The 115343-nt window shown below is 69.9% G+C and carries 97 protein-coding genes (1 of these 97 running past the window's edge); 63 read left to right on the top strand and 34 right to left on the bottom strand.

The features are described from left to right. The 7 genes from ABT114_RS24110 to ABT114_RS24080 form a co-directional block, all read left to right on the top strand. On the top strand, positions 1-60 hold the final stretch of the coding sequence (locus tag ABT114_RS24110; RefSeq protein ID WP_351144918.1) for an extracellular solute-binding protein. Its footprint begins 1620 nt before the window's first position; only the last 60 of its 1680 coding nucleotides appear in the window; its start codon lies off the left edge, out of view; it ends in the stop codon at positions 58-60. Further along, a complete protein-coding gene (locus tag ABT114_RS24105) occupies positions 60-1112 on the top strand; it encodes an ABC transporter permease (RefSeq protein ID WP_351144917.1) in 1053 nt (350 codons plus the stop codon). The genes ABT114_RS24110 and ABT114_RS24105 overlap by 1 nt, the downstream gene beginning before the upstream one ends. Further along, entirely contained in the window at positions 1109-2035 is a 927-nt protein-coding gene (locus ABT114_RS24100) for a carbohydrate ABC transporter permease (RefSeq protein WP_351144916.1), read from the top strand. The genes ABT114_RS24105 and ABT114_RS24100 overlap by 4 nt, the downstream gene beginning before the upstream one ends. A gap of 147 nt (positions 2036-2182) precedes the next feature. After that, positions 2183-4381 carry a 1,4-beta-glucanase gene (locus ABT114_RS24095; protein ID WP_351144915.1) on the top strand — a complete coding sequence of 733 codons (2199 nt, stop codon included), beginning with the start codon at positions 2183-2185 and terminating at the stop codon, positions 4379-4381. Then, entirely contained in the window at positions 4381-6348 is a 1968-nt protein-coding gene (locus ABT114_RS24090) for a beta-galactosidase (RefSeq protein WP_351144914.1), read from the top strand. Before ABT114_RS24095 ends, ABT114_RS24090 begins: the two co-directional genes overlap by 1 nt. Next, entirely contained in the window at positions 6345-8537 is a 2193-nt protein-coding gene (locus tag ABT114_RS24085) for a glycosyl hydrolase family 95 catalytic domain-containing protein (RefSeq protein WP_351144913.1), read from the top strand. The genes ABT114_RS24090 and ABT114_RS24085 overlap by 4 nt, the downstream gene beginning before the upstream one ends. Positions 8538-8571: 34 nt before the next feature. Continuing rightward, positions 8572-9285 (top strand): glycoside hydrolase family 12 protein, encoded by a 714-nt coding sequence (locus ABT114_RS24080; protein WP_351144912.1) that lies wholly within the window; start codon positions 8572-8574, stop codon positions 9283-9285. Positions 9286-9357: 72 nt separating this feature from the next. On the opposite strand, the gene ABT114_RS24075 is transcribed toward ABT114_RS24080, so the two are convergent. Further along, a complete protein-coding gene (locus ABT114_RS24075) occupies positions 9358-11406 on the bottom strand; it encodes a glycoside hydrolase family 31 protein (protein WP_351144911.1) in 2049 nt (682 codons plus the stop codon). 94 nt (positions 11407-11500) lie between these two features. Further along, positions 11501-12514 (bottom strand): LacI family DNA-binding transcriptional regulator, encoded by a 1014-nt coding sequence (locus ABT114_RS24070; RefSeq protein WP_351144910.1) that lies wholly within the window; start codon positions 12512-12514, stop codon positions 11501-11503. Positions 12515-12791: 277 nt separating this feature from the next. Here ABT114_RS24070 and ABT114_RS24065 point away from each other — a divergent pair, with 277 nt between their 5' ends. Then, positions 12792-12929 (top strand): hypothetical protein, encoded by a 138-nt coding sequence (locus tag ABT114_RS24065; protein ID WP_351144909.1) that lies wholly within the window; start codon positions 12792-12794, stop codon positions 12927-12929. A 108-nt stretch (positions 12930-13037) separates the two neighbouring features. Next, on the top strand, positions 13038-13757 hold the full coding sequence (locus ABT114_RS24060; RefSeq protein WP_351144908.1) for a CDP-alcohol phosphatidyltransferase family protein: 720 nt from the start codon (positions 13038-13040) through the stop codon (positions 13755-13757). On the opposite strand, the gene ABT114_RS24055 is transcribed toward ABT114_RS24060, so the two are convergent. Further along, positions 13720-14172, bottom strand: a complete 453-nt coding sequence (locus tag ABT114_RS24055; RefSeq protein ID WP_351144907.1) for an FAD synthase family protein — start codon at positions 14170-14172, stop codon at positions 13720-13722. The two genes, ABT114_RS24060 and ABT114_RS24055, sit on opposite strands and share 38 nt — an antisense overlap. A 203-nt stretch (positions 14173-14375) precedes the next feature. Here ABT114_RS24055 and ABT114_RS24050 point away from each other — a divergent pair, with 203 nt between their 5' ends. The 3 genes from ABT114_RS24050 to ABT114_RS24040 are packed head-to-tail and all read left to right on the top strand — an operon-like array spanning position 14376 to position 18476. Further along, complete coding sequence (locus ABT114_RS24050; protein ID WP_351145034.1) at positions 14376-15605, top strand: glycosyltransferase; 1230 nt, start codon at positions 14376-14378, stop codon at positions 15603-15605. Next, entirely contained in the window at positions 15602-17239 is a 1638-nt protein-coding gene (locus tag ABT114_RS24045; RefSeq protein ID WP_351144906.1) for a lipopolysaccharide biosynthesis protein, read from the top strand. The genes ABT114_RS24050 and ABT114_RS24045 overlap by 4 nt, the downstream gene beginning before the upstream one ends. Before the next feature lie 7 nt (positions 17240-17246). Continuing rightward, positions 17247-18476, top strand: a complete 1230-nt coding sequence (locus ABT114_RS24040; RefSeq protein WP_351144905.1) for an MATE family efflux transporter — start codon at positions 17247-17249, stop codon at positions 18474-18476. Here ABT114_RS24040 and ABT114_RS24035 read toward each other — a convergent pair. Next, entirely contained in the window at positions 18436-19920 is a 1485-nt protein-coding gene (locus ABT114_RS24035; RefSeq protein ID WP_351144904.1) for a hypothetical protein, read from the bottom strand. The two genes, ABT114_RS24040 and ABT114_RS24035, sit on opposite strands and share 41 nt — an antisense overlap. Positions 19921-20016: 96 nt before the next feature. Here ABT114_RS24035 and ABT114_RS24030 point away from each other — a divergent pair, with 96 nt between their 5' ends. Together ABT114_RS24030 and ABT114_RS24025 are read left to right on the top strand one after the other, a co-directional pair. Further along, on the top strand, positions 20017-20556 hold the full coding sequence (locus ABT114_RS24030) for a WcaF family extracellular polysaccharide biosynthesis acetyltransferase (protein WP_351144903.1): 540 nt from the start codon (positions 20017-20019) through the stop codon (positions 20554-20556). Then, positions 20553-21701: a glycosyltransferase gene (locus tag ABT114_RS24025; protein WP_351144902.1), complete on the top strand. Its 1149-nt coding sequence runs from the start codon at positions 20553-20555 to the stop codon at positions 21699-21701. The genes ABT114_RS24030 and ABT114_RS24025 overlap by 4 nt, the downstream gene beginning before the upstream one ends. Here ABT114_RS24025 and ABT114_RS24020 read toward each other — a convergent pair. From ABT114_RS24020 to gmd, 4 genes are all read right to left on the bottom strand, one after another. Then, positions 21664-22341, bottom strand: a complete 678-nt coding sequence (locus tag ABT114_RS24020) for a hypothetical protein (RefSeq protein WP_351144901.1) — start codon at positions 22339-22341, stop codon at positions 21664-21666. The genes ABT114_RS24025 and ABT114_RS24020 overlap by 38 nt on opposite strands. Continuing rightward, on the bottom strand, positions 22338-24575 hold the full coding sequence (locus tag ABT114_RS24015; protein WP_351144900.1) for a LamG domain-containing protein: 2238 nt from the start codon (positions 24573-24575) through the stop codon (positions 22338-22340). The genes ABT114_RS24020 and ABT114_RS24015 overlap by 4 nt, the downstream gene beginning before the upstream one ends. A 133-nt stretch (positions 24576-24708) precedes the next feature. Continuing rightward, entirely contained in the window at positions 24709-27510 is a 2802-nt protein-coding gene (locus tag ABT114_RS24010) for a CBM96 family carbohydrate-binding protein (protein WP_351144899.1), read from the bottom strand. Then, positions 27507-28520: a GDP-mannose 4,6-dehydratase gene (gmd, locus tag ABT114_RS24005; RefSeq protein WP_351144898.1), complete on the bottom strand. Its 1014-nt coding sequence runs from the start codon at positions 28518-28520 to the stop codon at positions 27507-27509. The genes ABT114_RS24010 and gmd overlap by 4 nt, the downstream gene beginning before the upstream one ends. A gap of 107 nt (positions 28521-28627) precedes the next feature. On the opposite strand from gmd, the gene ABT114_RS24000 reads away from it, so the two are divergent. Continuing rightward, complete coding sequence (locus tag ABT114_RS24000) at positions 28628-29596, top strand: GDP-L-fucose synthase family protein (protein ID WP_351144897.1); 969 nt, start codon at positions 28628-28630, stop codon at positions 29594-29596. Positions 29597-29713: 117 nt separating this feature from the next. Here the strand turns inward: ABT114_RS24000 and ABT114_RS23995 are convergent, their stop codons facing one another. Further along, positions 29714-31288: a sugar transferase gene (locus tag ABT114_RS23995; protein ID WP_351144896.1), complete on the bottom strand. Its 1575-nt coding sequence runs from the start codon at positions 31286-31288 to the stop codon at positions 29714-29716. 354 nt (positions 31289-31642) lie between these two features. Here ABT114_RS23995 and ABT114_RS23990 point away from each other — a divergent pair, with 354 nt between their 5' ends. The 5 genes from ABT114_RS23990 (at position 31643) to ABT114_RS23970 (ending at position 38435) form a co-directional block, all read left to right on the top strand. Then, positions 31643-33574: an acyl-CoA dehydrogenase family protein gene (locus tag ABT114_RS23990; RefSeq protein ID WP_351144895.1), complete on the top strand. Its 1932-nt coding sequence runs from the start codon at positions 31643-31645 to the stop codon at positions 33572-33574. Between the two features lie 118 nt (positions 33575-33692). Continuing rightward, the gene (gene dxr / locus ABT114_RS23985; protein WP_351144894.1) at positions 33693-34958 is read left to right on the top strand and encodes a 1-deoxy-D-xylulose-5-phosphate reductoisomerase; all 1266 of its coding nucleotides are present in this window, start codon (positions 33693-33695) and stop codon (positions 34956-34958) included. Beyond that, positions 34955-36259, top strand: coding sequence for a M50 family metallopeptidase (locus ABT114_RS23980; protein WP_502988373.1), 1305 nt, complete (start codon positions 34955-34957; stop codon positions 36257-36259). Before dxr ends, ABT114_RS23980 begins: the two co-directional genes overlap by 4 nt. A gap of 314 nt (positions 36260-36573) precedes the next feature. Next, complete coding sequence (ispG, locus tag ABT114_RS23975; protein ID WP_351144893.1) at positions 36574-37731, top strand: flavodoxin-dependent (E)-4-hydroxy-3-methylbut-2-enyl-diphosphate synthase; 1158 nt, start codon at positions 36574-36576, stop codon at positions 37729-37731. A gap of 158 nt (positions 37732-37889) precedes the next feature. Next, a complete protein-coding gene (locus tag ABT114_RS23970) occupies positions 37890-38435 on the top strand; it encodes a GNAT family N-acetyltransferase (RefSeq protein ID WP_351144892.1) in 546 nt (181 codons plus the stop codon). Here ABT114_RS23970 and ABT114_RS23965 read toward each other — a convergent pair. Then, complete coding sequence (locus ABT114_RS23965) at positions 38426-39163, bottom strand: GNAT family N-acetyltransferase (protein WP_351144891.1); 738 nt, start codon at positions 39161-39163, stop codon at positions 38426-38428. The two genes, ABT114_RS23970 and ABT114_RS23965, sit on opposite strands and share 10 nt — an antisense overlap. Positions 39164-39262: 99 nt before the next feature. On the opposite strand from ABT114_RS23965, the gene ABT114_RS23960 reads away from it, so the two are divergent. From ABT114_RS23960 to ABT114_RS23950, 3 genes are all read left to right on the top strand, one after another. Beyond that, on the top strand, positions 39263-40111 hold the full coding sequence (locus ABT114_RS23960) for a GNAT family N-acetyltransferase (RefSeq protein WP_351144890.1): 849 nt from the start codon (positions 39263-39265) through the stop codon (positions 40109-40111). 207 nt (positions 40112-40318) lie between these two features. After that, complete coding sequence (locus ABT114_RS23955) at positions 40319-40900, top strand: GNAT family N-acetyltransferase (RefSeq protein ID WP_351144889.1); 582 nt, start codon at positions 40319-40321, stop codon at positions 40898-40900. 73 nt (positions 40901-40973) lie between these two features. Continuing rightward, positions 40974-42677 (top strand): proline--tRNA ligase, encoded by a 1704-nt coding sequence (locus tag ABT114_RS23950; protein WP_351144888.1) that lies wholly within the window; start codon positions 40974-40976, stop codon positions 42675-42677. A gap of 40 nt (positions 42678-42717) precedes the next feature. Here ABT114_RS23950 and ABT114_RS23945 read toward each other — a convergent pair whose 3' ends face one another. The 4 genes from ABT114_RS23945 to ABT114_RS23930 form a co-directional block, all read right to left on the bottom strand. After that, complete coding sequence (locus tag ABT114_RS23945) at positions 42718-42963, bottom strand: hypothetical protein (protein ID WP_351144887.1); 246 nt, start codon at positions 42961-42963, stop codon at positions 42718-42720. A 144-nt stretch (positions 42964-43107) separates the two neighbouring features. Next, complete coding sequence (locus tag ABT114_RS23940; RefSeq protein ID WP_351144886.1) at positions 43108-44016, bottom strand: aminoglycoside phosphotransferase family protein; 909 nt, start codon at positions 44014-44016, stop codon at positions 43108-43110. A gap of 37 nt (positions 44017-44053) precedes the next feature. After that, the gene (locus ABT114_RS23935; RefSeq protein WP_351144885.1) at positions 44054-44548 is read right to left on the bottom strand and encodes a ferritin-like domain-containing protein; all 495 of its coding nucleotides are present in this window, start codon (positions 44546-44548) and stop codon (positions 44054-44056) included. Continuing rightward, on the bottom strand, positions 44545-45117 hold the full coding sequence (locus tag ABT114_RS23930; RefSeq protein WP_351144884.1) for a hypothetical protein: 573 nt from the start codon (positions 45115-45117) through the stop codon (positions 44545-44547). The genes ABT114_RS23935 and ABT114_RS23930 overlap by 4 nt, the downstream gene beginning before the upstream one ends. A 205-nt stretch (positions 45118-45322) precedes the next feature. On the opposite strand from ABT114_RS23930, the gene rimP reads away from it, so the two are divergent. The 9 genes from rimP (at position 45323) to ABT114_RS23885 (ending at position 57311) form a co-directional block, all read left to right on the top strand. Further along, positions 45323-45841, top strand: a complete 519-nt coding sequence (rimP, locus tag ABT114_RS23925; RefSeq protein ID WP_351144883.1) for a ribosome maturation factor RimP — start codon at positions 45323-45325, stop codon at positions 45839-45841. A gap of 2 nt (positions 45842-45843) precedes the next feature. Then, on the top strand, positions 45844-46854 hold the full coding sequence (nusA, locus tag ABT114_RS23920; protein ID WP_351144882.1) for a transcription termination factor NusA: 1011 nt from the start codon (positions 45844-45846) through the stop codon (positions 46852-46854). Positions 46855-46944: 90 nt separating this feature from the next. Beyond that, entirely contained in the window at positions 46945-47226 is a 282-nt protein-coding gene (locus tag ABT114_RS23915) for a YlxR family protein (protein ID WP_351144881.1), read from the top strand. A 163-nt stretch (positions 47227-47389) separates the two neighbouring features. Next, positions 47390-50485 (top strand): translation initiation factor IF-2, encoded by a 3096-nt coding sequence (gene infB / locus ABT114_RS23910; RefSeq protein ID WP_351144880.1) that lies wholly within the window; start codon positions 47390-47392, stop codon positions 50483-50485. A 211-nt stretch (positions 50486-50696) separates the two neighbouring features. Further along, a complete protein-coding gene (locus ABT114_RS23905) occupies positions 50697-50990 on the top strand; it encodes a DUF503 domain-containing protein (RefSeq protein ID WP_351144879.1) in 294 nt (97 codons plus the stop codon). Between the two features lie 38 nt (positions 50991-51028). Next, entirely contained in the window at positions 51029-51493 is a 465-nt protein-coding gene (gene rbfA / locus ABT114_RS23900) for a 30S ribosome-binding factor RbfA (protein ID WP_351144878.1), read from the top strand. After that, positions 51490-52395: a tRNA pseudouridine(55) synthase TruB gene (gene truB, locus ABT114_RS23895; RefSeq protein WP_351144877.1), complete on the top strand. Its 906-nt coding sequence runs from the start codon at positions 51490-51492 to the stop codon at positions 52393-52395. The genes rbfA and truB overlap by 4 nt, the downstream gene beginning before the upstream one ends. Positions 52396-52658: 263 nt before the next feature. Further along, positions 52659-56207 (top strand): trypsin-like peptidase domain-containing protein, encoded by a 3549-nt coding sequence (locus ABT114_RS23890; protein ID WP_502988372.1) that lies wholly within the window; start codon positions 52659-52661, stop codon positions 56205-56207. A gap of 129 nt (positions 56208-56336) precedes the next feature. Continuing rightward, positions 56337-57311, top strand: coding sequence for a bifunctional riboflavin kinase/FAD synthetase (locus ABT114_RS23885; RefSeq protein WP_351144876.1), 975 nt, complete (start codon positions 56337-56339; stop codon positions 57309-57311). Between the two features lie 62 nt (positions 57312-57373). On the opposite strand, the gene ABT114_RS23880 is transcribed toward ABT114_RS23885, so the two are convergent. The 3 genes from ABT114_RS23880 to eccE all read right to left on the bottom strand — a co-directional run bounded on the left by ABT114_RS23880 (position 57374) and on the right by eccE (position 62617). Beyond that, a complete protein-coding gene (locus ABT114_RS23880; RefSeq protein WP_351144875.1) occupies positions 57374-60295 on the bottom strand; it encodes an SCO5717 family growth-regulating ATPase in 2922 nt (973 codons plus the stop codon). A 160-nt stretch (positions 60296-60455) separates the two neighbouring features. Continuing rightward, entirely contained in the window at positions 60456-61298 is an 843-nt protein-coding gene (locus tag ABT114_RS23875) for a hypothetical protein (RefSeq protein ID WP_351144874.1), read from the bottom strand. Continuing rightward, on the bottom strand, positions 61298-62617 hold the full coding sequence (gene eccE, locus ABT114_RS23870) for a type VII secretion protein EccE (protein ID WP_351144873.1): 1320 nt from the start codon (positions 62615-62617) through the stop codon (positions 61298-61300). The genes ABT114_RS23875 and eccE overlap by 1 nt, the downstream gene beginning before the upstream one ends. Before the next feature lie 342 nt (positions 62618-62959). On the opposite strand from eccE, the gene eccB reads away from it, so the two are divergent. The 12 genes from eccB (at position 62960) to ABT114_RS23810 (ending at position 74743) form a co-directional block, all read left to right on the top strand. Further along, on the top strand, positions 62960-64567 hold the full coding sequence (eccB, locus tag ABT114_RS23865; RefSeq protein ID WP_351144872.1) for a type VII secretion protein EccB: 1608 nt from the start codon (positions 62960-62962) through the stop codon (positions 64565-64567). Between the two features lie 241 nt (positions 64568-64808). Further along, complete coding sequence (locus ABT114_RS23860; protein WP_351144871.1) at positions 64809-65120, top strand: WXG100 family type VII secretion target; 312 nt, start codon at positions 64809-64811, stop codon at positions 65118-65120. A 120-nt stretch (positions 65121-65240) separates the two neighbouring features. Further along, entirely contained in the window at positions 65241-65525 is a 285-nt protein-coding gene (locus tag ABT114_RS23855; RefSeq protein WP_351144870.1) for a WXG100 family type VII secretion target, read from the top strand. Positions 65526-65677: 152 nt separating this feature from the next. Beyond that, positions 65678-67126, top strand: a complete 1449-nt coding sequence (mycP, locus tag ABT114_RS23850) for a type VII secretion-associated serine protease mycosin (RefSeq protein ID WP_351144869.1) — start codon at positions 65678-65680, stop codon at positions 67124-67126. An 80-nt stretch (positions 67127-67206) separates the two neighbouring features. After that, complete coding sequence (locus tag ABT114_RS23845) at positions 67207-67542, top strand: hypothetical protein (RefSeq protein WP_351144868.1); 336 nt, start codon at positions 67207-67209, stop codon at positions 67540-67542. A 41-nt stretch (positions 67543-67583) separates the two neighbouring features. Then, positions 67584-69119, top strand: a complete 1536-nt coding sequence (locus tag ABT114_RS23840; protein ID WP_351144867.1) for a hypothetical protein — start codon at positions 67584-67586, stop codon at positions 69117-69119. Positions 69120-69191: 72 nt separating this feature from the next. Continuing rightward, the gene (gene mycP, locus ABT114_RS23835) at positions 69192-70580 is read left to right on the top strand and encodes a type VII secretion-associated serine protease mycosin (protein ID WP_351144866.1); all 1389 of its coding nucleotides are present in this window, start codon (positions 69192-69194) and stop codon (positions 70578-70580) included. Between the two features lie 436 nt (positions 70581-71016). Then, positions 71017-71535 (top strand): DUF6317 family protein, encoded by a 519-nt coding sequence (locus ABT114_RS23830; protein WP_351144865.1) that lies wholly within the window; start codon positions 71017-71019, stop codon positions 71533-71535. Continuing rightward, complete coding sequence (locus tag ABT114_RS23825) at positions 71535-72827, top strand: HlyD family secretion protein (RefSeq protein ID WP_351144864.1); 1293 nt, start codon at positions 71535-71537, stop codon at positions 72825-72827. Before ABT114_RS23830 ends, ABT114_RS23825 begins: the two co-directional genes overlap by 1 nt. Before the next feature lie 37 nt (positions 72828-72864). Beyond that, positions 72865-73566 carry a hypothetical protein gene (locus ABT114_RS23820; RefSeq protein ID WP_351144863.1) on the top strand — a complete coding sequence of 234 codons (702 nt, stop codon included), beginning with the start codon at positions 72865-72867 and terminating at the stop codon, positions 73564-73566. 13 nt (positions 73567-73579) lie between these two features. After that, the gene (locus ABT114_RS23815; RefSeq protein ID WP_351144862.1) at positions 73580-74209 is read left to right on the top strand and encodes a hypothetical protein; all 630 of its coding nucleotides are present in this window, start codon (positions 73580-73582) and stop codon (positions 74207-74209) included. 222 nt (positions 74210-74431) lie between these two features. Then, positions 74432-74743: a hypothetical protein gene (locus ABT114_RS23810; RefSeq protein ID WP_351144861.1), complete on the top strand. Its 312-nt coding sequence runs from the start codon at positions 74432-74434 to the stop codon at positions 74741-74743. Positions 74744-74972: 229 nt separating this feature from the next. Here the strand turns inward: ABT114_RS23810 and ABT114_RS23805 are convergent, their stop codons facing one another. The 3 genes from ABT114_RS23805 to ABT114_RS23795 all read right to left on the bottom strand — a co-directional run bounded on the left by ABT114_RS23805 (position 74973) and on the right by ABT114_RS23795 (position 76265). After that, positions 74973-75269: a hypothetical protein gene (locus ABT114_RS23805; RefSeq protein WP_351144860.1), complete on the bottom strand. Its 297-nt coding sequence runs from the start codon at positions 75267-75269 to the stop codon at positions 74973-74975. Then, positions 75266-75559, bottom strand: coding sequence for a hypothetical protein (locus ABT114_RS23800; protein WP_351144859.1), 294 nt, complete (start codon positions 75557-75559; stop codon positions 75266-75268). Before ABT114_RS23800 ends, ABT114_RS23805 begins: the two co-directional genes overlap by 4 nt. Before the next feature lie 76 nt (positions 75560-75635). Next, complete coding sequence (locus ABT114_RS23795; RefSeq protein WP_351144858.1) at positions 75636-76265, bottom strand: ATP-binding protein; 630 nt, start codon at positions 76263-76265, stop codon at positions 75636-75638. A 187-nt stretch (positions 76266-76452) separates the two neighbouring features. On the opposite strand from ABT114_RS23795, the gene ABT114_RS23790 reads away from it, so the two are divergent. Beyond that, a complete protein-coding gene (locus tag ABT114_RS23790; protein ID WP_351144857.1) occupies positions 76453-77325 on the top strand; it encodes a helix-turn-helix domain-containing protein in 873 nt (290 codons plus the stop codon). Next, positions 77322-77525: a DUF397 domain-containing protein gene (locus ABT114_RS23785; RefSeq protein ID WP_351144856.1), complete on the top strand. Its 204-nt coding sequence runs from the start codon at positions 77322-77324 to the stop codon at positions 77523-77525. Before ABT114_RS23790 ends, ABT114_RS23785 begins: the two co-directional genes overlap by 4 nt. A gap of 429 nt (positions 77526-77954) precedes the next feature. On the opposite strand, the gene ABT114_RS23780 is transcribed toward ABT114_RS23785, so the two are convergent. Then, a complete protein-coding gene (locus ABT114_RS23780; RefSeq protein ID WP_351144855.1) occupies positions 77955-78536 on the bottom strand; it encodes a hypothetical protein in 582 nt (193 codons plus the stop codon). Between the two features lie 54 nt (positions 78537-78590). After that, a complete protein-coding gene (locus ABT114_RS23775) occupies positions 78591-79169 on the bottom strand; it encodes a hypothetical protein (RefSeq protein ID WP_351144854.1) in 579 nt (192 codons plus the stop codon). 130 nt (positions 79170-79299) lie between these two features. Between ABT114_RS23775 and ABT114_RS23770 the strand changes: the two genes are divergently transcribed. From ABT114_RS23770 to ABT114_RS23740, 7 genes are all read left to right on the top strand, one after another. After that, positions 79300-79635, top strand: a complete 336-nt coding sequence (locus ABT114_RS23770) for a hypothetical protein (protein ID WP_351144853.1) — start codon at positions 79300-79302, stop codon at positions 79633-79635. Between the two features lie 30 nt (positions 79636-79665). Continuing rightward, entirely contained in the window at positions 79666-80826 is a 1161-nt protein-coding gene (locus ABT114_RS23765) for a WXG100-like domain-containing protein (protein ID WP_351144852.1), read from the top strand. An 80-nt stretch (positions 80827-80906) separates the two neighbouring features. Then, on the top strand, positions 80907-81296 hold the full coding sequence (locus ABT114_RS23760) for a hypothetical protein (protein WP_351144851.1): 390 nt from the start codon (positions 80907-80909) through the stop codon (positions 81294-81296). A gap of 253 nt (positions 81297-81549) precedes the next feature. After that, the gene (locus ABT114_RS23755) at positions 81550-83211 is read left to right on the top strand and encodes an alpha/beta hydrolase (RefSeq protein WP_351144850.1); all 1662 of its coding nucleotides are present in this window, start codon (positions 81550-81552) and stop codon (positions 83209-83211) included. A gap of 58 nt (positions 83212-83269) precedes the next feature. Beyond that, positions 83270-83743 carry a hypothetical protein gene (locus ABT114_RS23750; RefSeq protein ID WP_351144849.1) on the top strand — a complete coding sequence of 158 codons (474 nt, stop codon included), beginning with the start codon at positions 83270-83272 and terminating at the stop codon, positions 83741-83743. Between the two features lie 36 nt (positions 83744-83779). Beyond that, positions 83780-84259 carry a WXG100 family type VII secretion target gene (locus tag ABT114_RS23745; RefSeq protein WP_351144848.1) on the top strand — a complete coding sequence of 160 codons (480 nt, stop codon included), beginning with the start codon at positions 83780-83782 and terminating at the stop codon, positions 84257-84259. A gap of 80 nt (positions 84260-84339) precedes the next feature. Beyond that, on the top strand, positions 84340-84624 hold the full coding sequence (locus tag ABT114_RS23740) for a hypothetical protein (protein ID WP_351144847.1): 285 nt from the start codon (positions 84340-84342) through the stop codon (positions 84622-84624). Between the two features lie 416 nt (positions 84625-85040). Here the strand turns inward: ABT114_RS23740 and ABT114_RS23735 are convergent, their stop codons facing one another. From ABT114_RS23735 to ABT114_RS23720, 4 genes are all read right to left on the bottom strand, one after another. After that, positions 85041-85460 carry a hypothetical protein gene (locus ABT114_RS23735; protein WP_351144846.1) on the bottom strand — a complete coding sequence of 140 codons (420 nt, stop codon included), beginning with the start codon at positions 85458-85460 and terminating at the stop codon, positions 85041-85043. 427 nt (positions 85461-85887) lie between these two features. After that, the gene (locus ABT114_RS23730) at positions 85888-88032 is read right to left on the bottom strand and encodes an SUKH-4 family immunity protein (RefSeq protein WP_351144845.1); all 2145 of its coding nucleotides are present in this window, start codon (positions 88030-88032) and stop codon (positions 85888-85890) included. A 14-nt stretch (positions 88033-88046) separates the two neighbouring features. Continuing rightward, positions 88047-92654, bottom strand: a complete 4608-nt coding sequence (locus ABT114_RS23725) for a toxin glutamine deamidase domain-containing protein (protein WP_351144844.1) — start codon at positions 92652-92654, stop codon at positions 88047-88049. Between the two features lie 270 nt (positions 92655-92924). Next, entirely contained in the window at positions 92925-93584 is a 660-nt protein-coding gene (locus tag ABT114_RS23720; protein WP_351144843.1) for a hypothetical protein, read from the bottom strand. A gap of 142 nt (positions 93585-93726) precedes the next feature. On the opposite strand from ABT114_RS23720, the gene ABT114_RS23715 reads away from it, so the two are divergent. Continuing rightward, a complete protein-coding gene (locus ABT114_RS23715; protein ID WP_351144842.1) occupies positions 93727-94155 on the top strand; it encodes a hypothetical protein in 429 nt (142 codons plus the stop codon). A gap of 22 nt (positions 94156-94177) precedes the next feature. On the opposite strand, the gene ABT114_RS23710 is transcribed toward ABT114_RS23715, so the two are convergent. The 5 genes from ABT114_RS23710 to eccCa form a co-directional block, all read right to left on the bottom strand. Then, positions 94178-94480, bottom strand: coding sequence for an SUKH-4 family immunity protein (locus ABT114_RS23710; protein WP_351144841.1), 303 nt, complete (start codon positions 94478-94480; stop codon positions 94178-94180). A gap of 68 nt (positions 94481-94548) precedes the next feature. Continuing rightward, positions 94549-95613 (bottom strand): SUKH-4 family immunity protein, encoded by a 1065-nt coding sequence (locus ABT114_RS23705; RefSeq protein WP_351144840.1) that lies wholly within the window; start codon positions 95611-95613, stop codon positions 94549-94551. A 50-nt stretch (positions 95614-95663) separates the two neighbouring features. Beyond that, positions 95664-97592, bottom strand: coding sequence for an ATP-binding protein (locus ABT114_RS23700; RefSeq protein ID WP_351144839.1), 1929 nt, complete (start codon positions 97590-97592; stop codon positions 95664-95666). Positions 97593-97670: 78 nt separating this feature from the next. Beyond that, complete coding sequence (locus tag ABT114_RS23695) at positions 97671-98054, bottom strand: hypothetical protein (RefSeq protein WP_351144838.1); 384 nt, start codon at positions 98052-98054, stop codon at positions 97671-97673. Positions 98055-98219: 165 nt separating this feature from the next. Beyond that, the gene (gene eccCa, locus ABT114_RS23690; RefSeq protein WP_351144837.1) at positions 98220-102164 is read right to left on the bottom strand and encodes a type VII secretion protein EccCa; all 3945 of its coding nucleotides are present in this window, start codon (positions 102162-102164) and stop codon (positions 98220-98222) included. A gap of 266 nt (positions 102165-102430) precedes the next feature. On the opposite strand from eccCa, the gene eccD reads away from it, so the two are divergent. After that, the gene (gene eccD, locus ABT114_RS23685) at positions 102431-103888 is read left to right on the top strand and encodes a type VII secretion integral membrane protein EccD (RefSeq protein ID WP_351144836.1); all 1458 of its coding nucleotides are present in this window, start codon (positions 102431-102433) and stop codon (positions 103886-103888) included. Positions 103889-104192: 304 nt separating this feature from the next. Here the strand turns inward: eccD and ABT114_RS23680 are convergent, their stop codons facing one another. Then, on the bottom strand, positions 104193-104492 hold the full coding sequence (locus tag ABT114_RS23680) for a DUF397 domain-containing protein (protein WP_351144835.1): 300 nt from the start codon (positions 104490-104492) through the stop codon (positions 104193-104195). Between the two features lie 264 nt (positions 104493-104756). On the opposite strand from ABT114_RS23680, the gene rpsO reads away from it, so the two are divergent. The 5 genes from rpsO (at position 104757) to ABT114_RS23655 (ending at position 110205) form a co-directional block, all read left to right on the top strand. After that, positions 104757-105044, top strand: coding sequence for a 30S ribosomal protein S15 (gene rpsO, locus ABT114_RS23675; protein WP_005479656.1), 288 nt, complete (start codon positions 104757-104759; stop codon positions 105042-105044). A gap of 341 nt (positions 105045-105385) precedes the next feature. Beyond that, positions 105386-107602: a polyribonucleotide nucleotidyltransferase gene (locus tag ABT114_RS23670; protein WP_351144834.1), complete on the top strand. Its 2217-nt coding sequence runs from the start codon at positions 105386-105388 to the stop codon at positions 107600-107602. After that, positions 107599-108978: a M16 family metallopeptidase gene (locus tag ABT114_RS23665; protein WP_351144833.1), complete on the top strand. Its 1380-nt coding sequence runs from the start codon at positions 107599-107601 to the stop codon at positions 108976-108978. The genes ABT114_RS23670 and ABT114_RS23665 overlap by 4 nt, the downstream gene beginning before the upstream one ends. Positions 108979-109004: 26 nt before the next feature. After that, complete coding sequence (gene dapB, locus ABT114_RS23660; RefSeq protein ID WP_351144832.1) at positions 109005-109757, top strand: 4-hydroxy-tetrahydrodipicolinate reductase; 753 nt, start codon at positions 109005-109007, stop codon at positions 109755-109757. A gap of 13 nt (positions 109758-109770) precedes the next feature. Continuing rightward, positions 109771-110205: a tetratricopeptide repeat protein gene (locus ABT114_RS23655; RefSeq protein WP_351144831.1), complete on the top strand. Its 435-nt coding sequence runs from the start codon at positions 109771-109773 to the stop codon at positions 110203-110205. A 49-nt stretch (positions 110206-110254) separates the two neighbouring features. On the opposite strand, the gene ABT114_RS23650 is transcribed toward ABT114_RS23655, so the two are convergent. Both ABT114_RS23650 and ABT114_RS23645 read right to left on the bottom strand, forming a co-directional pair. Continuing rightward, positions 110255-110812 carry an SCO5741 family PH domain-containing membrane protein gene (locus ABT114_RS23650; protein ID WP_351144830.1) on the bottom strand — a complete coding sequence of 186 codons (558 nt, stop codon included), beginning with the start codon at positions 110810-110812 and terminating at the stop codon, positions 110255-110257. Between the two features lie 125 nt (positions 110813-110937). Continuing rightward, complete coding sequence (locus tag ABT114_RS23645; RefSeq protein WP_351144829.1) at positions 110938-111177, bottom strand: hypothetical protein; 240 nt, start codon at positions 111175-111177, stop codon at positions 110938-110940. Positions 111178-111388: 211 nt separating this feature from the next. Between ABT114_RS23645 and thyX the strand changes: the two genes are divergently transcribed. From thyX to ABT114_RS23630, 3 genes are all read left to right on the top strand, one after another. Beyond that, a complete protein-coding gene (gene thyX, locus ABT114_RS23640; RefSeq protein ID WP_351144828.1) occupies positions 111389-112129 on the top strand; it encodes an FAD-dependent thymidylate synthase in 741 nt (246 codons plus the stop codon). Positions 112130-112340: 211 nt separating this feature from the next. After that, positions 112341-113240 carry a 4-hydroxy-tetrahydrodipicolinate synthase gene (gene dapA, locus ABT114_RS23635; protein WP_351144827.1) on the top strand — a complete coding sequence of 300 codons (900 nt, stop codon included), beginning with the start codon at positions 112341-112343 and terminating at the stop codon, positions 113238-113240. Positions 113241-113383: 143 nt separating this feature from the next. Continuing rightward, a complete protein-coding gene (locus tag ABT114_RS23630) occupies positions 113384-115069 on the top strand; it encodes a ribonuclease J (protein ID WP_351144826.1) in 1686 nt (561 codons plus the stop codon). Positions 115070-115343 lie beyond the last annotated feature (274 nt).

Genomic DNA, 115343 nt, shown 5'->3' with positions numbered 1-115343 from the left:
GGCGACAAGCTGCGCGACTGGTACAAGAAGCTCATCGACAAGAACGGCAGCGGTAACTGATGTCCCTCACGGCCGGGAGCAGGCCCGACGGAACTCGTCCCCCCTCGGCCGTCGAGGAACCGACGGCCGCGGTCGCCACAGTCGTGGCGAAGGATCGGGTGTCGCGCAAGGCAGGCAGGGCGGGCCGGATTCCCTGGCGGATCCGGCTCCGCCGCGACCGCGCGCTCATCCTGATGACCCTGCCCGTCATCGTGCTGCTCCTGCTCTTCAACTACGTCCCGCTGCTCGGCAACGTCGTCGCCTTCCAGGACTACGACCCGTACATCTCCAGCAACGGCATCACGGCGATCTTCCACAGCCCCTGGGTCGGTGTGGAGCAGTTCTCGCGGATGGTCGACGACCCGCTGTTCTGGGACGCCACGCAGAACACCATCGTCCTGTTCGTGCTCCAACTGGTGCTGTTCTTCCCGATCCCCATCGCCCTCGCGCTGCTCATCAACAGCGTGGTCCGGCCCCGGGTCCGGGCCGTGGCACAGGCGATCATGTATCTGCCGCACTTCTTCTCGTGGGTCCTCGTGGTCACCGTGTTCCAGCAGATCTTCGGCGGCGCGGGCATCATCGCGCAGACCCTCGAGGACCACGGGTGGAGCGGCTTCGACCTGATGACCAACGCGAGCCTCTTCAAGTACCTGGTCACCGCGCAGGCCGTGTGGAAGGACGCCGGCTGGGGGATCATCGTCTTCCTCGCCGCGCTGGCCGCCGTCAGCACCGATCTGTACGAGGCGGCCGCCATGGACGGCGCGGGGCGCTGGCGGCGCATGTGGCATGTGACGCTGCCCGCGCTGCGCCCGGTGATCGCGCTGCTGCTGGTCCTGCGGGTGGGCGACGCGCTGAGCGTCGGATTCGAGCAGTTCCTGCTCCAGCGGGACGCGGTCGGCGTGGGGGCCAGCGAGGTCCTCGACACATACGTGTGGAACATGGGTATCCAGAACGGCGACTTCAGCTACGCGGCCGCGGTCGGTCTCGTCAAGGGAGTCATTGGAATCTGCCTCGTCCTGAGTGCGAACAAGTTCGCGCATCTGATGGGCGAGCAGGGGGTGTACCAGAAGTGAGCCTCAACACGCAGCTCATCCGCAGCCTCAAGGCTCCCGCCCGCCCCGCGTGGGAGGAGCCGCCCAAGAAGGCCGGACTCACCCTGAAGGGCGGCTTCCTCGCGCTCTGCTGCCTGGGGGTGCTCGGTCCGCTGTGGATCGTGATCGTCACCAGCCTGTCCCCCAAACCCGTGATCGACCGGGTCGGCGGCCTCGTCGTGATCCCCCAGGGCATCACCTTCGTCAACTACACGGAACTGCTCGGCGGCGGCCAGGTCAGCCGGGCGATCATGGTCTCGCTCGGCGTCACGCTCTTCGGCACGCTGTTCTCGATGACGGTGTCGGTGCTCGCGGCCTACGGCCTGTCCCGGCCGGGCAGTCTGGGCCACCGGTTCTTCCTGATGACCATGATGGCGACCATGTTCTTCGGGGCCGGCCTCATCCCGACGTACCTTCTGGTGCAGTCGCTGGGCCTCACCGACACCTATCTGTCCCTGATCCTGCCGAGCGCGGTCAGCGTCTTCAACATCCTCGTCCTGCGGTCCTTCTTCATGGGGATCTCCCCGGAGCTCACCGAGTCCGCCCGCATCGACGGGGCCAGTGACCTGCGCATCCTGCTCACCATCATCATGCCGCTGTCGCGGGCGGTGCTGGCCGTCATCTCCCTGTTCTACGCGGTCGGGTACTGGAGCGCCTGGTTCAACGCCTCCATCTACCTCACCGACCAGCAGATGATGCCGCTGCAGAACGTGCTCATCCAGCTGGTCCAGAAGAACACCGCGAATCCGACCGGCCTCCAGCAGGCGGTCCGCACGGGTCAGCTGTCCGCCCTGGGACTGCAGATGGCGGTCATGGTCCTTGCGCTGATCCCCGTCGCGATCGCATCGCCCTTCGTCCAGCGGCACTTCAAGAAGGGCATGCTGACGGGGGCGGTGAAGGGCTGATCTTCGCCATCCCGGTGGGGGGCTTCTGAGCGTGGGCGGCTACGGGTCGGTTGTGGCCGGCCGCGCCCGCGCGGCCCAGCCGCACAGCGAAACAGCCCCGCGCCCCCAGGCACGTCCACTCCCCTTTCTTGCAGAACGAGGTTTGTCATGGTTGCGTCCAGCCTGAGTCGGCGTGCCGTTCTTGCCGGGACTGCGGCCGCTGCCGCGCTGACCGCCATCCCTGTAGTGCAGGGGCGTGCATACGGCGCCGAGGCCGCCGCCCCCACCTACCGCTGGCGCAACGCCGTCATCGGCGGTACCGGATTCGTCACCGGCGTCCTCTTCCACCCCTCCGTCCGCGGTCTCGCCTACGCCCGTACGGACATCGGTGGCGCCTACCGCTGGGACGACCGTGCCGCCCGTTGGACCCCGCTGACCGACCACCTCGGCTGGGACGACTGGAACCTGCTCGGCGTCGAGGCGATCGCCGTCGACCCCGCGCACCCCGACCGGCTGTACCTCGCCCTCGGTACCTACGCCCAGTCCTGGGCCGGCAACGGGGCCGTCCTTCGCACCGAGGACCGTGGGGTCACCTGGTCCCGGACCGACCTCGGCGTGAAGCTCGGGGCCAATGAGGACGGGCGGGGCACGGGGGAGCGGCTGCTCGTGGACCCGAGGGACAGTGACACGCTGTGGCTGGGGACCAGACATGACGGGCTGCTGAGGTCCACCGACCGAGGGGCCACGTGGGCAGCCGTGACCGGCTTCCCCGGCACCCCGAGTCCGAGTGGGCAGGGCGTCACCTTCCTCGTCGCCGCCGGCCGCGCCCTCTACGCCGGCTGGGGTGACTCCGACGGCACATCGGGCACGGCCAACCTGTACCGCACCGCCGACGGCACCACCTGGGAAGCCGTCCCCGCGCAGCCCTCCGGCGCCGCCGCCAAGGTGCCGATCCGCGCCGCGTACGACTGCCACACCCGCGAGCTGTACGTGACGTACGCCAACGCGCCCGGGCCCAACGGGCAGTCCGACGGCAGTGTGCACAAACTGGCCGTCGGCAAAGACACGTGGACGGACGTGACCCCCGTCCAGCCCGGCGGCAGTGACACCTTCGGCTACGGCGGGGTCGCCGTCGACGCCCGCCGCCCGGGCACCGTCGTCGTCTCCACCAACAACCGCTGGGCGGCGATCGACACCCTGTTCCGCACCACCGACGGCGGCCGCACCTGGACGTCTCTCAAGGACTCCGCTGTCTTCGACGTGTCCGAGACCCCCTTCCTGAAGTGGGGCGCCGACGCGCCCAAGTTCGGCTGGTGGATCCAGGCCGTCGCCGTCGACCCGTACGACTCGAAGCACGTCGTCTACGGCACCGGCGCCACCCTCTACGGCACCCGGGACCTGAAGCACTGGGCCCCGCAGATCCGTGGCCTGGAGGAGGCGTCCGTGGTCCAGCTGGTCTCGCCCCCGGTCGGGGAGGCGCACCTGCTGAGCGGGTCCAGGGACATCGGCGTCATGTACCACGAGCGGCTCACCGCCTCGCCCTCGCGCGGCATGGCGGCGAACCCCGTGTTCGGGTCGGCGACGGGGCTCGCCCAGGCCGCGGGCAGACCCGAGTACGTCGTCCGCACCGGCTGGGGCGACAACGGCAACGGCGCCGGCTCGAACGACGGCGGACGGACCTGGGCGCCCTTCGCGGCCCAGCCCACCATCGCCCACGACGCACCGGGGCCGATCGCCACCAACGCGGACGGCAGTGTGCTGCTGTGGTCCTTCGTGCACTGGGACGGCACGAAGTACGCGGCCCACCGCTCGGCGGACAACGGCGCGACCTGGTCCGAGGTCTCCTCCTTCCCGAAGGGCGCCACGCCGGTCGCCGACCCGGCCGATCCGACGGTCTTCTACGCGTACGACTCCGACACCGGAACGCTGTCCGCCAGCACCGACAGTGGCCTCACCTTCACCCGGCGTGCAGGTGGGCTGCCCTCCGGCGACAGTCAGTTCAAGCTGGTCGCGGCCCCGGGCAGGTCCGGTGACCTGTGGCTGTCCACCAAATGGAACGGCCTCTTCAGATCCACCGACGGGGGCGCGAGCTTCTCGAAGGTCGACAGCTGCTGGGCCTCGTACACCCTCGGCTTCGGCAAGGCGGCCGACGGCGCCGACTACCCGGCGATCTACCAGGTCGGCTCGACGGAGGCCATCACCGCCGTCTACCGCTCCGACGACGGGGCGAGGACCTGGGTGCGGATCAACGACGACCAGCACCAGTGGGGCTGGACCGGCGAGATCATCGTGGGTGACCCGCGTGTGTACGGCCGCGTCTACCTGGCCACCAACGGGCGCGGCATCCAGTACGGGGAGCAGGTCTGATGCCGCGAATCAGTGACGCCACCCGTGGCCGCATCCTCTTCGGCGGCGACTACAACCCCGAGCAGTGGCCCGAGGAGACCTGGTACGAGGACGTCCGGCTGATGAAGGACGCCGGCGTCAACTCCGTCACCCTCGGTGTCTTCTCCTGGGCGAAGCTCGAACCGGAGCCGGGAGCCAGGGAGTTCGGCTGGCTGGACCGGCTGATGGACCTGATGCACGAGAACGGCATCGGAGTCGTCCTCGCCACCCCCACCTCCTCGCCTCCGCCCTGGCTGGGCCGCCTCCACCCGGAGACCCTGCCCCGCGACGCCGAGGGCCGCGTCGAGTGGTGGGGCGGCCGACAGCACTTCTCGCACTCCAGCGCCACCTACCGCCACTACGCCGCCGCCATCACCGAGGCCCTGGCCGCCCGCTACGCCGGCCATCCCGCCCTCACCATGTGGCACATCAACAACGAGTACTGCACCTTCGACTACGGCGACGAGGCGGCCGCCGCCTTCCGTCGCTGGCTGCGCGAGAAGTACGGCACCCTCGACGTCCTCAACGCCGCCTGGGGCACGGCCTTCTGGAGCCAGGGCTACGACAGCTGGGACGGCATCCTGCCCCCGCGCCACGCCCACTACATGAAGAACCCCACCCAGGTGCTCGACTTCCGGCGCTTCACCTCCGACATGCTGCTGGAGTGTTACACCGCCGAGCGTGACATCGTCGCCCGGCACACCCCGGACATCCCCGTCACCACCAACTTCATGCCGCTGTGGATCGGTCAGGACGCCTGGCGCTGGGCCGAGGAGGAGGACGTCGTCTCCGTCGACCTCTACCCCGATCCGCGCGATCCCCTCGGCGCCCAGAACGGCGCCCTGGTCCAGGACATGACCCGTTCCCAGGCCCGCGGCCCCTGGATGCTGATGGAGCAGGCGGCGGGGCCGGTGAACTGGCGCGGCGTGAACCACCCCAAGCCGCGTGGCCTCAACCGGCTGTGGTCCCTCCAGGCCGTGGCCCGTGGCGCGGACGCCGTCTGCTACTTCCAGTGGCGCCAGTCCCGCCAGGGCGCGGAGAAGTTCCACTCCGGGATGGTCAGTCACGCGGGGGAGCGGGGGCGTACGTACCAGGAGATCAAGCAGCTCGGCGCCGAACTCGCCCGGATCGGCGGCGAGGTGGCAGACAGGCACAGCGTCTCCGACGTGGCGATCCTGCACGACTGGAACGCCTGGTGGGCGGGGGTCCAGGAGGGCTGCCTGTCCACCCAGGTCGACACTCCGGCCGTCCTCGGCGCCTGGCACCGAGCCCTCTGGGAGGCGAACGTCACCACCGACTTCGCCCACCCCGAGCACGACCTGTTCGGCTACAAGCTGGTTGTCGTCCCGCAGCTCTACCTCCTCACCGACGCGGCGATCGAGAACCTCCTCGCGTACGTCCGTGGCGGCGGCACCCTCGTCTCCGGGTTCCTGACCGGTGTCGCCGACGAGGACGACCGGGTGCGTTCCGGCGGCATGGACGCCCGGCTGCGCGAGCTGTTCGGCATCCGCACCCTGCACGAGTGGTGGCCGCTGGACGCGGGGGAGACCGTCGAGTGCGACGGCTTCCGGGGCACGCTGTGGTCGGAGGAGATCGAGGCGGTCGACGACGTGACCGAGACGGTCCCGTACAAGGGCGGCGAGCTCGACGGACTGCCCGCGGTCCTGCGCAAGGGCCGCGCCTGGTACGTCTCGACGCTCCCGGAGCCGGAGGCGCTGCGTTCCCTGCTCACCGGCGTCGCCGCCGCCGCGGGCGCCCGGCCGGTGCTCGACGGGCTGCCCGCCGGGGTCGAGGCCGTGCGCCGCGGTGAGCTGCTGTTCCTGCTCAACCACGGGCGCGAGCCGGTCACCGTCGCCGTCCCGGCTCCCCACGAAGACCTGCTGACGGGGGACACGGTCACGGACCGGATCACCCTCGGGCGCTACGGAGCGGCGGTGCTGAAGCCATGACATCCGGTCCCGTCCACGGCACCTGGGAGCCGGCCCCGGCCACCCGCTGGGAGGACGCCTTCCTCAGCGGCAACGGCCACCACGGCGCCCTTGTGTTCGGCGACCCGAACGTTGACCGTGTCATCGTCACCCATCACACCCTCGTCCGCCCCAACGGCGGCGAACACGCCCGGCCCCCTCGGCTGGCCGCCGAACTGCCCGCGCTCCAGGACCGTTTGCTCGCCGGCGAGCTGACGGCCGCCGAGAGCTTCACGGACGGACGGCCGCTGCAATGGGTGCAGCCCTTCCACCCCGCCTTCCGGACGGAGCTGCGCGGCCCCACCGGCACCTGGCACCGCTTCCGTCGGACCGTCGACTTCACCACCGGCGAGGTGACCGCCCACTGCGGGGACCGGACCAGCCGCGTCTTCGTCTCCCGCGCGGACGACGTGATCGTCCAGCACGTCACCGCCCCGGACCTCACCCAGGACATCTTCCTGGACCACCGTCTCCCGGGCGCACCCGACGGCCTGGGCGTCGGCCACGGCGCCCTGCGCACCCCCGACGGCGCGCTGCTCACGCTCCGTGTCCGCTACCCCGGCAGCGACCGCGCGTACACCGGAGTGAGCCTGGTGGTGGTCGAGGGCGGCAGCACGACCCTCGCCCCGCCGGGCGCCCGGATCGAGGGCGCCACCTCGGTGCTGCTCCTCACCCGGGTGCGGCGGCACACCGGCGAGCTGGACGTCGCCGAGGAGGCGCGAGCCCTGCGCGCCCTGCTCACCGAGCAGCCGTACGAGGACCTCCTCGACCGCCACCTCGCTCACCACCGCACCGCCTACGACCGCGTCACCCTCGACCTGCGGGCCGACCCGGCCGAACGCGCCCTGGCAGGATCCGAGCTGCTCAAGCAGCCCCACAGCGCGGCCCTCCTGGAGCGCCTCTTCGCGGCCGGCCGCTACCACCTGCTGTCCGCCGGAGGCCTGCTGCCGCCCCGCCTCACCGGTCTGTGGACCGGCGACTGGGACACGGCGTGGTCCGGCGCCTTCACCACCAACGCCAACCTCAACCTCCAGACGGCCTCGGCCACGGCCGCCGCACTGCCCGAAGTCACCGAGGCGCTCGCCCGCCTCGTCCACCGCCAGCTCCCCGACTGGCGGGAGAACGCCCGCACGATCTTCGGCGCCCGCGGTGTCGTCGCCCCCTCCCACACCGACGGCGAGTCCGGGCTCACGTACCACTTCAGCCGGGAGTACCCCCTCCACCTGTGGACCGCCGGCGCCGACTGGCTGCTCAAACCGCTCGTCGACCACGACGAGACACGCGGCGAACGCGACCCGCGCACCGCCGCCGCTCTCGCCGAAGTCGCCGAGTTCTACGAGGACTTCCTCACCCGCACCGACGACGACGGCCACCTCGTCGTCGTCCCCTCCTACTCGCCCGAGAACCGGCCCGCCAACGCGAGCTGGGGTGCCATCGACGCGGCCATGGACCTCTCCGCGGCCCGGCACGCCCTGCTGACGGCGGCCGCGTACCACCCCGAGCACGCCGACCGCTGGCGCGCTCTCGCCGACCGGCTGCCACCGCACCGGATCAACGCCGACGGAGCGCTCGCCGAATGGGCCCGCCCCGGCCTGGACGACACCTACGACCACCGCCACCTCAGCCACCTCTACGGCGTCTGGCCGCTCGACGAGATCAACCCCTACGACACCCCGGACCTCGCGGCCGCAGCGCACCGCGCCCTCGAACTGCGCGGCGCGGAGAACGACTCGGCGCACGGCCACCTCCACCACGCCCTGATCGCGGCCCGGCTCAGGGACGCCGGCCGGGTCGCGCACGCGCTCGCCGACGTGGTCGGCGGTGACTTCTTCCACGACTCCCTGATGAGCGCGCACTACCCCGCCCGCGACGTCTACAACGCGGACGCCGCGCACGCCCTGCCCGCCGTGCTGATCGAGATGCTCGTGCAGTCCACCCCCGACCGGCTGGTCCTGCTGCCCGCGCTCCCGGCCGGCCACCCGGCGGGCGAACTCCGCGGGGTGCGCACCCGGTTCGGAGCCGGACTGGACCTCGTCTGGACCCCCGAGGGCGCCACGGCCGTCCTCAGACCGACCCGCACCCACCGCATCGAACTCGTGACTTCCTCCGGCATGCAGCCGCTCGACCTCGTCGCCGGAGAAGACCACGTCCTCACCCTGGGGACGTGGTAGCCCCCGCACCTCCCCCCACCATGGAAGGGACACCATGGCAACACGCACGCTCGGTAAGGTCGCCAAGGCGCTGCTCGCCCCGGCCCTCGCCCTCGGTGCCACGGTCGGCCTCGCGTCGGCCCCCGCCTCCGCCGCCGTCTGGAGCTCCTGCGACCAGTGGGGCAACACCAGCCTGAACGGCTACACGCTCTACAACAACATCTGGGGATCCGGCGCCGGCAGCCAGTGCATCTGGGCCAACTCCGGCACCAGCTGGGGCGTCTGGGCCAACCACCCCAACACCGGCGGCATCAAGTCCTACCCCAACTCCAAGAAGGTGATCAACAAGTCGATCACCTCGCTCTCCTCGCTCACCAGCAGCTACAACGTCACCGTCCCGTCCTCCGGCGCGTACAACACGTCGTACGACATCTGGGACACCGACTACGACTACGAGATCATGCTCTGGGTCAACAAGACCGGAGCCGTCGGCCCGCTCGGCACCTCGCAGGGCAACGTGACGCTCGGCGGCCACACCTGGACCGTCTACAAGGGCAACAACGGCGCGAACGACGTCTTCTCCTTCGTCCGCACCTCGAACTCGTCCTCCGGCACCGTCGACGTCCTCCCGATCCTCAAGTGGATCAAGGACACCAAGGGCTGGTTCGGCAACGAGACCATCGGGGACGTGCAGTTCGGCTTCGAGATCACCTCGTCGTCCGGGGGCCTGGACTTCGCGGCCAACAACCTGACGGTCAGCAGCAGCTGACCAGCGTGAGCACATGAGCGTGCGGCCGGTCCCTCCCCTGGGGACCGGCCGCACGTCCTTTCTCCGACGCGGCTACTCCGCTACGGGCAGCCGCGCCCCGTCCCGCAGGAACAGCGGGATGCGGTCCAGCGGGGCGTCGACCGTCACGGCCGCACCGCCCTCGTACGTCTCACCCGTCCATGCGTCCGTCCAGGTCGCGCCCGCCGGGAGGTACGTCGTGCGGGCCGTGGCGCCCGCGGTCAGCACCGGGGCGACGAGGAGGTCGCGGCCGAACAGGTAGGCGTCGTCGACCGACCAGGCCGTCTGGTCCTCGGGGAACTCCAGGAACAGCGGCCGCATCGTCGGCAGCCCCTCCTCGTGGGCCTCGCGCATGACCTTCAGCACGTACGGCTTCAGACGCTCGCGCAGCCGCAGGTACATCTCCAGGATCGCGCCGGCCTCCTCGCCGTACGACCACACCTCGTTCGGGCCGCCGGTCATCTCCGGGCCCAGCGGCATGCCGGGGTCGCGGAAGCCGTGCAGGCGCATCAGCGGGGACAGCGCGCCGAACTGGAACCAGCGGACCATCACCTCGCGGTACGCCGGGTCGTCCGGGTCGCCGCCGTGGAAGCCGCCGATGTCCGTGTTCCACCACGGGATGCCCGACAGCGCGGTGTTGAGGCCGGCCGCGATCTGGCGGCGCAGGGTCGCGAAGTCGGTGCCGATGTCGCCGGACCACAGGGCGGCGCCGTAGCGCTGGCTGCCCGCCCACGCCGAGCGGTTGAGGCTGATGATCTCGTCGTCGCCGGAGCCGGCCGCCCGCAGGCCCTCGTAGAAGGTGCGGGAGTTCTCGGCCGGGTAGAGGTTGCCGACCTCCAGGCCCGGGCCCGCCCAGTAGCGCAGGTTCTCCTGGAAGCCCGGCTTCAGCTCCGGCTCGCAGGCGTCCAGCCAGAACGCCGTGATGCCGTACGGGTCGAGATAGTTCTCCTTCACCCGCGACCAGACGAACTCCCGTGCCTCGGGGTTCGTGGCGTCGTAGAAGGCGACCTGGACGGCGGAGGCGACCTCCTTGTCCGGCCAGTCGGCGTGCGCCATCGGGCCGTACTGGGTGCCGATGAAGTAGCCGTTCTGCTCCATGAGCTGGTGGTTCTCCGACAGCGGGGAGACGGACGGCCAGACGCTCACCACCAGCTTGATGCCGAGCTCTTCCAGCTCGCGCACCATCGCCGCCGGGTCCGGCCACTCCTTCGGGTCGAACTTCCACTCGCCCAGGTGCGTCCAGTGGAAGAAGTCGCAGACGATCGCGGAGATGGGCAGTCCGCGCCGCTTGTACTCCCGCGCCACGGCGAGGAGTTCGTCCTGGGTGCGGTAGCGCAGCTTGCACTGCCAGAAGCCCGCCGCCCACTCCGGCAGCATCGGCGTACGACCGGTCACCGCGCTGTAGCGGCGCTGGGCGTCGGCCGGGTCGCCCGCGGTGATCCAGTAGTCGATCTGGCGGGCCGAGTCCGCCACCCACCGGGTGCCGTTGCCGGCCAGCTCCACGCGGCCGATCGCCGGGTTGTTCCACAGCAGGGTGTAGCCACGGCTGGAGGTGAGCACCGGGATACCGACCTCGGCGTTGCGCTGGACCAGGTCCAGGACCAGGCCCTTCTGGTCCAGCTTGCCGTGCTGGTGCTGGCCGAGGCCGTACAGCTTCTCGTCGTCGTAGGCGGCGAAGCGCTGCTCCAGGCGGTGGTAGCCGTTGCCGACCGGGGTGTACAGGCGCGGCCCCGGCCACCAGAAGTGGGCGCGCTGCTCCGCGAGCAGCTCCGAGGAGTCGTCGGTGCGCAGGAAGCGGATCTCGCCCTCGACGTCGACCTCGACGGTCAGGGCGCCGACGGTCAGCCGACCGGTCCCGCCCTCGATCTTGACGGTGCTCTCGGTCGCCGGCGCGTCGGCCGACAGCGCGCCGGGCAGTCCTTCGAGGACCGGTCCGCCGAGCCGGGCGCGCACCCGGACCGCGTCCGGGCCCCACGGCTCGACGCGTACGGTCTCCTGGCGGCCGCTCCACTCCAGCGCCCCGCCCCGCTCGCGGAACGTACCGAGGGTGGGGGACGACTGCGCGAGGCTGACCTTGGGCGGGTTTTCGGCAGGCTGATTCACGTGGAGTGCTCCTGTGCTCCTGGAGGAGTGCAGACATGACGGTGCCCTGGCAGGGCACGGTGGTGTGGTCTGGTGTGGTGCGCCGGCTCCGGCGTCAGGACGCGGCCGGCGCCGGTCCCGAGCTCGCCCGGACCGTCAACTCAGGGGCGAGCAGCACGACTTCGCCGTCGCCCCGGCCGTCCAGCTTCGCGACCAGGTGCTCCACGGCGTACCGGCCCATCTCCTGCGCCGGGATGGCCACGGAGGTCAGCCGCACCGAGGCCTGGACGGCGACCTGGTCCGGACAGATCGCGACCACCGAGACGTCCTCGGGCACGGCGCGGCCCTGCTGGCGCAGCAGCGCGAGCAGCGGTTCGACCGCCGACTCGTTCTGTACGACGAACCCCGTGGTGCCCGGGCGTTCGTCGAGGATCCGGGCCAGCGTCACGGCCATCGCGTCGTATCCGCCCTCGCACGGCCGGTGCAGCACCCGAAGGCCCAGTTCCCGGGCACGGGCACGGAGTCCGTCGAGCGTGCGCTCGGCGAAGCCGGTGTGCCGTTCGTAGACCGCGGCGGCCTCGCCGATGACAGCGATGTCGTGGTGCCCCAGCTTCGCCAGATGCTCCACGCACAACGCGCCGGTCGCGCTCCAGTCCAGGTCGACGCAGGTCAGTCCGGAGGCGTCGGCGGGCAGACCGATCAGGACGGACGGCTGGTCGGTGTCGCGCAGCGGCGGCAGCCGTTCGTCGTCGAGCTGGACGTCCATCAGGATCATCGCGTCGGCGAGGCCGCTGCCGGTGATGCGGCGGACGGCGTCGGGGCCCTCCTCGCCGGTGAGCAGCAGGACGTCGTATCCGTGTGTGCGGGCCGTGGTGGCCACCGCGATGGCGATCTCCATCATCACCGGCACGTACATGTCCGTGCGCAGCGGGATCATCAGCGCGATGATGTTGGATCTGCTGCTGGCGAGAGCGCGGGCGCCGGCGTTGGGGTGGTAACCGAGCTCCCGGATGCTCTGCTCGACCCGCTGCCGGGTGGTCGCGGAGATGGACCGCTTGCCGCTGAGGACATAGCTCACCGTGCTCGCCGAGACTCCGGCGTGCTGGGCGACCTCGGCGAGGGTGACCATCCAGCTCTCCAAGCTTTGTGAAGCGCTTCGACAGTGCGCATTGCGAACAAGGGCGGGTGAGGGTGGTTCGACAGTAGCCCTAGCAGGAGTGGGTGTCCATAGGTGTCGAAGCGCTTCGACAGCTTTTCCCTACGGCCGGCCTGCAGGGCTTTTACGACTGGCCCGCAGGGCTTCTCGAGACCTGCCCGTAGGGCTTTTCGTGAGGGTGGGGCAACCTGCGCGGCCGTCGGTGGCCATTGAGAGGACGTACCTGAACCGTCCCCCGGAAGGACCCTCGATGCAACACCGCAGGCCCCGCCTGTCCAAGGTGGCTGCACGGCAAGAACACCACGTCTCCGGCATCGAGGCGGGCGGCGAGATCTTCAAGGGATCCGGCCGGCTGGACACCAAGGCGTATTCCGTCGGCATCGGCTGAGACCGGCCGCGTGTCTCGAACACCAGCCCGCCCCCGTTCACCCCGTGTCATCATGGCGTTCACGGTGGCGCCGGGGGGCGGTGCCGCGTGGGGACACGAGGGGGGCTCGTGGGGACGACGGTGCTGGGGGAGTTGCGCGGGGCGCAGAAGTCGGCGAAGGGGGTGTCGCTGTACTCGCGGTACGTGAACCGGCCCGCGGGCCGGTTGCTGGCGGCGGGCGCGTATCGCGTCGGACTGACGCCCAATCAGGTCACGTTGGTCAGCGCGGCATTCACCTTCGGCGGCATCGCGGCCGTGGCGCTCGTACGGCCTTCCTGGCCGCTGGCGGTGCTGGTGTATGCGGCTCTCGTGGTCGGCTTCGCCTTCGACTCGGCGGACGGGCAGCTCGCCCGGCTCACCGGGAAGGGCGGGCCGGCGGGGGAGTGGCTCGACCACGTGGTCGACTGCGCGAAGATGGTCGCGCTGCACACGGCCGTACTGATCGCCTTCTACCGCTTCTTCGACCTTCCCGGTGCCGGCTGGCTGTTGCTGCCGCTGGGCTTCCAGTTCGCGGCCGTGCTCACCTTCTGCGCGGGTCTGCTGACCGAGCAGCTCAAGCGAGGCCGGGCCGCGGCAGGCGCCCCGGCGGCTCCGCCCTCCCGGCTGCGGGCCGTTGCCCTGCTGCCGGTGGACTACGGGGTCTTCTGCCTGGTGTTCCTCACGCTGGGAGCGCCGCAGGTGTTCCGGGCGGCCTACGCCGTCCTCGCCGTCGTGCACACCCTGTTCCTGGTGGCGTTCCTCGCGAAATGGTTCAGGGAGCTGTCCGCGCTTCGCCGGATCCCGGCGTGACCAGGGCGTCCAGCGCCCTGCCCAGCAGGGTGCTGGACGTGTGGACGGTGTACGGGAAGTAGACGACCTCCACACCGACCTTGGCGAAGTCGCGCTCCAGCTTCCGCCCCTTGTCGGTGCCCCGCCAGTCGTCCCCCTTGAAGATCACGTCGAAGCGGACCTGCTGCCAGGTCTCCAGCTTGTCCGGGACGGTCTCGACGAACGCGGCGTCCACATGGCGGACGCTGCGCACGATCTCCAGTCGTTCCGGCAGCGGGACCACCGGGCGGCGTCCCTTGGCGAGTTCGGCCATCTCGTCGGAGACCACCCCGGCGACGAGGTAGTCGCACTGGCTGCGGGCGTGCCTCAGGATGTTCAGGTGGCCGATGTGGAACAGGTCGTAGACGCCGGGCGCGTAGCCGACACGATGGACCATTGCGTTCTCCCCCCACAGTGAACGTCAATCCGTCAACATCAGGTGATGGTCCAACGACCTTACTGTGAAGCCCACCTGGAGATCTGGTGAACGGTTAAGGTGGTCAGGGATCGCTTCTGGGGGGAAGGGGACCGGCGTTGACCGGAGTTGAGCCCACGCATGCCCGTATCGAGCACGACACTCTCACCGGCCGCTGTCTGCTGCTGGTGTCCACCAACTACGCGCCCGAACACACGGGCATCGGCCCGTACGCCACGCAGCTCGCCGAGCACTGGGCCGCGCGCGGCGCCGACATCCATGTCCTCGCGGGCATGCCGCACTACCCGTCCTGGCGCCTCGACCCGGACTACGCGGGCCGCTGGCGCGCGCGGGAGTCGCGGGGAGGGGTGACCGTGCACCGGCGAAGGCACACCGTGCCCGCACGGCAGACCGCCCTGCGCCGGGCCCTGTTCGAGGCCTCACTGCTGTGCCACCAGCTCGCCGCGCCGCCCCGCATGCCCCGCCCGCACGCGGTCGTCGCGCAGCTGCCCAGCCTCGCCGGCGCGGTGGCCGCGGCCCGTATCGCCCACCGCCACCGGGTGCCGTTCGTGCCCGTCGTGCAGGACCTGATGGGGGCGGCGGCCGCGCAGAGCGGGATCAGCGGTGGCGACAAGGCGGCCGCCGTGGCCGCGCGGGCCGAACGGTACGCGCTCGGCCGGGCGGCGCTCGTCGGCGTCATCCACGACACCTTCCGGCCGCGCGTCGAGGCCTTGGGTGTCGACCCGTCCCGCATCCGGCTCGTCCCCAACTGGTCCCACGTGGAACGCCCTTCGCGCCCGCGCGGTGAGACCCGGGCCCGGCTCGGCTGGCCCGAGGGCCGCCAGGTCGTCCTGCATTCCGGGAACATGGGCCTCAAGCAGGGCCTGGAGGTGCTCGTCGACGCGGCCCGGCTCGACCCCGAGGTGGACTTCGTCCTGATGGGGGACGGAAACCAGCGGACGGCACTCGAGGAGCGCGCCCGTTCCGTGCCCAACCTCCGCTTCCTGCCGGCCGCCGAGACCGCCGACTTCCCGGACGTCCTCGCCGCCGCGGACGTCCTCGCGGTCACCCAGCGGGCGTCCGTCCTCGACATGAGCGTGCCGTCCAAGCTCACGTCGTACTTCGCCGCCGGGCGGCCGGTGCTCGCGTCCGTCGCCGCCGAGGGCGGTACGGCCGACGAGGTACGCCGCTCGGGTGCGGGCGTCCTGGTCCCGCCCGAGGACCCCGCGGCACTGCTGAACGCCGTACGGGAGCTGGCGGCCGATCCCGGGGCGGCCGACCGGCTCGGGGCCCATGGCCCCGCGTACGTGGACGAACGGCTCAGCCGCGCGGCCGGACTCGGCCGGCTGGACGACCTGCTCGCCGAGGTACTGGACAGGGGCACCACCGTGCACGAAGGGGTACGACGCACATGAACGAAGAGGCACACGGGCAGCAGGACGAACCGGAGCTCCTGCGCGATCAGGTCCAGCAGATCGTGCGGCACCGTGTCCTGATCGCCGGCGGACTGCTCGCCGGACTGCTCGCCGGGGGCTGGTTCGCCTACGGGACGTCGGCGACGTACGAGTCCTCCAGCGAGGTCCTGGTCCGGGCGGCGACCATCAACCCGTACGCGACCAACGGTGTCGCCGTCGACAAGCAGATCAACATCGGCAGCGAGCGGCAGACGGCCGCCGGCAACGCCGTGGCCGAGCGGGCCGCCAAGAAGCTGGGCGCGAGCGCCGCCGACATCGGTGACCTGCAGCGCCACCTCCAGGTCACCAACCCGTCCGACACGCTGGTCCTGAAGTTCACCTACGTCGGCGACACCCCGAAGGAGGCCGCCCAGGGCGCCAACGCGTTCGCGCGTGCCTACCTCGACTACCGCGAGACGCTGACCACCGGCACGGTCGCCAAGATGATCGCCGGCTACAAGAACCAGCTCGACCCGCTCGCCCAGCAGCGCGAGAACCTGCTCGACCAGATCGACCGGCTCCAGGACGACACCGAGAAGGGCACCGCACTGGCCGCGCAGGCCAACCTGCTCAGCCAGATCACCGAACTCACCAACGACATCAGCGAACTGAAGGCCCTGGACACCACCCCCGGCTACGTCACGGTCACCGCCGAGCGGCCCACCGAGGCGGAGGGGCTGGGCACGCCGATGCTGATCGCGCTCGGCGGGGTGGTCGGCCTGGCCCTGGGACTGCTCGGCGCCTGGCTACGGATGATCTTCGACCCGGCGGCGCGCTCGGCCGAGACCGTCGCCCGCGCCCTGCGCGCGCCGGTGCTGGGCAGTCTGCCCCGGGTTCCCGACGGGCCGCTGCTCGCGGCCGGGCGGGCGGACGGCAACCTTGCCGAGCAGTACCGCTCGGTGGCCTTCCGGCTCGCCTACGACCGGCACTTCGCCGACCGCCGCCGGCTGCTGGTGGTCGAACCCGGCGGCGAGGGGGCCACGGCCGCGTCCGTCGCCGTCAACCTGACCGCCTGCTTCGCCGAGACCGGCATGTCGGCCCTGCTCGTCGAGGCCGACCTGCGCCACCCCGACCTCGCCGACCGGCTGCCTCAGGCGCCGGGAGCCCGGGGGCCCGGATGGGCGAACGGGCAGGCGGATGGCATTCCATGGCCCGGCGGCCGGCACATCGTCGTGGACGCGGGCGAGTCCGGCACCTTCGAACTCGTCCCCGGCACCCGCGTGCCGCACGTGGCCCGCACCCTCACCTCCGCGGCCACCACCCGTCTCATCGACCAGGCGGACGCGCCGAACACCACGGTCGTGGTCCTCGCCCCGCCCGTCCTCTCCTACGCCGACGCGCTCGCCCTGGTCGACCGGGTCGACGGCGTGGTCGTGGTGTGCGATCCGCGCACCGTTGCCCGTACCGCCCTGGAACGCATCCGCGAGCTCATCGACGGGGCCGGCGGGCAGGTCCTCGGCGCGGTCCTGCACCCGGCCGGACGGCAGCGCAAGGCCCGCCGCCGGGAGGGCCCCAGCACCGCCGCACCGGGGCCGGAACCCGTGCTCCCCGCCCAGCCGGTCACCCGCGACACCCTGTCCTCGGGCACCCGGTGAGAGTCGCGTGAGGGCGCGCACGGCGCTCCTGTGCTCCGTCCTCGACCAGGCGGTGAGCGCGCTCACCAACATCGCCGTCCTGGTCTTGGTCGCCCGGCACGGCGAGGCCGACACCTTCGCCCTGTTCGCCACGGCGTACGTGGTGTTCAGCGTGCTCCTCGGCGGTTTCGGGGCGTACGTCGGGCAGGAACTCGTCCTGCACCGCGGCGAGCCGGACACCCTGCGGCAGGTCTGCCGCAGCGCGCCCGCGTTCACCGCGTGCGCCTCGACCGTGCTGGGCGTGCTGCTCGCCGGGGGAGCGGCGACGGCGACGGCGGACGCGGCGGTGTACGCGGCGCTCGGCCTCGTGCTGCCGGTCACCCTCACCCAGGACACCCTGCGGTACTGCTTCTCGGTCCTGCGCAAACCCCAGTACGCGTTGCTGACCGACCTGTTGCGGCTGGCCGCCGTACTGCCCGCCCTGGCCGTGCAGCCGGACGGCTCCTCCGCGGCCCGTACGACGCTGGTCTGGGGCTTGTCCGCGCTGCCCGCCCTGCTGCTGGCCCTGGCACTGCTGCGGCCGCATGTGTCGGGCGCGCGCATCGACCTCAGGCGCTACGTCGTACGCGGCCACCTGGGCCGCCGCTTCCTGGTCGAGTTCGGTGTCGGCAACGCCACCAGCCAGCTCGCCGTGCTGGCCCTCGGCCTCTTCGCGACGCCTCTCGCGGTGGGCGCGCTGCGCGGTGCGACCACTTTGTTCGGGCCGCTCAACGTGGCCTTCAACGCGGCCACCGGCTTCGGCCCGCCCCTGCTCAACCGCCATCACGCGCCCCGCCGGGCCGCGTTCCTCGCGGGCACCGGCCTCGCCGCCGTCGCCGCCGGCTGGGCCGCCGTCCTGTACGCGCTGCCCGCGCGCTGGGGCAGCCAGCTCCTGGGCGACACCTGGGAGTCGGCCGCCGGGGTCCTGCCCGCGACCGGCGCCCAGTACGCGGCGATGGCTTTCGGCGTGTGCGGGCTGCTCGCCCTGCGGGTGCTCTCCCCACGCGCCACCCTGCCCGTGCAGCTGGTGTTCTCGCCGGTGTCGGCCGGGCTGCTGCTCGCCGGCTACGCGTGGACCGGCGTCGCGGGTGCCGCCTGGGGTCTGTGCCTCGGCTCGGTGCTGAAGGGGGCGGCCGCGTGGGTGTGGGCCGCCCGGACGCCCGAGGGGACGGGGGCGGTCAGCGCAACTGCCGCCACCGCTCCGGGCGTAGCGTCGTGATCAGTGCCAGGCACATCATCCCGACGGCGACCCGTCCGGAGGCCTGCAGCAGCGGCCCCCTCAGCAGGATGAAGGAGTAGCCGGCCACGAGCGGTACGGCGAGGGTGAGGATGCTCGCCGGGCCGGGCCGCGTCACGGCGTGCGCATAGCGCCGGTCGACCCGGGCCGACGCCCAGCCGATCAGCCCGAACCCGGCCACCATGCCCAACGGTCCGAAGTCCAGCCAGAGTTCGGTCCACAGGGGCGAGGAGCGGTTGGTGTTCGTGGCCGCCATCCACTCGCTCACCAGCACCCCGGTGTCCTTCGGTTTCTCCGTCCACACCGACCGGGGCACGAAGAACAGTACGGAGCCGGCCAGCTGGCGGCCGTAGGTGTGGCCGTTGCCCGCGTCCGCGTAGGTGAGGGTGTTGGCGAACATCGTCATCTGGTCGTAGTCCTTGAGCACCAGCGGGTCGAGCACCGAGGTCGTCTCCGTGGTGCGGGTGTTGGCCGCGTCGTAGCGGAACTTGTCCGCGAACGGGAAGATCAGCACGGCCGCCGCGACGCCCAGGGACAGCGCCGCCCGGTACATCGTCGGACTCTGCGGGAACACCGTGAACAGCAGGGCGAGCAGGACGGTCAGGAACCAGTAACGGGGGTTCGAGATCGGGTTGTTGACGATCGCGTTCAGCCCTACGAGCGCGACCAGGGTGATCCACGGCAGCGGCCGGCTGCGCGCTCGTGGCGAGGTGATCAGCCAGCGGGTCGCCACCATCAGCGCGAGCAGTGCCGGCACCGTGCCGAAGCCGCGCAGGATCGCCGTACCGGCCTGCGAGCCGGCGCTGGACACCCCGCTGTTCTCGATCGACTCGGTGATCTCCATCCGGCTCGCGAAGAACACCGCGAGCCCGCCGAGCTTCAGGATGAACAGCCCGCTCCCCGTGAACGCCACCGCCACGAGGACGGCCAGCCGCCGGCGCGAGACCATCGCGGGCCGGAACGCCGTACGGGCCGTCGGCCGCGCGCCCGGCCGCACCAGCAGCGCCCCCACGTCGAAGGCCGCGCACGCCACCAGCACCAGCGCCACCGCCAGCGCCAGGTCGGACCGCGAACCCGCCACCGGCACCGGGGTCTTGCCCACCACGTCCTGCGCGAGCGGCGCGATGCCCATCGCCATGTAGACGAACAGCCAGAACGTGCCCTGGAGCAGCTTGCGATGCCGGCCGAGGATCATCGCGGACAGCCGGGTGCCCGCGTACACGGTGAGGACCAGCTGGAGCCAGAACGCCTGGTCGCGCAGGCCCGCGCCCGGCTGCAACGCGACGAAGGCGGGCATCAACACGGTCAGGCTCAGCACCAACGGCAACGCCAGCACACGCCGCAGCGCGCCCCGCGGTGAACTCCGCAGCACGGCCGTCGGGTTGGCGTGCGGCGGTGATACGACAGTCGGTGTTCCCGCCGCCATAAATCCCCCTCCATTGTTCGTTCACAGAGTCTACGGATTTGTGTGCGAAAGGGGTGCGGAATCCGTAGGCTGGATCACGTCTGAGGGGGGTAACTCTTGCGCGATCTACGGACGTTCACGCTGTCCGGATACGACAAGGGGCGCGGGATCGCGATCCAGGCGCTCTGGTTCTGTGTGATGAACACGCTGTTCATGGCGTGGTTCTGCCCGGCCCGGCTGCGCGTCGCCCTGCTGCGGGCCTTCGGGGCGCGGATCGGCGAAGGCGTGCTGATCAGGCACCGGGTGCGGGTGCTGTGGCCATGGAAGCTCAGCGTCGGCGACCACACCTGGATCGGTGAGGGCGCCTGGCTGCTCAACCTCGAACCGATCACCATCGGCTCCCATGTGTGCCTCTCCCAGGAGGCGTTGCTGTGCGCCGGCAGCCACGACCACCGCACCACCGACTTCCGCTACCGCAACGCGCCCGTCCGGATCGAGGACGGGGCATGGATCGCGGCGCGGGCGACGGTGCTGGCGGGGGTGACGGTGGGCCGGCACGCGGTGGTCGCCGCGGGCACGGTGCTGGGACACGACCTGCCCGAACTGACTCTGCACACGGCATCGGGCACACGAGCGCTGAAGGAGCCCACCCCGTGAGAGCGCTGCACGCCGTCACCCTGCACACACCCACCCAGGCCTTCGGCGGTCCGGTCCGGGTCGCCGTCAATCTGACCGGGGGGCTCGCCGCGCGGGGCGTGGAGACCCGGATCGTCGCGCTCGGCTCCGGCTTCGACGGGCCGCTCCCGGCCGACGTGGACGGCCGGCCCGCCCGGCTCTACCCCGCCCGCCGGGTCCTGCCCGGCGCCGGCTTCAGCGGGATCACCTCACCGGCCCTGCTCGCCGGCGCCCGCCGTCTGGTCCGCGAGGCCGACGTCGTCCATGTCCACCTCGCCCGCGACCTGGTGACCCTGCCGGTCGCGCTGGCCGCCCTGAGCGCGGGCCGCCCGCTGGTGGTCCAGACGCACGGCATGGTCGACCCCAGTGACAAGGCGCTGGCCAAGCTGCTCGACGCCGTCGCCGTGCGCCGGGTACTGCGCCGCGCGGACGCCGTCCTGCACCTCACGTCGTACGAACGCGGGGCCCTGAACAAGGTGCTGGGCGGTGAGGACCCCGGCAACGGCATGCGACTCGTCAACGGTGTGCCCGCACAGGACCGCCGTCCCCGCCCCGACGGGCCGCCCCGCCTGCTCTACTTGGCCCGGATGCAGGCCCGCAAGCGCCCGGCGGACTTCGTCGCCGCCGCCCCCGAGGTGCTGCGCCACCACCCCGACGCCCGTTTCGTGCTGGCCGGGGCCGACGAGGGGGAACTCGGCACGGCGCTGAAGCTCGCCGAGTCCCTGGGCGTGTCCGATTCCGTCGACTACCTCGGCACCCTCGCTCCGGGCGCCGTCCTCGGCGAACTGCGCAGAACCCATGTGCACGTCCTGCCGTCGGTGGACGAGCCGTTCCCGATGTCCGTCCTGGAGGCGCTGTCGGTGGGCGTCCCGTCGGTGGTGACCCCGACCAACGGCCTGGCCGACGACCTCGGCCGCTCGGGGGCGGGGCGGGTGGCCAGGACCCCGGAGGCCCTGGCCGCCGAGATCCTCGCCCTCCTCGATCCCGCCGCCCATGACACCGCCTCCGAGGCGGCCTGGCAGCTGTCCCGTACGTCCTTCTCGCTGGAGGCGGTCGCCGACCGCCTCCACACGCTGTACGGCTCTGTGCTCAGACCCGGCCCCAGGCGTAACACCCGTTGGACGTGAAGGTCCTGGTGCCCTTCTTGACGGTGATCGTGTGCTTGGTGCCGGATGTTCCGTCGAGGGACCACGAGCAGTCCTTCGTCGGGGTCAGGGCGCGGTAGGTGCCGGGTGCGGGATCGCTGTGCGTGCCGTCCCCGTACCCGCCCTCGGCGTCCTGGACGAGTGACTTGAGGTCCGGGCACAGGCCGTTCACCGCGTCCTCGGCCCCCGCGATCTCGCCCGCGACGATCGCGCCCACCACCGCGTCCCGGTCGATCTTCGCCGTGGCCGCGAGCCGGTCGCAGGTCTCCTGACCGGCCTGCAGGATCGCCGCCGGATCGGTCCCCTTGGGGACGCGCCCGGACAGGTACTTCTTCTCCTTCTTGGTGAACGACCCTGTGGCCGGGGTGAGCTGGTCGTCGGGAACGGTGTCCTTCGGGCCCAGGGAGGAGCCCTGAGAGGAGACCTCGGAGGAGCCCTCGGACGACTGGGCCGCCACGGACGACGAGCCGGACGGAGACGATCCGGACGATGACGGAGAGGGCGCCGCCGAGGCGGCCGGGTGCGGAGTGCTCCCGGCCGCCTCGGTGTGCTGCCCGCCCCCGCTGCCGCACGCGGCGAGCAGGGGCAGGAGCAGCAGCGCCGCCAGGGCGCCACGCCTCATGAGGCCGTCCCCAGCGAGTAGTGCGAGGCGACCTGACTGGCCGTCAAGACGGTGTTGTACACCGCGACTTCGTCGATCAGCCCGGTGTAGAACCGGCTCGACGGCACATTGGTCCAGGAGTCCAGGTTGTCGCCCCCGACCCTCCAGTACCCACTGGACTGCTGGCTGCCGGTGACGAAGGCGTTGGACGTGCGCAGTGTCCCGTCCACGTACAGCCTGATGCCGTTGCCGCCCTCGGTGGCGACCACATGGTGCCAGGCACCGTCGTTGAACGACTGGGTCGTGGTGATGGTCCTGACCGCGCCCGGGTAGACGCCGAAGACGAGCCGCCCGTTGTTGGTCATGTAGATGTGCTTGTCATAGACCGTGGACGTCAGCTGCACCTTGTTGGCGAAGCCGATGAGCTTGCCGCCGGTGGTGCTGGTGGTCTTGAACCACAGCTCCAGCGAATAGGCGGACGGGGTGCTGTGCACCTTGTCGCTGTACGTCCACTGGCTCGACGAGCCCGTGTAGCGCACCGAGGAGCCGGACTTGGCGGCCCCGTCCGCGACGGCCTGGGCGGGCGCGTTCCAGTGGACGCCGCTGTCGTCCCCGGCGGAGCTGTCGGCGGCGTACGGGTTCGAGGTCTCGTTGAACCGCCAGTACAGCGAGGCACCGTCCCCGCGGACGGCCGACGCGTAGCTGTCCGACGCGCTCGCCACGGTCACCGACTGGGCGGTGGACTTGGACGTCGTGTTCGTCCCGTCCGAGGCACTGATCCGGTAGGAGTGGGTCTCGCCCGCCGCGACGCTCGTGTCCGTCCAGGTGAGCTGGGGGCGGGACCAGGGCAGCGAGGTGCCGCTCACCGTGTACACCGGGGTGGTCGCCCCGTCCTTGAAGACACGGTAGGTCAGGGCGCTGTCGTCGGTGTCGTAGCTGGAGCGCCAGTGCACCGCGACCTGCCCCGCCTCGACGCTCTCCACCTTGACCTGCGGGACGGTCGGCGCCCCGGTGTCCGGGCCCGAGGACACCCGGGTCAGGGACTGCTGGGCGGTGCCGTTGACGGTGGTGAACTCGCCGCCCACCCAGAGGTAGTCCGTGCCCCCGGACGGGGCCAGGGTGAACACGCGCGGCCCGATGCCCTCGCCGATGCCGTCGTTGGTGTCCGGGGCCCAGCCCACGAACGTCGGGTCGGACGTGCCCTCGGCGAGCAGATGGTGGCGCTGCCCGTCCGGGAACTCGTTCATCGAGGAGCAGTCGTGGGCGTGCGACGCGCTGTAGATGAGGCCCTGGTACAGCTGCAGGGCCTGGGTGGCGCCCAGGCAGGTGTCGCGCCAGCGCTGCGCGAAGGTGTCCGGTTCGAAGGCCGTACGCCCGTCGAAGACCCCGCCGCCGGTGCCCTCGCTCGCCGTGTACACGCCCGTGGCGTCGGCGGTGATGTCCTTGACGACGGAGGTGTCCGGGAAGAAGCCCCTCGGGTACGCCTTCGTCACCGCGCCCGTCGTGGCGTCCGTGACGGCCAGCGCGTGCGAGTCGCTGCCGTTGACGGTGAAGAAGTCGCCGCCCACCACGACATGCTGCCCGTCCGCGGTGACCTCGACCGCCCGCCCGGGTTCGTCCGCGTTCGCCGTCCAGGCGGTCAGCGCCCCGGCCGTGTCGATGGCGGCGAACCGCTCGCGGGTCTCGCCGTTGACGGTGGAGAAGTCCCCTCCGAGGTACACCGTGGAGTCCGTGACGGCCAGCGCCCGCACGGTGGCGGCCACCGCCGGATGGAAGTCCGCGCGGGGCGTGCACGTGTCGATGTCGATCGCGGCCAGGCTGTTCACCCCGACCCCGTTGACCGCGCCGAAGTACCCGCCCGCGTACAGGGTCTGTCCGTCCGGCGAGACCGCCAGCGCCCGGACGGTCGCGGTGCCGTCGCCGACCGTGAACGACAGGGAGCAGCCGGTGGGTGCGCCGGTCGCCGCGTCGAACGCCGCGAAGTTCACCGCGGACTGCTCGGTGTCTGCCCCGGCGGCCGCGCCGGAGGGCCGGATCGCCGAGAAGGTGCCCCCGGCGAACACCTCCCCGCCGGCCTGGGCGAGCGCGTACACGACGCCGTTGGTCTGCCAGGTGGTCAGGTCGTCGGCGGTCAGGGCCACCGGCGGGGTGAGGGCGGCCGCGTCGGGAGCGGCGAGCGGGACGCTCAGCAGGGGAGCGGCCAGAGCGAGCGCCAGCGCGGCGAGGCTCCGGCGGGGTCTGGATCTGCGGCTCATGGGTCTCGGGTGCGTGGATCTGCGGTGCATTGGTTCTCCTTGCGATACGTGCGACATGAGCGTGTGGTGCTACGGAGGAGCCGGGCGGCCCGGGGGAGGGGTGGCCGGACCGCCCGGCAGTCTGCGGAGGGACTCAGGAGGGGCTGAACGTGAGCACGAGCTGGGGCCGGTAGTCCTCGGTGCCGACCTCGCTCGACCACAGCCACAGCGCGTCCGCGCCCGTACTGGTCAGCGCCACCGACGACGACGACCCGAGCAGAGCACTCAACTGGCCCGGGTTGAGGGTCACTTCGTAGTCCGTCGACACCGCGTTGGGCGCGGCCAGCGTGCCCAGCACGGTCGAGGACAGAGCCGGCCGGTTCGCGTAGGTGACCCCCGCCTCGGTCCAGTCCCCGGTCACCGGCACCACGTCGAACGAGTCGGCCGACCCGGCCGTCGACAGCGAGGTGGTCCGCAGCCGCAGCACCGCGCCCGTCAGCTCCGTACCGCTGGGTGCGGCCGGCAGCTCGAAGCGCAGATAGCTGAGGTACGCGGCGCTGCCGCGTACCGCGAGCGACGTCGCCGTCCCGTAGTTGGTGCCCGTCGCCGAGCCGTTGACGTACGAGTCCTCGGTCGCCGTGAGCGTGACGGAGGACTCCTCGCCCCCGCCACCGCCCGCACCGGTGCCGAGCGCGTAGTGCCCGGCGACCTGATCGGCGGTGAGCGCGGTCGGGTAGATGGCCGTCTCGTCCACCGTGCCCGCGAAGTACGCGCTGGTCGGGTTGTCGGTCCAGCCGCTGAGGCTGTCCCCGCCGACCCGCCAGTAGCCGCTGTAGCTCAGCGACGCGGGCGCGGTGTTGCTGCCGACGGCTGCCCCGTCCACGTACAGGGTGATGCCGTCGGCGCCCTGGGTGGCCACGACGTGGTGCCAGGCGCCGTCGTTGTACGCGGCCGTGGACTCCACGACCGTACGGGTGCCCCCGCCTCCGCCGCCGGGACCGCCCCCGCCGCCGCCCGTGCCGAAGGCGAGGCGGCCGTCGTCGGTCATGTAGACGGCCTTGTCGGCCGAGCGGCTCTGGTAGGTCCCGGAGCCGATGTTGTCGCCGAAGCCCAGGATCCGGCCGCCGGTGGTGGTCGTGGTCCTGATCCAGGTCTCCTCGCTGTACGTCGTCGGCGCGTCGTGCCGCTGGTCGCTGTAGACGTACTCGGAGCTGCCGTTGAGCGTGACCGCCGTGCTCGCGCCCGGCACCGCGCCGGACTGGGCGTAGGTCGGCGTGCTCACGTAGACGCCGCTGTCGTCGGAGCCGCTGCTGTCCGAGGCGAGGACCCCGGAGGTCTCGTCGTAGCGCCAGTACAGCTCGGCCCCGTCGGACCGCACCTGCTCGGCGTACGCGGTGGTGGCCGTGGCCGCGGTGGCGGTACGGGCGGTGGACAGGGCGGTGGTGTGGGTGCCGTCGCTCGCCGTGATCCGGTACGAGTACGTGGTGCCCGCGACCACCGAGGTGTCGGTGAAGGCGAGCTGCGGGCGGGACCAGGGCAGCGAGTAGCCGGTCGTGGTGTGGATCGGCGTGGCCGAGCCGTTGCGGTAGACGTTGTAGGTGAGCAGGCCGTCGTCCAGGTCCTCGCTGGCCTGCCAGCGCACCTTGATCGCCCCCGGACCCTCACTCGTCGCCCAGGCGACCGGAGTCGACGGTGCGTCACTGTTGGCGGTGTCGGTGCCGAACCGGGTCAGGCTCTGCTGGGCGACGCCGTTGACGGTGGTGAACTCGCCGGACGCCCACAGATACGTTCCGGCGCTCGTGTCGGAGAGCGTCAGCGCGCGCGGGCCGAGCTGCTCGCCGGTGCCCTCGTTGGTGTCGGGGAACCAGGGGAGCAGCGTCGGGTCGTCCACCGACTCGGCGGTGAAGTGCTTGCGCTCGACGTTGGCGAACTCGCCCATGCTGGAGCAGTCGTGGTTGTGGTTGCCGGCGTAGAGCACGCTCTGGTAGACCACCAGCGCCTGGTCGGCGCCCTGGCAGGTGTCCCGCCAGCGCTCGCTCCAGTCGCCGGTGTTCAGCGCGAGGCGCCCGTCGAAGGAGGCGCCGCCCATGCCTTCGCCGGCCGCATAGACCCCGGTGCCGTCGGTGACCAGGTCCTTGATGACGGCGGTGGCGGGGACGAAGCCGCTCGGGTAGGTCTTGGTCAGCGAGGCGTCCGAGGCGGAGACCACGGCGAGGGCGTGCGAGTCCTGGCCGTCGACCGTGGTGAAGTCACCGGCCAGGACCACCTGGCTGCCGTCCTGCGTGACCTGGATCGCGCGGCCCGACAGATCGGCGTCGGCGGTCCAGGAGGTCAGCGCCCCGGCCGTGGTGAGCGCGGCGAACCTGGCGCGGGCGGTGCCGCGCGCGGTGGTGAAGTCGCCGCCCACATAGACGGTGTTGCCGTCCGGGGACACGTCGATCGCCCGTACGGTCGAGTTGAAGGCGGGGTTGAAGGCCGACTTGACGGTGCAGGTGGCGATGTCGATCGCGGCCAGGCCGTTGAGTCCGCTGACCGAGCCCGCCGAGGTGAAGTAGCCGCCCGCGTACAGCGTCTTCTTGTCCGGCGACACGGCCAGGGCCCGTACGGTGGCGGTGCCGGAGGTCCGGGTGAACGACAGGCTGCACGAGGTCGGCGCCCCCGTCGCCGCGTTGAACGCCGCGAAGTTGACGGCGGACGTCTCGCCCGAGCCGGCCGCCGAGCCCGGCGGCCGGATGGCGGAGAAGGTGCCGCCGGCGAAGACCACGCCGTTCGCCTCGGCCAGCGACCACACGATGCCGTTGGTCTGATACGTCGACAGGTCGTCGGCGGTGAACGCCACCGGCGAGGTGACAGCGGCGGCCTGCGGAGCCGTGGCCACCGCACCGCCGAGCAGCCCGGCGGTCAGGGCGAGTACGGAGCCGAGCGCGCCGCCGAGGGCGCGGCGGGCGCGTCTCATCTGTCCACCCGGACCGAGGCGCCGGCCAGCTCGTTCTCCAGCTTGCGCACATCGGCGTCGACCATGATCCGGGCCAGCTCGCCCACCTTCACCGAGGGTTTCCAGCCCAGCAGCTCCTCCGCCTTGGAGGCGTCCCCGATCAGCGCGTCGACCTCGCTCGGGCGCTCGTACTTGGGGTCGTAACGCACGAACTGGGTCCAGTCCAGACCCACATGGGCGAAGGCCACCTCCAGGAACTGCCGTACGCTGGCCGCCTCACCGGTCGCGACCACGTAGTCGTCCGGCTGGTCCCGCTGGAGCATGCGCCACATCGCCTCGACGTACTCGGGCGCGTATCCCCAGTCGCGCACCGCGTCGAGGTTGCCGAGGTAGAGACGGTCCTGCAGGCCGGCCTGGATCCGGGCGACCGCACGGGTGATCTTGCGGGTCACGAAGGTCTCCCCGCGGCGCGGGGACTCGTGGTTGAAGAGGATGCCGTTGACCGCGAACATGTCGTACGCCTCGCGGTAGTTGACGGTCGTCCAGTAGCCGAAGACCTTCGCGCAGCCGTACGGGCTGCGCGGATGGAACGGCGTGTCCTCGTTCTGCGGCGGCGGGGTCGAGCCGTACATCTCCGAGGACGAGGCCTGGTAGAGGCGGGTCTCGATGCCGCTCGCCCGGACCGCCTCAAGCAGCCTGATGGCGCTCAGCCCGGTCACGTCGCCGGTGTACAGCGGCGCGTCGAACGAGACCCGGACGTGGGACTGCGCGCCGAGGTTGTACACCTCGTCGGGCCTGAGGTCCCGCAGCAGGTTCACCAGCGCCACCCCGTCCGAGAGGTCCGCGTGGTGCAGGACGAAGGATCGCTCCGGCTGGTCGGGTCCCTGGTAGATGTGGTCGATCCGCTCGGTGTTGAAGCTCGACGACCGGCGTATCAGGCCGTGCACGGTGTAGCCCTTGCCCAGCAACAGCTCCGCCAGATACGAGCCGTCCTGACCGGTCACCCCGGTGATGAGTGCCGACTTGCCCATTCGTACCCCCCTCTGACGCGACACAACAGGCCGCGTTTTCATATGAATTGGACCAACTTCTTGCAGAACGTCCCCTGGGTGTGGTCGTCGCTGGCACAATCCGCGCCATGACTGCTGACCCTTCGCCCAAGCCCACGCCCCCCTTGCTCCCGCGCCCGGCCCGGGTGTTCGTCGCGGGCCATCGCGGCCTGGTCGGTTCCGCGGTGGTACGCCGGCTCGAAGCCGACGGACACGAGGTGCTCACCCGCGGCCGGGACCAGCTCGATCTGCGCGACGCCGCGCGGACCGAGGCCTTTCTGCGCGACGTCCGCCCGGACGCCGTCGTGCTGGCCGCCGCCAAGGTCGGCGGGATCATGGCCAACAGCACCTACCCGGTGCAGTTCCTGGAGGACAACCTGCGGATACAGCTGAGCGTCATCGCCGGCGCGCACAGTGCCGCGGTGCCGCGGCTGCTCTTCCTCGGCTCGTCCTGCATCTACCCGAAGCTCGCCGAGCAGCCGATCCGCGAGGAGTCCCTGCTCACCGGGGCACTGGAGCCGACCAACGAGGCGTACGCCATCGCCAAGATCGCCGGCATCACCCAGGTCCAGTCGTACCGCCGCCAGTACGGCGCCGCGTACATCAGCGCCATGCCCACCAATCTCTACGGCCCCGGAGACAACTTCGACCTGGCCACCTCGCATGTGCTGCCCGCCCTGATCCGGCGCTTCCACGAGGCCCGCGCCGCCGGGGCGCCCGAGGTCGTGCTGTGGGGCACCGGAACCCCGCGCCGGGAGTTCCTGCACGTCGACGACGTGGCCGCGGCCTGCGCCCTGCTCCTGGACCGCTACGACGCCGACGGGCCGGTCAACATCGGCTGCGGCGAGGACCTCCCGATCAGCGAACTCGCGGCAGTCGTCCGCGAGGTGACGGGCTACCAGGGAGAGATCGTGTGGGACACGAGCAAGCCGGACGGCACCCCGCGCAAACTCCTCGACGTCTCCCGGCTGACCGCGCTCGGCTTCAAGCCCGCCGTCGCCCTGCGTGACGGAATCGCCTCGACGTACGCGTGGTGGCTGGGGCAGCAGACCGGCTGACCGGTCTCCTCCCGCGCCACTGTCGTCGTTCTCCCGCACTCCGGTACGGGTGCGGGAGAACGACGACAGTGCCCCGGGCCGCGCCGGACCGAGGTGACCGCTCATCGGCGGATCCCCTCAGTACGCCCCGCGGCCGTCGACGACGGCGCGCAGGGTGCGGGTCATGATCTCCACGTCGGTGGCCACCGACCAGTTGTCCACGTACCAGAGGTCGAGCGCCACCGTCTCGTCCCAGGACAGGTCGGAGCGCCCGCTGACCTGCCACAGCCCGGTCATGCCCGGCTTGACGGAGAGACGCCGCAGCTCGGTGCGGTTGTAGCGGGCGACCTCCTCGGGCAGCGGCGGACGCGGGCCGATCAGGGACATGTCACCACGAAGGACATTGAAGAGCTGCGGCAGCTCGTCCAGGGACAGCCGGCGCAGCGCACCGCCGAGCCGAGTGACGCGCGGGTCGCGGCGCATCTTGAACATGTGCCCGTCGTGCTGGTTGGCCCCGGCCCGGGCGAGCTCGGCCCGGCGGGCCTCCGCGTCGACGACCATCGTGCGGAACTTCCACATCGTGAACGGCCCCCCGCCCAGCCCGCAGCGCGTCTGCCGATGGAAGACGGGGCCGGGCGACGAGCAGCGGACCGCCACCGCCAGCGCCCCGAACAGTGGCGCCAGCAGTATGAGCCCGACCGTGGCCCCCGCCCGGTCGAGGAGCGACTTCAGCCACGGCTGCCCGCCCTCCTGCGCGGGCGGCGCCACCTGCAGCAGCGTCAGCCCCGCCGCCGAGGTGGGCCGTACCCGGGCCTGGGCGACCTCCGTGAGTCCCGGCACCACGGCGAGCTGCAGTCCGGCGCCGTGCAGCGCCCACGACACGTGCCGCAGCCGTTCGCCGGCCATCAGCGGCCCCGGCGCCACCAGTGCGACGTCCGCCTCGGAGGCCTCCACGGCCCGCAGGACGACATCCGCGTCCTGCGTGAGGTCGGCAGGGAAGGCCGCCAGCCGCCCGGGGGCGGGCATCCCGCACCCCAGGGACTGGAAGCCGACCGGCACCACACCCACCACCACATACGGGTGATCCGTGCGGGCGGCGAGCCGTCCCACGACGTGGTCCACGGCGGTCGGCTCGCCCACCACCAGGGCCCGGCGCACCGCCCGCGCCTGCCGGCGCTGCCGGTTGAGATGCAGCCGGGTCACCGGCGCGACCGTGGCCGTCAGCGCCAGTCCCGGCATCAGCGAGGCCAGGGCGAGGGTGGGCCGAGGCCCGTTCTGCACATCGGAGAGGATCAGCGCCAGCGCCAGGACCCCGGCCAGCAGCACCCAGTCCCGCACGGCGGCCAGCACACCCCACGACTCCCCGAGGCGCTGGGCCGCGTACCGGCGTCGTAGGGTCCGGATGACCGCCCACACGCCGGCGCCGACCAGGCCGCCGATCACCGGCACGTCCTGTCCGTCCGCCTCCAGGGCCGCGGCGAGCGGAACCCCGATTCCGCAGGCGTCGGTGACGACCGTGAGCGGCCGGTACCAGCGGGCCTTTCCGTCTCCCGTGCGGGCCTTCGGCCCGGCCCGGTCCGGCTTCGGTCCGGCCGCGCCGTCCTCGTCCGCGACCGCGACCGCCCGGTCCGGGCCGCCCGCCCCCGCGCGATTCCTCTCTTCTCCCGGTCCCCCGGTCGTCTCCGCCCCCGGTTCCCCAGCGGATTCCGACACGCCGACATCCCGCATGTGCCCCCCAGCCATACGCCGCCGTCACAAGCCGCAGCCGCCCATCGAACTTCCCCATCGGGCGAATGTGGCCAAGTGATCGAGGACCTTAGGTCACAGCTGTGGTTGTTGGCTGGAGTTTTCGTGGAATTCACAGAAATCTGGTGGAGAAGTTGATGGTGTTCCTTCACGTAATCATCACGTGATGGTTCGAGAAACCGCACGGAAACGGAGGGCGGTCCCCTGGGTGAACGTGCGCCAGGGGTGGTGGGTCCGCCCGGTATCGGGTACATACGATCAAGTAGCACCAGTCAGTAACAGACGGCACTCAAGATCCCTGTTTACGGCGAGGTGAGCCTTATGCCCGAACCACCGACCAAACCCACCGTCACGGAACGTGAGGCACGTCAGGTGGCGGAGGCCGCCCGGGAGCAGGACTGGCGCAAGCCCAGCTTCGCCAAGGAACTGTTCCTGGGCCGCCTCCGGCTCGACCTCATCCACCCCCACCCCCTGCCCGCCGACGAGGACGTACAGCGCGGCGAGGAGTTCCTCGCCAAGCTCCGCGACTTCTGCGAGACACGGATCGACTCGGCGCGCATCGAGCGGGACGCGCAGATCCCGGACGAGGTGATCGACGGGCTCAAGGAGCTCGGCGCCCTCGGCATGAAGATCGACACCAAGTACGGCGGCCTCGGCCTGACCCAGGTCTACTACAACAAGGCCCTCGCCCTGGCCGGCTCCGCGAACCCGGCGATCGGCGCGCTGCTCTCCGCCCATCAGTCGATCGGCGTACCGCAGCCGCTGAAACTCTTCGGCACCCAGGAGCAGAAGGACACCTTCCTGCCGCGCTGCGCCCGCACCGACATCTCCGCCTTCCTGCTGACCGAACCGGACGTCGGCTCCGACCCGGCCCGGCTGGCCACGAGCGCGGTCCCGGACGGGGACGACTACGTCCTCGACGGGGTGAAACTGTGGACGACCAACGGGGTGGTCGCCGACCTCCTCGTCGTCATGGCCCGGGTGCCGAAGTCCGAGGGACACAAGGGCGGCATCACCGCCTTCGTCGTGGAGTCCGCCTCCGAGGGCGTCACCGTCGAGAACCGCAACGCCTTCATGGGCCTGCGCGGCCTCGAGAACGGCGTCACCCGCTTCCACCGGGTGCGCGTCCCGGCCGCGAACCGCATCGGCCCGGAGGGAGCGGGCCTCAAGATCGCCCTCACCACTTTGAACACCGGGCGGCTGTCCCTGCCCGCCATGTGCGTCGGCGCCGGCAAATGGTGCCTGAAGATCGCCCGCGAGTGGTCGGGCGTACGGGAGCAGTGGGGCAAGCCGGTCGCGCTGCACGAGGCCGTCGGCTCGAAGATCAGCTTCATCGCCGCCACGACCTTCGCCCTGGAGGCCGTACTCGACCTCTCCTCCCAGATGGCCGACGAGAACCGCAACGACATCCGCATCGAGGCCGCCCTCGCCAAGCTCTACGGCTCGGAGATGGCGTGGCTCATGGCCGACGAACTGGTCCAGATCCGCGGCGGCCGGGGCTTCGAGACGGCCGCGTCACTGGCGGCCCGCGGAGAACGGGCGGTCCCCGCCGAGCAGATCCTGCGCGACCTGCGGATCAACCGCATCTTCGAAGGCTCGACCGAGATCATGCACCTGCTGATCGCGCGCGAGGCGGTCGACGCCCACCTGTCGGTGGCGGGCGACCTCATCGACCCCGAGAAGTCCCTCTCCGACAAGGCGAAGGCAGGCGCGAACGCGGGCGTCTTCTACGCCAAATGGCTCCCCAAGCTGGTCGCGGGCCCCGGCCAACTCCCCTCCTCCTACACCGAGTTCAAGCAGGAGGTGGACCTCTCCACCCACCTGCGCTACGTCGAACGCCACGCCCGCAAGCTCGCCCGCTCCACGTTCTACGCCATGTCCCGCTGGCAGGGCCGCATGGAGACCAAGCAGGGCTTCCTGGGGCGCGTCGTCGACATCGGCGCGGAGCTGTTCGCGATGAGCGCGGCCTGCGTCCGCGCCGAGCTGCTGCGCAGCCAGGGCGACCACGGCCGCGAGGCCTACCAGCTCGCCGACGCGTTCTGCCGCCAGTCCCGCATCCGCGTCGAGGAACTCTTCGACCGCCTGTGGACCAACACCGACGACCTCGACCGCAAGGTCGTCAAGGGCGTCCTCGCGGGCACCTACGAGTGGCTCGAACAAGGCATCGTCGACCCGTCGGGAGACGGCCCCTGGATCGCCGACGCGACGCCCGGACCGAGCGAACGGGAGAACGTCCACCGCCCCATCCGCTGACGCGGGCGCGGGGCGCCCCGCGGCTCGACGGTCGCCGCGACCGCCGAGCCGCAGGGCCGCAGGGCCACGAGAGGGACGCCCTGTCCTGCCGGGCGGCCGTTGCGGCCACAATGGGGGGATGAGCGACAGCCCAGCCCCTCTCGCAGACCCGCACCTCGTCTACGACCCCGTCTCCCCGGACGGTCCGCGGGACGTGGTGATCCTCGGCTCCACCGGTTCGATCGGCACCCAGGCGATCGACCTCGTCCTGCGCAACCCCGGCCGTTTCCGGGTCACCGCCCTGTCCGCCGCCGGCGGACGGGTCGAGCTGCTGGCCGAGCAGGCCCACCGGCTGCGGGTGCGTACGGTCGCCGTGGCCCGCGAGGACGCCGTACCGGCGCTGCGCGAGGCGCTCGCCGCACGGTACGGGGCGGGGGAGCCGCTCCCCGAGATACTCGCCGGGCCGGACGCGGCCACGCAGCTCGCCGCCTCCGACTGCCACACCGTCCTGAACGGCATCACCGGCTCCATCGGCCTGGCCCCGACCCTCGCCGCCCTGGAGGCCGGCCGCACCCTCGCGCTGGCCAACAAGGAGTCGCTCATCGTCGGCGGCCCCCTGGTCAAGGCGCTCGCCAAGCCCGGCCAGATCATCCCGGTCGACTCCGAGCACGCCGCCCTCTTCCAGGCGCTGGCGGCCGGCACCCGGGCCGACGTACGCAAGCTCGTCGTCACCGCCTCCGGCGGCCCCTTCCGCGGCCGGACCAAGGCGGAACTGGCGAACGTCACCGTCGAGGACGCCCTCGCGCACCCCACCTGGGCCATGGGCCCGGTGATCACGATCAACTCCGCGACCCTCGTCAACAAGGGTCTCGAAGTCATCGAGGCGCACCTCCTGTACGACATTCCCTTCGACCGCATTGAGGTCGTCGTACACCCCCAGTCGTATGTTCACTCGATGGTTGAGTTCACGGACGGATCCACCCTCGCCCAGGCGACGCCCCCGGACATGCGCGGGCCGATCGCCATCGGCCTGGGCTGGCCGGAACGCGTCCCGGACGCGGCGCCCGCCTTCGACTGGAGCAGGGCCTCGACCTGGGAGTTCTTCCCGCTCGACGACGAGGCCTTCCCCTCGGTCGGCCTCGCCCGGCACGTCGGGCAGCTCGCGGGCACGGCCCCGGCGGTGTTCAATGCCGCCAACGAGGAATGCGTAGAGGCGTTCCGCAGCGGCGCGCTGCCGTTCAACGGAATCATGGAGACGGTGACACGGGTGGTCGAGGAGCACGGTACGCCGCGTACGGGAACCTCACTGACCGTGTCGGACGTCCTCGAAGCGGAGGCCTGGGCCCGTGCCCGGGCCGGGGAACTGACAGCACAGACGACGGCGACCGCGGAGGCCCGTGCATGACGACCCTGATGATGATCCTCGGCATAGTCGTCTTCGTGGTCGGCCTGCTGGTCTCGATCGCCTGGCACGAGCTGGGGCATCTCTCCACGGCCAAGCTCTTCGGCATCCGGGTGCCGCAGTACATGGTCGGCTTCGGCCCGACCATCTGGTCGCGGAAGAAGGGCGAGACCGAGTACGGCGTCAAGGCCGTCCCGTTCGGCGGCTACATCCGCATGATCGGCATGTTCCCGCCCGGCGACGACGGCCGGATCACCGCCCGCTCCACCTCGCCGTGGCGCGGAATGATAGAGGACGCCCGCTCCGCCGCCTTCGAGGAGCTCGAGCCGGGCGACGAAACCCGCCTCTTCTACACGCGCAAGCCGTGGAAGCGGGTCATCGTGATGTTCGCGGGCCCCTTCATGAACCTGATCCTGGCGGTGGCGCTGTTCCTCACCGTCCTGATGGGCTTCGGCATCTCCCAGCAGACCACCACCGTCAGCTCGGTCTCCGAGTGCGTCATCGCGCAGAGCCAGAACCGCGACACCTGCAAGGACTCCGACGCGCCCGCCCCGGCCGCGGCGGCGGGCCTGAAGGCCGGCGACAAGATCGTCTCCTTCGGCGGAGTGAAGACGGACGACTGGAACCAGCTCTCCGACCTCATCCGCGCCGCCCCCGGCAAGGAGGTGCCGATCGTCGTCGACCGCAAGGGCCAGGAAGTCACCCTCCAGGCGAAGATCGCCACCAACCAGGTCGCCAAGAAGGACTCCAGCGGCCAGATCGTCCAGGGCCAGTACGTCACCGCCGGCTTCCTCGGCTTCAGCGCCGCCACCGGCGTCGTACACCAGGACTTCGGCGAGTCCCTGACATGGATGGGCGACCGGCTCGGCGAGGCCGTCGACTCCATCGCGAGCCTGCCCGGCAAGATCCCGGCCCTGTGGAACGCGGCCTTCGACGGCGCCCCGCGCGAGGCCGACTCCCCGATGGGCGTGGTCGGCGCGGCCCGCGTCGGCGGCGAGATCTTCACCCTGGACATCCCGCCGACCCAGCAGCTCGCCATGGCGCTGATGCTGGTCGCGGGCTTCAACCTGTCCCTGTTCCTCTTCAACATGCTCCCGCTGCTCCCGCTCGACGGCGGGCACATCGCGGGCGCGCTGTGGGAGTCACTGCGACGCAAGGCGGCGCAGGTGCTGCGCCGGCCGGACCCGGGTCCGTTCGACGTGGCGAAGCTGATGCCGGTGGCTTATGTGGTGGCCGGGGTCTTTATCTGCTTCACGATCTTGGTCTTGATCGCAGATGTCGTTAATCCGGTCAAGATCAGCTGACAATCGGCCGTTCTCTGCCACTGTCGCTGTGATCGATCCCGCGCCCTTCACTCGCGTGACTCGCACGAGTGAAGGGCGCGGATTGCTGAGACGCTCTGCTGAATGTCCGACGTGGGGCCGGGCACGGCGGGTGGCCAACCAGGGAGCATGTCCGCTGGTGCGGCTACCATGTCCGGCTCCCGGCAACGGGACGCCAATGAGTGGACCGCTGCAACGCCGTGTGCTTCCGTTCATGTCCGTGCCGTAATCTCGAAGCCTGGAGCCCGACGCTGACGGGACCGGACCTTGATCCACGACTTGGGGTTGCACAGCAGATGACTGCGATTTCTCTCGGCATGCCGTCCGTTCCGACCAAGCTCGCCGAGCGCCGGAAGAGCCGGCAGATCCAGGTCGGAACCGTGGCGGTCGGCGGCGACGCCCCCGTGTCGGTCCAGTCGATGACCACGACCCGTACGTCCGACATCGGGGCCACCCTCCAGCAGATCGCCGAGCTGACGGCCTCCGGCTGCCAGATCGTCCGTGTGGCCTGCCCCACCCAGGACGACGCGGACGCCCTCGCGACCATCGCCCGTAAGTCGCAGATCCCGGTCATCGCCGACATCCACTTCCAGCCGAAGTACGTCTTCGCCGCGATCGAGGCGGGCTGCGCGGCGGTCCGCGTGAACCCCGGCAACATCAAGCAGTTCGACGACAAGGTCAAGGAGATCGCCAAGGCGGCGAAGGACCACGGCACCCCGATCCGCATCGGCGTGAACGCGGGCTCGCTGGACCGGCGCCTGCTCCAGAAGTACGGCAAGGCGACGCCCGAGGCGCTCGCCGAGTCCGCCCTCTGGGAGGCCTCCCTCTTCGAGGAGCACGACTTCCGGGACATCAAGATCTCCGTCAAGCACAACGACCCGGTCGTGATGGTCGAGGCGTACCGTCAGCTGGCCGCCCAGTGCGACTACCCGCTGCACCTCGGTGTGACGGAGGCCGGCCCCGCCTTCCAGGGCACGATCAAGTCGGCGGTCGCCTTCGGCGCGCTGCTCTCGCAGGGCATCGGCGACACGATCCGCGTCTCCCTGTCGGCCCCTCCGGTGGAGGAGGTCAAGGTCGGCAACCAGATCCTGGAGTCCCTGAACCTCAAGCAGCGCGGCCTGGAGATCGTCTCCTGCCCGTCCTGCGGCCGCGCCCAGGTCGACGTCTACAAGCTGGCCGAGGAAGTCACCGCGGGGCTGGAGGGCATGGAGGTCCCGCTCCGCGTCGCGGTCATGGGCTGTGTCGTCAACGGCCCCGGCGAGGCCCGCGAAGCCGACCTCGGCGTCGCCTCCGGCAACGGCAAGGGCCAGATCTTCGTCAAGGGCGAGGTCATCAAGACCGTCCCCGAGTCCAAGATCGTGGAGACCCTGATCGAGGAGGCCATGAAGCTGGCCGAGCAGATGGAGGCGGCCGGGATCGCCTCGGGCGAGCCGTCGGTGTCGGTGGCGGGCTGAGCGGACTGACGGACGGGGGCGAGGTCCGGTCGCTCCTCGTGAGCTGAGCCGAGGGGAGCCGGGCTGAGCTGGGCCGAGGCCGCCCTCGGAGTGAGCACCCCGTTCCCGCGCCCAAATTCGATCGCGCCCCCACCCCCCGTCCGTGTTGACTCCCGCAGATGACGAACCTGCGCACCGACCGCCTGATCCTGCGCCCATGGCGTGAGTCCGACCTCGCCCCGTGGGCCGCGATGAACGCCGACCCCGAGGTCCGCGAATATTTCCCGGGCCTCCTCACCCGGGAACAGAGCGACTCCTCGGTGGCCCGTTTCCAGGCCGGGCTCGACGAGCGCGGCTGGGGCTGGTGGGCGGTGGAGGTCGTGGCCACCGGTGAGTTCATCGGGTTCACCGGGCTCGACCCCGTCGACGCGGACATGCCCTTCACCGGGGTCGAGGCCGGCTGGCGGCTGGCCCGTCCGGCCTGGGGACACGGCTACGCCACCGAGGCCGCCCGCGCCGCGCTCGCCTTCGGCTTCGACGACCTCGGCCTCGCCGAGATCCTCGCGGTCACCGCCGTCGGCAACCTCCGCTCCCAGGCGGTGATGAGGCGCCTCGGCATGACCCGCGATCCGGCCGACGACTTCGACGACCCGGGCGTGCCCGAGGGACCGTTGCGGCGGAGCGTGCTCTACCGGCTCCGCGCCTGCACGGAAGCTCAGGCGTGACGCATCCAGACGTTGGGCTCCTGGTACACGCCCTCGTCCGCGTCCCGGTCGATGCGCAGCAGACTCAGCCCGTCCGGGATCACGTACTCGCCGGACTCGGGGAAGACCAGACCGGTCCAGCTCTCCCACTCGGCGACCGTGCCGGTCATCGTCTGGGACGCGGGAGCGCCCGCCAGGATCTGGGCGCCCATGCGCTCGTGGGTGCGGATCCAGGGGTCGAGGGCCGCGCCGTCGGGACGGCGCCACCGCATGAAGGAATCGATCGGCGTCAACGGGTAGCGCGCCTTCGTCGTCGGCCGCACCGGTGCGAGGACCCGGCTCAGCCCCGCCTCCCGGCCGACCTCCCGCAACGTCGTCAGCGTCCGGCCCGCCAGCCCGCGCCCCTTGAGCGACGGGGTGACGATCGCCCCACAGATCACCAAGGTGTCGGGCTCGGCACCCCGCTCCCGGCCCTCGACGGCCTGGACCAGGGTCTGGCTGTAACCGGTCGGGAGACTCTCGACCTGCCCGTCCCAGCGGATCGGCACCCCCCACCCCCCGGCGACCGGCACCCCGTCCTCGTCCACCAGCATGAGGTCCAGATCGGCGAACCACTCCCTGACCCGTCCTATGTACTCCTTCCCCAGGCGATCGGCCGTGATGAACTGGGGAAAGCCCTCACTGAACAGCTCCGCGAGTTGTTCCTCCGGCCATGTGCGGGCGTTGGTTCTCTCGGTTGTCAGGATCATGAGAGGTTCGTAGCACACGGGCCTGCCGGACGGGCGGCGCGTCACATTTTCGGCAGGTACAGTGCGGAGATCAGCAGACCCCAGTGTGAGGCCCCGCACTTGTTGACCCAGACCACCTCCCGGGTCCTCGAACCGAGCGACCTGGACGCCGCGCTCGCCGTCCTCGACCGTGAGCCGGTCATGAACGCCTTCGTGGCCTCCCGGGTGCAGGTCGCGGGCCTCGACCCCTGGCGTCTCGGCGGCGAGATGTGGGGCTGGTACGAGGACGGCATGCTGACGTCCCTCTGCTACGCGGGCGCCAACCTCGTCCCCATCTGCGCCACGCCCCGTGCCGTACGCGCCTTCGCGGACCGTGCGCGCAGGGCCGGCCGCCGCTGCTCCTCCATCGTCGGCCCCGCCGAAGCCACCGCGGAGCTGTGGCGGCTGCTCGAACCCAGCTGGGGCCCGGCCCGTGAGGTCCGCCGTCACCAGCCGCTCATGGTCGCCGACCGCATGCCCGACGCCATCGCCCCGGATCCCTACGTCCGTCGCGTCCGCAAGGACGAGATGGAGACGATCATGCCGGCGTGCGTGGCGATGTTCACCGAGGAGGTCGGCATCTCCCCGATGGCCGGCGACGGCGGCCTCCTCTACCAGGCCCGCGTCGCCGAACTCGTCGGCTCCGGCCGCTCCTTCGCCCGCCTCGACGAACACGGCCGGGTCGCCTTCAAGGCGGAGATCGGCGCGGCCACGTCCCAGGCCTGCCAGATCCAGGGCGTGTGGGTGGCCCCCGAGTACCGGGGGAGGGGCCTCGCGGCTCCGGGCATGGCGGCGGTGCTGCGGTACGCGCTGGCCGATGTGGCGCCGACGGTGAGCCTGTACGTCAACGACTTCAACACCCCGGCCAGGCGGACGTACCTGAGGGTGGGGTTCCAGGAGGTCGGCGCGTTCATGAGCGTTCTGTTCTGAGCAGCCTTGACGAAGTCCGGTGCGGTATCGCGCCCCGTAAGAAGCGCAGGGCTGTGTCGATATGCGGCTCCGCCGCGTGGGCGCGACCAGCCCCCACCGGCCCGCGGGCTCGTCATCGCGCTTCCGGCGGAGCGCTTGGCCACGCTCCTCCAGCCGCACTTCGGAGTGCCGTTCTGAGCCTCGTACGAGCCCTGTAGTCTCCCCGGCATGCTGCGCATCCCCGGTCACGGACACCGCAACCCCGACGACATCGTGATCGGCCCCCTCGACCTGCCGGCCCGTGTCGACGAGGCGCTCGCCGTGCAGGCCGTCGCCTTCGGTCTCGGCGCCGACGAGGTCGCCGTGCGGCGCCAGATCGTGCTGCGGCACATGACTCACCCGGGCGCTCGCGCCCTGGGCGCCACCACCGCCGACGGCCGGCTCGTCGGCTTCGTCTACGGCATGCCCAACGACCGCACCCACTGGTGGTCCACCGTCGTGGAGCCGTACCTGCACGCTCAGGGCCGCGACTTCTGGCTCGACCACTCCTTCGTGATCACCGAGCTGCACGTCCACCCGCGCTACCAGAACCGCGGCATCGGCCGCGCCCTGATCACCACGATCACCGACGCCGCAGCAGAGCCCCGCTCGATCCTCTCCGCGATCGACACCGACAGCCCGGCCCGCGGCCTCTACCATTCCCTCGGCTACGAGGACCTGGCCAGACAGGTCCTCTTCCCCAGCGCTCCCAAGCCGTACGCGGTGATGGGAGCCCCGCTTCCGCTCCGCCGTCGCCAGGGCAGGCCCTAACCGATTTCCACCGGGATGGACCGCCCGGCTAACCTCCTAGCCATCACCCTTACCCGGCAGGAGTACGAGAACCATGGCGAACGCACCGGTCCAGCGCATGTCGAATCTGATGGCGAAGACGCTGCGCGACGACCCGGCGGACGCCGAGGTCCTCAGCCACAAGCTGCTCGTCCGCGCCGGCTACGTCCGCCGCACGGCCGCCGGTGTGTGGACCTGGCTGCCGCTCGGCAAGCGGGTCCTCGCGAACGTCGAGCGGATCGTCCGTGAGGAGATGGACGCGATCGGCGCCCAGGAGGTGCTGCTCCCCGCCCTGCTGCCGCGCGAGCCGTACGACGCGACGGGCCGCTGGGACGAGTACGGCCCCGAGCTGTTCCGTCTCCAGGACCGCAAGGGCGGCGACTACCTCCTCGGTCCCACCCACGAGGAGATCTTCACGCTGATCGTGAAGGACCAGGCGTCCTCCTACAAGGACCTGCCGGTCATCCTCTACCAGATCCAGACCAAGTTCCGTGACGAGGCCCGCCCCCGCGCGGGCATCCTGCGCGGCCGCGAGTTCCTGATGAAGGACTCCTACTCCTTCGACCTGGAGGACGAGGGTCTCGCCCAGTCGTACGCCCTGCACCGCCAGGCCTACCAGCGGATCTTCGAGCGCCTCGGCCTCGACTACCGCATCTGCGCCGCGACCGCCGGCGCGATGGGCGGCTCCAAGTCCGAGGAGTTCCTCGCCCCGGCCGCCGCCGGCGAGGACACCTTCGCCGACTGCCCGAACTGCGACTTCGCGGCCAACACCGAGGCGATCACGTACGAGCTGAAGCCCGTCGACGGCTCCGGCGTGCCGGCCGCCGAGGAGATCCCGACCCCCGACACCCCGACCATCGAGACCCTCGCCGCCTCCCTCGGGGTCCCGGCCTCCGCCACCCTGAAGAACCTCCTGGTGAAGGTCGACGGCGAGATCGTCGCCGTCGGTGTCCCCGGTGACCGCGAGGTCGACATGGGCAAGGTCGAGGCGCACTTCGCGCCCGCCGCCGTCGAACTGGTCACCGCCGAGGACTTCACCGGCCGCCCGGACCTGGTTCGCGGCTACGTCGGCCCGCAGGGCCTGGGGGAGAAGGTCACGTACATCGCCGACCCGCGTGTCGCTCCGGGCACGGCGTGGATCACGGGCGCCAACAAGGAGCACACGCACGCGAAGAACGTCGTCGCGGGCCGTGACTTCGAGGTCGACGCGTACGTCGACGTCGTCGTCGTGCAGGAGGGCGACCCCTGCCCGAAGTGCGGCACCGGCCTCAAGCTCGACCGCGCCATCGAGATCGGCCACATCTTCCAGCTGGGCCGCAAGTACGCCGACGCCCTCAAGCTCGACGTCCTCGGCCAGAACGGCAAGCCGGTCCGCGTGACCATGGGCTCCTACGGCGTCGGCGTCTCCCGCGCGGTCGCCGCCCTCGCCGAGCAGACCGCCGACGAGCAGGGCCTGTGCTGGCCCAAGGAGGTCGCGCCGGCCGACGTGCACGTCGTCGCCGCGGGTAAGGCCCTCCAGACCGAACTGGCCCTCGACGTCGCCGAGAAGCTGGCCTCCGCGGGTGTCCGCGTCCTGGTCGACGACCGGGCCGGTGTCTCCCCGGGGGTGAAGTTCACGGACGCCGAACTCATGGGCGTACCGCAGATCCTGGTGGCGGGCCGCCGCTCCGCCGAAGGCGTCCTGGAGCTCAAGGACCGCAAGACGGGTGAGCGCGAGGAGCTGACCGTCGACGAGGCGATCGCGCGCCTTGTGAACTAAAGACGCCTCTCAGGGACTTCTGTCGAGGCGTACGGGCGCCTCACGGACTTCTCTCAGGCCGTTCCCCGACCGTAGGACGTGACACAGCGTCACCAGGGAGGGGAACGGTCATGACTGGACGCGTCGCGGCCGTGGCGGCGGCGGTGACGCCGGCCGCGGCGGTCGGCGTGTTCGCCCTCGTGGGCACGATGCAGTCGGATGCCGACACGACGGCGAGCACCAGCACGGGGTCGTCGTCCTCGTCGAGCGGCTCATCGACTTGCGACGACTCCTCGTCGAGCAGCACGGATTCGTCGTCTTCGTTGTCTTCTCCTGATCGACGGCACCCCGGTCCCCGCCCGCACCGTGAAACGGGCCCGCCGCGCCGCCGCGGACTGCCCGGTCCTGGCCCTCGAACTCACGGCCGCGTAGGCCCACGAGCCGGCGGGGACTACAGCCAGCTCGCGAACTCCAGCAGCAGTTCCGCGTCCTGGGGGCGGCCGACCCGGCGCGCGCGGACCCCGGACTCCACCGCGCGGAACAGGGTCCAGCCGCGCAGTCGCTCCTGGTCCACCTCCAGCGACTCCGCGAGCCGCTTCACCCGACGCCGGGTGATCGCCGCCCCGGAAGGGGAGGCGATGAGGTCCTCCACCCGGTCGCGGACCAGTCGCGCCAAGTCGAACGCGCACTCGCCGACCACCGGATCGGGACCCACGGCCAGCCAGGGCATCCGCTCCCCGGCCAGCACCTTGCTCTGCCGGAACGTGCCGTGCAGCAGCCGGTGCTCGGGGGGTTCGGCCAGCAGCTCCTGGCGGGCCGCGAGGGCCACGTCGACGAGCGGGGCCACTTCGGGATCGGTCGCGGCGGTCGCCCGCATCGCCTCGGCCTGCCTGCCGGTCCGCTCGGCCACGGTCTCGAAGACGTGGGCGGCGTGGTCACCGGGGGGCCCGACCCACAGCCGGCGCAGCGTGCCCGCCGCCTCCAGCAGTGCCTTCGCCTCGGGCAACGACCGCACCGACACATCCGGGTGCAGCCGCTCCAGGAGCAGCACGCCTTCAGTCGTGGCAGTTTCGAGCAGTTGTACGGCGCCCAGGCCGCCCCAGTGCGTCAGCGCGGCCCGCTCGCTCTCCGGGCGGGCCCGGCGTGGGGCCAGCTTCAGCACGGCCGGAGTCCCGTCGGCCCGTCGCACCAGCACCACCAGACTGCTCCGGCCGCCCGGCACCTGCACCCGCTCGACGGTCAACTCGCGTAGAGCAACGGCTTGTTGGGCCGCCTCGGGCAGCGTCTCCAGCCAGTCGTCACCGTCCGGTGCCGTCTCGCCGAGCGCCCGCACCAGACGCTGCGGCGGTTCGAAAGCCATGCGCGAGTCGTTCCCTTCCTCTCCGGGCCTCTCCCGGTTATGCCGTCGGTGTCGCCGAGGCCGGGGTCACGGTCGCGTTCGTGCCCGCGGCCGCACCCGTGTCCGCCCGCTCGGCGAGACCAGGGAAGGCTACGCTCCCGCCGCGCCAGCGCACCGCCCGGACCGCCGCCTCCCGCAGCGCCGCGGCCGCCTCGCCGCGCCGTTCGCCGTCGCTCGCCCGGACCAGGTCGGAGTACACCCCGGCTACGCGTTCCTCCAGCTCGGCGGCGAGCCGGACGGCCGCGGCCGAGTCCGGCACCGGGAACGGCAACGCGTACGCGGCGCTCGCCGCGACGGGCTCGCCGCCCAGGTCGCGCACCTCGCGCACCAGCGTGTCCCGCCGCGCCCGGTGCGCGTCGTACGCCGACCGCGCCTCCGCGCGCCGCTGTTCGCGGATCCGCCCGCCGACGATGCCGTACCCGTACACGGCCGCGTGCTCGGCCGCCAGCACGGCCTGCAACGCCTCCAGCTCCGGCTTCTCCGCCTCGCTCACTTGGCACCCTCCGTCAGCAGATACGCGTGCGCCGCCCCGGCCGCCGCCACCGAGGCCAGCAGCCGGGCCAGCTCGCCCGGCACGTCCAGCAGCTCCTTCGCCCGCCGGTCCGCCAGCGCCCGTTCGGCGGCGGCGAGCTCGGCGAGGGCGTCCTTCGCGCTCCCCGGGGCAGCGGAAGAGGTCGCCGAAGCGGCAGCGGGAGAGGTCACCGTAGGGGAGGCGGGAGACGCGGCCCCGGACGGCTCGGAGGACGCCGAGGCGGACGCCGTCACCCTGGCGCCCCCGAACGCCTCCACATGCCGCACCGCCTCCGCCCGCAGCGGCCGAAGCCGCTCCGCCAGTCCCGGATACGCGACGATCACCGTGTCGTATCGTTCAACGATTCCCCCGCTGTCCCGTGCGGCACGCACGCGTGCCCGCTCGGTGACCGACAAGCTTTCGCCCACGCTCTCCTCGGAGTCCTCGCCACCGGAGGAGCAGCCGACGAGCAGGACCGCCCCGGCGGCAGAGGCGAGCAGGGATCTTCTCCGCGGCCCCGAGGGGATGCGCGGCGGCGGGGAGTACGGCACGGCAGACGTCCTCGGGGGCTCGTACGAACACACGGGGCGGGAAGGGCGGCCCCGCCGGTGATCACCGTACCCGCGCGCCCGCCCGGCATCACTCATCGGCACCGCCCGTGCGCAGGTGGACAGCAACACTCCCTGCGACCGGATACCCTTTGACCAGACACGCGCCCCATCCCACAACAGCACACGCGGCCGAGGAGTCACCCGGATGAGCACCACCCAGAGCGAGAGGCTGCGAGAACTACTGGAACCGCTCGTCACCTCCCAGGGCCTGGATCTCGAAGAGATCGCCGTAGACTCCGTCGGACGCAAGCGGGTGCTGAGCGTTGTCGTCGACTCCGACACCGGAGCGGACCTGGACCAGGTCGCCGATGTGAGCCGCGCGCTCTCGGCGAAGCTCGACGAGACGGACGCGATGGGCGAGGGCGAGTACACCCTCGAGGTCGGAACCCCCGGCGCGGAGCGCGCCCTCACGGAGCACCGCCACTACGTGCGTGCCCTGGACCGGTTGGTGAGGTTCCAGCTCACCGAGGGCGGCGAGCTGACCGCCCGGATCCTGAAGGTCGACGAGGCGGGTCTCGACGTCGAAGTCCCCGGAGTGAAGGGCCGCAAGGCCACCTCCCGCAGGCTCGCCTTCGACGACATCGCCAAGGCCCGGGTCCAGGTCGAGTTCAGCCGCAAGGACAGCAAAGACAACAAGGACATGAAGGAAGAGGAGGAGGCGTAGCCGTGGACATCGACATGAGTGCCCTGCGGGGCTTGGTACGGGAGAAGGAGATCTCCTTCGACCTGCTGGTCGAGGCGATCGAGTCGGCCCTCCTCATCGCCTACCACCGCACCGAGGGAAGCCGCCGTCACGCGCGCGTGGAGCTCAACCGGGAGACCGGACATGTGACCGTGTGGGCGAAGGAGGACCCCGAGGACCTCGAAGAGGGCCAGGAGGTCCGGGAGTTCGACGACACCCCGTCCGGCTTCGGCCGTATCGCCGCCACCACGGCCAAGCAGGTGATCCTGCAGCGCCTGCGCGACGCCGAGGACGACGCGACGCTCGGTGAGTACGCCGGCCGCGAGGGTGACATCGTCACCGGTGTGGTGCAGCAGGGCCGAGACCCGAAGAACGTGCTCGTCGACATCGGCAAGCTCGAAGCGATCCTGCCGGTGCAGGAGCAGGTGCCGGGTGAGCGGTACCCGCACGGCATGCGGCTGCGGTCGTACGTCGTTCGGGTGGCGAAGGGTGTCCGCGGTCCGTCCGTGACCCTCTCTCGTACGCACCCCAATCTGGTGAAGAAGCTCTTCGCGCTCGAGGTGCCGGAGATCGCCGACGGGTCCGTCGAGATCGCCGCCATCGCGCGCGAGGCCGGTCACCGCACCAAGATCGCCGTCCGGTCCACCCGTTCGGGCCTGAACGCCAAGGGCGCGTGCATCGGCCCCATGGGCGGGCGGGTGCGCAACGTGATGGGTGAACTGAACGGCGAGAAGATCGACATCGTCGACTGGTCGGACGACCCGGCCGAGATGGTGGGCAACGCGCTGTCGCCGGCCCGCGTCACCAAGGTGGAGGTCGTGGACCTGGCGACCCGGTCCGCGCGCGTGACGGTGCCCGACTACCAGCTGTCGCTGGCGATCGGCAAGGAAGGGCAGAACGCCCGGCTCGCCGCCCGGCTCACCGGCTGGCGGATCGACATCCGTCCGGACACCGAGCAGCCGTCCGAACAGGGCTCCCTCCGGAGCGGGGAATAGATCCAGGCCGTAGGTGGCTTAGATCACGACAACAACCGTTCGATTCTTCCCCCAAAGGGGGGAGGTCGGTGCGGGGAGGTAGACTTAGCTGTGTCTGGCCGGACGCGAGCCCGCGCATGCCCTGAACGCACCTGTGTGGGGTGCCGGGAGCGAGCGGCCAAGACTGATCTGCTGCGCATCGTGGCGATCGAGGACGCCTGCGTCCCCGATCCTCGCGGTACGCTGCCCGGCCGGGGTGCCTATGCACACCCCGACCCGGCCTGTCTCGACCTGGCGGTACGCCGCCGGGCGTTCCCACGGGCGCTCCGCGTCCCGGGACCGCTCGACGTAAAGGTGTTGCGCCGGTACGTCGAGCAGACAGAACGTTGCTGAGCAGGCGACACCGTAAGAAAGCGTCGCGCGGAACCCCGTGCGGCCCAGGTACCCCGCGAGTTGGAAGTAGGTCGAGATTGCGATGAGCACTCGATGAGCACGCGATGAGTACGCCCATGAAGTAGCGACGGTCCGGCCGCAACCCGGACCTAAAAGGAGCGAAGTGGCTAAGGTCCGGGTATACGAACTCGCCAAGGAGTTCGGTGTGGAGAGCAAGGTCGTCATGGCCAAGCTCCAGGAACTCGGTGAGTTCGTCCGATCGGCGTCTTCGACGATCGAGGCGCCCGTAGTGCGCAAACTGACAGACGCCTTCCAGGGCGGTGGCAACGGCAGGTCCGCCGGTAAGCCCGCCCCGCGCAAGGCCGCCCCCAAGCCTGGCGCGCCCTCCCCGGCGCAGACGGCACGTCCGGCTGCCCCGAAGCCGCCGGCCGCCCCCACGCCCGCCGTGGCTCAGCAGCCCGCGGCCCCGTCGGCTCCGTCGGCCCCCGCGCCGGCCGCCTCCGGCCCGCGTCCGGTGCCGGGCCCCAAGCCCGCGCCGCGTCCGGCCCCGGCGGCACCCACGACGCCGGAGTTCACTGCTCCGCCGTCGGCCCCGGCTGCGCCGGCCGCCCCGGCCGCCGCCCAGGGCCAGCGCCCTGGTGCCCGTCCGGGCCCCGGTGGCCCGAAGCCCGGCTCCCGTCAGGGTGGTCCCGGCCAGGGTCAGGCTCCCCGTTCCGACCGTCCCGACCGTGGCGCCCCGCGCCCCGGCGGTCAGGCCGCGCGTCCGGGTGCCCGTCCGGCCGGTCCGCGTCCGGGTAACAACCCCTTCACCTCCGGTGGCTCCACCGGTATGGCGCGCCCGCAGGCGCCCCGTCCGCAGGGCGCGCGTCCCGGCGGCCCCGGTGCCCCCGGCGCTGGTCCCCGTCCGCAGGCGCCCGGCGCCCAGGGCGGCGGTCCGCGTCCGCAGGCTCCGGGCGGTTCCCGCCCGTCGCCCTCCGGTATGCCCCGTCCGCAGGGCGGTGGCCCCCGTCCCGGTGGCGGCCCCGCGGGTCCGCGTCCGAACCCCGGCATGATGCCGCAGCGTCCCGCTGCCGGCCCGCGTCCCGGCGGTGGCCCCGGCGGCCGCGGTCCGGGCGGTGCGGGTCGTCCCGGCGGCGGCGCCGGTCGTCCCGGTGGCGGCGGCTTCGCCGGCCGTCCGGGCGGTGGCGGCGGTGCCGGTCGTCCGGGTGGCGGCGGCGGTTTCGCCGGTCGTCCCGGTGGCGGTGCCCCCGGTGCCGGTGGCGGCGGCTTCGGCGGCGGCGGTGGCCGTCCCGGCTTCGGCGGTCGTCCCGGTGGTCCCGGTGGCCGTGGTGGCACGCAGGGCGCCTTCGGTCGTCCCGGCGGTCCCGCGCGTCGCGGTCGCAAGTCGAAGCGGCAGAGGCGCCAGGAGTACGAGGCCATGCAGGCTCCGTCGGTCGGCGGCGTGATGCTGCCTCGCGGCAACGGCGAGACCATTCGCCTGTCGCGCGGTGCCTCCCTCACCGACTTCGCGGAGAAGATCAACGCCAACCCGGCGTCGCTCGTCGCGGTCATGATGAACCTCGGCGAGATGGTCACGGCCACGCAGTCCGTCTCCGACGCGACCCTCGAGGTCCTCGCCGGCGAGATGAACTACACGGTCCAGATCGTCAGCCCCGAGGAGGAGGACCGCGAGCTGCTCGAGTCCTTCGACATCGAGTTCGGCGAGGACGAGGGCGGCGAGGAGGACCTCGTGGTCCGTCCGCCGGTCGTCACCGTCATGGGTCACGTCGACCACGGTAAGACCCGACTGCTCGACGCCATCCGCAAGACGAACGTCATCGCGGGCGAGGCCGGCGGCATCACCCAGCACATCGGTGCCTACCAGGTCGCGACCGAGGTCAACGACGAAGAGCGCAAGATCACCTTCATCGACACCCCGGGTCACGAGGCGTTCACCGCCATGCGTGCCCGTGGTGCGCGGTCGACGGACATCGCGATCCTGGTCGTCGCGGCCAACGACGGCGTCATGCCGCAGACGGTCGAGGCGCTCAACCACGCCAAGGCCGCCGACGTCCCGATCGTCGTCGCGGTCAACAAGATCGACGTCGAAGGCGCCGACCCGACCAAGGTGCGCGGTCAGCTGACCGAGTACGGCCTGGTGGCCGAGGAGTACGGCGGCGAGACCATGTTCGTCGACATCTCCGCCAAGCAGGGTCTGCACATCGACTCGCTGCTGGAGGCCGTGGTCCTCACCGCGGACGCCTCGCTCGACCTGCGGGCCAACCCGAGCCAGGACGCGCAGGGCATCGCGATCGAGTCCCGTCTCGACCGTGGGCGCGGTGCCGTGTCGACGGTCCTCGTCCAGCGAGGCACCCTGCGGGTCGGCGACACGATGGTCGTGGGCGACGCCTACGGCCGAGTGCGCGCCATGCTCGACGACAACGGCAACAACGTCGCCGAGGCCGGCCCGTCGACGCCGGTCCAGGTCCTGGGCCTGACCAACGTCCCAGGTGCGGGCGACAACTTCCTCGTCGTCGACGAGGACCGTACGGCCCGTCAGATCGCCGAGAAGCGCGCCGCCCGTGAGCGCAACGCCGCGTTCGCCAAGCGCACGCGTCGCGTCTCGCTCGAGGACCTGGACAAGGTGCTCAAGGCCGGCGAGGTCCAGCAGCTGAACCTGATCATCAAGGGTGACGCTTCTGGTTCGGTCGAGGCGCTCGAGTCGTCCCTGCTCCAGCTGGACGTCGGCGAAGAGGTCGACATCCGCGTCCTGCACCGCGGTGTCGGTGCGGTCACGGAGTCGGACATCGACCTGGCGATGGGCTCCGACGCCATCGTGATCGGCTTCAACGTCCGCGCGGCCGGCCGCGCGGCGCAGATGGCCGAGCGCGAGGGCGTGGACGTCCGGTACTACTCGGTCATCTACCAGGCGATCGAGGAGATCGAGGCGGCCCTCAAGGGCATGCTCAAGCCGGAGTACGAAGAGGTCGAGCTCGGTACGGCGGAGATCCGCGAGGTCTTCAAGTCGTCCAAGCTGGGCAACATCGCCGGTGTTCTCATCCGCTCCGGCGAGGTCAAGCGGAACACCAAGGCCCGACTCATCCGCGACGGCAAGGTGGTCGCGGAGAACCTCAACATCGAGGGCCTGCGTCGCTTCAAGGACGACGTCACCGAGATCCGCGAAGGGTTCGAGGGCGGTATCAACCTCGGCAACTTCAACGACATCAAGGTCGACGACGTCATCGCGACGTACGAGATGCGCGAGAAGCCGCGGGCGTAACACCGTGGCCCGAGGTGGCCGACGGGACCTGGTTCCCGTCGGCCGCCTCGGCGTGTTTCAGCTGACGAGCGTGTTTCAGCTGACAGGTAGGGCGCGGCGGGGTCGAAACAATCCCGTCGAGCACCCCACCCGTTCGTTGTACCGTTCTTGATGTCCCTGCCCACCGATGGCGGGGCCATCGATCCCGTACCGGCGGGTGAACCGGATACACATGTACGTAGGGACTCTGTCCTTCGACCTCCTCCTCGGCGACATTCGGTCACTGAAGGAGAAGCGCTCCGTCGTCCGCCCGATCGTCGCCGAACTCCAGCGGAAGTACGCGGTGAGCGCCGCCGAGGTCGACCACATGGACCTCCACCGCCGGGCCGGCATAGGCCTCGCGATGGTGTCCGGCGACGCCGGCCACCTCACCGACGTACTGGACCGGTGCGAACGGCTGGTCGCCGGACGTCCCGAGGTGGAGCTGCTGTCCGTGCGACGGCGGCTCCGCGGCGACGACGACTGACCAAGAACACAGATCAGGAAAGAACGGGAGACGGACCAGTGGCCGACAACGCGCGGGCTAAAAGGCTGGCGGACCTCATCCGAGAGGTGGTGGCCCAGAAGCTGCAGCGCGGGATCAAGGACCCGCGGCTCGGCTCGCATGTCACCATCACGGACACCCGGGTGACGGGTGACCTGCGGGAGGCGACCGTCTTCTACACGGTGTACGGGGACGACGAGGAGCGGGCCGCCGCGGCCGCGGGCCTGGAGAGCGCCAAGGGCGTGCTCCGCTCCGCGGTGGGTGCGGCGGCGGGCGTGAAGTTCACGCCGACCCTGGCCTTCGTGGCGGACGCCCTGCCGGACACCGCGAAGACCATCGACGACCTGCTCGACAAGGCACGGGCCTCGGACGCGAAGGTCCGCGAGGTCTCGGCGGGCGCCAGCTTCGCGGGCGACGCCGACCCGTACAAGAAGCCGGGCGAAGAGGACGAGACTGCCGAGACGGACGGCGACGCCGCGGAATGACCGAGAAGCACAAGACGCCCGACGGCCTTGTCATCGTCGACAAGCCGTCGGGCTTCACCTCGCACGACGTGGTCGCCAAGATGCGCGGAATCGCCAGGACCCGCCGCGTCGGCCACGCCGGCACCCTCGACCCCATGGCGACGGGCGTGCTCGTCCTCGGCGTCGAGAGGGCGACCAAGCTCCTGGGGCACCTGGCCCTCACCGAGAAGGAGTACCTGGGGACCATCCGCCTCGGGCAGAACACGCTCACGGACGACGCCGAAGGGGAGATCACCTCCTCCGCCGACGCCTCCAAGGTCACCCGGGACGCCATCGACGCCGGGATCGCCAAGCTGAGCGGCGACATCATGCAGGTGCCGTCCAAGGTCAGCGCCATCAAGATCGACGGCGTGCGCTCGTACAAGCGGGCGCGCGAGGGCGAGGAGTTCGAGATCCCGGCCCGCCCGGTCACCATCTCCTCCTTCGCGGTGTACGACGTCCGTGACGCCGTCGCCGAGAACGGCACGCCGGTACTGGACCTGGTGGTGTCGGTGGTCTGCTCGTCCGGCACGTACATCCGCGCCCTCGCCCGCGACCTGGGCGCCGACCTCGGCGTCGGCGGTCATCTGACCGCCCTGCGCCGTACCCGCGTCGGCCCGTACAAGCTGGAGTCGGCGAGGACGCTTGACCAGCACCAGCAGGAGCTGACGGTGATGCCGATCGCCGAGGCCGCCACGGCCGCGTTCCCGCGCTGGAACGTGGACGCCAAGCGGGCCCGGCTGCTCACCAACGGCGTACGCCTGGAGATGCCCGACGAGTACGAGGGCAGCGGCCCCGTCGCCGTCTTCGACCCCGAGGGCCGCTTCCTGGCTCTGGTCGAGGCGCACAAGGGCAAGGCGAAGAGCCTGGCCATCTTCGGCTGAGGGGCTGAGGGTTCCGCCAGGGGCCTGGTGCCCGTGGAGCGGCGAACACGGGGTCTTCCACTGCCGCCGCTCCACGGTCCCCCCTCGGTTCCCCCACCCCTAGGGTGTATCCACGGGTCCCGCTCCATTCACCCGTCCGGGCAGGCGCTCGGAGTGAACCGAGGGAGCGTGAGGGGGCGCGTTCACCCCGCGATCTGTCCCGCCGATCACCGTGCGCCTACCGTCGAACAGAGGGCACGCGCGTAGGGCGGGGAGGTACGACCATGGCGGGACGGGGCCCGCGGACGGGCGGCGGCCGCCGCCCGCCGGACGACATGGAAACCACCGCACCCGGCCACCGTGAAGATCCCCCCGACGACGCCCTCGTCCGCATCCGCGACCTGGCCGGCCGCCCCCGCGGCACGGGATTCGTGGCCGACCACCACGGCACGGTGATCACCAGCCACGAGGCGGTCGCCGGCCTGCCCCGGCTCGTCCTGCACGCCGCCGCGGACCGCACCTGCGTGGTGACCGCGGACGCCGTGACCCTGCTGCCCGCCCTGGACCTGGCTCTCGTACGCACCGAGGGCCTCGGCGTGGACCCGCTGCCCGTCACCGTGCGCGGCCGGGTCGAGACGGGCACGTACGTGCGCGTCGCCGCCGGCTGCTGGCGGGAGGCGCGGGTGCTGGGCGAGACGCCGGTGACGTACACGGCCATAGACCGCTTCCATCTCCTGGACGACGTACTGGAGTTGGCGATCGGCACGGCAGGCCGGGACGCCCTGCGCCTGGGGGGCGGGGCAGCCGGGGGACCGGTGCTCGACGCGGCGACCGGCGCCGTCGTCGGCGTCGTCGGCACCGCGCTGCAGTCCGGCCACCGCGACACCGGGTTCGCCGTCCCCCTGCGCCGATCCGAGGACGGCCCGCTGTACCGATCCGAGGACGGCCCGCTCGCCGACCTGCTCGCCCGTAACGCGGCGACGGTCCCGGCGTACGGTGCCGACCTCAACCTGGCCGGCGTGCTGGAGCTCACGGCCACCTCGGTGGGCTCGGACGGCCCGCCCGGCACCCTGACGGGCCACGTCGGCGCGGCCGGCCTGGGACCGGTGGTCGAACCGGTCGAACGGGCCGCGACGGCAGCGGAGTTCGCCGCCTTCGCCGCAGGCCCGGCCGCCGTCCTCGGCCTCGTCGGCGCCCCCGGCAGCGGCCGTACGACGGAACTCGCGGCCCTCGCCGCCCGCCGCAACCGGGGCAGGCAGCCGGCGCCCACGCTGTGGTTGCGCGGCGCCGACCTCCAGGACGACGACGGCTCCGTGGCGGACGCCGCCCGCCGGGCGCTGACCCGCGCCGCCCGCATCGTGGCCGCCTCCGCCCCCACCCTCCCCGCCGACCTCGGCGACATCACCCCCGAACGCGTGGCCCGCCTCGCCCACACCGCGGGGCGCCCCCTGCTGCTCCTGCTCGACGGCCCCGAGGAGATGCCGCCCGTCCTCGCCCACCGCCTGCCCGAGTGGACGGCGAAGACGGCGAAGTGGCTGCGGGAGGCGGGGGCACGGCTGGTCGTGGGCTGCCGGGCGGAGTACTGGGAGCGCGCGGGGGCGGAGTTCCCACGGGAGGTGCTGTACGGCGGCCGGCACGCCGCCCAGCACTCCGACGGCGCCCTCCCGCCCTGCGTGCACCTCGGCGACCTGGGCGAGGACGAGTCCCGGCTCGCACGCGAGCGCTACGGCATTCCCGACACCGCCCTCACCGGGCCCCACGCCCGCCACCCCCTCACCCTCCGCCTCCTCTCGGAGATCCGCGCCGCCGTTCCCGACGCCCCGGACGCCCCTCTCGACGGGGACGACGTCCTCGCCGCCCACCTCGACCTGATGTGCCTGCGCATCGCCGTCCGCCTCGCCGCCGCGAACGGGCTGCGCGGCACCGCCGTACGGCGCCTCGCGGCGAAGGTCTCCGGGCAGGTCCACGAGGCGGCCCGGCGCAGCCTCGGCCCCGGCCAGGGCGAGCTGGACCGGCAGTCGTTCGAGGCGGTGTTCCCCTGGGGCATCGCCCCGGCCCGGCTCGGCGGCGGCACCGGCTGGGCGTCCGCAGTCCTCACCGAGGGCCTCCTCGTCCCCGCCGGAAGCGGCTACCGCTTCGCCCACGAGGAGCTCGCCGACTGGATCCAGGGCATGCACCTCGACCTGGACGAGGCCCTGCGCGTCCTGGTCCACAGCACACCGCAGGACGCGCGCTCCCTCCCCGTGCCGCCGCACCGCATCGGCCCCGTCGTCCAGTCCCTGCTTCTCCTCGCCCGCCAGCACGGCACCCGCCGGCTCGCCGTACGCCTGGAGGAGCTGGAGCGCGCCCTGGACCCGGACCCGCACTCCTGGTGGGCGGTCCGGCTGCTCGCCGAGGTGCTGCGACGCGTGCCGGACGCGACGCCGTACACCGGCGTACTGCGCCTGCTCACCGACCGGATCGTCGACCGGCGACGGCAACAGCGGCCCGTACCAGGGGAGTTCGGCCCCGCCTTCTGGGCCGCCCTCGCCCTGCCCGAGGCCGGCCGCCTCGACCTCCTGCGCCGCCTCGTCGTCGCCGACGCCGCCCCGCACGACACCGGCCCGCCCCGCTACCTCGACGCTGCCGCCGCGCTCCTCGCAGCCGACCCCAGCGCCGTACAACCGCACCTCATCCGCTGGTTCGACGACGAGCGGCCACTGCCCGCGACCCCGCACGCGACCGTGGCGACGGCCGCGCAGGCGCTGCTGCACACCCACCGGCACCGCGCCCTGGACGACCTGGCCGAGCTCCTCGTCGACTGCGCGCACCGACGCGCCGACGAACTCCTCACCGTCCTCGCCGAGGACGAGCCGTCCGCCGTGTGCCGGGCCGTCGACCGGTGGGCGCACGACGCCCGGCCGGCGCGGCGGGTGGCGGCGATGGCGTACGGGCTGCGCGCCGCCCCGCACGTCCGCACCGAGGCCGACCGCGAGCTGCTGCGCTACGCGGCCCTCGACCTGCTCGCCCGGCCCGCCGACTGCACTCTGCACGGTGGCGCGCTCGCCCTCCTCGTACGTGATCCGCACACCCGCGCCCGCCACCTCCCGCAGGCGCTGAAACACTTCGCGGCGGCCGATCCACAGATCCCGCCGAGTGCGCTGGTCCCCGCCCTGACCACCCACCCCGAGCCGGTCCTGGAAGCCTTCCGGGCGCGGCTGCGCAGGGCCGACGCCGATGAGGCGCTGCGCACCCTCGCGGACGTCACCACGCCCGCCCTGGCCCGCCGGGTCGCGGCCCTGGTGCACGAAGCGGTGGCAGGGAACACGGCGACAGCCGCCCAGGTGGCCGCGTACGTCGACCGCCGCCTCGACCAGGGTCCCGCCGCCCGGGCCGTCCTCTTCCCCCTGGTCACCGGCCTCCTCGACGGCGGCGGCCCGGACCAGGTGCGGGCCGAGCTGGCCGCCGTGCTCACCGCTCCCGGCACCCCGGCGTCCCGCCCCCTACGCTGCGAACTGCGCGAGTTCCTCCTCACCCATGAACGAGACCCCGCGGTCCTGGAGGCCCTGCTGCGCGCCGCCGTCCGGCACGACGGCGACGACCACGGCCACGGCGACGGTGACGGCGACGGCCTCCGGGACCTCGTCCACCGCACCGGCCTGCTCCTCGTCCGCACCCCGGACGGCGCGACCCGCTTCGACCGCGGCCTGGTCGACCTCGGCCGCCAGGTCCCCGGCTTCGCCGCACGCATGGCCGGCTGGCTGACCGACGCCCCGGCGGACTGGGCCGCGGTGGTCGGGCCCAGCACCCGCAGGATGATCGAGAACCTGGCGGGGGTGCGGGTCCCGGCCTGATTCCGTGGCGTGAAGAGTGCGCCCCGTCACAGCCACCATGCCGATGCGGGGCGGCAGCACTCGGCATGGCACCCTTAGACCTGCACAGGAGGCAAGTAACGGACACGGGTTCGACAAGGAGCGGTCACAGTGCAGCGCTGGCGTGGCTTGGAGGACATTCCCGAGGACTGGGGGCGCAGCGTCGTCACCATCGGCTCCTACGACGGAGTCCACCGGGGCCACCAGCTGATCATCAGGCATGCCGTGGAGCGCGCCCGTGAGCTGGGCGTCCCTTCCGTCGTGGTCACCTTCGACCCGCACCCCAGTGAGGTCGTCCGCCCCGGCAGCCACCCGCCGCTGCTGGCCCCGCACCACCGCCGCGCCGAGCTGATGGCGGAGCTGGGCGTGGACGCGGTGCTGATCCTGCCGTTCACGAAGGAGTTCTCGAAGCTGTCGCCGGCCGACTTCGTCGTCAAGGTCCTGGTCGACAAGCTGCACGCCAAGGCGGTCGTCGAGGGCCCGAACTTCCGCTTCGGCCACAAGGCCGCGGGGAACGTGGAGTTCCTCATCGAGCAGGGCAAGGTCTACGACTTCGAGGTCGAGGTCGTCGACCTGCATGTGAGCGGTGCGGCGGGCGGCGGCGCGCCGTTCTCCTCCACGCTGACCCGGCGCCTGGTCGCCGCGGGTGACGTCGAGGGCGCCGCCGAGATCCTCGGCCGCCCGCACCGCGTGGAGGGCGTGGTCGTCCGCGGCGCCCAGCGCGGCCGCGAGATGGGCTTCCCGACGGCGAACGTCGAGACACTGCCCCACACCGCGATCCCGGCCGACGGCGTCTACGCCGGCTGGCTGCACGTGAACGGCGAGGCGATGCCGGCCGCCATCTCCGTCGGCACGAACCCGCAGTTCGACGGCACGGAGCGCACGGTGGAGGCGTACGCCATCGACCGCCTCGGCCTGGACCTCTACGGCCTGCACGTCGCCGTCGACTTCCTGGCCTATGTGCGCGGACAGCTGAAGTTCGACTCGCTGGACGCGCTGCTGAAGGCGATGGCCCAGGACGTGCAGCGGTGCCGTGAACTGATCGAGACCGCCGAGGACGTCGGCGGAACCCGCGAGCGGACGTGAGCGGACACGGCTGAGGGCCGGCACCATCTCGGTGCCGGCCCTCAGCCGTGTCCGTCGATTCGCTACTGCTGGGTCCAGCCGGGCGGTACGGAGCCCTGCTGCGGATCCTGGGGCGGGGCCGGCTGCTGCTGCCAGCCCTGGCCCGGTCCCGGCTGCTGCTGCGGGGGCTGCCCCCAGCCCTGTCCCGGCTGCGGGGCGCCGCCGGGCTGGGCGTAGGGCTGCTGGGGGTGCTGCTGCGGGGGCGCGTAACCCTGCTGGGGGTGCTGCTGGTACTGCTGCACCTGCGGATTGCCGAAGCCCTGCTGCGTACGGGCGATGTCCTCGGCGATGAGGGCGGCGAGGTCGAAGTAGGCCTCGCGGGTCTTGGGCCGCATCATCTCGAGGTCCACCTCGGCGCCCGCCGAGAGGTGTTCGTCGAAGGGGATCACGACAACACCGCGGCAGCGGGTCTCGAAGTGCGCGACGATGTCCTCCACCTTGATCATCTTGCCCGTCTCGCGGACACCGGAGATCACGGTGACCGACCGCTGGACGAGATCGGCGAAGCCGTTCGCGGACAGCCAGTCGAGCGTGGTCGAGGCGCTGCTCGCGCCGTCCACCGAGGGGGTGGAGATGATGATCAACTGGTCGGCGAGGTCGAGGACTCCACGCATCGCGCTGTAGAGCAGACCGGTACCCGAGTCCGTGAGGATGATCGGGTACTGCCGGCCCAGCACGTCGAGCGCGCTGCGGTAGTCCTGGTCGTTGAAGGTGGTGGAGACCGCCGGGTCCACGTCGTTGGCGATGATCTCCAGGCCCGAGGGCGCCTGGGAGGTGAAGCGGCGGATGTCCATGTAGCTGTTGAGCTGCGGGATCGCCTGCACCAAGTCGCGGATGGTGGCGCCGGTCTCGCGCCGCACCCGTCGGCCGAGCGTGCCGGCGTCCGGGTTGGCGTCGATCGCCAGGATCTTGTCCTGCCGCTCGGTGGCGAGCGTGGCGCCGAGCGACATGGTCGTCGTGGTCTTGCCGACGCCGCCCTTGAGGCTGATCACCGCGATCCGGTAGCAGGACATCACCGGCGTACGGATCAGCCCCAGCTTCCGCTCCCGCTCCGCCTGCTCCTTCTTGGCGCCGAGCTTGAAGCGGGACGGGCCCTGGTTGTTCTTGCGGGCCTTGGGCTGGTTGCGCAGCAGCCGGTCGGAGGAGAGCTCGACGGCGGCGTTGTAGCCGAGCGGGGTGCCGGGCGCGGCCTGCTGCTGCGGGGCACCGGGGCCGACCTGGGGGCCGGGGGGTGCGGTCCACCCCTGGTTGCCGTAGGCGCCGGGCTGCTGTTGCTGGGGCGGCTGCGGCTGCGGGTAGCCGTATCCGGCCTGCTCGGGGGGCAGCGGGTAGCCGTATCCGGCGGGTGGCTGGGGCGGACCGGGCTGCGGCGGCTGGCCCGGCTGGACCTGCGACTGGGCAGCCTGGGGCTGCTGCTGCGGGTAGCCGTACCCGGCGGCCGGCGGGGGACCGGGCTGCGGCTGGGGCTGTCCTGCTGGGGCGGCCTGGCGCGGGTCGACCGGAGCGGGCTGTGCAGCCTGCGCCGGGTGTCCGGGCTGTGGCTGGGCCGGGCCGAACGTGCCCTGGGGCGGGGTCTGCTGGTCCTGACCGGGCTGCTGCGGGTAGCCGTATCCGGCCTGCTCGGGGGGCAGCGGGTAGCCGTATCCGGCGGGCGGCTGGGGCGGTCCCGGCTGCGGCGGCCGGCCCGGGTGGGCCTGCGGCTGACCGGGGTACGGCTGGGCGGGGGCCTGCGGGTAGCCGTATCCGGCGGGCGGCGCGGCCTGCTGCGGCGCTCCCTGGGCGGGGTGTGCGGGTGCGAAGCCCTGCGGCAGCGGGGGGAGTTCAGGGGTGGACTGGGGCGGTACGGGAACCTGCCCGGCGGGCGACTGTCCCTGAGCCGGGGCTGCCGGCGCGGTTCCTGCCTCGGCAGTCGGCTCCGCGTCCGGGGGCGTTGGCACGGCCTCCGCATCGGGCTGCCCGGGGGAGTCGACGTCGGACTGGACGTGCGCCGGCTCTCCGCCCTGGGCACCGGGCACGGATCCGGTGGAGTCACCCGGCTGCGTCTCGCCGCCGCGCTCCTCCTCCGGCTCCACGTCGTCGTCGGCACCGCCGAACAGCAGGGCCGCCTCGGCGTCGGCTGCGGCGTGGTTGAACTCGGGCTCCGGCTGCGCGGGGGCGGGCTGTTCGGGAGCGGCCGCCGTCGGGACGCCCGCCGCCGGAGTCGCGCTCGCGGACGGGCCGCCCTGGGCGTCCTCGTCCACCGGGCGCAGCACGGGGAAGCCCGGTGCCGCGGACTGCGGGGCGGGGGTGGGCTGTTGGGGTGCGGGGGCTGGCGGGGGAGGCGTGGGCTGCTGCGGCGCCGGGAATCCCCCCGAGGTGTCGTGGCCCGGCTGGGGTGCCGGGGGAGGCGCTGCAGGCGTGTGCTGCTGCGGCGTTGCAAAGCCCCCCGACGTGTCCTGGCCCGCCTGAGGTGCTGCGGGCGGCGGAGCAGGCGTGTGCTGCTGGGGTGCCGCGAACCCGCCCGAGGTGTCCTGGCCCGGCTGGGGCGCACCGGCTCCCGTCTGCTGGGGGTAGCCGTATCCGCCGGGCGAAGGTGCGGGGGCACCCGGTGCGGACTGCTGCTGCGGGAATCCGTAGCCGCCCGCGGCAGGGCCCTGCTGAGCGGTGGCCTGCGGCGGAGTGGGTTGCGAGGACACGGCCTGGGCGGGCGGCGGCGGGGCCGGGGCGGGCGGGGCCGGCATGTACGGGGGCCCGGGGGGCGATCCGACGGGTGAGCCGGTCGGCGGCGGTGGCTGAATCCGCCCGGCGTCCTGCTGACCGCCGGCCGTGGAGCCACCCTGAGTGCTTTGGGCGTACCAGGCGGGAGGCTCGTAGACGATTTCGAACTCACTGGTGAGATCGACCTCGTGATCGTCCCCGTCCGAGGAAGGGCTGGCGCCGTTGTACTCGGACCGATCCCTGTTCACTGCTTGCCTCCTGGTCAGCCACTGCTGCTGAGCTGGTCGTCGTCGCGGCCGGGCGGACCGAGTAGCGAGTCCCACTCGACTGCGATCGTCACCGCACCACCAGAAGCCTAATCACTCACATGGCGGGACGGAAAAGCCCCGTGCCACGGATGACGACGTCTCAGTCCATGCGGCGGGCCACGCCGAGCATCCCCGTCTCGGCATCGGTGGGTTCGGTCATCACGAACTTCTGGTGCCTGCGGGTGCACCACAGGGCGACGCCGTCGTGCAGGGTCGGCAGATGCTGGAGTTGCTCGTCCGGAATGCCCAGAGTGTCGCTGACGACCTCGGTCTCGTGCGGCGAGATGCGCTGGATCCCGACCAGATCGGCCTGGGACAGCCAGCGAGGCGCGTGCTCGCTGACGAACGGCAACACCATCACCACGGCCTGCCACGGCAAGGAGGTCACTCGTCCGCGCGGCGGGCGCACGCCACAGTCCCGGATCAGCACCACCGGACTCGACACGGACGGTCCCTGGGCGGGCACCCGTCCCACCGGATAGACCGTCACACACTGCTGTCCGCCGCCCGCCGCCTGGGCCAACTGCTGCCAGGCCTGCGGGCGTCCGGTCTCGACACCCACGCGCGCGCCGGTCGCGGCGGCGCGCAGCGCCAGCACCTGGGCGAGCCACAGGCCGCCCACGAGGACCACGTCGAAGGCGGTCGGCCGGGACAGCCCGAGCACGGCCGGCTGCGACTCCGGGTCGGTGCCGATGAGCACGCCGTCGTCACCGATCGGCATGCTGATCGCCGCGAGCTCGTCGGCGGTGACGACATGGCGGTTGCGGCGCGGCCCGCGCAGCCCGAACCCCGGGCTGACGATGCGCCGTTGCTGCTGCGGTGTCTCCGGACCCCGGATGACGGGGATCAGGCCAGTGTCGGTGGGCGAGGCCACGTGGGCCGGCGTACGCGCGGGGTTGCGACCCTGCTGTCCCGGGGGCATGGGAGGGGCGGGGTGGGACATCAGTACGTACCTCCGAGCGGCAGAGTGGCGAGGGCTCCCGGGACCTGCTCGCGGTCGAGACGGACCAGGCCGACCTTCGCGGCACCCGCGGCCCGTTCCAACTCCCGTCCCACCTGGCCGAGTTCACTGTCGCCGCGGGCGGTGACACGAATGTGCCCGGTGAGCGAGACACCCCGGTTTCCGGCCTTGCTCAGGGTCATGCTGAACGTCGTCGCCAGCACCGGCAGCGAGGTGAAGCGTGTGACCAGCTCGGGCAACGCCACACCGCCGCCGCCCAGTTGAGGCCAGCGGGACACCCAGTACGTGGTGTGCCACCGGTCGTCGACCCGCCAGGTCTTCACCGCCTCAACCGTACGACGCTGGGCCGGCCGTCCCTCCTGGGACTGCTGCGCGTTGACGCGCGGGTTGATGCAGCTGGACGTCGCGAGCGCCTGCACCAACTCGGTCTCGTCCAGGATGGTCGCCTTGAAGCCCGCTCCGGCCAGCCGGCTCGTCAACTGGTCCGCCACCCGCAACAGGGCACGCTGCGCCCCGGGAACACCGTCCCCGCGGGCCTGCACCGCCTCCGGGCACAGCTCCGGGTCGAGCTTGAGGGCGACCCAGGTGAGCCGGAGCGCGGGCGAACCGACCTGCGCCTGCAGGGGGCCGTACGACCGCGCGGCGAGCGACTGCTGGGGCAGATGCGGGGCGGGCGCCGGCTGGGTGTGCTGCACGACCTGCGCGGAGGCGAGCCGGATCCCGTCGACCTCCAGGGCGTCCTGGACCAGCCGGAGCGGCAGTTGGCGTCCGGCGGACGCAGGGCGCAGCGGCTCGTCCCCGGGCTGCACGAAGAGGACGGCGGTCAGGAAGGTCCCGTCGCCGATCAGGCCGATCGAGCGGTTGTCACGGGACACGAAGCCGTACGTCCGCAGGGCCGGGTCGCACTCCACGATCGGGACCAGCATGGCGTCCGTCCCGGGCTCCACCGGCAGTTTGGCGTCGCGGCGGCGCTGCCTGAGCGCGCGCGTCGTCTCGTACCACTCGGGCAGCGGGCGCCGGCCCCGGCGCAGGACCGCCAGGAGCAGCAGCAGAACCGCCACGCCACCGGCAGGAGCCAGCAGCCAGGACGCGTCGGTGGCCCAGGCGGCCAGCATGACCGCGGCCGCCAACTCCACCAGAATGAGCTGCTGCAACCGGACCGGGCCCAGCCCGCCGGGGCGGGGCAGGGTGCGCGGCGACGCGGCGGCCGGGGCGGGAGCGGCCGGCGTACGTCTGTCGCCCTGGCCCCCTTGTTGCTGCGGTGCGCGGCGTCCGCGCCGAGTGCTCGTAGCGCTGCTCATCCCCCGGGACATCCCTTTCGCGAATTAGTGGCCGTTCACCGGGCCCACATCGTCCATGCGAGTGGCTCACGGTACCCGCTGCGGAACATGAGGCGACACAGGGGACACCGAAACCCCAGGTGGCCAGCTTTTCACGGACCTGCGCCGCTTCGTGGAGCGCTGTGGAGAAGCTCTGTGAAGATGCGGGGGCGGCCGAACACCTGCTGAACTGTGCTCCCGTGGCGCAGGGCATAGTAGGGGCCTGCGTGGCCGAAGTCGCCTTTCGAGCGTGACCGGATACCACGGACACGATCGAGCAGTACAGACACGATCGAGCAGTAAAAAACGGGAGAAACGGGGACCATGGCAAAGCGTCAGGACGAGCTCGCCGCCTACAACTTCGCTCGCAAGCGCACCGTCGCCTCCTTCCTGGCGCCGTCGCCGGGCGGCTCGGAGGAGGGCGCACCGCGTCCGGTCCGTACGGTGATGCCCAGCCTGGCGCTCGGCGTCGTACTGGTGGTGGGCTTCATCGCGTGGGGAGTGATCAAGCCGGCGGCGCCCGAGGGCTGGGACACCCCCGGCGAGTACATCGTCGTCGACAGTGACTCCACGACGCGCTACGTCGTCCTCAACGACGAGACGTCGAGCGGCAAGAAGGTCCCGACGCTGCACCCGGTCCTCAACTACGCCTCCGCCAAGCTCCTCCTCGACAAGGGCAAGGGCACCGTCCTGGAGGTCTCCGGCAAGGAGATCGACAAGAGCGGCATCGTGCACGGCGCGACTCTCGGCATCCCGTACGCCCCCGACCGGCTGCCCTCCAAGGACGACGCGGAGAAGGTGAAGACCTGGGCCGTGTGCGAGCGCCCGGCGCCGGAGTCGGACAGCGCCATCGCCCGTGCCGTCTTCGTCCTCGACTCAGCCGACGCCAAGGCGCTCGGCGGTGCGGGCAAGGTCGACTCCCGCGAGGCGCTGTACGTCGTCAACAGCAAGACCAAGCAGGAGTACCTGGTCGACGCCGAGGGCAACCGTTTCCTGCTGGGCGGCCAGTCGGGTCTCGACGACACCACCATGGAGCAGCTGCGTGCCGCCGTCATCGGCAGCAGCAACGAGCCGCAGCCGGTGAGCCAGGAGTGGTTGCAGACCCTGAACGACGGCGGTGTCATCACCTTCCCGACGATCCCCGGCGTCGGCGGGCAGACGGCGGTCAAGGGGCTCCCCGCCCAGGCGAGCGTGGTGGGTCAGGTGCTCAAGGCGGACGATGCGCAGGGCCAGCAGTACTACGTCGTCCTCAAGGACAAGATCGCCATGATCTCCCCCTTCGTCGCCGCACTGATCGAGGCCTCGCCCTCCGGCTCGTCGGCGTCCGGGAGCACGGCCGTCAAGGTCCCCACCGGGACCATCATCACCGCCAACGGCGGCAAGGCCGACACCTTCTACGCCGACAAGGGCTGGCCCCTGACCGTCCCGCGGCAGGCCAACTCCGCGGCCACGGCGACGGGCCGGGCCGACAACACCTCGTGCAGCGTCTACAGCGGCACCATCGGCGCGGACAAGAAGCCGCAGCTCGCCGCCTGGGCCGGGTCGTCGTACCCGAAGAAGGTCATCGCCGACTCCCTGAGCGCCTATGTCTCGTCCGGCTCGGGGCTCCTCTTCCAGGAGGTCACCGGTGCGGCGGGCGGCGGCGGTGCGACGTATCTGCTGACGGACACGGGCCTGCGCTACTCGCTGCCGGCCAACAACGACAGCGAGGCGAAGGGAAGCAGCGCCTCGTCCTCTTCCTCGTCATCCTCCTCCTCTTCGTCTTCGTCTTCGTCTTCGTCGAGTGAGACGAGCGAGACGGACAAGGCGAGGACGCGGCTGGGGTACGAGGACGTCTCCAACCCGGCGATCGTGCCGCAGACATGGGCGACATTCATCCCGAAGGGTCCCACTCTGGACACGAGTAGCGCCGCGCAGGAACAGAGTCAGTGACCGAGCCGGCCGCCGAGCCAGTGGTTGGCCAACGCGCCCACCAGCAGGGGCACTTGAGAGTAGGACGGCGTACAGGTCACGGCGACGTCGCTCAAGTGTGTGAGCCGTGTAACTGATTGGTCCAGCCTGTGGATGAGTGACAGGTTGACGATAGAGTGTTTGCGGCGCTCAACGGTGCGAAGCTCCTCCGGGTACCAGGCAGGGTCTCCCGGATCAACGACAACATGGGGGAAGGTTCAACATGGCCGGCCAGTTCCGGGTAACAGAGGACGAACTCACCAAGCTCTCCAGCGACATCAACACCGCCAATGGTCAGCTCCAGGGTGAGATCCGCCGTCTCAACGGAGTGATCGAGCAGATCGCGGGCGGCTGGAAGGGCCAGGCGGCCACGTCCTACCACCAGCTGCAGGAGCGCTGGAACGAGGACGCGAAGAAGATGAGCGACATCCTCAACGACATCAAGGAAGCCGTGGACTCCACGCGGAGCAACTACTCCGCGTCGGAAGAGCAGCAGAACTCCGAGGTCAGCAAGATCATGTCGGACTTCGGCTGATCGAGCCGGGAGCCCGTCCGCGCCTCTCGGCCCGACCGACGGCGCATGATCTCCATCTCCAGCTGCCTCCGCTGACTGTCTCCAGCGACTTCCAACGACTCTTCCTGAAAGGGAACGACGATGTCGATCCTCGTCAATTACGCGACCATCACCAACGCCTCCACGGACGTGCGCTCGACCGCCGGCCGCATCAAGCAGCAGCTCGACGACCTGGAGGCCGCCGTCAAGCGCGTCGCCGCCACCTGGGAAGGCGAGGCGCAGGAGGGCTACCAGCGCAAGCAGCGTGAGTGGGACCAGACCGCTCAGGACCTGCACGCGACCCTGCTGAAGATCGCCACGGCGCTGCAGAACGCGGCCGAGAACTACCAGGCCACCGAGAAGAGCAACGCCTCGACCTGGGGCTGAGCCCGTCGGCGACCCGAGGGACATGAGATGAGCAGAATCGGCCCAGTCGACGCCACGGTGTCGGCTGGGCCGACCGCTGCTTCGGGGTCGTACACGACATCTGGCGGGACGGCACACGGTAGTTCCCGCAAACCTTCACAATCGCCATTGCAATGGCAATCGTCATCGCCACCGCTACCGCCGTCGTCATCGTCATCGGTACGTCGAGAAGCCCTGGGGACCTGGACATGAGGGGCCTGAACGTGGAGGGCCGCAGAGCCCGTTCGCGCAGCCGCAACGGCCGTAACGGCCGCAACAGTGGAACCCGCGCACTGCAGCGGGTTCTTGGCGTGCTCGCGGTGACGGGGATCTGCGTGGCGTCGGTACCGCTGTCCGCGCCACTGGCTCAGGCGGCGGTGGATACGACGGTGCCGACGCGCCTCGCGGACGCGGACACCGGTGCTTCGGCCGGCCCCAGTTCCTCCGGGAACCGGACTGTGGACTTCGGTCTGGCGGCGAGCACGGAGTGCGTGTTCGGCGGCAAGGTCATCAAGTCCACGCCCTGGTCGCTCCAGCGGATCCTGCTGGACCAGCTGTGGGCGCAGGCGACGGGCAAGGACGTCACGGTCGCGGTGATCGACACAGGTGTCGACGACAGCAACCCGCAGCTGAGCAGTGCGATGGCAGTCGGCAGCAAGTCCTACGTGGACGGCGCCGCGGACACGGACATCGAAGGCCACGGCACCAGGGTCGCGGGCATCATCGCGGCCCGCCCGCTGAAGGGCACCGGGTTCGAGGGCATCGCTCCCGACGCCAAGATCCTCTCCTTCCGTTACACGGGCGGGGAGGAGAAGCAGGGCAACTCGGGGACGATGTCCCAGGCGATCCGCGCCGCGGTGGCCGCGGGCGCGGAGATCATCAACATCTCCTCGGACACGGCGAACAAGGAAGACGACGACACGCTGAGGAGCGCGGTCGCGTACGCGGTGAACCAGGGCGCCCTGATCGTGGCGGCCGCCGGCAACGACGGTGCGGACGGCAAGTCCGCGAACACGTACCCCGCCTCGTACGACGGCGTACTGGCGGTGGCGGCGTCCGACCGCAACGACGAGCGAGCCTACTTCTCCCAGGCGGGCGACTTCGTGGACGTGGCGGCTCCGGGCGTGGACATGGTCTCGACGGTTCCCAAGAGCGGGCAGTGCACGGCCGACGGCACGAGCTTCGCGGCACCGTATGTGGCGGGCGTGGCGGCGCTGCTGAAGTCGAAACACCCGGGCTGGACGGCGGCCCAGATCGCGACACGGATCGAGGAGACGGCTCAGCGGCCGGGGCGTGGTCCGAACCGCTTTATCGGATGGGGAGTAGTCGATCCGGTGGCTGCCCTCTCGGACGACTCCAGCCCGGCATCTTCCCCTTCACCTGATCCGGTGGTGAAGGCAGGGTCTGGCGGGGTTGTTCCCATGGCGGTGACTATGGGGGAGAGCGAGGCGGAGAAGGAACGCCGCACAGCGATCTACGTCCTGGGCACAGGGTTGGCCCTGGTGCTGGTGATTGCGGGGAGCGGGGTGGCTGTGCGGGACTGGCGGAGTCGGCGGGTCGGAAGAATCGGACGGCCGGGTTAGCCGACGTGCGGGACGACTGGGCAACATGGGCACCGAGTGGGTGCTGACAGCTTGAGGAACAGGGGAGAGGACAACGGGGTATGAGTAACGGAATGCGGGTCGATCTGAGCGCCCTGGATGAGGTCATCCGTAAGCTCAACGGCCTTCTGTCGGACATGGACAAGGCCAACACCAAGGCCAAGTACGAGACGGACATCCCGAGCACGGCGTTCGGCAGCATGAAGTTTCTGGAGTCCAACGAGCTTCACGATGCCCATCAGAAGCAGAAGACCAGGATCGAGAACATCATCAAGGCGCTGCACGGGGTGATCGACGACTTCGGCACGAGCACCTCGAAGGTCAGGGACAAGTACAGCAACCAGGAGCAGGCGAACGCACAGGGCGTGAGTACGGCTCCCAAGGGTGCGGCCAACTAAGCGGTTCAGCGACCGGTCACTGACTGAGGGGATGTTCGAAGATGTACGGCGAGTACTACCAGAGCCCTGAGCAAATCAAGGCGATGCAAGATGCCCAAGAGCAGCGAATCAAGGACAAGCACAACGAAAAGCTTGAGTCGCTCCCCGACGGTGGTATGGGGGGTCCGGACCGCAGCAAGCTCGACACGCCCTTCATGAAGATGGGCATCCCCGAACTGCGATCCATGATCCTCGACGCGGACCCCAACCGGATCTACGAGGTCAGCCAGCACTGGAAGTCCGTCCACAACGTCCTGTCCGGCGGCGACGGTGACGGCAAGACCGGCGGCGTGGACTCGGTTTCCGCGAAGGACAGCGTCGCGGGCATGATGCAGAGCGCGGTGGAGAACGTCCTTGAGCACTGGGAGGGCGAGGCGGCCGACGCTTTCCGCAAGAAGGCCAACGAGATCATGGGGCACATCAGGAACGGAGCTGCATGGGCCAACCATTACGGGGAAACCATGCACGCCGTCCAGAACGACCTGCGGAACTCCATGTCCAAGATGCGGGACGTCAATGAGCCGTCCGGCTGGGACAGGGCCTGGGACAAGCTCACGGACGACAACCGCAATGATGAGCAGTTGCTGGCAGACATCAACAAGGGCGTAAGCACGGACGCCGCTCGCCAGGCGAATGCGGACTCCTTGTCGAAGGGCAAGGAAGAGCAGCTTAAGGGGGTGGCGATTATGGAGCAGTTGGGGGTTAATTACAAGGCTTACTCGGGAGGGACATTCCGGGATGATCCCAACCCAAACGACCCCTTCTCACCCCCGAACCCGCAAACGCCAATGCCTACCCCCATCTCCATGCCGTCTTCTGGCAGTTCGGGTCCAGGCAGGGCAAGCAGCACCACCAAGCCGTGGAGCGCAGGGCCGACGACGAGCATTAAGCCGTCGCCTACGGTGCCCCGTGACCCGGGCATCACAGGAGGCTCGCAGCTTCCAACGGTCCCGACGGCCAAGACGAATGTGGACAGCATTTCCCCCGGCCTGACTGGACCTGGCCCTGGCACAGGCGTTGGGGGGCCCAGCGTCGGTGGTGGCGTCGGTAGCCTCGGTACGGGCGGAGCACAGAGCCCGGGCATCCTGGCTGCCGGCGAAGCAGGTGGTCTCGGGGCCAGTGCTGCTGGACGCGGCGGCATCGGAGCCATGGGCGGTCGCGGTGGTCTGGCTGGAGGTGGCGCCGCAGCAGGCCGCGGTGCCGGAGGTCGATCCGGTATGGGCGGAATGGGTGGCGGCGGAGCCGGCGCAGCTGGGCGAGGCGGTGCCAGCGCTGGCGGTCGTGGAGCTCTCGCGAGGGCCCGTGGTGGTGTGGTCGGTGCGGCCAAGGGGGTCGGCAAGGGCGCCGGTGGTGGTGCGGGCTTGCACGGCAGCCGGGGCGGGACGCAGGCGGGCGCAGCGGGCGGGGCGGGCGGCAAGGGCCGACGGTCCGAGAAAGAGAACAGCCAGGGCGACCGTCCCGACTACTTGGTCGAGGACGAAGAGACCTGGATCTCGGAAGAGGACCGCAACCGCAACGTACCGCGGACCATCGAGTAAGCACGTAGGCGGGCCGGACGAAAAGTCGTTGGCTGCCCATATATAAAGGCTGGTGAATCCAGCCAAAGCCGAGTGAGGAGCAGGGAGTTGGGTTTCAAGCGAGTCTGGTCCACGACCGGTGTCGTGGCGTTGACGGGAGCCTTGCTCCTCACATCAGCCCCAGTTGCCGCCGCAGACGCCGTCCGGGATGCGCAGTGGCCCCTGACGGTGTACGACGCTGAGAAAGTTTGGAAGACCTCTCAGGGAGCGGGAATCACAGTTGCTGTAATCGACTCAGGTGTAGATTCCAGTCACCCGGATCTCACCGGACAAGTTCTGCCAGGTAAGGACTTCTCCAGCGCCGGAGATCCTCACGAAGATAATGTCGGGCATGGCACGGGAATGGCCAGCCTCATCGCTGGACACGGACATGGGGTAAATGGTTCCGCGGGCGTGATGGGTCTTGCGCCCGAAGCGAAGATTCTTCCTGTGCGTGTGAATGGGGCTGAGCGGACGGCGAATGATCCGACTGGGGGCAAGATTGATACGGCGGGTTGGACCGCGGGAGTCCGCTATGCAGTAGAGCAGGGCGCCTCAGTAATCAACCTGTCACTCGATGATTCTTCAGCCTATCCTGGCTCAAAGGCCGCCAAGGCAATCGAATATGCGCAATCGCACGATGTCGTAGTTGTAGCGGCTACGGGAAATGACGCAGGGACAGTCAATTATCCGGCCGCCCTCCCGGGCGTGGTGGCTGTCTCTGCTGTGGACAAGGGCCTCACTCCCTGGTCTAGTTCGAATACCGGGAACGTAACTGTCGCAGCACCCGGCGTGGAAGTCGTCCAGGCTGACCCGACCACGAAAAGTGGCTACGCGGTGGCAGATGGAACCTCTGGCTCCACAGCCTACGTCTCAGCCATCGTCGCCCTCCTCCGCTCCAAGTACCCCGACCTGACCGCAGGCCAGATCATCAACCGCCTGGTCAAGTCGGCGTCCTTCCTGAACAACGAGGGCAAGACGGCCCCGGACAAGGAACTCGGCTACGGCATCGCCCGCCCCGGTACGGCGCTGACGATGAACATCCCCAAGGGCTCCAAGGAGGGCCCCCTCACCCAGGCGTCGCCGTCCACGTCCACGAATTCCGGTGCCGCCTCCAACGGCGACGACAGCACGACCCAGGCCAAGAAAAAGAACAAGTCTTCCTCGGGCGGCATCCTGCTGATCGCCGGCATCGCAGCCGCCGTGGTCATCATCGCCATCGTCTTCGCAGTAATCCGCAGCCGCCGCAACCGCGGTAGCGGCGGCCCCGGCTCCGGCGGCGGAATGCCTCCACACGGCACGGGCTACCCGCCCCAGCCCCCGACGGGCTACCAGCAGCCGTACCCCAACACCCCTCCCAACCAGGGCTACCCCACGCCTCCGGGCCAGGCCCCGCAGTACCCCAACCCCTACGCTCAACAGCCCCCGCACCAAGGGCAGTAGGAGTAGCTCACTCGTCCGGCGGCGGATGGTGCTTGGTGATCACGGTCCTCGTACTCCTGGTGGTGCTCGGCGACGTCATTGCGGTGCGCTACAGCTGGCGCAGCAGGGGCGGAGGACGTCCATGCACCAGTGCCTTGGGGGCGGGGTAGCAGCAGGTTCTCATCGTCGCGAGGCGGGCAAATCTTGATAGGGATAACGCATGCTCTACGAGCCCGACAAGAAAGTCGATGAGTCCGAGTTCGCGAAGATCCGGCCGAAGCGCGGGCTCTAAGGAAGGCGCTAGAGCAGCTCGCAAGCGGTAGTGCAGGGGACGTCCTGAAGGAGATGTCGCAGGAAATCCTGTCTGGCCGTATCGGACTCCGCGAGGCTTCAAACGTTCCAGCCTGCCGAGGCGGCGAGTGAACGGAGCCATGACTTCCTGACGGCGTGGGACGAGATGAGCGAGCAGGAGCGCGCCGCCAAAGCAGCCGAAGGCGAGGCCTATCTCGGCGAACTGCGCCAGGAAGTGGCCGAAGAGCGAGGTGTGGGCGCCGTCAAAGATCTACAAGCTGGCGTGAAATTTATGGCCACCCTCGTCTGTTCCCGCGAACTCGCTAGCACAGTCATCCACCACTCAAGGAGCCATTTCATGGGGGACCACTTCAAAACGGATACAGATCAGCTGGGTCAGTTCCTCAAGACCCTCGAGAGCTGTATCAGGGACTTGGATGAGGCGCGGACAGCTTTGGCCCACGTTCGTGCCGACCAGATCGGTACCAAGCGCCTCGACGAGGCTTGCGACGGTTTCCAAGAGCGCTGGAAGTACGGATCCGAGCAGACCAAGAAGATGGTCGAGACCGTCAGTGAGGGCGTTAAGTCCAACAAGAAGGCTTACGAGGAAGTCGAAGACGCCTTGGAGAAGGCCTTCAAGGACATGGCGGCACAGGCAACCTCGGGGCATGGGGGCGCGAAGTAATGGCGACGAATCCCTACCCCAACCTCGGCTGGAACCCCGTGCCCGGCATCCCGGGCGAGGTCCACGCTCTGAGGCAGAAGGTGACTTCGGCCGCCAGCGCACTGCGTAGCTGTCACACGCAGCTCGATAGGCTGATCGGTGAAAGTAGCTACTGGCAGGGCGACGCGGCGAAAGCCTTCCGTGAAGCCATCGATGGTGAGCTGCCGACCTACATCAAGAACGCTGCTCGCTCCTTGGAAAAGGCTGCGGCCCAACTCGGAAAATGGGACGGCGATCTGACGTCCAACCGCGACCTGGCGCAGAAGTACGACGCTGCCGCGGCCGAGAAGAAGTCCGCTGTCGCCTTGGCCAAGGAACACCACGCACAGGCTGAGAAGCACCCGGACCTGGGGCTCGCCGGCCAACAGTTCTCCACGCAGGAAGAGGCCGACGCGGCGACTGCTCGGTTGAGGGCGGCTGAGCGCAGTCTCAACGAAGCAACCATCGCTCTGAGCAAGGCCAATGGCGGATACAACGACATCATCGCCAAGGCGGAGGCGCTTGAGACCGCGCATACGGACGATGCCGAGACAGTGGCCAAGTCGCTTGACGACGCCACGGACAAGCTGGCGCCGAAGGAACCTGGCTGGCTGAGCAAGGCCGTTGATGCCATTTGGGACGGCATCAAGGAAGCCGGTGACTTTCTGCTGGAACATGCGGGGACCATTGGTGCAATCGCTGGACTGCTGGCGCTCTTCCCCACGCCCCTGGCACCGCTGTTCGCAGGTGTTGCCCTGGTGGCAAGCGGGGCTTCCATGGCCAAAAATTTTGCCGATCCAGAATTTAGGGATGCATTCTTCCCGTGGGGCGACAAGTTCGGGTGGAACATGGATACCTTCTCCGCCTATGCCTCTTTCGGTGGCGACGCGCTGGGGATGGTTCCCGGCGGAAAGGCGCTCGGTACGGCAGGCCGAGAAATCGCCGATGGTCTTCGAATGGCCGACAACATGGGCGTGGCCGTCAAGAACACCGAAAAAGCCGTGGAGTTCGGCCGGGAGTTCGGCCATGTCTTCAAGGCAAGCGCCAAGGCCGGTGCCGACGATGCCTGGGCGGCTGCAGCCGACGGTGCCAGTGGCTCTGCCAAGCTGATGGCGAATATCAGCGCCAACGGCCTCAATGTCGCGGCGAATTCTGTGTCTTCACTGGAGGCTGAGGGAGTGCTCCCGCAGCAGGGCAGCGGTCACAACTTCGCAGAGGTCACCAAGGCTGGTGCCAGTCTCCTCGGCCTTGCTGGGGAGCTGAGCCTCCTATGACGCACATGACCGCAGACGCAGAAGGGAAGATCGCTCAGTGACCGAGCTCATGACGGAGCCAGTGAGCGAGCGGGAGCCGGCCTTCTGGTACCTGATTCCACACGGCTACATGCAGCTGGATCTCAACCCTCCAGTGGAACGGATCGAGGCGCTGGCCCGGCAGATACTCAGTCTGCCGGATGAGATGCGCGACCGTGCGGAAGAGGTCCTGCGGTTCTACGCCGGTGTTGTCACTTCGCTGAATGCGCATCGTGTGCAGGCCTGTATGGTCGGTTCGCATCCGGACGACACCGGCGGGATCGTGTTCTCCGTGCTCACCGTCTCGACCGTTCCGACATCGGGGGCTAACGCCAAGCTGGTGATCGCCAGCCTGGCGGGAGCAGCTGCCGATAATCGGGACGAGGGTATGCGCCCCTTGGAACTCCCATGCGGCACGGGCTTCCTCGTCGAGAAGAAGCTCCGCACGACCGCACCGGGTAGGCCACCCGAGGGAAGTGACACTCCTCCGCAGGGGGAGGTCTGGCAGGGCACAGTCGCGGTGACGGGTACTGGCACTCCCGACATCATCATGATCCAACTGGTGACGGCCTCCGTTGAGCTTGCCGATGACTACAGGAATATCCTGCTCGGCGTTGCTCACACGGTGACGTTCACCGACCCTTCGCTGCCCGAAGAGGGGAGCAGTACCGATCCCGAGCAGTGGAGCGCGACCGCCTCGGTGCGCAGCGATTTCGGGTGAGACGGAGATTCATATGACGATCCCAACCGTGACACCTGATATCGAGCAAGTACTGAAGCACAACAGGAGGGCATGGGCTAAGCACGTCACGGGGCGCATAGTTCTCGGCCTGGCCCTGATGGCGCTGTCGTACGTGCTGTACCTGGTGGGTGTCCCGGATTCCTTCTTCACGGCACTTCCCGTCCCTGTCGGGTTTTTCGTGCTGCTTTTCCTGCTCATCCGGACCAGGCGCGGTCGACGTCTTACCGCGTGCGAGAGAGTACTGCGAACGTATCCCCTCGAATACCGCACGAGAGTGGACAAGAAGAGCGAGCAGTGGCTGCTGCTCGGCACGGTGTTCACCGTCAGGGTCTCCATTCGCGGTCAGCACGGCGCTCCGTTGATGCGCGCGATCAATGCGTCAACAGTCCGTCGCTGGCCCAAGGGCGCGGAGGACGGTGGGGCTTGGGTCGCGGGTGATCTCCCCTTTGGCGGGGTCATGATTGTCCCCGGCACCAATGACATGCTGTTCATGCAGCCATCGGACTGGCAGAAGTTCGCCGACGAGCGCGAGCAGGCCGACCCCTCACGTAGTGCGCGGGCACAGCAGGCGGGGCTCACTCAGTTGGTTGAGAGGGAACCGAACATCACGCACTTTTATTAGGCGATCGCGCTATTGATCGCCAGCTGTTCCTTCGACGCCGCGGTTTCGGTATGGACCACCGGGTCTATCCAACGGGGGCAAGGCAAGCGATTGCCGGTGGCGGGGCGGGAGATGCCCTGAAGGAGATGGCTCAAGAGGTCCTCTCCGGTCGTGCCGGTCTTCGCCAGGTCGCAGGCCGGGTGGATCGCCGCTCAACAGCTGCCGGGGAACTGGAGGAATAGCATGGCCATGCCGGAACTTCCCGATATGGGAGATCCGATTCCGCGAACAGGGCCTACGCGAAGCAAGTACACCCTCTACAGGAACGCGTTGATCTTTTTTGGAGTGGTGTCCCCGTGGATCTTTATCTACGTTTCAACGAGGAACCTGGGGCTTCTCTGGCTCTCGGTGCTGAATCTGATCGGTATGTACACGGGGTTCTATGTCATCATTCGCGCCTGGCGGCGCAACCATACTCGTCGCATGTATGTCGCGCTGCTGAGTTCGATAGCGTGCTTGGTCGTCTGTACATCGCTGTTCAGTGCGCTGAACTGAAGTGTGGACACCTGGGCCCATCGCGATCATGCCGTGGCTCGCTGCGACGACTTCATCGCCTCCTGCCTCCCCGAGGGCGGCTTCACCGCACGGGACGACTCGAAGTCGAAACATTTCCGCCGTTATCCGGTGGAGGATCCGGCGTCCCGGCTCAGTCATGCTGTTGCGCCCTCCCTCGCCGGACTTCGGGCGGGGGAGGGCATCCTCGCTGCGCGGGCCTCCGTCAGATCTACAGCTCGTTCCCTCCGTCGTCGGGTGCGACGGTAATGATTGCAACCGCCGCCGGGTGCGGCTGTGGCGCGTACACGTACACCACGGTCAGGCCCGGCATGCCCTCGCGTGATTCGATTCGGGTCCGGTACACCACCGTCTCGCCGGTGCCCTGTACCGGGCCGCGCCGAATGCCGAGCCTGGGGTTGTCCTCCAGCTCTCGCCGTAGTTCTTCGACAGCTTGATGGGCGGCCGGGCCGAGCATGTGGAGACGTTTTGCCGCCGACGCTGTGATCACGGCGATGGCTCGGCTCACTCCCGGTTGCCTTTCTTGATCTCGGCGATGAGGTCGAGCCCCTCCTGGAGTGCATCGTCGAACTCGGGGTCGCTGAAGGCTTGGATACTGCCGGCATACGTCTTGATGACGTCGGCGACCTGGTGGAGGTCGGTGGCCGTGGACGTGTCCAGGGCGCGAGCGAGGTCGGCCTCAAAACTCTCGGCGTCGCCCGGGAAGCCCCGCCCGTCCCGCAGCGCGGCACGGATGTCGGCCACAGTCCTGAGCTGCGGCGGTCCTGGGTGCGGTGTCTCTGCGTGCTGCGCACTCATGCGTACTCCTCGGGCCAGGTATGCGCTTACGACCATAGTCGCGCTCACGGGTCGATCACGAGCGGGACGGCCGTGCTCATACGTCCTCGCACTGACGCACGGCAAGCGGATCGGATGCCCGGACGCGCAGCGCCGGGCCCTCGTCCAGTCCCAGCACCACGGCGAGGTCATCCACATCACACTGTTCGCTGCATACACTGACGACGGCGCGCCACTCACCCCACACTCTCACCTGCTGGCCAGGCCGCACCATGGCCGCCGCGATCTCCTTCCCGACAGGCCCAGCCACGATGTCCGGTGCTTTCAGTTCGGCCCACACCGTCTTCCCGATCCCGCCCGCGCGCTCCTGGACGCCCCAGCGGTGAGCCAGCGCCTCCACGAGCAGCAGACCGCGCCCGCCAGCCTCCTCGTCTCCGGGGGCCCGCACTTCGGGCCTGCCCGAGCCCGCGTCGCTGACCTCCAGCCGCAGCAGGCCATCCTCCAGCGATCGCGCAATCCGAACGCCCACCTGTCGGCCGCTCGGTACGCGCACACGCAGCGCGTTGGTCACCAGCTCGGAGAGCACCAGCTCCGCCGAGTCCAGAACTTCTTGGTTTACGCCCCAACAGCCGAGCACAGCGTGTAACACCGCACGGGATCTCGGCACGCTTCGGCGGGACCGTGAGAGTCGAAAGGTGACTTCGTTCGAGCTGGAGCTCTCTGCCATGGCGCCCCCTGAGGGTCCGTAGCTGCTGACCAATTCGCCGCGCCGCCAGACCAGTTACTGGCGAGCCATTCGCAGCGCTCTGTAGCATATGTATCGGCGCAATATTGCATGGAGCTTGATGACCCTGATTCACCCTTTCAGGTTAGAGTCGCGCCCCTGCACCTCTGACCTCTGGTAGGAGTCGCACATGCCTACTGTCAAACCATCCACTGTGCTCGGGCGTCAACTCGGTGACGAACTGCGCAAATTCCGTGAGGCTGCCGGTGTATCCATGCTGGAAGCCGCCGAATTACTCGACTGCACCAAGGGAAAGATCAGCCGGATGGAGAACGGGCACGTACCCGTCCGCACCCCCGATCTGAGCGCGCTCATGCATGCCTACCGGGTCGAGGACCCGGAGACACGCAACCGCCTTGGAGCCATGGCACTGCGAGCCAACCGGCGTCGTCGCGACGGGTGGTGGCATCAGTACAGCTCGGTTCTGGGTGACGCGTACCGCGATCAGATCGAATTGGAAGCTATTTGCGACACCGTCCGGACGTACGAGGTACAGCTGATCCCGGGACTCCTCCAAACCGCGGAGTACGGCCGTGCAGTGACCGTGGCGTCAAGGGCTTGGAAGACGCCGGAAGAGATCGATCAGTTCGTCCAGGTACGGCTCGCCCGACAGCGACGGCTCACTGACAAGGGCCCCATGTCGCTTTGGGCCGTGCTGGCGGAAGGAGTCCTCCGACAGCAGGTGGGCGGTCCCCCAGTGATGCAGGCGCAGTTGGAGCACCTCGCCAAGATGGCCGAGCTCCCCAATATTACTGTCCAGGTATTGCCGTTCTCGCGCGGTGCCCATTCGGGTATGTTCGGCCCGTACCTGTTGCTGAGCTTTCCCCAGGTGACGTCGCTCGACCTGGTACTGACGGAGACCCCAAGCGGCAATATCTGGATGGAGCGCGAACCGGAAGCCGCGTACTACCGCACCCTCTTCGACGGTGCCCGCACCACCGCGCTGCCGCCGACGGAGTCGCTTGCACTGATCCGCCGCACCGCCAAGGAGTACCGAGCATGAGCCAGGACCACGACATACTTCCCGTACTCGCGGAAGCAACATGGCGGACCAGCAGTTACAGCGGCGGGCAAGGCAACTGCGTCGAAGTCGCCGACAACCTCCTCACCCTCATCCCCGTCCGCGACAGCAAGCACCCCACCGGCCCCGCCCTCGCGTTCTCCCTCAGCGCATGGACTGCCTTCGTAGAGCACCTGCGCTGAACGGAGAGCCCGGAACCTCACCTGGCGAAGGCTGGGCCCCAACCGTGGGCGCGCCGCCCCTCACCCGTGCCGCGCCCCGGTCACACCCCCCGACGACTACGCTGCGTTCTCCTCCCCCCGTCCTCGTCCGCGATCTCCTGCCAGTGCCGCTCGGCGATCTCCATCAGCGTCCCCTCGCCCGGAACCCTCGACTGCTTCGGTCCCTGGACCGCGCGGGAGTGCACCCCGTGCCAGTCGGAGTGTCGGGTGAACCCGACGTGAGCGAGACACCTTGCTGATCTTTGGCAAGGGGCGCGGCACCTTCGAAGTGACGGTGCCTGTCTACGCAGTCGACGACTGGCGATATCCGAGACCGTGGTCAACGGTCACGGAGTCGCCGTGGTCGTCACCCACGTCCGACCGAGTGATCAGGACCTCGTCACGCGAAGGTCACGTGAAGAACACCACCAGCAGGCTGATCACAAGCCCGATCACGCCGACGGCGACCATCGCGAAGCAGGCGCGGAACAGCCCCTGGTGCGACGCCTGCGCCGAGACGAAGCCCGTGACGGCGCCGAAGAGGCCGGAGGCGAGGGCGATCAGCGCGCCGAAGCCCCAGGCGCAGCCCACCGCGATGGCGTAGGTCCAGCCGTGGTCCAGCTGGTACGACGTGTCGCTGACCTTGCGAGCCTCGATGACGTGGCCCCGCTGGTACAACGCGTCGCTCTTCAGCTCCGCGTTGAGGTCCTTCGCCGAGCCGTTGTCGGCGGTGAAGGTGCCGTAGCACCACCTGGTCTTGGTCTTCTTTCGTGAACTGCTCGACGAACTGCGGTACTTGTACTCGACGGTGCAGTTGTCGACCGTGAGCTTGCCCGGAGTTGACGTCGCGTAGCGGACGGGGCCGAGGTAGGCACCCAGGCTCAGGAGGACGACGCCTACGAGGATCAGGCCGGCGCCGATGAGGCGGCCGAGGCCCGTTCGGTCACCCGCTGCGGCGGTGTTCGGCGCGGTGTTCCCATGCACTTGGGTCATTGAGGGTTCCTCAGAAGTCAGAAGGACGGCAGAAATCGGAAGAGGGATACGGCCTTACGCGACGAGTGCGCAGATCAGTGCCGTCAGGGCCCCGATGGCGAACAGGCCACCCAGCGCGGGGCCCGTCACCTTCTGGGCCGGCAGTCGCCGCCAGGACTCCGTGGCGCCGGGGCCGTTTCGGGTGCCGAAGCCGGTCAGGAGGCAGAAGATGCCGAACGTCAGCAAGGAGAGGCAGAACGCGAGGATCGCGGCGTCCTTTCCGGGGGCCCGGTCCTCGGGCAGTTCGAAAGAACCGTCTGCTTGTACGACACCGATTTTCGCGCCGCTCTCCAGACGCGAGGACGTTTCCACTGTCACGTCTTTGTACGTGGCTCCACCACTGTTTGCCGTCCAGGTGCCCGTGCAGCTGAACTTGAGTTCCGTTGTGCGTCGGTGCGTGCCGTAGTGGGTCTTCGTGCGCGCTTCGCATGAAGAAACGGTGAGGGTTCCGTCCGTGCCCTCGCCGGCGAGTTCGCCGCGGAGCTCCGGAACGGTCACCACGGCGACGATGGCGGCCAGCAGGATCAGTCCCAGGCCGAGGAGTCTTCCCGCCCACAGGGTCCCTGTGCTGCGATAACTCGGCTGTGTTGTCACCACTGTTGGTATCCCCCCGGGAACTTGACGATCTCTTGACTGACGGGCTGGCTGAGTCGTGCGCGTGGAGTCTAAGGTATCGGCCTGTCGTCCAATATGAACTGCAGCAAAGGGAGTCCGGGGGAGAGCGGTGGAGTTCGACACCTTTGACGTCGACACGACGGTACTCAAGAAGCAGGGGCAGAACTTCGTCGAACTCGGGAGCGATTTCTCGAAAGCCTCCAAGGGGCTTCAGGACACTCTCGACGGGCTCGGCGAACCGTGGGCGGACGCTGACTTCGGGGAGATCTTCGGTCAGGTCTACACGCCGATTCGCGATGGAATCTTCACGTCGATGGACAGCCTTGCGAAACGGCTCTCCCAGATCGGCCACAACCTGGAAGACATGGCCCGTAACTACGACGACTCGGAGACGTCGAACAGTGGCCAGTTGAACGGGATCATCAGCGAAGTCGGCAAAGTCTAAGAACTTCAAGCAAATAACGGGACTATCGGCATGGCGCTCACGCTGCCCAGTGAACTCGTCTGGGTGCTCGACCTTCTCGGCTACTCCTGGCCCGAGGCCGACGAAGACGCACTGCACCAGGTCGCCGAGACCTGGCGGGCTTTCGGCAAACAACTCGAAGAGATCGAGACGCACGGCGAGGGTTACGCCCGTACCGTCGTCGCCGGCAACGCCGGTACGGCCGTCGACGGCTTCAGCAAGGCCTGGGGCGCGTACACCGGCTCGAACGGCGAGGACAGATACCTCCCCGACGCGCGGACCGCCTGCGAGGTGATCGCCCTCACCTTCGACGGGGCCGCCATCGCGGTCCTCACGGCGAAGCTGGCCGTGATCGCCCAACTCATCGCCCTGGCCATCGAGATCATCGCCGCGCAGGCGTCCGCCCCCTTCACCTTCGGACTCTCCGAGGTCGGCGCGCTCGGCGCGACACAGGCCACGCGCGTGATCGTCCGGGAGCTGCTGGCGAAGCTCAGGAAGGAGGTCATGGAGGCGATCACCAAGGCCATGGAGCACGCCACCATGGACGCCCTGAAGAAGATCGCCAAGGAGCAGCTGGAGAAGATCACCAAGGAGAAGGTCAAGCAGTTCGCGAAGGACCAGATCAAGGAGCAGGCCAAGAAGTTCGTCCAGGAGAAGGTGGTCGACGCGGCCAAGGACAAGGCCAAGGACGCCGCCATCGGCATGGCCCAGAACATCGGCCGGCAGAGCATCGAGACCTACTTCGACGAGCGTTCCGGCGTCGACTTCGGCGAGACGGCGGGCGTCGCGAAGGACGCGGCCGGCGAGTACGTGGACGGCCTCAAGAGCGAGGTCAAGGGTGGTGAGGGCTCGACCCTCGCCGGCTACACCGACGTACAGGGGCATGTGGACAACGCCGTCGACGGTGCGACAGAGAAGGTCACCGGGGCGGTCGGCGATCGCGTGCAGCGCGGTGCCGACGCGCTGTCCGGACGCAGCGGTCAGGCCGGGGAGGCGTCGTCCGACGGGGCGGCCGGGTCCACCTCGGACTCCGGCTCCTCGAACAGCACGACCAGCACGACCACGCAGGCGTCCCACTCCAACAGGCCGGCTGCCGCCGCCTCCGCCTCGCGCTCCGGGTCCTCGCACAGCGGCGGGAACGCGCAGGACTGGGCCCGTGACGAGTTCGGGTGACCGCGCCCGCCACCCCGCTCGCCCCCGTAAACCGCCGCCCCGATCACCATCGGGCCGTAACAGGAAGGACGTACGCACCCATGACCGCGGACCGGGAGATCCAGGACGAGGAACTCATGGGGATCGCCCAGGACCCCGAGCAGGCGCTGCGGTTGCACCGCTCCCTGCGCACCATCGCCGGCGCGACCTCGCTCGACCCGGCCCTGCGCGACATGGCGCGTGAGGTGCTGAGCGGGGACGTCGATGTCAAGGACGCCTTCCAGGACCCGCGGTACACGGAGGCCGTGTACCAGCGCCTCCACGAGATGCGCCGGGCGGCCGACGACCTGACGTATGCCGAACAGCAGCAGTCCAAGGCGCAGTTCGGGGAATGGGACGCACGGCAAGAGGCGGACCTGGACCGCGAACGAGCCGAACGGGACGCGCCGGTGCACGACTTCGGGCGGGCGGGGCGGCCGGCGCAGCGCTGAGACCGGGGGGTGACCGCGTCCACGCCGGCCGCCTTGATCGCCGTATATCCCAATTGCCGTATGTCCCCATGGGATTCAGCGGAATGCGGCGGTCAGCGGTCGTCGTGCGGGCATTCCGACCTCCGGACCCCGTCGGCTAGGGTGAGCGCTTCGAACTCATGAGTGAGCTGGAGCAACGGGGGTTGCCTTATGTCCACTTGGGTGGACTCGCCATGCGCTGAAGGGCAGTTGGGCCGGTCGAGCGGGAGCCGACGTGGCGTCTGACTTCTCGCGGCTGATGAAGCAGGACTTCTCCGACCTGGAGGCCGCGGCCAAGGCCTGGCGCGGCCTGTCGACGACCATGGACTCCCTCACCGACCGCCACCGCCGGCAGGTCACGGGACCGCTGCACGCGTCCTGGAAGGGCGACGACGCCGACGCGGCCCTCTTCTATCTGGAGGACGTCGAGTCGCGGATCGGTGTGGTCGAGACGGAGGCCATGGCCGTCGCCGAGGTCCTGGACACCACGAAGTTCTGGATGGAGCAGTCCCAGACGGACCTTCGCAACGCGGTGCGGCGGGCCGAGGAGGACCACTTCGAGGTCGACGACGACGGCGGGGTCAGCGATCCGACGACCGACGCCCTGCCGCGCCAGGACCCCGACGCACGGGCGATCATCGCGGACCGCAGCGCTCTGCTGGGCGAGCATCGGGCACGGATCGACGAGGTCCTGGCTACCGCGCTCAAAGCCGCCGACGACGGGGCGAAGGCCCTGGCCGAGCTGAACGGTGACGTCCTTACCGACCCGTTCAGCCATGACGCGGCGGCGGAATCCGCCCACGACGTCACGAACGCGATGAAGGCCATCGGCGTCCAGCCTCCGCGGATCCCCGAGGACGACCCCAAGGCCGCCGCCGAGCGGTGGAAGGCACTCAGCCCCGAGGAGCGGCAGACCTACACCACGCTCTATCCGAAGGAGATCGGCGCGACCGACGGTCTGCCGACGGACGTACGCGACGACGCCAACCGCACCGCCGTCGCCCAGGAACTCAACGCGCTCGAAGAGGGCAACTACGACGAGGAGTTCCCGGGCGAGAGCGACGAGACGGTCAACCACCGCCTGAACAACCTCCGGGTACTCAACGACCAGCTCGAAGCCCGGGACAACGCGCCCAAGGGCAAGGAGCTGTACCTCCTCGGCTACGACTCGAAGGACGACGGCCGGGCCATTGTCGCCATGGGCAACCCGGACACCGCCGATCACACCGGCATCCTGGTGCCGGGCACCAACACGAACATGGACGCCGTACCCGGTCAGATCGAGCGCATCGGCAAGCTGCAGGGGGCGGCGGAGGACCGCTCCGACGGCGAGAGCGTGGCGATGATCACCTGGCTCGGCTACGACGCCCCCGAGGCCTCCGCGACCGACTTCAACAGCGTCGGCGGGACCGGACGGGCCGAGGACGCCGCACCTGACCTGCGTCAGTTCGTGGCGGGCACACATGCCTCGCACGACGGTTCGCCGAGCCACACCACCGTCCTGGGCCACAGCTACGGCTCCACAGTGGTCGGCGCCGCCGCTTCAGGAGGCTCCGGCCTGGGCGCGGACGACGTAGTGGTGGTCGGTAGTCCAGGGATGACGGTGGCCAACGCGCAGGACCTGCAGATGGATCCGGAACACGTGTGGATCGGCGGTGCGGCGGACGACCCCGTCATCAACAACTTCTCCGACTACACACTCGGTCCCGACCCGATGCTTGGAAGCTTTGGTGGCAACAATTTCGAAGTCGACACCCATGGGCACAGCGGCTACTGGGACAAGGGCAGTGATTCTCTCGACAACCAAGGAGCAGTCATCGCCGGCAGGCCGGCCACGGAGGCTCCGAAGAAGGGTGCCGACCAGCCGCCGGAGGCCTACATCGTTCCCGGCCTGTAACTCCCTTCTCCGCACAGTACTGGCTGTTTCCGCGGCCCTGCTCCTGACTGGAGGCTGTATGTCTCAAGGCGACGACGACCCCAACGCCCCGCTGCCCCGCATGGCGAAGGACGCAGCGCTGAAATGGGCCAAGGACTACACCGCGTACATGGCCCGGCTCACCGACGTCGAGCTCATCCCCTCGACGGCCAAGGTGAACTTCGAGGCCTGCGTCGGGGAGAACGACGAGGTCGCCGAGGACGGCCGGTACAGCCTCTTCTACTACGTCCGCTCACCGGCCCCCGTGACGGAGCACACCCGCGTCGTGCGGACGCTTCGCCGGGAACTGCCCGAGCAGGGCTACGAAGTCACGGGATACCGGGAGTTCAAGGACGCCTATGAATCAGCGGTGTTCAGGGCCGACAACAAGAAGAACTCCTATCGGGTCACGGCCGAGACTGTCGGTTCCGGCAAGACGAAGCCGCAGCGTCTGTCCTTCTCCGTACGCACCCCCTGCATGCTTCCGCCCGGCGCCAAGCAGCAGCAGTTCTGACCGCTTGACCCCTTGAACCCCTGAGAGGACCCGGACGTGTCCCAGCGCACCGACGTCGACCCGGCCGAGCTTCGCGCCTCCGCCGGGGCCTGCGACGACATAGCCCGCACGATGAAGAGCCCCGCAGACAAGGCCGTCAAGGAGGCCGGAACCGCGGGCAGTTCGCTCACCGGCTGGTCGGTCGGACCGGCGCTGACGCAGCTCGCCACGAGCTGGAAGCCCGCCCTCGACGGCCTGCACGCCCGCATCGAGGCCGGCGGCGACAACCTCAGGTCCTCCGCGGACGGCCATGAGTGGAACGACGAGCGGGTCTCCCAGGACTTCGAGAACACGGACACGGACATGGGTACGACGACGCAGTCGACCCCCGGTGCGATGCCGGCGGTGCTGCGCCCGGGCGGCCGGTCGGCCGGTGCCGCCTCGCCGGACCCGCGCACCTCCTACGGCACCAACATGCCGACGTACGACGAGACGATCGGCACCCGGCCCACGCCCGGCACGAACGACTTCGGCTGAGGCCTTTGCCGAGGTCTCCGCAGGGTGGGCACCGGTGGCTACGACCACCGGGCGGTGTAGCGGACAGGGCGGTCAGGATCATGGATTTCTTCGGTGGAGTCGACGCGCACGAGCTCTTCCTCTCACGTTGCCGCTACCTGAGTGTCGGGTCGGTCCCGGCCTTTTGGGGCGTCACGGTCTTCTTCATCAAGGAGGAGGGCTGGTACTTCAGCTTCCTCCTGTGTTTCGTCCTGCCGCTGATCGCCGCTTACCTGGGGGTTCGGGGGCAGCGGGAGATCCGTACGGGGCTGGCGGCGACGGGACTCGCCCTGGCCGCCGCCACACTGCCGTTGACGTTCCTGCTGGCGTCGGTCGAGGGGGCGTAGCCGATCGGCGGGTGGGCGCGTACGGCTGTCAGGGCGAGGCCCCCCGCGCCCGCTCCCGGTGTCCCTTGCGGTCCGGTACGCCCAGGTAGCCGGGGCGGCGTTCGGTCTTGCCGAGCCACAGCCGGGGGACCTGCTGCTGGATCGCCGTGACCAGGGCGGCCGCGCGGGAACTCGCGGGGACGGGGAGGCGGTAGCGCAGCCGCGGAAGGCCGGGGTGGAGGGAACGTCATCGGGTCTCCGAGTCTCCAGCGCGCCGAGCCCGGGCGGCCGCCCGGAGCGGTGCCTCGGTGTCTGAGGGGAGGTCACGCCTGACGGCGCTTGTTGCCGATCAAGTAGGCGATACCCCAGGCGGCGGCAGCGGCGACGACCAGGCCGAGCGGGGCGAACCAGTCGACTCCGCCGTGGAGTTCGTCGTTTCACCAGGCCTTGGCCGGGAAGAAGGGCTCGACCTTCAGCAGGTCCGTGAGGGCCGTGGGCGACTGTTTCACCGCGTAGATGAGCGGGAGCGCGTTGGCGTAGCCGAAGAAGGCGCCGAGCGCGGCGACGATGGCTCCGCCGATCCGGGCGCCGTTGCTGCGGTGCCCCATCGAGCCGACCAGGGCGCCGACGATCGCTCCGTTGAGGAGCGCGTGGGCGAGGTAGAGGACGTTCGCCGTGGTGGCCGAGAGGTCCTGGTACGTGGCCAGGAGGAGGCCGCTGTAGAGCAGCGAGACGACGACCGAGACGAAGAACGCGAGGAGAACGGCGCCGACCGGGTTGCCGCCGGCGCTCGGCCGCTGCCCGAAGGGCGCCGGCTGGAACGGCGGTCCGGGCTGCATCGGGTACGCCGGTTGCATCGGCGGTTGTCCCTGGAAGGGCTGCGGTCCGGGGTACATCTGGGGTTGGCCGGCTTGCGGCGGGGGTTGCGCGGAGGCGGGCGGGGGGCCGTAACCCTGTGGCTGAGCAGAGGCGGCCGACGGTCCGAAGCCCGGTGAGTGCTGTGGCGGGGCGGGCTGGGTGTACGGGTTGGCCGGGTTCTGGGGTGGCTGCGGAGGTCGCGGTGGTGGTTGGAACGGTGGCTGGCTCATGATTCCCCCACGGAGTGAACCGACAGAAGCAGAAAGTTATCAGTGAGTTCGGGAGGGGCTGGTGGGGGAGGGGAGGGGTGCGTGAAGGGTGACGAGTTGTGCAGTACGTCTGGAGGGTGTCGACCCGGCAGGCACCTCGTATCGGACTTCGGTGCTGCTCTTCCCCGGATCCGCCATGAGTCCAGCTGCGTCCGCGTCAGACCCGGTCGGCGAAGTTGTAGTCCTCGAAGACGCGTTGCCAGCACTGGGCGGCGTAGGCGTCGGGGTCGATACGGGCGAGCCACGACCTCAGGTCGGCTTCGGTGTCCTCGATGGGCCAGTCGGAGGCGAACCACCAGAAGTAGAGCCGGGCCATGGTGACGAACTGGCGGAGCGAACTCCCGGCCAAGGGATCGCTGATCCCGGACGACCCGTCCTGCAGGACCTTGCCACTCGCTCCGTCGAGCAGGAGTTGTGCACCCTGCCAGGTGCCCAGCCGGAATCCGGTCCCCTGGCCGATCGGAGAATCGGAGATGGCCGTCAGACCGGTGGCGGAGAGATCCACGGTTTCGAGTTCCAGGAAGCCTCTGGCATACGGGAAGCCGATTTCGGTCAGGAACCGCCGGGCGTCGGCATCTGCGAGGCTCGCGGGCAGGGAGTCCTCGGCAACCCGCTTGAGGAGGGATGGGCCCCAGACACTCTCGAACCACTCGGCGTTCGCGTGCAGAGCCTCGGCGGGGAAATCGGCGGTTGCCACTCGTGTGTCCGTGCGCAACATCCTCTTCAGGACTTCCGGCTGTGCCGCCTTGGGTTCTGAGGAGTGGATGCGAATGGCGAAGACTCCGTCACTGGAGGACATCACCGCAAGATCACCCGCACGAACGGCGCGACGTACATATCTAGGCATGCGGGGCAGATCGACATGTCCGTCAGCGGCTCCGGCGGGCCTCCACCCATGGAGCCCTTGGTCCGCGGTGAAGGACTCCGGTACCGCGGGCGCGTCAGCCTGATCTGCGGCGGGCTCCCCGGTGCCGAGGCGCCAGATGTTGCTGTTGCCCTGATCGTCCGTGGCGATGGCCAAGGAGTCCGAATCGGTTTGGCCGAGACGCAGTGTGCGTGCGGTCGGCCGCCTGATCAGGTGCTCCGTGGTCGCGATACCAGGGCCGGCGCCATGTGCCCACATGGTGTGCCACGGCCAGGTCGAGGAGTCGGCAGCGGTGAGCAGTTGATCGGCCAAAGTCTCGCCCGAGGGTCCCCGATTGAGGAGGGTGTGGTGCAGGAGAGCCAGCCATTCCCCGTGTGTGGAGGGCCAGACACCTCGTTCGGCGAGGTAGTAGAGGCCGGCTGCGAGGCTCGCCGAAGGGACGGAGTGGTCGTGATAGGCGGCTTCGAATGCCTCGAACAGGCTGTGGTGACTGACCTGGGCCATGGTGGGTGCGTCTTCGAGCAGGGACTCGAAGGCTCCGGCCGCGGCTGCGTGGCCGGCCGCCGAGCGATGTACGTACCAGCGGACCGCGGCGGACACCGGGTCCACCGAGCGCAAGGTGGAGAGCGCCTGGAGATGGAAGCGCTGTGCCTCTTCGGGGGGCAGCGTCCCACGCCACGCCTGGGCGGTGGACTCACGTCGGAAGGCGGCGGCCGGCCAGGTGAATTCGCTGTCTGTCCGTGTCAGCGTGTCCGGCGAATACGAGGAGACCAGCTCCTCCAGTTGTTGGACGGAGAAGTCATGCCCCAGCGCCGAGCACAGAATTGACCATACCGTCAGTGGAACTGTGCGGGATTCGGCAAGTGCGAGGGCGCGAAAGGCTGCGGCCTCCGTCTGGTTCATGGAATCCGTCGGCTGGGCATCGTTTTCGTCGGGGCCGCGCAGCGTCAGTTCACGGCCACGCAGGGATGCCACCATGTCCGCTGTGTGCTCCACCTCGATCAGAAGCCGCATTCGCACGCTGCGCCTGTGATTCCTGATGAGGGTCCGTACCACCTGGTGTACGGCTCGTTCCGGCTCGCGTGTGGTGCGGAGGTTGCCTGCCCATTGCGTATTCGCCAGGATCACCACCGGTCCTGTGGTGATTTTGGTGACCGCCTCCGCGAAATTGCGGCCATAGGTGTCGGGGGCGGCTACACCAAAGGAAGCTGCCAATTTTCTGGCAATCTCCTCGGACGGCATGCCCGCGCAATCCAGGAAGACTGAATCCGGGTGCCGCCCGGCGATCTCCCGAAGCACACCTGTCTTGCCCGCCCGCTCCTTTCCGCCGAACCACAACCAGGCGCTGCTGTCACGTGGCCTGTCGATCCACCGCAGCGCACTGGACAGGGCAAGATCGGGTGAGACTTCGGCCGGTCCGGGGACGGATGTGCTCATACCTCAGGTCGTTTCTAGGAATCCGATGTGGGGGTCGGGAGAGCGTATGCTGCGAGGATGTCAGAAATTCTGTTCAGGTGATGCTGGAAGTCTGCCTCCATTGCCTGGCGCGCCGTGTTCACTCCCTCCCGGCCCTTGGGGTCACTGAAGGGGACGGCCTGCTCGCCCTTCCGGTATCCGGTTCCATAACTTACCGGCATGTGCTCGGGCAGGTACTTGAGGATGTAACCTGAGCAGTCCGCGTGGCCCGGGGATTCGGAAGGATGCCCACACGGCTCGCGCTCCGTGTACATGTGCACCACGTCGAAGGGCTGTTTCCCCTCGGCCGCGCGATCCTCGTTGAGACGCTCTATCCAGCCGCCAATGTGCGGTTCTGAGTGTGCCGGACGGGGTCCCGCGTGGCTGAACGAGCTATCGGCGACATAGTGCGTTTGTTGAGAATGCGGGTCGAACACCTCGATCACGGCAAAGTTCCGGCCCGAGAAGTCCGGCTTCATGCCTTCGGTCGCTGCCACGATCTGATCGGCGACGGACTCGCCGTACGTCTCATCGAGGTGGTGCCGCGTGCGCTGGGCCGGCGAGCTGCTCTTGTTGTCCGAACCGTCCACGTTGGAGAAGTCTGATTTTGCGCGGACCCCGGCAGCCCGTGACGATTCGTGGTTGTCGACTCCGTCGTAGTTCTTCTGGCGGAGGACATCGCGTTGCCGAAGAGGCTCTCGCTCCGCGTCCTCCCTCCATTTGTAGGCGGAGTTCTCGCCCTCACGTGTGTGTGGGCTGGTGCCGACTCCCTGGTTTGTGTGAAAGTCAATACTGAGGCGTGCCAGAGCCGCGACGGTCGCCAATTGCTGTCCGCGGCTCAATTCGCTGAATCCAGGGAGCTTCATCAAGTCGTCACGACGCCATGTGGTGCCGTTTTCGCTGCCCGCAAGCAGTTGGCGCAGGTGCTGGTTGTCGTTGTTTGCCAGGTTCTCCAAATAGTTGTATACGCGTTCCTGGTCGATCTGGTGGACGTTGCGTTCCCGGAGATCTCGTTGCGCCTCGTCGCCGAGTACGCCGTAGTGCTGGTGCTCGCTCGACTGCCGTTCCTCGTACGACGACGAGCTTTCGGGGGGTGCTCCGTCGTCGGTGTTGTCCCCGCCCTCGCTCAGGGGGTCGATCGAACTGTCCTCGGGATGCGAGCCCGCCGGAGCTTCGGGTGCCCGCCGGTCCGTGCCTGCAGGATCGGCCGAAGCATCCCCGCTCTCGCGTGAAGGGGCGCTGTCACTGCTGGGGTGTCGATCCGGAGCTGAGCGATCCGCGTCGGTGGAACCCAGTTCCGTGGGGGCGTGGCTGGACTGGTGGTCGGAGTCCTCACCGGAGGTGGGGTCCGGGGTCGGGGCCGAGGGATGTGACTGGGTGGTCTGCTGGCCCTGCTGCTCCTCTGCCGAGTCGTCCGTCCCCTGCTGCGAGGTGTCGTCGGTGCCACCCTGCGACGTATCCGCCCCCTCCTGCGACGCCTCACTCCCCTCATGAGACGTGTCCGTCCCCTGCTCGGAGTTCTCGGACCCCTGGGTGTGCGGTTGGCTGGTGTCGATCGGGTTCTGGTTGGCGTCCAGCGGTATGTGCCACACGTGTGCGGCGTTGTCGATGTGGAGCGGGGTGTTGCTGACCTGGCCGCTCTGGGTGTCGATCCAGATGATGTTGCCGTGGTGGTTGACGGCGTTGAAGGCGTGGCCGCCTCCGCCGGGCCAGTCGACCTGGACGATGGCTGCTGAGCCGTGGCCGGCCTGTTGGAGGGTGGAGGCGATGTTGTCGGCGGTGTCGGGGTTGTTGCCGGGGCCCGCGTAGGTGTGGGCGGCGCCGGTCCAACGGATCTGGTTGTCGTTCGCGTTGTGCTCGGGCGACCAGGGGTCCGGGTTGCCGTTGGCGTCGGTGTCCAGGGTTCGGGGCGCTGAGACCTGCGGGTTCCCGTACCAGGTCTCCAGGAACGACCGGGAACAGTCGGCGCAGTTGTTGCTGCGGCCGGGCACGGTGTTGCCGCCGTCGTTCTGGAGTTGCGACCAGGAGCCGAAGGGGTCGGGGAAGCGCTGCGGGGTGCCGTCTTCGTTGTGCGGCACAGCGTCGACCAGCGCCTGCTGATCGGCCGGGTCCGGGTCGGTCAGGCCTCCCGGGTAGTGGTCCAGATCGGCGCGGATGTCCTCCAGGCTGTCCTGGTGGGGATGTTGCTGCTGGCTGGGGTCGCCGGGGGTGGCCTGCGGCGAGCCCGGCTGCTGCGGCGCGGCCGGGTTCGCGTGCGACGGTGACGCCGAGGCCCCCGGGGTGCGGATGGGGGTGTGCACCGGAACCGGCGTCACCTGCGAATGCTGCTGCTGTTGCTGCGAGTTGTTGTTGGGCGGGGTGTTCTGCGCCGGCGTGCTGGACTGCCCGGCGGGCTGCTGCGGGGAGCTGGGGGTGCTGCCCGCGGGTTGCTGGGGAGGCCTGTTGGGGGCGGAGCCGGTGCCCGGCTGGTTCTGGGTGCCGGGCGTGCCAGATGGCCCCTGCGTGGTGGGGCTGTTGGTGGTGCCGGGCTGGTTCGAGGAGTTCGTCGTACGACCGCTCGGCGCCGACGAGTTCGACGTACCGCTGCTCGATGTCGACGTGCGATCGGACCCGGTACCGATCGAAGTGGACGCCGACGTCGTGGAGTTGCCGGTGGACGACGACGTGGTCCTGGAGGGCGTGGACTGGGACGCGTTCTGGTTCGGGGTGGACGTAGTCGAGTTCTGCCCCGGCGTGCTGGTACGAGTACTGCCGCTCGGGTCCGTGGTGTTGCGAGGTGTGCTTCGGTCGCCCGGAGTGGTACCCGGGGTGTTCCGTGGCGTGGTGCCGTCCCCCGGCGTCGTGTTCCGCAAGGTGTCGCGGGGCGTCGTACGGTCGCCCGCCGTCGTATCCGGCGCGTTCCGCGACGTGGGGTTCGGCGTGTGGCTCGGCGTGGAGGCAGGCCCGCTTCCCGTCGTGGACGACGTACCGGACGTACCGGATGTGCTGACCGAACTGGTCCTCGCCGCACCGGAGTTGGGCGTAGGGCTGCTCGGACTCGTGCCCGACGCGGAGCTGCCCGGCGTACTCCCGCCGTGCTGCGAGCCGCCTGCTACGCCGCCACCCCCGGTCGTAGGCGCCATCGGCGACGTCGGCATCCCCGAGCCCCCATCCGCACGCCCCCCGGTACCCGCAGTCGGTGACGAGTCGCTCGTCGTCGGCGCAGGCGCCGCGTTGGTGTGCGTGGGCGTGCTGGCCGCCAGGCTGTCGATCGAGGTGCCGATCGAGCCGTGGCCGCCCGACGAGGACGAGGTACCCCCGGACGACGCGGAAGTCGGTACGGAATGCGCGGTCGGCGACGAGAGGCCGGACACGGAGGAGCCGCCGGAATGGGACGGGCCGGACGTGCTCGTGGCGTCGGACGTGCTGACAGAGTCGCCGCCACTGTGTGACGTACTGCTGGGTGACGGGTCGTCGAAGTCCGACAGCGTCGGCCCCGAGTGGGAGAGCGTCGGCCGCGGGGCCCCGGAGTCGAGCCCCGAGTCGGAACCGGAGTGCGACCCCGACGAGTCGGAGCCCGGCCCCGAACCCACATCCGACCCGCCGACACCGTTGCCGCCGGTGTCGGCGGATATCCCGCCACCTATGTTCGTGCCGCTGCCCGAATGCGTCGATGTCGAGGAGTCGGAGCCGTTGGAGTCGGAGCCGTTGGAGTCGGAGCCGCGCGAGGACGAATCGGACGACGAGTCCGAACTCCCGTCACCATCCGACGAGTCCGAACTCCCGTCACCATCCGACGAGTTGGAACCCTCATCGCCGTCCCCGCCATCGCTCCCCGATGTCCCCGACCCCCCGTTGTAACCGTCGATCCGGCTGTCGACCGCGTGGTGGGCCCGCTGTCCCGCCTTCGCGCCCAGGCTGTCGCGCACGCCCTCCGCGAGGGTCTGCGGGGTCTGCTTGATGGCCTGCCAGGCGCTGTCGGTGCCGGCCTTGACGGTCGTGCCGAGGTCGTAACCCTCCTGGGCGCCGAAGCCGACGTTGACCGTCTGGCGGATGAGGTCGGTGATGATCGCTTCGATCATCGAGATCGCCGGCTCCTTCATCGCCTCGACGATCGCCTCCATCAACGCCTCTTTGAGCTCGTCGAAGAGACGGCGCACGATCAGCCGGGTGACCTGGGTCGCGCCCAGGGCGCCGACCTCGGACAGGCCGAAGGTGAAGGGCGCGGCGGCCTGGGCGGCGGCGATCTCGATGGCCAGGGCGATCAGTTGGGCGATCACCGCCCACTTCGCGAACTCGACGAGGTAGGCGCAGGCCTCCATCACATTCGCGATGATGTAGGCGGCCTGGGCGGCGTTGGCGAGGTAGCCGTCGCCGCCTCCGCCGTCGAACTTGGCGTAGGTCTTGGTGAAGGCGTCGATCGACTCGCCGGCGTTGTGGGCCACCACCTGCCGGGCGCTGGCGTTCGCCGAGGTGTGCAGCCCGGTGACGTCGTCGCCGAACTTCCGCCACAGGGCGGCCGAGTCCCTGAGCTTGTCCTCGTTCGCCGTCGGCCAGTGGTAGCCGAGCATCTCGAGAACCCACTCGAGCTCGTCCGGCAGCATCATCGCCACAGCAGAAAGCACCCCCGTCAGCCGACACGGCTGTACAACTCCCCCCTCGGGCAAGGGAAATCACACAGGAGTACAGCCGTCTGCAAAGTTTACGGAATCACTCGCGGGCAACTTCAGGGTGTTGCTGTCACAAATCCGTCACCATGCGGCCCGGAAGGGCGGCACGCGGCGAGGGCCGGACCTGGGTGAAGCACAGCGTGTGGTTGAGCTTCTGGCCGTTGCGGTACTGGATGCCGTAGTCGTACTCGGACCCGCGGTCGGCTGGTTCGGCGCCAAGGCCGCTCAGACGAAGTAGCTGACCAGGAACGACACCCCGGCCCCGACGATCCCCACGCCGATCATTCCGAGCAGGACCGGACGCGTGACTCCCCGCCCCGCCGCATCCCAGGCCTCGTCGTACGAGACGCGGCTCTGGCCGAAGGGCGCGTAACCGGTCGCGAGGCAGAACACGCCGAGGCCCGTGAGCACCCAGCCGCCGAAGAAGGCGCCGAAGTAGCGCCAGGCCCGGTCCATGCCGCCCTGGATGTAGTCGCCGTCCGCGGAGGTCTCCGTCGTGGGCGCGTCGCTCTGCTGCACCGACAGTTCGGAACCCGCCGCGTACCGTTGCCTGACCTGCACCGCGGCACCCGAGTCGGTGCTCTTGCCGTCGTCGGACACGAAGGTGCCCTCGCAGCGGACCGGGCGACGGTTCTTACGGCTGCTGCGTGAGGCGTTGTTCGGATAGCTGACCTCACACTGCTTCACCGTCAGGGTGCCGTGCGTGCCCGCCCACCCCGCCAGATATGCCCCCTCGTACGCGCCCCATCCGCTCAGCGCGAGGCCCGCGAGCAGGAAGACCAGGCCGCCCCAGCGCCCGAGACGGCCGAAGGCCCGGCCGAGGAGACCGGCGGCGGAACGGTCTGTATTGCCTTTGCCTGTTCCTGTGCCCTGCGTCTGAGCCATGACGGTGAGGTCCTTCTCCTCTTCGGCCAGTGTGGGTTCGGCCCCGGTGGGGGATCGGCCGGTGGGGGGTCAGCATGACATCCGTGCGTGACGGGAGATACTTCGGGTGTCCGAGAGGCGAGGGCCAGCGAGGAGCGGCGACATGACCAGGCGACCCGAGAACTCCCCCGACCCGCAGGGCGCTACGCCGGAGCGCGGTGTGCTCGACGAGGCACTCGAACCGGAGCAGATACGCTCCCTGAACTCCGCCCTGCGCAAGCTCTCCGAGAACGACGGCGCCGGCACGGACCTCCAGGACGCGGCGAAGAAACTCCTCTCCGGCCGCCTAGCCCTGCGCGACGCCTTGGACGACCCCGCGGTGTCCCGCGCCCTGGGCAGCGGCATGGCCTCCCTGCGCGGCCAGTGGGAGTCCCTCTCCGACGAGGAGCGCGAGCAGATCAGGCACGGAGAGCCGCTGGGAGGCGGAGCCCCCACTTCGGCCCCGACCGACCCGAGGAGCCCGGCGGGCGAGACCTCACAGCAGGGGAAGAAGAACCAGGGACGGCACAGCGGCGGATTCTCGCTGTACTGACCCCTGACCTGACCCGCACCGATCACTGGCGCTGTCTGCGGTACAGCTCGATGGCCTGAGCGGTCGGGTAGTTGGGGACGGTGACGGTCTCGCCGGTGTCCTTGGACACCACGATCTTGCTGCCGCCGGGCGGCGCGGGCCGAGGCCGGCCGGCGGCGTCCGTGACCGGCGGGGACACGGTGTACACCAGGTACCCGATGTCGAACTCCTCGACGCGCAGCTCCGCGGGGGTGCCGTCCGGCAGCTTGGGCTGTGCGTAGCGGCCGCGCACGATGGCGAGGGCCTGCTCGGGAGTGGTCGGCGGTGCCGGGCTGTCCGAAGTCACAGGGCGCTCTCCTTGTTCTCTCAGGTCTCTCGGTAGCGATCTTCAGAGGGCCGATCAGGACAACCGACTCAGAACAACCCGTGCCACATCTGCTCGACGATCAGCGACCACCAGGTGTCGGCGTTGGCCAGCGCGGACGCGTCGAAGGCCACCAACTGCTCCTGCAGCGCGGCCACTTCACGGCCCGCTGCGGCCGGGTCCAGGCCCCGCATCCGCTGCCGTACCGTGGCGAGCAGCGCCAGGGAGCGGGCGAAGGCGGACGCCGAGGCGTTGACGTAGCGGGCCTCGGCGGTGACCGGATCAACTGCCCAGAGCGCGCCGAGCCCGTCCGGCTCCGTCGTACCGGGCAAGCACTGCACGGCGATGACCGCGAGCCCGTCGAAGCCGATCCGGGCCAGATGTGCCAGGACGCCGATCCGCTCCTCGCCGGCCGGGCTCCGGCGCTCACGCAGATTCGTGGCGACGTCGGTCAACAGGCCGCCGGCCGGAGGGTTGTCGGCCCGGTCCGCCGTGAAGAAGAGCGGAACGTCGGCGGGGAGCCCTGCCCAGGTGAGGGTGGACTTGGTGGACTCGGGCAGGGAGCCGGCGGCGATCTCGTCGGCGTCGAGGCGCCGTACGCCGTCCTCGCCGAAGACGTCGACGAGGTGGCGGCCGAGGGCCACGTCCCGCATCGGCTCCGCCGGCGTCACCTGGTCGGGAACCGGGAGGCGGTGCGGGCGGGGCGGCGGCTCCTGGCCGGCGACCCGGTGCAGCATCCCGACCTGCTCGACCAGCGCCGCGACGCCCTCCGCGCGCTCCTCGGGACGAGCTCCGTAGCTCTGCGAGCAGGAGAGCTCGGCGTTCGGGAAGGAGTTGATGAGCTCGGACGTGTAGCCGCCCGGGAGCAGGCTGGGACGCAGGTCCGTGTGGACGGCGAGGATGCTGTCGACGGGTACGTTCATCCGCCGCAGCTCGGCCCACGCCTGGTACTCGGCGGGGGGCAGGCCCGGGCCGGAGTTGCGGAAGAGGGTGGTCTCCTCGCCGTTCGCCGGGTCGGTGTAGGTGAAGACGGCGGTGTTGCCCGGGCCCGTGACCGGACGGGCGCCCTCGGGCGCGGCCGCGCCGCGTGCCGCCGCCTGCTCCTGGCTGGTCAAGGGGGGACTCCTTCGAGATGGCTGGTCGAACGTGTGGGGACGGAGTGTCGTTACGAGGCTATCGCCGGGTCCGCCGAACGGATGCGGAGGGCCTTCGCCCCGCGCTCGGTCGCGACGACGAGGATGCCGTCGGGGGAGAGGTCGGCCGCCGTGAAGGGAGTGTCGGAGATGAGCGCGGCCACGATCTCTTCGCTCGCCCGGTCCCAGACACGCAGGTAGTCGGCGCCGCGGCTCAGCGCCAGAGGGGCGGCGGCCCGCTTGTCCTCGGAGGGGCGCAGGATCTGCCCGGGGTCGATGGTGCCGAGGTCGTCCGGTCCGGCCAGGCCATGGACGAGCATCGCCGATTCGGCCGCGTCCTCAGGTTCGCCCACCGGGTGTGCGCCGGGCGTGCCCGCGGGCACTGTGAGAACGGCGATGGGGACGGCCGGCCCCTCGGGCCGGGGCAGGCTGCCGACGGTCAGGGCGCTGATGCCGGGGACGGGCAGGCTCCACAGGGTCTGCCAGGGCAGGTCGAGGCCGAGCCGGCCGTGGATGGCGTGGGCGTACTCGGGCAGGCCGTCGTCGACGAAGGCGGTCTCCAGCAGCGCGGCACGCAGCACGGCGGGCGCCTGGGTGCGGGTCAGCAGGGGCGCCGTACGCAGGTAGGTACGGGCGGGTGCGCCGAGTTCCCCGGCCGGTACGGCCTCGATGGCGGCGCGCAGCGGGACCGGGTCGGCGTGGACGAACAGCCCCGGATCCGTGAGGAGTTGGGGCAGTAGGCCCGCTTCCAGCGTGTGGCCCGCGACGTGGTCGCGTACATACGGATCGGCCTTGTTCCAGTCCTGCTCCGGCACGGCCTCCAGCAGCGCCATCGCGATCTGCGTCTGGGCGGCGCGGACGCTGGGCAGACCGGCGCGGATCTCGTCACCGAGGGCCGGGTGCAGCAGCCGGAGCAGCGTACGCGGGCCGTCTCCCGCTACCTCCTCCGGCTGCACGAAGGGCGCGGCGAGCAGCATCCCGCCCGCGACGGCCCGGCTCATGTCCTGTCCGGCGACCGCACTCGCCAGCCGCGCCCACAACTGGACCGGTATGCCGTCGGCCTCGGCCAGGGCGAGCGGGGCCAGCATCAGCCGCAGCGTCTGCGGGTCGGCGCCGAGCCGTCGGGCATGCAGGTCGAGGGCCTCGCCCACCGACGTCGGCAACCAGCTCTCGTCGGCCGGGTCGAAGCCCTCGGGGGCCATCAGGACGCACTGGACGGCGAGTTGGACCACCAGCGGACTGGTCCCGGCCCGGCGGCCGATGGCCGCGCCGAGGGCGAGGCGGGCGGCGGGATCGACGGTGAACGGCAGCTCGGGCGCCCCGAACTCCGGATCCAGCGCCGCCTGCGCGTGCCGCACCAAACCCTCGGGGTCGGCCCACTCCGGCTCGTCGAGGTCGATGATCCGTACGGTGCCGGGCGCCAGACCCGCGGCCAGTTCGGCGGCCAGCGGGTATGGCACCTCGGCCAGGAGCCGGACCGTTTTGGTGGCGGCCAGTGGCGCGAGCATCTCCCGTACCAGCCGTGCAGGCTCGCCTGCGGCCCGTACCGGACCGGCCCGGTCGACGTCCGGTACGACGACGGTCACCGGCTCATCGAGCGCGGCCAGCTCGGCGTACACGCCCTCGACACTGGTGGCGTTCAGCTCGAAGTGGTCGGCGAGCAGCCACAGGGCCTGGGCCGCGGTCAGCCCGTCAAGGGCCGGCACCGCCGGGGCCGGCAGCTCCGGCGGGACCGTCGACGGATCCATCTCGTCCAGCGGCAGTCGCTTGCGGAAATCCGGCTCGCACAGCATCAGGAACCCGGTGAGCAGTCGCGAACGCCCGCTGCCGGAGCCGCCGGTGAGCACGACCACGCGCGGAGCACCGGGCGCGGCCGCACGCCACGCGGCGAGCGCACGCAGCACGGCGGTCCGGCCGCCGATGTGCGGGTGCGGTGCGTAGTCCTCGGTCGAGCCGGTCATGGGTCCCCGTCCTCCCCCTTCACGGACGCCGTCGTGTACGACGCCGATCCTAGGCGCCCGTCACACACCGACCGCAGGTCAGGTCTGCTGCCGGCGAAAATGGTGCACGCCCGTCGGTACCTGTACCTGGCCGTCGTACTCGGCGGTCGTCTGCTGCCAGATCTCTTCCTGCCTGGCCTCGTTCTCCTCGTGGGCCACGCCCATCTTGGTGAAGGCGATGCCCATCCCCGCGAGACGCTCCGCCAGGCTGCCCATCGACTGGTACATGCCGTCGCGCAGGCCTTCGTAGACGACGCCGAACTTCTCGCCGATGTCGTCGTCGCCCCAGGGCGGGGTGTCGCCGCTGCCGCCCTCCAGCTGTGTCAGGCCCTGCTGCAGCGCGTTCACGGCCTTGGCGAAGTCCTGGCCGACCGTGAACATGTTGAAGCCCTCGGTCTTGAGGACCTTGGGATCGGAGTCCATGTAGTCCGACGACACAACTGCCCCCCGCGGCTCGTCTCTCGTCCGTCTTTTCTCTCGCAACGCCACCATAGCGGCCCGCACCGACAAGAGAACAAGAGCACGAGAAGGGGGCGGCACCCGCGCGGGTACCGCCCCACCGCCGTCTCGCACCGGCGCAGCCGGCCGTCAGAAGCGAGCCGGCATCCAGCCCGTCTGGATGAGCTGTCCGCCGCGTCGGCGGGTGTGGAAATGCCCACGCCCGGGCGGCAGTTGCGACCCCGTGATGTTGCCGAGCAGCGCACCCTCCGACCGGTCGCCGGAGAGCACCACGCCCTGGGCGCCGAGCTCGCGCATCCGCTGCATCACCGGCTCGTACAGCGACCGGCTCGCACCGCCCGAGGCACGCGCGATGATGACGCGCAGACCGATGTCACGGGCGAACGGCAGGTACTCCAGAAGCGGGGCCAGCGGGTTCACGCCCGTCGCCACCAGGTCGTAGTCGTCGACGATGACGAACGCGTCCGGGCTGTTGTACCAACTGCGGTTGCGCAGCTGCTCGGGCGTGACGTCCGGTCCCGGCATACGGCGGTGCATCGAACCGGCCAGGCCCTCCAGCGTCTCCGTCAGGGCGGGCGCCGACGCGCAGTACCGCGACAGATGCGAGTCGGGCACCCCCTCCAGGTGGGCACGCCGGTAGTCACCCATGACGATCTTCGCCTTGTCCGGCGTGTAGCGCTCGGTGATCTGTTTGACGAGCAGCCGGAGCATCGCGGACTTACCGGACTCGCTCTCACCGAACACGATGAACAGCGGGTCGGTCTCGAAGTCGACGAAGACCGGCGAGAGCGAGGACTCGTCGATGCCGATGGCGACACCGCGGTCCGGGTGCTCGAACCCCTTCGGCAGCCGGTCGGAGGGCAGCACCGTCGGCAGCAGCCGTACGGCCGGAGCGTGGTTGCCCTGCCAGTTGTCGTTGACGCCGCGGATGAGGATCGATGTCGCCTCGGACAGGTCCTCGGTCGCCGAGGAGCCGTCGACCCGGGGCAGCGCGGTCATGAAGTGCAGCTTGTCCTGGGTCAGACCGCGGCCCGGCACGCTCGCCGGGACGTTCTGCGCGACCTTGCGGTCGATCTCCGACTCGGTCGGGTCGCCGAGCCTGAGCTCGATGCGGTTCTGCAGCATGTCCTTGAGCGCCGGCCGCACCTCGGTGTAGCGGCTCGCCGTCAGGATCACGTGCACACCGAAGCCGAGGCCGCGCGTCGCGATCTCGGTGACGGTGGCCTCCAGCATCTCGTAGTCCGTCTTGAAGGAGGCCCAGCCGTCGATGACCAGGAAGACGTCGCCCCAGGCCTGGTCCGGCAGGTACCCGGCGGCCCGGCGCTGCCGGTAGGTCTGGATCGAGTCGACGTTGTTGGCGCGGAAGTACTCCTCGCGCGCGTTCAGGATGCCCTCGACCTCGCTGACCGTACGGCGCACCTTCTCGGCGTCGAGACGGTTGGCGACCCCGCCGACGTGGGCCAGGTCCTCCATCGCGATCAGGCCGCCACCGCCGAAGTCCAGGCAGTAGAACTGGACTTCGAAGGGGGTGTGGGTGAGCGCGAACGACGAGATCATCGAGCGCAGCAGCGTCGACTTGCCGGACTGCGGACCACCGATGAACAGACCGTGGCCCGCGCCGCCGGAGAAGTCCCGGTACAGCACGTCGCGCCGCTGCTCGAACGGCTTGTCCACCATGCCGACCGGCACGTTGAGCCGGCCGAGCGCCGTGTACTCGGGCGCGGTCAGGCCGCGGTCCTGGGTGACGGCGAGCTGGGGGAGGAGCTGCTCCAGCGAGGGCGCCTCCTCCAGTGGGGGCAGCCACACCTGGTGGGCCGGCGGTCCCTGGTTGACCATCTTGCCCACGATGACGTCCAGGACGGTGTCGGCGAGCGCGTCGTCCACCCGGTCGTCGGCCTCCGGCTCCTCGATCACCGGCTGCGGCGGCAGCGCCACGTGCCCCGCCGTGAACAGTGCGGGCCGCAACTGGGTCGAACGGTTCACCCGGGACGGACCCTCGCCGTGGTACGCCCCCGACACGTACGCCGCCTTGAAGCGGACCATGGTGTCGGTGTCGTAGCGCAGATAGCCGGAGCCCGGGATCGACGGCAGGTGGTAGGCGTCCGGGACACCGATCGCCGTACGGGACTCGGCGGCGGAGAAGGTGCGCAGACCGATCCGGTACGAGAGGTAGGTGTCCAGTCCGCGCAGCTTGCCCTCCTCCAGACGCTGCGAGGCGAGCAGCAGGTGCACACCCAGCGAACGGCCGATCCGGCCGATCTGGATGAACATGTCGATGAAGTCCGGCTTGGCGGTGAGGAGTTCGGAGAACTCGTCGAGCACGATCACCAGCGAGGCCATCGGTTCGAGCGCGGCGCCCGCGGCCCGGGCCTTCTCGTAGTCGTGCAGGTTGGCGTAGTTGCCCGCCGTGCGCAGCAGCTCCTGACGGCGCTGCATCTCACCCGTGATCGCGTCCCGCATACGGTCGACGAGCGTGAGGTCGTCCGCGAGGTTGGTGATGACGGCCGCGGTGTGCGGCATGTCCGCCATACCGGCGAAGGTCGCACCGCCCTTGAAGTCCGCGAGGATGAAGTTCAGCGTCTCCGAGGAGTGCGTGACCGCGAGACCGAGCACGAGGGTGCGCAGCAGCTCGGACTTGCCGGAGCCGGTCGCGCCGACGCACAGGCCGTGCGGGCCCATGCCCTCCTGGGAGGCCTCCTTGAGGTCGAGCATGACCGGCTCGCCGTTCTCGCCGACACCGATCGGCACCCGCAGCCGTTCGTGCAGCGTGCGCGGGCGCCAGGTGCGGGAGACGTCCACGGAACCCGCGTCACCGATGCCCATGAGGTCGGTGAAGTCCAGGTTGGACAGCAGGGGTTCGCCCTCCTCCGCGGAGCCGACCCGGAAGGGCGCGAGCTGCCGGGCGAGGGACTCGGCCTGCTGCGGGCTGAGCGCATCGGACTTGCCGGTGTACGCCGACTCGTGGCCGACGAACAGCCGCATCCGGTCCTGCTTCGCGTAGATCGTCAGACCGGCGCGCAGGTCCTCCTCCAGCTCGCCCGGGGCGATCTCCAGGAAGGTGACGCCCTGGAGCCCTTCGGAGCTGGCGAGTTCGGAGTCCGGCGGGACCGTGCCGCCGTCGAGGATCACGATCAGGTGCGGCTGGTCGTAGACGGGGTTGGCGTCGCGGTTCCAGCGCGGCCGGTCGTCCAGCTGGTCGGCCAGCGCCTCCTCCAGCTCCCCGAGATCGTCGAAGAGGAGCCGGGTCGAGCCCGCCCCGTCCTTCGCCTTCGGGTGCTGGCTGTGCGGCAGCCACTTGACCCAGTCCCAGTCCGCCGCCGCGGACGGATGCGCCACGACGGCGACCATCAGGTCCTCCGGCGAGTGCAGCGTCGCCAACTGGGCGACGGTCGCGCGGGCGTTGCCGTAGACCGAGTCCCGGTCGCCGCAGACCGTCACGTGGTAGAAGGCGCGCAGCGAGACGGAAACCGGCAGGTCGTTGAGACTGCCGTGCGCGTCGAGGAAGGCCTTCATGGCCGCCGCGGTCAGTGGCTCCAGCTCCTCTTTGGGAGCTGTGTCCGGCGCCACCAGCGGGGTGTTCAGCTGCTGCACACCACGGCCGATGCGTACGGAGGTGAAGTCCGCGTCGGTCGGACGCCGCTCCCACAGACGCTTGCCGTCGGCGGCCACCGCCCACAGCTGGTCCGGCTCGGGATGCTGAAAGAGCTGGCTGCGCCGCTGCAGCTCCGCCGTCTTGTGCACGTCCTTGCGGACCTGTTCGAGATAGCGGAAGTAGTCACGCCGGTCCTGGGCCATCCCCGCGCCGCCGCCCTGCCGGGACTTGGCGAACTGCGCGATGGCCATGGCCAGCGTCGAGGCCAGCATCAGCCCGCCGACCACCCTCATGTACGAGGGCAGGTTGGGCATGAAGAAGAACCCGACGGAACCCAGCATGCCCATCATGGGCAGCAGGTTCATCAGCATGCTCTCGTCGCCCTCACGAGGGATCTCGGGGGGCGTCTCCAGCCTGACCTCGCCTTCCGGTACGACCGGGGGTGGAATCCGCGGTGGCCGCTTGATGATGACGACGCTCACCGATGCACTCATCCTTCGTGATTGATACGTCCTGGCATCGACGCCCCCGTGTGCCGCGACCTGTTCCCGATCGCGCAGGCGTCCGCGTAGAGGACGATCCTACTGATGCGCCCGGTGGGCAGGGGAGTCAGGAGGATGGAGATGCCGAGGGGGTACGGGGAGAATTGAGAGAGGAAGGCCCATGGCCTTGCGCGGCAAGGGATAGGGTGGCGCTTCGCGTTGTACGAACTGCATGAAGCAGCCTTGTCTAGCAGGGGGAACACCAGGTGAGCACGGGGACTTCGACAGGTTTCTGCCGAATCACCATCGCAGCGCCGGACAGCCGAGTCGATGTCGCGCTGCCCGAGGACCTGCCGATCCAGGATCTCTTTCCTGAGATCATCAGGCTGTCGGGCCTGGCACAGTCGGACACCAGTCTGGCCGGCTACCACCTCGTGACCCGCGAGGGCCAAGTCCTCGACGCCAGCCGCTCGTTGCTGGAACACCGGGTCAGGGACGGCGAGGTGCTGCTGCTGCGGACCTTCGCCGACTCGCTCCCGCCGGCCGTGCACGACGACGTGGTGGACGCCATCGCCGCCGCGGTCAAGCAGGACGTTCGCAGCTGGAACGACAACCTGATGCGGGTGGCCGGTCTGGTCGCCGGGTCGCTGCTGCTGATCATGCTCGGCTTCGTCTTCTGGTTCGCGGATCCGCTCCGGCACGACATGAACGGCCTGCAGGGCATCCTCGCCGGCGTGACCGCCCTCGCCCTGACGGCACTCGCCGGTGTCCGGGCCCGGGTGTACGACGATCGCGGTTCCGCCGTCGCGCTCGGCATCTCGGCGCTGCCGCACGCGCTCATCGCGGGCTCCGGCGTCATCGCCCAGGACAGGGGCGAGGGCCCGGGCCGGATCCAGTTCCTGGTCGGCTGCGTCGCCGTACTGCTCTTCTCCGTCGTGCTGATCATGCTGCTGCCGCAGGGAGACGCCCCGTTCGTGGCCGCCGCGCTGGCTTCCGCGATCGGCACGCTCGCCGTGTTCTGCGGTGTGCTCACCGACGCCGAGCCGCGGGAGATCGCCGCCGGCACCTCGGTCGTCGCGCTGGCCGTCGTCGGCTTCCTGCCCGGCTGGTCGGCCCGCTTCGCCAAGCTGCCGATCGGCTTCCGCAACCCCGAGGACCTGGCCCGCGCCCGGCGCGAGGGCCGCGAGGGCGACCTCGAGGCCGTCGACGTCCAGCGCATCGTCGCCCAGACCAGCCGGGGCCACGAACTGCTGCTCGGTCTGGTGGGCGGCTGCGCCGCCGTCATCGTCGGCGCGGGCGGCGCGGTGCTCGGCTTCAGCGACAGCGGCTGGGCCCAGCTGCTGGCCCTGTGCACCGGCCTCGCCGCGATGCTGCGGGCCCGCCTGTTCCGCTACACCGCCCAGGTCACCTGCCTGTTCGTGGCCGGCGTCAGCACGCTCGCCCTGCTGGTCCTCGGCCTCGCGATCTCGCCGCCGACCAACATCATCATGGAGCTGATCCAGGGCAACTCCGGCCCGGTCGACGTACGCACCCTGTGGCTCGGCGCCTCGGTCGGAGCCGGTGTGCTGCTCCTGATCGCGATCGCGCTGATCGTCCCCCAGAAGGGGCTCTCCCCCTTCTGGGGCCGCATGCTCGACCTCGCGGACTCACTGGTGCTGCTGTCCCTGATCCCGGTCTGCCTGGCCGTCCTCGACGTGTACGGCAAGGTCCGCGGCGGCGTCTAGCACCACCGCCTCACCAGCACCGGCCGGAAACAACGCCCCACGCCCTGCACCAAGAGCGTGGGGCGCTTCCGTGTCCGCCCGACCGGAACCCGTACCTCCGTCACGGCGCCCCCGCCGCTGGAAAGATGGCCTTCCGCTTCTCCGCGGACGACCTGATGACGACGACGGACTACCACGACATCGTCGTCCAGGACGGCCGCATCTTCCTCGGCGTCAAGAAGGTCGACGGCCCCGCCAAGGAGCAGCCCAGGTGGGTCTGCCTCGCCCTCGGCATCGAGAGCATGGCCGTGAAACAGGGGGACGGCTACGCGTCCGCCGCGAGCCCCCCGTTGTGCGGCGCCGGCTCCAGGTCGAACTCCCCGTCCCGCGCGCCGAGCACGAAGGCACGCCACTCCGCCTCCGTGTACCGCAGCACCGTGTCCGGGTCGAGCGACGAGCGCATGGCCACCGCGCCGGCGGGAAGGTAGGCGATCTCGACCCGCTCCTCGTGCTCCTCCGTACCAGGCGCGCTGTGCCACTCGACGTCCGAGATGTCGAGCGCGTACAGCTCGTCCCGCTCCCGCTCCTTGCGCGCCTTCACGTCCTCGCTCACTTCCTCCGCCATGGCGAAGCGACCCCTTCCCGACGTGCGAATGATCCAAGCGTTCACCCTAGTGGCCGCCGTAGCGCCGTCCGGGCGGTTCGGGGACCGTGGCCGAGGGGATCCTCGCCTGCTGGTACCCTGGACGACGGCCGTTTGTGTACGCGCCCCCGGAGCACTGCCCTGGAGGCCGCGCCCAGCGGATCCCCGCCTCCCGAGTAACGGAAGCTCCCCTGAGAAGTGGACCAGGGGCACTCGGTGGCTACTTACAGACTACGAGGAGTACGCGTGTCGCTCGACGCCGCTACGAAGAAGCAGATCATCACCGAGTTCGGTACCAAGGAGGGCGACACCGGCTCCCCCGAGGTCCAGGTCGCCATGCTCTCGCGCCGTATCTCGGACCTGACCGAGCACCTCAAGACCCACAAGCACGACCACCACTCCCGCCGTGGTCTGCTGATCCTGGTCGGTCAGCGCCGTCGCCTGCTGCAGTACCTGGCCAAGAAGGACATCCAGCGCTTCCGTGCCCTGGTCGACCGCCTCGGCATCCGCCGTGGTGCTGCGGGCGCCAAGTAAGACGTCGTGAAGGGAGCGGTTCCCGAAATGATCGGGACCGCTCCCTTTGCCGTACGTGCGGAAACGTGCGGAGTGTCACTGCTGCTTTGTAGTGTGGTAGCACAACGCAATACGTACGACACCGTGTGATAGGCCGTACCCGTACCGGGTATCGCGTCACCACGCACAACCGAACGAGGAGAAGCGCACCTCGCCGCCGCCGGTCCTCGGTAGTGGCCCCCGGGGGGAAGAGAGCCCCGGGTGCTTCGATCGAAGACCGGCCCGCACCAGACGGAGCGCTTCTCCGCCACCGTCCCCCCGCCACACGGGCGAGGAGGGACGAAGACGAGGAGAAAACGCTAGTGGAGAACGAGACCCACTACGCCGAGGCCGTCATCGACAATGGCGCCTTCGGCACCCGCACCATCCGCTTCGAGACGGGCCGCCTGGCCAAGCAGGCCGCCGGCTCCGCAGTGGCGTACCTGGACGACGACACCATGGTGCTGTCGGCCACCACCGCCTCCAAGAACCCCAAGGACCAGCTCGACTTCTTCCCCCTGACGGTGGACGTCGAGGAGCGGATGTACGCCGCCGGCAAGATCCCCGGCAGCTTCTTCCGCCGTGAGGGCCGGCCGTCCGAGGACGCCATCCTCACCTGCCGCCTCATCGACCGCCCGCTGCGCCCGTCCTTCAAGAAGGGCCTGCGCAACGAGATCCAGGTCGTCGCCACGATCATGGCGCTCAACCCCGACCACCTGTACGACGTCGTCGCGATCAACGCCGCGTCCGCGTCCACGCAGCTGGCCGGTCTGCCCTTCTCCGGCCCGGTCGGCGGCGTCCGCGTCGCGCTGATCAACGGCCAGTGGGTCGCGTTCCCGACGCACACCGAGCTCGAGGACGCCGTCTTCGACATGGTCGTCGCCGGTCGCGTCCTGGAGGACGGCGACGTCGCGATCATGATGGTCGAGGCCGAGGCCACCGAGAAGACCATCCAGCTGGTCAAGGGCGGCGCCGAGGCGCCGACCGAAGAGGTCGTCGCCTCCGGCCTGGAGGCCGCGAAGCCCTTCATCAAGGTGCTCTGCAAGGCCCAGGCCGACCTCGCCGCCAAGGCCGCCAAGCCGACCGCCGAGTTCCCGATCTTCCTGGACTACCAGGACGACGTCCTCGAGGCGCTCTCCGCCGCCGTCCGCCCGGAGCTCGCCTCCGCGCTGACCATCGCGGGCAAGCAGGACCGCGAGGCCGAGCTGGACCGCGTCAAGGCGCTCGCCGCCGAGAAGCTCCTGCCGGAGTTCGAAGGCCGCGAGAAGGAGATCTCCGCCGCGTACCGCTCGCTGACCAAGTCCCTGGTCCGTGAGCGTGTCATCAAGGAGAAGAAGCGCATCGACGGGCGTGGCGTCACGGACATCCGTACGCTCGCCGCCGAGGTCGAGGCCATCCCGCGCGTGCACGGCTCGGCGCTGTTCGAGCGTGGCGAGACGCAGATCCTGGGCGTCACCACCCTGAACATGCTCCGGATGGAGCAGCAGCTGGACACCCTCTCCCCGGTGACCCGCAAGCGCTACATGCACAACTACAACTTCCCGCCGTACTCCGTCGGCGAGACCGGCCGCGTCGGCTCCCCGAAGCGCCGCGAGATCGGCCACGGCGCCCTCGCCGAGCGCGCCATCGTGCCGGTCCTGCCGACGCGCGAGGAGTTCCCGTACGCGATCCGTCAGGTGTCCGAGGCCCTCGGCTCCAACGGCTCGACGTCCATGGGCTCGGTCTGTGCCTCCACCATGTCGCTGCTGAACGCCGGTGTGCCCCTGAAGGCCCCGGTCGCCGGTATCGCCATGGGTCTGATCTCCCAGGAGATCAACGGCGAGACGCACTACGTCGCCCTCACCGACATCCTCGGTGCGGAGGACGCCTTCGGCGACATGGACTTCAAGGTCGCCGGCACCAAGGAGTTCGTGACCGCCCTCCAGCTCGACACCAAGCTGGACGGCATCCCGGCCTCCGTCCTGGCCGCCGCTCTCAAGCAGGCCCGTGACGCCCGCCTCCACATCCTCGACGTGATGATGGAAGCGATCGACACGCCGGACGAGATGTCCCCGAACGCCCCGCGGATCATCACCGTCAAGATCCCCGTGGACAAGATCGGCGAGGTCATCGGCCCCAAGGGCAAGATGATCAACCAGATCCAGGAGGACACCGGCGCCGAGATCACGATCGAGGACGACGGCACCATCTACATCGGTGCCGCCGACGGCCCGGCCGCCGAGGCCGCCCGCGCCACGATCAACGGCATCGCCAACCCGACCATGCCGGAGGTCGGCGAGCGCTACCTGGGTACGGTCGTCAAGACCACCACCTTCGGCGCGTTCGTCTCGCTGCTCCCGGGCAAGGACGGTCTGCTGCACATCTCGCAGATCCGCAAGCTCGCCGGCGGCAAGCGCGTGGAGAACGTCGAGGACGTCGTCGGCGTGGGCCAGAAGGTCCAGGTCGAGATCGCCGAGATCGACTCCCGCGGCAAGCTCTCCCTGATCCCGGTCATCGAGGGCGAAGAGAACGACGACAAGAAGGACGACACCGACAAGTGACGTCGAGTAGCTCCACGGCGACGGCCCGCACCTCTTCGGAGGCGCGGGCCGTCGCCCGTACCCAAACCCTCATCAAGGGCACCAACGGCATCGGCACGGTCCGTAAGACCACCCTCCCGGGCGGCCTGCGCATCGTCACCGAGACCCTGCCCTCGGTCCGCTCGGCGACCTTCGGCATCTGGGCGCACGTCGGCTCCCGCGACGAGACCCCGGCCCTGAACGGCGCCACGCACTACCTGGAGCACCTGCTCTTCAAGGGCACGTCGCGGCGTAGCGCACTGGACATCTCCTCCGCCCTCGACGCGGTCGGCGGCGAGATGAACGCGTTCACGGCGAAGGAGTACACGTGCTACTACGCGCGCGTGCTCGACACCGACCTGCCGCTCGCCATCGACGTCGTCTGCGACATGCTGACGGGCTCACTCATCCGCGAAGAGGACGTCAACGTCGAGCGGGGCGCGATCCTCGAAGAGATCGCGATGACCGAGGACGACCCGGGCGACTGTGTGCACGACCTGTTCGCGCACACCATGTTCGGCGACAACCCCCTCGGCCGCCCGGTCCTGGGCACCGTCGACACCGTCAACGCCCTGACCGCCGACCGCATCCGCCGCTTCTACAAGAGGCACTACGACCCGACCCACCTGGTCGTCGCGGCCGCGGGCAACATCGACCACAACAAGGTCGTACGACAGGTCCGTGCCGCGTTCGAGAAGGCGGGCGCCTTCAAGAGCGCCGACGTCACGCCCATCGCCCCGCGCGACGGCCGGCGCACCATCCGCACCGCCGGCCGCGTCGAACTGCTCGGCCGTAAGACGGAGCAGGCACATGTCGTCCTCGGCGTGCCCGGCCTGGCCCGCACCGACGAGCGACGCTGGGCCCTCGGCGTGCTGAACACCGCCCTCGGCGGCGGCATGTCCTCCCGCCTCTTCCAGGAGGTCCGCGAGAAGCGCGGCCTGGCCTACAGCGTGTACTCGTACACCTCGGGCTTCGCCGACTGCGGCCTCTTCAGCGTGTACGCGGGCTGCCGCCCGAGCCAGGTGCACGACGTACTGAAGATCTGCCGCGACGAGCTCGACCAGGTGGCCGAGCACGGCCTGTCCGACGACGAGATCGGCCGCGCCATCGGCCAGCTCCGGGGCTCCACCGTCCTCGGGCTCGAGGACACCGGCGCGCTGATGAACCGTATCGGCAAGAGCGAGCTGTGCTGGGGCGAGCAGATGTCCGTCGACGACATGCTGGCCCAGATAGCGGCGGTCACCCCGGACGAGGTCCGCGCGGTCGCCCGCGACATCCTGGGACAGCGCCCGTCGCTGTCGGTCATCGGCCCGCTGAAGGACAAGCAGGCCTCGCGCCTGCACGACGCCGTCGCCTAATCCCCTCCGGTAAGGAAGCAAGAGAGATGAGCAAGCTGCGCGTGGCGGTCCTCGGTGCCAAGGGCCGCATCGGGTCCGAGGCGGTACGGGCGGTCGAGGCCGCCGAGGACCTGGAACTGGTCGCCGCCCTCGGCCGGGGCGACAAACTGGAGACGCTGGCGGAGACCGGTGCCCAGGTCGTGGTCGAACTGACCACCCCCGCCTCGGTGATGGACAACCTCGACTTCTGCGTCCGCCACGGCATCCACGCCGTCGTCGGTACGACCGGCTGGACCGACGACCGTCTCGCGCAGCTGAAGGGCCGGCTGGCCCAGTCCCCGGAGACCGGCGTGCTCATCGCGCCGAACTTCTCCATCGGCGCCGTCCTGACCATGAAGTTCGCGCAGATCGCCGCGCCCTACTTCGAGTCGGTCGAGGTCGTCGAACTGCACCACCCGAACAAGGTGGACGCCCCCAGCGGCACCGCCACCCGCACCGCCCAGCTCATCGCCGAGGCGCGGGCCAAGGCGGGCTCCGCCCCGGCTCCGGATGCCACCGTCACGGCGCTGGACGGCGCCCGCGGCGCGAACGTCGACGGCGTCCCGGTGCACGCGATCCGCCTGCGCGGCCTGCTGGCCCACCAGGAGGTCCTGCTGGGCGGCGAGGGCGAGACGCTGACCATCCGCCACGACTCCCTGCACCACAGCAGCTTCATGCCGGGCATCCTGCTCGGCGTGCGCCGCGTGGCGACCACTCCGGGCCTGACCTTCGGCCTGGAGCACTTCCTGGACCTGAACTGAGCCTCTGACAGTCATGCGCGCAAAGCTTTCCTACGCCGTCACGGCCGCCGTCCTGGTCTTCTACTTCGTCCTGGTCGGCAGCCGCGGCGTCATGCTCATCCAGTCCGGCACGCTCCTGACCGTCACCTTCGGTGTCGCGGTCCTGATCCTGCCGGTGATCGGTCTGTGGTTCCTGTGGAAGAACACCCAGTTCGTCCGCAGGGCCAACCAGCTCGCCGCCGAACTCGACGCCGAGGGCGGCCTGCCCGTCGACGAGCTGAAGCGCACCCCGGGCGGCCGTATCGACCGCGACTCGGCCGACGAGGTCTTCGCCAGGCGCAAAGCGGAGACGGAGGCGGCCCCCGACGACTGGCGCAGCTGGTTCCGCCTCGCCGTCGCCTACCACGACGCCCGCGACACCCCGCGCGCCCGCAAGGCCATGCAACGCGCGATCGCCCTGCACAAATGACGGTTGCGGTGGTCCGCCCTGGACCACCGCAACCATGAACGCAGAAACCTCAGGCGCCCCGGCCGTACTCGTCGGCCCACACCTCGACACTGTCCGCGGCCCGGTCGAACGCCTCGGCACGCGCCAGGAAGTCCCCGTTGTGCGTGGTCAGCAACGGCGGCACGTCCTCCGCCGCACGATCGTTGCGTACGAGGGTCAGCGCCTGCCCCTGCACGGTCCGCGGCAGCCCGAGCCAGCGCACCGGCTGTTGCACCGTCCGCACGGCGATGACCCGCTTCCACGGCACCGTGCGCGTGGCGAGGAAGCCCACGTGGCGCAGCCCGCGTGCGCTCACCCACACGCCCATCCGCAGCAGCCGCAGCGCACCGGCGATGATGACGAGCGCCATGGCGAAGACCACTGCGGCGGCGGACAGCGAGTCGGTCAGGGCGATGATGACCGCCGCGAACAGCACGTACGAGGCGAGCAGCAGGCACAGCGCCGCCACGCCCACGCGCCACGGGCCGGGCCGGTAAGGGCGCCGCCAGCGGTCGCGGTTGTCGTACGGCAGCGCGCTGTCGTCGGTCGCCTCGAAGGTGCGGTCGGCCGTCAGGAAGGGCAGGGGCACGGCTGGTCCTCACTCAATCCATGCATGGGCTGTGCCCGGTGAGGCTATCCGCCTATCTGCCTGCTCACCACCCTTGGGGGGCCATGGGGGTGCCCCCACGCCCCACTCTGGGCGGCGGGGGAGAGTCAGCGCCCCTGGGACGCCTGTGACTGCTGTGTCTGTGTCGCGGAGTGGTCCTGCGACAGCGCGGGCATCCCGATGACCAGGGAACCCACGAGCCCGGCGACGATGGTGAGACCCAGCAGCCAGCGCCCGGCTATCTGGCCGACGGAGGCCCGCTCACCGGGCGGGGGAGTGACATTGCTGCGGAACCTGTCGGCTTCGGCGAGGAAGGCGAACGGGACGGGTTCACGCCGACGGAACATAGGTGGTGCGTCTCCTCTCGAGGACGTTCGGGAATCGAACGAATCGCTGTCACTAACACAGACGAGCGAGTGCCCCGAATGGTGCCAGGTTTCGCCGAATTGGCGGAAGTTCACCGAAGATGTCGCGGCCCGGCACCGAACGCCCCGATGTCAGTGCCTAGCCGTAGAGTGGGCGCCGCCCGAGAGAAGTGATGGAAGGACCCGCCGAGCCGTGACCGACACCCCCGCCGACGAACTCAAGCCCAGCTTCCGCAGCGATGTCACCGTCGAGCTGGTCAAGCACAGCGCGGCCGACTCCGACGTCCTGTGGGCCGCCCGCGTCTCCACCGCCGGCGAGCAGTCCCTGGAGGAGATCAACAAGGACCCCGAGCGCTCCAAGGGCCTGATCAACTATCTGATGCGGGACCGCCACGGCAGCCCCTTCGAGCACAACTCGATGACGTTCTTCATCAGCGCCCCGATCTTCGTCTTCCGCGAGTTCATGCGACACCGCGTGGGCTGGTCGTACAACGAGGAATCGGGCCGGTACAGGGAGCTCGAGCCGGTCTTCTACGTCCCCGACGAGTCCCGCAAGCTCGTCCAGGAGGGCCGCCCGGGCAAGTACGTCTTCGTGGAGGGCACCCAGGCCCAGCAGGAGCTGGTCGGCCGCGTCATGGAGGACTCCTACCGGGAGTCGTACGAGGCGTACCAGGAGATGCTGGCCGCAGGCGTCGCCCGCGAGGTCGCCCGCGCGGTCCTCCCCGTCGGCCTGTTCTCCTCGATGTACGCCACCTGCAACGCGCGCTCGCTGATGCACTTCCTCGGCCTGCGCACCCAGCACGAGCTGGCGAAGGTCCCGTCCTTCCCGCAGCGGGAGATCGAGATGGTCGGCGAGAAGATGGAGGCCGAGTGGGCCAGGCTCATGCCGCTCACGTACGGCGCCTTCAATGCGAACGGCCGTGTGGCCCCGTAACGAAGCCTTGTTCTCCCGCCGAGCACACATGTACGGGTCAGCCGCGCGAGGTGTCCGTATTGCGGCATTTAGAGAAGTTCATCTAGCCTGATCAAACGGACCCGGCACTGCTTGAACCCCCGAGCAGGCAGTGCCGGGTTCCACATTTGTCATGACTTTCCCCGCACCCCAAGGGCAGACCACGCATTGAGCAGCGAGTAGCGTGTTACCCATGGCTCCGACCTCCACTCCGCAGACCCCCTTCGGGCGGGTCCTCACCGCCATGGTCACGCCCTTCACGGCGGACGGCGCACTCGACCTCGACGGCGCACAGCGGCTCGCCACCCACCTGGTGGACGCAGGCAACGACGGCCTGATCGTCAACGGCACCACGGGCGAGTCGCCCACCACGAGCGACGCGGAGAAATCGGACCTCGTACGAGCCGTACTGGAGGCGGTCGGCGACCGCGCCCACGTCGTGGCCGGCGTCGGCACCAACGACACCCACCACAGCATCGAGCTGGCCCGCGCAGCCGAGAAGACCGGCGCACACGGCCTCCTGGTCGTCACCCCGTACTACAACAAGCCCCCGCAGGAGGGCCTGTACCGGCACTTCAAGGCCGTCGCTGACGCCGCCGAGCTGCCGGTCATGCTCTACGACATCCCCGGCCGCAGCGGCGTCCCGATCAACACCGAGACTCTGGTCCGGCTGGCGGAGCACCCGCGGATCGTCGCCAACAAGGACGCCAAGGGCGACCTCGGCCGTGCCAGCTGGGCCATCGCGCAGTCGGGCCTCGCCTGGTACTCCGGCGACGACATGCTGAACCTGCCCCTGCTGTCCGTGGGCGCGGTCGGCTTCGTCTCGGTCGTCGGCCACGTGGTGACGCCGGAGCTGCGCACCCTGGTCGAGGCGTACATCGCCGGCGACGTCCAGAAGGCCACGGAGATCCACCAGAAGCTGCTCCCGGTCTACACCGGCATGTTCCGCACCCAGGGCGTCATGACCACCAAGGCCGCGCTTGCCCTCCAGGGCCTGCCCGCCGGACCGCTGCGCCCGCCGATGGTCGAGCTCACGCCTCAGGAGATCGACCAGCTCAAGATCGATCTTGCCGCAGGCGGGGTACAGCTCTGACAACAGACTTTGCACCACCAGGCTTCACAACTGAATAAGCGGGCCACCGGTGCCTGCGCCCGACAATGACAACTGCTTCTGCACGAACGTCACGCGCGCCACGTGCCCTACCGGTACGTGGCGCGTGTGGTGAGGAGAGTCTTTTGAGTCATCCGCATCCTGAACTCGGTACGCCCCCGCCGCTCCCCGAAGGCGGCCTGCGGGTCACCCCGCTCGGCGGTCTCGGCGAGATCGGCCGCAACATGACGGTCTTCGAGTACGGCGGCCGCCTGCTGATCGTCGACTGCGGAGTGCTCTTCCCCGAGGAGGAGCAGCCCGGAATCGACCTGATCCTGCCCGACTTCTCGTCGATCCGGGACCGCCTCGACGACATCGAGGGCATCGTCCTCACCCATGGCCATGAGGACCACATCGGCGGTGTCCCGTACCTCCTCAGGGAGAAGCCGGACATCCCCCTGATCGGCTCCAAGCTGACCCTCGCCCTGATCGAGGCGAAGCTCCAGGAGCACCGCATCCGCCCGTACACCCTGGAGGTGGCAGAGGGGAACCGCGAGCGCATCGGACCCTTCGACTGCGAGTTCGTCGCGGTCAACCACTCCATCCCGGACGCCCTGGCGGTCGCCATCCGGACCCCCGCCGGCATGGTGGTCCACACGGGCGACTTCAAGATGGACCAGCTCCCGCTGGACAACCGTCTGACGGATCTCCACGCCTTCGCCCGCCTGAGCGAGGAAGGCATCGACCTCCTCCTCGCCGACTCGACGAACGCGGAGGTTCCGGGCTTCGTCCCGCCCGAGCGCGACATCTCCAATGTCCTGCGCCAGGTCTTCGCGAACGCCGGCAAGCGGATCATCGTGGCGAGCTTCGCCAGCCACGTCCACCGCATCCAGCAGATCCTGGACGCGGCGCACGAGTACGGCCGCCGGGTCGCCTTCGTCGGCCGTTCCATGGTCCGCAACATGGGTATCGCCCGGGACCTGGGCTACCTGAAGGTCCCGCCGGGTCTGGTCGTGGACGTGAAGACGCTCGACGACCTCCCGGACCACGAGGTGGTCCTCGTCTGTACGGGCTCGCAGGGCGAGCCGATGGCGGCCCTGTCCCGTATGGCCAACCGGGACCACCAGATCCGCATCGTCGACGGCGACACGGTGATCCTGGCGTCGTCCCTGATCCCCGGCAACGAGAACGCGGTCTACCGCGTGATCAACGGCCTGACCCGCTGGGGCGCGAACGTCGTCCACAAGGGCAACGCCAAGGTGCACGTCTCGGGCCACGCGTCCGCGGGCGAGCTCCTGTACTTCTACAACATCTGCCGCCCGAAGAACCTGATGCCGGTGCACGGCGAATGGCGCCACCTGCGTGCCAACGCCGAGCTCGGCGCTCTGACGGGCGTTCCGCACGACCGCATCGTCATCGCCGAGGACGGCGTCGCCGTCGACCTCATCGCGGGCAAGGCGAAGATCTCCGGAAAGGTCCAGGCGGGCTATGTGTACGTCGACGGCCTCTCGGTCGGTGACGTCGGCGAGCCGGCCCTGAAGGACCGCAAGATCCTCGGAGACGAGGGCATCATCTCGGTCTTCCTGGTCGTCGACTCGTCGACCGGGAAGATCACTGGCGGCCCGCACATCCAGGCCCGCGGCTCGGGTATCGAGGATGCCGCCTTCGGCGCCGTAGTCCCGAAGATCACCGAGGTCCTCGAGCGCTCGGCCCAGGACGGGGTGGTGGAGCCGCACCAGCTGCAGCAACTCATCCGCAGGACCCTGGGCAAGTGGGTCTCGGACACGTACCGACGCAGGCCGATGATCCTCCCGGTCGTGGTGGAGGTCTGACACGCGTACGACCCCTCGTACGCGTGAACCTGGAGCGGGGCGCCTCGATTTGCATCGGGGCGCCCCGCTCCAGTACGTTTACGGCTCCGCCTGAACGGGAACCCGGCTGCTTCGTGCACCGGAACCAGTCCCCGAGCGGGGCGGGAATTCCGACTCAGAATCTCTGATAAAGTCGGAGTCGCCGGAAAGGGAAACGCGAGAGCGGGAACCTGGAAAGCACCGAGGAAATCGGGTCGAGAAAAGATCTGATAGAGTCGGAAACGCAAGACCGAAG

It is taken from the genome of Streptomyces sp. NPDC002088, from assembly GCF_040296605.1.
Lineage (GTDB): Bacteria > Actinomycetota > Actinomycetes > Streptomycetales > Streptomycetaceae > Streptomyces.
This window is presented reverse-complemented; position numbering and strand designations above follow the sequence as displayed.

Excerpts from the sequence above, each read along its gene's own strand:
- ABT114_RS24105 (WP_351144917.1), top strand. The coding sequence starts at position 60 with ATGTCCCTCACGGCCGGGAGCAGGCCCGACGGAACTCGTCCCCCCTCG.
- ABT114_RS24095 (WP_351144915.1), top strand. The coding sequence starts at position 2,183 with ATGGTTGCGTCCAGCCTGAGTCGGCGTGCCGTTCTTGCCGGGACTGCG.
- ABT114_RS24090 (WP_351144914.1), top strand. The coding sequence starts at position 4,381 with ATGCCGCGAATCAGTGACGCCACCCGTGGCCGCATCCTCTTCGGCGGC.
- ABT114_RS24085 (WP_351144913.1), top strand. The coding sequence starts at position 6,345 with ATGACATCCGGTCCCGTCCACGGCACCTGGGAGCCGGCCCCGGCCACC.
- ABT114_RS24080 (WP_351144912.1), top strand. The coding sequence starts at position 8,572 with ATGGCAACACGCACGCTCGGTAAGGTCGCCAAGGCGCTGCTCGCCCCG.
- ABT114_RS24070 (WP_351144910.1), bottom strand. The coding sequence starts at position 12,514 with ATGGTCACCCTCGCCGAGGTCGCCCAGCACGCCGGAGTCTCGGCGAGC.
- ABT114_RS24065 (WP_351144909.1), top strand. The coding sequence starts at position 12,792 with ATGCAACACCGCAGGCCCCGCCTGTCCAAGGTGGCTGCACGGCAAGAA.
- ABT114_RS24055 (WP_351144907.1), bottom strand. The coding sequence starts at position 14,172 with ATGGTCCATCGTGTCGGCTACGCGCCCGGCGTCTACGACCTGTTCCAC.
- ABT114_RS24045 (WP_351144906.1), top strand. The coding sequence starts at position 15,602 with ATGAACGAAGAGGCACACGGGCAGCAGGACGAACCGGAGCTCCTGCGC.
- ABT114_RS24035 (WP_351144904.1), bottom strand. The coding sequence starts at position 19,920 with ATGGCGGCGGGAACACCGACTGTCGTATCACCGCCGCACGCCAACCCG.
- ABT114_RS24020 (WP_351144901.1), bottom strand. The coding sequence starts at position 22,341 with ATGAGGCGTGGCGCCCTGGCGGCGCTGCTGCTCCTGCCCCTGCTCGCC.
- ABT114_RS24015 (WP_351144900.1), bottom strand. The coding sequence starts at position 24,575 with ATGAGCCGCAGATCCAGACCCCGCCGGAGCCTCGCCGCGCTGGCGCTC.
- ABT114_RS24010 (WP_351144899.1), bottom strand. The coding sequence starts at position 27,510 with ATGAGACGCGCCCGCCGCGCCCTCGGCGGCGCGCTCGGCTCCGTACTC.
- gmd (WP_351144898.1), bottom strand. The coding sequence starts at position 28,520 with ATGGGCAAGTCGGCACTCATCACCGGGGTGACCGGTCAGGACGGCTCG.
- ABT114_RS24000 (WP_351144897.1), top strand. The coding sequence starts at position 28,628 with ATGACTGCTGACCCTTCGCCCAAGCCCACGCCCCCCTTGCTCCCGCGC.
- ABT114_RS23990 (WP_351144895.1), top strand. The coding sequence starts at position 31,643 with ATGCCCGAACCACCGACCAAACCCACCGTCACGGAACGTGAGGCACGT.
- dxr (WP_351144894.1), top strand. The coding sequence starts at position 33,693 with ATGAGCGACAGCCCAGCCCCTCTCGCAGACCCGCACCTCGTCTACGAC.
- ABT114_RS23980 (WP_502988373.1), top strand. The coding sequence starts at position 34,955 with ATGACGACCCTGATGATGATCCTCGGCATAGTCGTCTTCGTGGTCGGC.
- ispG (WP_351144893.1), top strand. The coding sequence starts at position 36,574 with ATGACTGCGATTTCTCTCGGCATGCCGTCCGTTCCGACCAAGCTCGCC.
- ABT114_RS23970 (WP_351144892.1), top strand. The coding sequence starts at position 37,890 with ATGACGAACCTGCGCACCGACCGCCTGATCCTGCGCCCATGGCGTGAG.
- ABT114_RS23965 (WP_351144891.1), bottom strand. The coding sequence starts at position 39,163 with ATGATCCTGACAACCGAGAGAACCAACGCCCGCACATGGCCGGAGGAA.
- ABT114_RS23955 (WP_351144889.1), top strand. The coding sequence starts at position 40,319 with ATGCTGCGCATCCCCGGTCACGGACACCGCAACCCCGACGACATCGTG.
- ABT114_RS23950 (WP_351144888.1), top strand. The coding sequence starts at position 40,974 with ATGGCGAACGCACCGGTCCAGCGCATGTCGAATCTGATGGCGAAGACG.
- ABT114_RS23940 (WP_351144886.1), bottom strand. The coding sequence starts at position 44,016 with ATGGCTTTCGAACCGCCGCAGCGTCTGGTGCGGGCGCTCGGCGAGACG.
- rimP (WP_351144883.1), top strand. The coding sequence starts at position 45,323 with ATGAGCACCACCCAGAGCGAGAGGCTGCGAGAACTACTGGAACCGCTC.
- ABT114_RS23905 (WP_351144879.1), top strand. The coding sequence starts at position 50,697 with ATGTACGTAGGGACTCTGTCCTTCGACCTCCTCCTCGGCGACATTCGG.
- truB (WP_351144877.1), top strand. The coding sequence starts at position 51,490 with ATGACCGAGAAGCACAAGACGCCCGACGGCCTTGTCATCGTCGACAAG.
- ABT114_RS23890 (WP_502988372.1), top strand. The coding sequence starts at position 52,659 with ATGGCGGGACGGGGCCCGCGGACGGGCGGCGGCCGCCGCCCGCCGGAC.
- ABT114_RS23875 (WP_351144874.1), bottom strand. The coding sequence starts at position 61,298 with ATGTCCCACCCCGCCCCTCCCATGCCCCCGGGACAGCAGGGTCGCAAC.
- eccE (WP_351144873.1), bottom strand. The coding sequence starts at position 62,617 with ATGAGCAGCGCTACGAGCACTCGGCGCGGACGCCGCGCACCGCAGCAA.
- eccB (WP_351144872.1), top strand. The coding sequence starts at position 62,960 with ATGGCAAAGCGTCAGGACGAGCTCGCCGCCTACAACTTCGCTCGCAAG.
- ABT114_RS23860 (WP_351144871.1), top strand. The coding sequence starts at position 64,809 with ATGGCCGGCCAGTTCCGGGTAACAGAGGACGAACTCACCAAGCTCTCC.
- ABT114_RS23855 (WP_351144870.1), top strand. The coding sequence starts at position 65,241 with ATGTCGATCCTCGTCAATTACGCGACCATCACCAACGCCTCCACGGAC.
- mycP (WP_351144869.1), top strand. The coding sequence starts at position 65,678 with ATGGCAATCGTCATCGCCACCGCTACCGCCGTCGTCATCGTCATCGGT.
- ABT114_RS23845 (WP_351144868.1), top strand. The coding sequence starts at position 67,207 with ATGAGTAACGGAATGCGGGTCGATCTGAGCGCCCTGGATGAGGTCATC.
- ABT114_RS23840 (WP_351144867.1), top strand. The coding sequence starts at position 67,584 with ATGTACGGCGAGTACTACCAGAGCCCTGAGCAAATCAAGGCGATGCAA.
- ABT114_RS23830 (WP_351144865.1), top strand. The coding sequence starts at position 71,017 with ATGAGCGAGCAGGAGCGCGCCGCCAAAGCAGCCGAAGGCGAGGCCTAT.
- ABT114_RS23825 (WP_351144864.1), top strand. The coding sequence starts at position 71,535 with ATGGCGACGAATCCCTACCCCAACCTCGGCTGGAACCCCGTGCCCGGC.
- ABT114_RS23815 (WP_351144862.1), top strand. The coding sequence starts at position 73,580 with ATGACGATCCCAACCGTGACACCTGATATCGAGCAAGTACTGAAGCAC.
- ABT114_RS23810 (WP_351144861.1), top strand. The coding sequence starts at position 74,432 with ATGGCCATGCCGGAACTTCCCGATATGGGAGATCCGATTCCGCGAACA.
- ABT114_RS23800 (WP_351144859.1), bottom strand. The coding sequence starts at position 75,559 with ATGAGTGCGCAGCACGCAGAGACACCGCACCCAGGACCGCCGCAGCTC.
- ABT114_RS23795 (WP_351144858.1), bottom strand. The coding sequence starts at position 76,265 with ATGGCAGAGAGCTCCAGCTCGAACGAAGTCACCTTTCGACTCTCACGG.
- ABT114_RS23790 (WP_351144857.1), top strand. The coding sequence starts at position 76,453 with ATGCCTACTGTCAAACCATCCACTGTGCTCGGGCGTCAACTCGGTGAC.
- ABT114_RS23785 (WP_351144856.1), top strand. The coding sequence starts at position 77,322 with ATGAGCCAGGACCACGACATACTTCCCGTACTCGCGGAAGCAACATGG.
- ABT114_RS23780 (WP_351144855.1), bottom strand. The coding sequence starts at position 78,536 with ATGACCCAAGTGCATGGGAACACCGCGCCGAACACCGCCGCAGCGGGT.
- ABT114_RS23765 (WP_351144852.1), top strand. The coding sequence starts at position 79,666 with ATGGCGCTCACGCTGCCCAGTGAACTCGTCTGGGTGCTCGACCTTCTC.
- ABT114_RS23760 (WP_351144851.1), top strand. The coding sequence starts at position 80,907 with ATGACCGCGGACCGGGAGATCCAGGACGAGGAACTCATGGGGATCGCC.
- ABT114_RS23750 (WP_351144849.1), top strand. The coding sequence starts at position 83,270 with ATGTCTCAAGGCGACGACGACCCCAACGCCCCGCTGCCCCGCATGGCG.
- ABT114_RS23740 (WP_351144847.1), top strand. The coding sequence starts at position 84,340 with ATGGATTTCTTCGGTGGAGTCGACGCGCACGAGCTCTTCCTCTCACGT.
- ABT114_RS23735 (WP_351144846.1), bottom strand. The coding sequence starts at position 85,460 with ATGCAACCGGCGTACCCGATGCAGCCCGGACCGCCGTTCCAGCCGGCG.
- ABT114_RS23730 (WP_351144845.1), bottom strand. The coding sequence starts at position 88,032 with ATGAGCACATCCGTCCCCGGACCGGCCGAAGTCTCACCCGATCTTGCC.
- ABT114_RS23720 (WP_351144843.1), bottom strand. The coding sequence starts at position 93,584 with ATGGCTCAGACGCAGGGCACAGGAACAGGCAAAGGCAATACAGACCGT.
- ABT114_RS23715 (WP_351144842.1), top strand. The coding sequence starts at position 93,727 with ATGACCAGGCGACCCGAGAACTCCCCCGACCCGCAGGGCGCTACGCCG.
- ABT114_RS23700 (WP_351144839.1), bottom strand. The coding sequence starts at position 97,592 with ATGACCGGCTCGACCGAGGACTACGCACCGCACCCGCACATCGGCGGC.
- ABT114_RS23695 (WP_351144838.1), bottom strand. The coding sequence starts at position 98,054 with ATGGACTCCGATCCCAAGGTCCTCAAGACCGAGGGCTTCAACATGTTC.
- ABT114_RS23680 (WP_351144835.1), bottom strand. The coding sequence starts at position 104,492 with ATGGCGGAGGAAGTGAGCGAGGACGTGAAGGCGCGCAAGGAGCGGGAG.
- dapB (WP_351144832.1), top strand. The coding sequence starts at position 109,005 with ATGAGCAAGCTGCGCGTGGCGGTCCTCGGTGCCAAGGGCCGCATCGGG.
- ABT114_RS23655 (WP_351144831.1), top strand. The coding sequence starts at position 109,771 with ATGCGCGCAAAGCTTTCCTACGCCGTCACGGCCGCCGTCCTGGTCTTC.
- ABT114_RS23645 (WP_351144829.1), bottom strand. The coding sequence starts at position 111,177 with ATGTTCCGTCGGCGTGAACCCGTCCCGTTCGCCTTCCTCGCCGAAGCC.
- dapA (WP_351144827.1), top strand. The coding sequence starts at position 112,341 with ATGGCTCCGACCTCCACTCCGCAGACCCCCTTCGGGCGGGTCCTCACC.